The 114034-nt window shown below is 66.6% G+C and carries 105 protein-coding genes and 1 tRNA gene (1 of these 106 cut by a window edge); 48 read left to right on the top strand and 58 right to left on the bottom strand.

What is annotated here, in order from left to right:
* Positions 1–119, top strand: the end of a protein-coding gene (locus LGN17_RS25790; RefSeq protein ID WP_226199234.1) for an AraC family transcriptional regulator. 760 nt of this gene lie to the left of the window's left edge; only the last 119 of its 879 coding nucleotides appear in the window; the start codon falls outside the window, past its left edge; the stop codon is at positions 117–119.
* A gap of 115 nt (positions 120–234) precedes the next feature.
* On the opposite strand, the gene LGN17_RS25785 is transcribed toward LGN17_RS25790, so the two are convergent.
* Together LGN17_RS25785 and LGN17_RS25780 are read right to left on the bottom strand one after the other, a co-directional pair.
* Positions 235–600 carry a zinc ribbon domain-containing protein gene (locus LGN17_RS25785; RefSeq protein WP_226199233.1) on the bottom strand — a complete coding sequence of 122 codons (366 nt, stop codon included), beginning with the start codon at positions 598–600 and terminating at the stop codon, positions 235–237.
* A 10-nt stretch (positions 601–610) separates the two neighbouring features.
* On the bottom strand, positions 611–3166 hold the full coding sequence (locus LGN17_RS25780) for a heavy metal translocating P-type ATPase (protein ID WP_226199232.1): 2556 nt from the start codon (positions 3164–3166) through the stop codon (positions 611–613).
* An 81-nt stretch (positions 3167–3247) separates the two neighbouring features.
* Between LGN17_RS25780 and cadR the strand changes: the two genes are divergently transcribed.
* Together cadR and LGN17_RS25770 are read left to right on the top strand one after the other, a co-directional pair.
* Entirely contained in the window at positions 3248–3679 is a 432-nt protein-coding gene (cadR, locus tag LGN17_RS25775; protein ID WP_226199230.1) for a Cd(II)/Pb(II)-responsive transcriptional regulator, read from the top strand.
* A 68-nt stretch (positions 3680–3747) separates the two neighbouring features.
* Positions 3748–4320 carry a PadR family transcriptional regulator gene (locus LGN17_RS25770; protein ID WP_226199228.1) on the top strand — a complete coding sequence of 191 codons (573 nt, stop codon included), beginning with the start codon at positions 3748–3750 and terminating at the stop codon, positions 4318–4320.
* Positions 4321–4365: 45 nt separating this feature from the next.
* Here LGN17_RS25770 and LGN17_RS25765 read toward each other — a convergent pair whose 3' ends face one another.
* The 4 genes from LGN17_RS25765 to LGN17_RS25750 form a co-directional block, all read right to left on the bottom strand.
* Complete coding sequence (locus LGN17_RS25765) at positions 4366–5796, bottom strand: FAD-binding oxidoreductase (RefSeq protein WP_226199227.1); 1431 nt, start codon at positions 5794–5796, stop codon at positions 4366–4368.
* Between the two features lie 15 nt (positions 5797–5811).
* Positions 5812–6600 (bottom strand): ABC transporter substrate-binding protein, encoded by a 789-nt coding sequence (locus tag LGN17_RS25760; protein ID WP_175956670.1) that lies wholly within the window; start codon positions 6598–6600, stop codon positions 5812–5814.
* A gap of 53 nt (positions 6601–6653) precedes the next feature.
* A complete protein-coding gene (locus LGN17_RS25755; RefSeq protein WP_226199226.1) occupies positions 6654–7808 on the bottom strand; it encodes a pyridoxal phosphate-dependent aminotransferase in 1155 nt (384 codons plus the stop codon).
* A 421-nt stretch (positions 7809–8229) separates the two neighbouring features.
* Positions 8230–8898: a TetR/AcrR family transcriptional regulator gene (locus LGN17_RS25750; protein WP_175956667.1), complete on the bottom strand. Its 669-nt coding sequence runs from the start codon at positions 8896–8898 to the stop codon at positions 8230–8232.
* A gap of 121 nt (positions 8899–9019) precedes the next feature.
* Here LGN17_RS25750 and LGN17_RS25745 point away from each other — a divergent pair, with 121 nt between their 5' ends.
* Positions 9020–10672 (top strand): acyl-CoA dehydrogenase family protein, encoded by a 1653-nt coding sequence (locus LGN17_RS25745; RefSeq protein ID WP_226199225.1) that lies wholly within the window; start codon positions 9020–9022, stop codon positions 10670–10672.
* Positions 10673–10732: 60 nt separating this feature from the next.
* Entirely contained in the window at positions 10733–12241 is a 1509-nt protein-coding gene (locus LGN17_RS25740) for a class I adenylate-forming enzyme family protein (protein ID WP_226199224.1), read from the top strand.
* A gap of 124 nt (positions 12242–12365) precedes the next feature.
* Here LGN17_RS25740 and LGN17_RS25735 read toward each other — a convergent pair whose 3' ends face one another.
* From LGN17_RS25735 to hemE, 4 genes are all read right to left on the bottom strand, one after another.
* Positions 12366–13505, bottom strand: a complete 1140-nt coding sequence (locus LGN17_RS25735) for a branched-chain amino acid ABC transporter substrate-binding protein (protein ID WP_175956661.1) — start codon at positions 13503–13505, stop codon at positions 12366–12368.
* Between the two features lie 84 nt (positions 13506–13589).
* Entirely contained in the window at positions 13590–17522 is a 3933-nt protein-coding gene (gene putA / locus LGN17_RS25730; protein WP_226199223.1) for a trifunctional transcriptional regulator/proline dehydrogenase/L-glutamate gamma-semialdehyde dehydrogenase, read from the bottom strand.
* Positions 17523–17906: 384 nt separating this feature from the next.
* On the bottom strand, positions 17907–20168 hold the full coding sequence (locus LGN17_RS25725) for a primosomal protein N' (protein ID WP_226199221.1): 2262 nt from the start codon (positions 20166–20168) through the stop codon (positions 17907–17909).
* A 454-nt stretch (positions 20169–20622) separates the two neighbouring features.
* A complete protein-coding gene (hemE, locus tag LGN17_RS25720; protein WP_226199219.1) occupies positions 20623–21717 on the bottom strand; it encodes a uroporphyrinogen decarboxylase in 1095 nt (364 codons plus the stop codon).
* 148 nt (positions 21718–21865) lie between these two features.
* Here hemE and LGN17_RS25715 point away from each other — a divergent pair, with 148 nt between their 5' ends.
* Positions 21866–22660: a transporter substrate-binding domain-containing protein gene (locus tag LGN17_RS25715; protein WP_226199218.1), complete on the top strand. Its 795-nt coding sequence runs from the start codon at positions 21866–21868 to the stop codon at positions 22658–22660.
* 721 nt (positions 22661–23381) lie between these two features.
* Here LGN17_RS25715 and LGN17_RS25710 read toward each other — a convergent pair.
* The 19 genes from LGN17_RS25710 to LGN17_RS25620 all read right to left on the bottom strand — a co-directional run bounded on the left by LGN17_RS25710 (position 23382) and on the right by LGN17_RS25620 (position 44586).
* Entirely contained in the window at positions 23382–25109 is a 1728-nt protein-coding gene (locus tag LGN17_RS25710) for an AMP-binding protein (RefSeq protein ID WP_226199217.1), read from the bottom strand.
* A 252-nt stretch (positions 25110–25361) separates the two neighbouring features.
* Positions 25362–25787 carry a F0F1 ATP synthase subunit epsilon gene (locus LGN17_RS25705; RefSeq protein WP_006477288.1) on the bottom strand — a complete coding sequence of 142 codons (426 nt, stop codon included), beginning with the start codon at positions 25785–25787 and terminating at the stop codon, positions 25362–25364.
* A 156-nt stretch (positions 25788–25943) separates the two neighbouring features.
* A complete protein-coding gene (gene atpD / locus LGN17_RS25700) occupies positions 25944–27338 on the bottom strand; it encodes a F0F1 ATP synthase subunit beta (RefSeq protein ID WP_175956652.1) in 1395 nt (464 codons plus the stop codon).
* 66 nt (positions 27339–27404) lie between these two features.
* Positions 27405–28280: a F0F1 ATP synthase subunit gamma gene (gene atpG, locus LGN17_RS25695; protein WP_057927954.1), complete on the bottom strand. Its 876-nt coding sequence runs from the start codon at positions 28278–28280 to the stop codon at positions 27405–27407.
* Between the two features lie 69 nt (positions 28281–28349).
* Positions 28350–29891, bottom strand: a complete 1542-nt coding sequence (atpA, locus tag LGN17_RS25690) for a F0F1 ATP synthase subunit alpha (RefSeq protein ID WP_011350525.1) — start codon at positions 29889–29891, stop codon at positions 28350–28352.
* A gap of 44 nt (positions 29892–29935) precedes the next feature.
* On the bottom strand, positions 29936–30475 hold the full coding sequence (locus LGN17_RS25685) for a F0F1 ATP synthase subunit delta (RefSeq protein WP_175969824.1): 540 nt from the start codon (positions 30473–30475) through the stop codon (positions 29936–29938).
* Between the two features lie 2 nt (positions 30476–30477).
* Entirely contained in the window at positions 30478–30948 is a 471-nt protein-coding gene (locus tag LGN17_RS25680; RefSeq protein ID WP_039351436.1) for a F0F1 ATP synthase subunit B, read from the bottom strand.
* Positions 30949–31077: 129 nt separating this feature from the next.
* Positions 31078–31347: a F0F1 ATP synthase subunit C gene (gene atpE / locus LGN17_RS25675; RefSeq protein WP_006482730.1), complete on the bottom strand. Its 270-nt coding sequence runs from the start codon at positions 31345–31347 to the stop codon at positions 31078–31080.
* A 75-nt stretch (positions 31348–31422) separates the two neighbouring features.
* Positions 31423–32274 (bottom strand): F0F1 ATP synthase subunit A, encoded by an 852-nt coding sequence (atpB, locus tag LGN17_RS25670; protein WP_226199520.1) that lies wholly within the window; start codon positions 32272–32274, stop codon positions 31423–31425.
* 108 nt (positions 32275–32382) lie between these two features.
* Complete coding sequence (locus LGN17_RS25665) at positions 32383–32907, bottom strand: ATP synthase subunit I (protein WP_226199216.1); 525 nt, start codon at positions 32905–32907, stop codon at positions 32383–32385.
* 567 nt (positions 32908–33474) lie between these two features.
* Complete coding sequence (locus tag LGN17_RS25660; protein WP_226199215.1) at positions 33475–34605, bottom strand: SLC13 family permease; 1131 nt, start codon at positions 34603–34605, stop codon at positions 33475–33477.
* 10 nt (positions 34606–34615) lie between these two features.
* The gene (locus LGN17_RS25655) at positions 34616–35509 is read right to left on the bottom strand and encodes a ParB/RepB/Spo0J family partition protein (RefSeq protein ID WP_011546803.1); all 894 of its coding nucleotides are present in this window, start codon (positions 35507–35509) and stop codon (positions 34616–34618) included.
* Between the two features lie 31 nt (positions 35510–35540).
* On the bottom strand, positions 35541–36320 hold the full coding sequence (locus LGN17_RS25650; protein WP_175969819.1) for a ParA family protein: 780 nt from the start codon (positions 36318–36320) through the stop codon (positions 35541–35543).
* Between the two features lie 56 nt (positions 36321–36376).
* Positions 36377–37063 carry a 16S rRNA (guanine(527)-N(7))-methyltransferase RsmG gene (gene rsmG / locus LGN17_RS25645; protein WP_226199214.1) on the bottom strand — a complete coding sequence of 229 codons (687 nt, stop codon included), beginning with the start codon at positions 37061–37063 and terminating at the stop codon, positions 36377–36379.
* Entirely contained in the window at positions 37060–39030 is a 1971-nt protein-coding gene (gene mnmG, locus LGN17_RS25640; RefSeq protein ID WP_226199213.1) for a tRNA uridine-5-carboxymethylaminomethyl(34) synthesis enzyme MnmG, read from the bottom strand. The genes rsmG and mnmG overlap by 4 nt, the downstream gene beginning before the upstream one ends.
* A gap of 600 nt (positions 39031–39630) precedes the next feature.
* Positions 39631–40386, bottom strand: a complete 756-nt coding sequence (locus LGN17_RS25635) for an ABC transporter ATP-binding protein (RefSeq protein WP_175956638.1) — start codon at positions 40384–40386, stop codon at positions 39631–39633.
* A complete protein-coding gene (locus LGN17_RS25630) occupies positions 40386–42170 on the bottom strand; it encodes an ABC transporter permease subunit (protein WP_226199212.1) in 1785 nt (594 codons plus the stop codon). The genes LGN17_RS25635 and LGN17_RS25630 overlap by 1 nt, the downstream gene beginning before the upstream one ends.
* Positions 42171–42174: 4 nt before the next feature.
* Complete coding sequence (locus LGN17_RS25625) at positions 42175–43230, bottom strand: branched-chain amino acid ABC transporter permease (RefSeq protein WP_175956635.1); 1056 nt, start codon at positions 43228–43230, stop codon at positions 42175–42177.
* 198 nt (positions 43231–43428) lie between these two features.
* Complete coding sequence (locus tag LGN17_RS25620; RefSeq protein ID WP_226199211.1) at positions 43429–44586, bottom strand: ABC transporter substrate-binding protein; 1158 nt, start codon at positions 44584–44586, stop codon at positions 43429–43431.
* Between the two features lie 336 nt (positions 44587–44922).
* Between LGN17_RS25620 and LGN17_RS25615 the strand changes: the two genes are divergently transcribed.
* Complete coding sequence (locus LGN17_RS25615; RefSeq protein WP_226199209.1) at positions 44923–45207, top strand: hypothetical protein; 285 nt, start codon at positions 44923–44925, stop codon at positions 45205–45207.
* Between the two features lie 498 nt (positions 45208–45705).
* On the opposite strand, the gene LGN17_RS25610 is transcribed toward LGN17_RS25615, so the two are convergent.
* From LGN17_RS25610 to LGN17_RS25585, 6 genes are all read right to left on the bottom strand, one after another.
* Positions 45706–46680 (bottom strand): branched-chain amino acid ABC transporter permease, encoded by a 975-nt coding sequence (locus tag LGN17_RS25610; protein WP_226199207.1) that lies wholly within the window; start codon positions 46678–46680, stop codon positions 45706–45708.
* A complete protein-coding gene (locus LGN17_RS25605) occupies positions 46680–47564 on the bottom strand; it encodes a branched-chain amino acid ABC transporter permease (RefSeq protein WP_011350508.1) in 885 nt (294 codons plus the stop codon). The genes LGN17_RS25610 and LGN17_RS25605 overlap by 1 nt, the downstream gene beginning before the upstream one ends.
* Positions 47565–47692: 128 nt before the next feature.
* Entirely contained in the window at positions 47693–48892 is a 1200-nt protein-coding gene (locus LGN17_RS25600; protein WP_175956632.1) for an ABC transporter substrate-binding protein, read from the bottom strand.
* A 76-nt stretch (positions 48893–48968) separates the two neighbouring features.
* Complete coding sequence (locus LGN17_RS25595; protein ID WP_226199205.1) at positions 48969–49724, bottom strand: ABC transporter ATP-binding protein; 756 nt, start codon at positions 49722–49724, stop codon at positions 48969–48971.
* Positions 49721–50500: an ABC transporter ATP-binding protein gene (locus LGN17_RS25590; protein ID WP_021160426.1), complete on the bottom strand. Its 780-nt coding sequence runs from the start codon at positions 50498–50500 to the stop codon at positions 49721–49723. The genes LGN17_RS25595 and LGN17_RS25590 overlap by 4 nt, the downstream gene beginning before the upstream one ends.
* A 458-nt stretch (positions 50501–50958) precedes the next feature.
* On the bottom strand, positions 50959–52644 hold the full coding sequence (locus LGN17_RS25585; RefSeq protein WP_226199203.1) for a GMC family oxidoreductase: 1686 nt from the start codon (positions 52642–52644) through the stop codon (positions 50959–50961).
* 172 nt (positions 52645–52816) lie between these two features.
* Here LGN17_RS25585 and LGN17_RS25580 point away from each other — a divergent pair, with 172 nt between their 5' ends.
* Together LGN17_RS25580 and LGN17_RS25575 are read left to right on the top strand one after the other, a co-directional pair.
* On the top strand, positions 52817–53716 hold the full coding sequence (locus LGN17_RS25580; protein ID WP_226199201.1) for a LysR family transcriptional regulator: 900 nt from the start codon (positions 52817–52819) through the stop codon (positions 53714–53716).
* A 137-nt stretch (positions 53717–53853) separates the two neighbouring features.
* Positions 53854–54387 (top strand): class IV adenylate cyclase, encoded by a 534-nt coding sequence (locus LGN17_RS25575; protein WP_226199199.1) that lies wholly within the window; start codon positions 53854–53856, stop codon positions 54385–54387.
* A 66-nt stretch (positions 54388–54453) separates the two neighbouring features.
* Here LGN17_RS25575 and LGN17_RS25570 read toward each other — a convergent pair whose 3' ends face one another.
* Positions 54454–54939 carry an Lrp/AsnC family transcriptional regulator gene (locus LGN17_RS25570; RefSeq protein ID WP_006408082.1) on the bottom strand — a complete coding sequence of 162 codons (486 nt, stop codon included), beginning with the start codon at positions 54937–54939 and terminating at the stop codon, positions 54454–54456.
* A 139-nt stretch (positions 54940–55078) separates the two neighbouring features.
* Here LGN17_RS25570 and phhA point away from each other — a divergent pair, with 139 nt between their 5' ends.
* The gene (gene phhA / locus LGN17_RS25565) at positions 55079–55972 is read left to right on the top strand and encodes a phenylalanine 4-monooxygenase (protein WP_226199198.1); all 894 of its coding nucleotides are present in this window, start codon (positions 55079–55081) and stop codon (positions 55970–55972) included.
* 64 nt (positions 55973–56036) lie between these two features.
* On the top strand, positions 56037–56414 hold the full coding sequence (locus tag LGN17_RS25560; protein ID WP_264166058.1) for a 4a-hydroxytetrahydrobiopterin dehydratase: 378 nt from the start codon (positions 56037–56039) through the stop codon (positions 56412–56414).
* Between the two features lie 92 nt (positions 56415–56506).
* On the opposite strand, the gene LGN17_RS25555 is transcribed toward LGN17_RS25560, so the two are convergent.
* Positions 56507–56737, bottom strand: a complete 231-nt coding sequence (locus tag LGN17_RS25555) for a DUF3717 domain-containing protein (protein WP_089438903.1) — start codon at positions 56735–56737, stop codon at positions 56507–56509.
* 122 nt (positions 56738–56859) lie between these two features.
* Between LGN17_RS25555 and LGN17_RS25550 the strand changes: the two genes are divergently transcribed.
* Positions 56860–57552 carry a response regulator transcription factor gene (locus LGN17_RS25550; protein ID WP_006401494.1) on the top strand — a complete coding sequence of 231 codons (693 nt, stop codon included), beginning with the start codon at positions 56860–56862 and terminating at the stop codon, positions 57550–57552.
* A gap of 118 nt (positions 57553–57670) precedes the next feature.
* A complete protein-coding gene (locus tag LGN17_RS25545; protein ID WP_226199196.1) occupies positions 57671–59155 on the top strand; it encodes a sensor histidine kinase in 1485 nt (494 codons plus the stop codon).
* A gap of 128 nt (positions 59156–59283) precedes the next feature.
* On the opposite strand, the gene LGN17_RS25540 is transcribed toward LGN17_RS25545, so the two are convergent.
* The 7 genes from LGN17_RS25540 to mnmC all read right to left on the bottom strand — a co-directional run bounded on the left by LGN17_RS25540 (position 59284) and on the right by mnmC (position 68180).
* On the bottom strand, positions 59284–59814 hold the full coding sequence (locus LGN17_RS25540) for an SET domain-containing protein (protein WP_226199195.1): 531 nt from the start codon (positions 59812–59814) through the stop codon (positions 59284–59286).
* A 180-nt stretch (positions 59815–59994) separates the two neighbouring features.
* A complete protein-coding gene (locus LGN17_RS25535; RefSeq protein WP_226199194.1) occupies positions 59995–61107 on the bottom strand; it encodes an NADH:flavin oxidoreductase/NADH oxidase in 1113 nt (370 codons plus the stop codon).
* 224 nt (positions 61108–61331) lie between these two features.
* A complete protein-coding gene (locus LGN17_RS25530) occupies positions 61332–62042 on the bottom strand; it encodes a glutamine amidotransferase (protein ID WP_226199193.1) in 711 nt (236 codons plus the stop codon).
* A 28-nt stretch (positions 62043–62070) separates the two neighbouring features.
* Positions 62071–62709, bottom strand: coding sequence for a MarR family winged helix-turn-helix transcriptional regulator (locus tag LGN17_RS25525; protein WP_043184842.1), 639 nt, complete (start codon positions 62707–62709; stop codon positions 62071–62073).
* 508 nt (positions 62710–63217) lie between these two features.
* Positions 63218–64333, bottom strand: a complete 1116-nt coding sequence (locus tag LGN17_RS25520) for a YbdK family carboxylate-amine ligase (protein ID WP_226199191.1) — start codon at positions 64331–64333, stop codon at positions 63218–63220.
* 14 nt (positions 64334–64347) lie between these two features.
* Complete coding sequence (locus LGN17_RS25515) at positions 64348–65562, bottom strand: cation:proton antiporter (RefSeq protein WP_226199190.1); 1215 nt, start codon at positions 65560–65562, stop codon at positions 64348–64350.
* 671 nt (positions 65563–66233) lie between these two features.
* Positions 66234–68180 (bottom strand): bifunctional tRNA (5-methylaminomethyl-2-thiouridine)(34)-methyltransferase MnmD/FAD-dependent 5-carboxymethylaminomethyl-2-thiouridine(34) oxidoreductase MnmC, encoded by a 1947-nt coding sequence (gene mnmC, locus LGN17_RS25510; protein ID WP_226199188.1) that lies wholly within the window; start codon positions 68178–68180, stop codon positions 66234–66236.
* 388 nt (positions 68181–68568) lie between these two features.
* Between mnmC and LGN17_RS25505 the strand changes: the two genes are divergently transcribed.
* Positions 68569–68847: an HU family DNA-binding protein gene (locus tag LGN17_RS25505; protein ID WP_006401505.1), complete on the top strand. Its 279-nt coding sequence runs from the start codon at positions 68569–68571 to the stop codon at positions 68845–68847.
* Positions 68848–68965: 118 nt separating this feature from the next.
* Here the strand turns inward: LGN17_RS25505 and LGN17_RS25500 are convergent, their stop codons facing one another.
* Positions 68966–70279: a GTP-binding protein gene (locus tag LGN17_RS25500; RefSeq protein ID WP_226199187.1), complete on the bottom strand. Its 1314-nt coding sequence runs from the start codon at positions 70277–70279 to the stop codon at positions 68966–68968.
* A gap of 159 nt (positions 70280–70438) precedes the next feature.
* Complete coding sequence (locus LGN17_RS25495; protein ID WP_226199186.1) at positions 70439–70888, bottom strand: lytic transglycosylase domain-containing protein; 450 nt, start codon at positions 70886–70888, stop codon at positions 70439–70441.
* Between the two features lie 387 nt (positions 70889–71275).
* Between LGN17_RS25495 and gspD the strand changes: the two genes are divergently transcribed.
* The 3 genes from gspD to gspF are packed head-to-tail and all read left to right on the top strand — an operon-like array spanning position 71276 to position 76309.
* The gene (gene gspD, locus LGN17_RS25490) at positions 71276–73591 is read left to right on the top strand and encodes a type II secretion system secretin GspD (RefSeq protein WP_226199185.1); all 2316 of its coding nucleotides are present in this window, start codon (positions 71276–71278) and stop codon (positions 73589–73591) included.
* Complete coding sequence (gene gspE, locus LGN17_RS25485; RefSeq protein WP_175969796.1) at positions 73588–75087, top strand: type II secretion system ATPase GspE; 1500 nt, start codon at positions 73588–73590, stop codon at positions 75085–75087. The genes gspD and gspE overlap by 4 nt, the downstream gene beginning before the upstream one ends.
* Positions 75088–75091: 4 nt before the next feature.
* Positions 75092–76309, top strand: a complete 1218-nt coding sequence (gspF, locus tag LGN17_RS25480) for a type II secretion system inner membrane protein GspF (RefSeq protein ID WP_226199184.1) — start codon at positions 75092–75094, stop codon at positions 76307–76309.
* Positions 76310–76344: 35 nt separating this feature from the next.
* On the opposite strand, the gene LGN17_RS25475 is transcribed toward gspF, so the two are convergent.
* Entirely contained in the window at positions 76345–76755 is a 411-nt protein-coding gene (locus LGN17_RS25475) for a type II secretion system protein N (RefSeq protein WP_043184833.1), read from the bottom strand.
* Between the two features lie 175 nt (positions 76756–76930).
* Here LGN17_RS25475 and gspG point away from each other — a divergent pair, with 175 nt between their 5' ends.
* The 8 genes from gspG to LGN17_RS25435 are packed head-to-tail and all read left to right on the top strand — an operon-like array spanning position 76931 to position 82985.
* Positions 76931–77383, top strand: coding sequence for a type II secretion system major pseudopilin GspG (gene gspG / locus LGN17_RS25470; protein WP_166891651.1), 453 nt, complete (start codon positions 76931–76933; stop codon positions 77381–77383).
* Positions 77384–77422: 39 nt separating this feature from the next.
* A complete protein-coding gene (locus tag LGN17_RS25465; RefSeq protein ID WP_226199183.1) occupies positions 77423–77992 on the top strand; it encodes a GspH/FimT family pseudopilin in 570 nt (189 codons plus the stop codon).
* Positions 77993–77994: 2 nt separating this feature from the next.
* Complete coding sequence (gene gspI, locus LGN17_RS25460; protein WP_413227053.1) at positions 77995–78477, top strand: type II secretion system minor pseudopilin GspI; 483 nt, start codon at positions 77995–77997, stop codon at positions 78475–78477.
* 7 nt (positions 78478–78484) lie between these two features.
* Positions 78485–79144: a type II secretion system protein J gene (locus tag LGN17_RS25455; RefSeq protein ID WP_413227050.1), complete on the top strand. Its 660-nt coding sequence runs from the start codon at positions 78485–78487 to the stop codon at positions 79142–79144.
* Between the two features lie 2 nt (positions 79145–79146).
* Positions 79147–80274: a type II secretion system minor pseudopilin GspK gene (gene gspK, locus LGN17_RS25450; RefSeq protein ID WP_226199182.1), complete on the top strand. Its 1128-nt coding sequence runs from the start codon at positions 79147–79149 to the stop codon at positions 80272–80274.
* A 26-nt stretch (positions 80275–80300) separates the two neighbouring features.
* On the top strand, positions 80301–81662 hold the full coding sequence (gspL, locus tag LGN17_RS25445) for a type II secretion system protein GspL (protein ID WP_226199181.1): 1362 nt from the start codon (positions 80301–80303) through the stop codon (positions 81660–81662).
* Positions 81659–82165 carry a type II secretion system protein GspM gene (gene gspM, locus LGN17_RS25440; RefSeq protein ID WP_175956588.1) on the top strand — a complete coding sequence of 169 codons (507 nt, stop codon included), beginning with the start codon at positions 81659–81661 and terminating at the stop codon, positions 82163–82165. Before gspL ends, gspM begins: the two co-directional genes overlap by 4 nt.
* Before the next feature lie 31 nt (positions 82166–82196).
* Entirely contained in the window at positions 82197–82985 is a 789-nt protein-coding gene (locus LGN17_RS25435; protein ID WP_226199180.1) for a type II secretion system protein N, read from the top strand.
* A gap of 22 nt (positions 82986–83007) precedes the next feature.
* On the opposite strand, the gene LGN17_RS25430 is transcribed toward LGN17_RS25435, so the two are convergent.
* Positions 83008–84564 (bottom strand): efflux transporter outer membrane subunit, encoded by a 1557-nt coding sequence (locus LGN17_RS25430; RefSeq protein WP_226199178.1) that lies wholly within the window; start codon positions 84562–84564, stop codon positions 83008–83010.
* A gap of 263 nt (positions 84565–84827) precedes the next feature.
* Entirely contained in the window at positions 84828–85112 is a 285-nt protein-coding gene (locus LGN17_RS25425; RefSeq protein WP_011350474.1) for a multidrug ABC transporter ATPase, read from the bottom strand.
* A gap of 174 nt (positions 85113–85286) precedes the next feature.
* Between LGN17_RS25425 and LGN17_RS25420 the strand changes: the two genes are divergently transcribed.
* On the top strand, positions 85287–85778 hold the full coding sequence (locus LGN17_RS25420) for a MarR family winged helix-turn-helix transcriptional regulator (protein WP_175969789.1): 492 nt from the start codon (positions 85287–85289) through the stop codon (positions 85776–85778).
* Between the two features lie 177 nt (positions 85779–85955).
* Complete coding sequence (locus LGN17_RS25415; RefSeq protein ID WP_175969788.1) at positions 85956–87518, top strand: DHA2 family efflux MFS transporter permease subunit; 1563 nt, start codon at positions 85956–85958, stop codon at positions 87516–87518.
* Between the two features lie 60 nt (positions 87519–87578).
* On the opposite strand, the gene LGN17_RS25410 is transcribed toward LGN17_RS25415, so the two are convergent.
* Entirely contained in the window at positions 87579–88505 is a 927-nt protein-coding gene (locus LGN17_RS25410; RefSeq protein ID WP_226199176.1) for a LysR family transcriptional regulator, read from the bottom strand.
* 140 nt (positions 88506–88645) lie between these two features.
* Between LGN17_RS25410 and LGN17_RS25405 the strand changes: the two genes are divergently transcribed.
* From LGN17_RS25405 to LGN17_RS25355, 11 genes are all read left to right on the top strand, one after another.
* Positions 88646–89122 (top strand): CidA/LrgA family protein, encoded by a 477-nt coding sequence (locus LGN17_RS25405; RefSeq protein WP_226199174.1) that lies wholly within the window; start codon positions 88646–88648, stop codon positions 89120–89122.
* Positions 89123–89135: 13 nt separating this feature from the next.
* Entirely contained in the window at positions 89136–89858 is a 723-nt protein-coding gene (locus LGN17_RS25400) for an LrgB family protein (RefSeq protein WP_226199173.1), read from the top strand.
* A gap of 243 nt (positions 89859–90101) precedes the next feature.
* Positions 90102–90638 carry a flagellar basal body-associated protein FliL gene (gene fliL, locus LGN17_RS25395; RefSeq protein WP_049097223.1) on the top strand — a complete coding sequence of 179 codons (537 nt, stop codon included), beginning with the start codon at positions 90102–90104 and terminating at the stop codon, positions 90636–90638.
* Positions 90639–90660: 22 nt separating this feature from the next.
* Positions 90661–91659: a flagellar motor switch protein FliM gene (gene fliM, locus LGN17_RS25390; protein ID WP_175969783.1), complete on the top strand. Its 999-nt coding sequence runs from the start codon at positions 90661–90663 to the stop codon at positions 91657–91659.
* On the top strand, positions 91652–92143 hold the full coding sequence (fliN, locus tag LGN17_RS25385; protein WP_021162235.1) for a flagellar motor switch protein FliN: 492 nt from the start codon (positions 91652–91654) through the stop codon (positions 92141–92143). Before fliM ends, fliN begins: the two co-directional genes overlap by 8 nt.
* Positions 92140–92718: a flagellar biosynthetic protein FliO gene (gene fliO / locus LGN17_RS25380; RefSeq protein WP_226199172.1), complete on the top strand. Its 579-nt coding sequence runs from the start codon at positions 92140–92142 to the stop codon at positions 92716–92718. Before fliN ends, fliO begins: the two co-directional genes overlap by 4 nt.
* A 36-nt stretch (positions 92719–92754) precedes the next feature.
* Positions 92755–93516 carry a flagellar type III secretion system pore protein FliP gene (gene fliP, locus LGN17_RS25375; protein WP_226199171.1) on the top strand — a complete coding sequence of 254 codons (762 nt, stop codon included), beginning with the start codon at positions 92755–92757 and terminating at the stop codon, positions 93514–93516.
* Positions 93517–93535: 19 nt separating this feature from the next.
* Positions 93536–93808, top strand: a complete 273-nt coding sequence (fliQ, locus tag LGN17_RS25370; protein ID WP_006491272.1) for a flagellar biosynthesis protein FliQ — start codon at positions 93536–93538, stop codon at positions 93806–93808.
* Positions 93809–93831: 23 nt separating this feature from the next.
* On the top strand, positions 93832–94614 hold the full coding sequence (gene fliR / locus LGN17_RS25365) for a flagellar biosynthetic protein FliR (protein ID WP_226199170.1): 783 nt from the start codon (positions 93832–93834) through the stop codon (positions 94612–94614).
* 325 nt (positions 94615–94939) lie between these two features.
* Positions 94940–96958: a site-specific DNA-methyltransferase gene (locus LGN17_RS25360; RefSeq protein ID WP_226199169.1), complete on the top strand. Its 2019-nt coding sequence runs from the start codon at positions 94940–94942 to the stop codon at positions 96956–96958.
* The gene (locus tag LGN17_RS25355; RefSeq protein WP_226199168.1) at positions 96958–99984 is read left to right on the top strand and encodes a type III restriction-modification system endonuclease; all 3027 of its coding nucleotides are present in this window, start codon (positions 96958–96960) and stop codon (positions 99982–99984) included. Before LGN17_RS25360 ends, LGN17_RS25355 begins: the two co-directional genes overlap by 1 nt.
* A 76-nt stretch (positions 99985–100060) precedes the next feature.
* Here the strand turns inward: LGN17_RS25355 and LGN17_RS25350 are convergent, their stop codons facing one another.
* From LGN17_RS25350 to egtB, 4 genes are all read right to left on the bottom strand, one after another.
* On the bottom strand, positions 100061–100315 hold the full coding sequence (locus LGN17_RS25350; RefSeq protein WP_226199167.1) for a hypothetical protein: 255 nt from the start codon (positions 100313–100315) through the stop codon (positions 100061–100063).
* Positions 100316–100357: 42 nt separating this feature from the next.
* Complete coding sequence (locus LGN17_RS25345) at positions 100358–100645, bottom strand: hypothetical protein (protein WP_174953224.1); 288 nt, start codon at positions 100643–100645, stop codon at positions 100358–100360.
* A gap of 301 nt (positions 100646–100946) precedes the next feature.
* Positions 100947–101960 carry an L-histidine N(alpha)-methyltransferase gene (gene egtD / locus LGN17_RS25340; RefSeq protein ID WP_226199166.1) on the bottom strand — a complete coding sequence of 338 codons (1014 nt, stop codon included), beginning with the start codon at positions 101958–101960 and terminating at the stop codon, positions 100947–100949.
* Positions 101944–103167 (bottom strand): ergothioneine biosynthesis protein EgtB, encoded by a 1224-nt coding sequence (gene egtB / locus LGN17_RS25335; protein ID WP_226199165.1) that lies wholly within the window; start codon positions 103165–103167, stop codon positions 101944–101946. The genes egtD and egtB overlap by 17 nt, the downstream gene beginning before the upstream one ends.
* Positions 103168–103724: 557 nt before the next feature.
* Here egtB and LGN17_RS25330 point away from each other — a divergent pair.
* Both LGN17_RS25330 and LGN17_RS25325 read left to right on the top strand, forming a co-directional pair.
* The gene (locus LGN17_RS25330; RefSeq protein ID WP_226199163.1) at positions 103725–104201 is read left to right on the top strand and encodes a carboxymuconolactone decarboxylase family protein; all 477 of its coding nucleotides are present in this window, start codon (positions 103725–103727) and stop codon (positions 104199–104201) included.
* Entirely contained in the window at positions 104201–105082 is an 882-nt protein-coding gene (locus LGN17_RS25325) for a sigma-70 family RNA polymerase sigma factor (RefSeq protein WP_226199162.1), read from the top strand. The genes LGN17_RS25330 and LGN17_RS25325 overlap by 1 nt, the downstream gene beginning before the upstream one ends.
* 78 nt (positions 105083–105160) lie before the next feature.
* Here the strand turns inward: LGN17_RS25325 and LGN17_RS25320 are convergent, their stop codons facing one another.
* Both LGN17_RS25320 and LGN17_RS25315 read right to left on the bottom strand, forming a co-directional pair.
* Positions 105161–105685, bottom strand: a complete 525-nt coding sequence (locus tag LGN17_RS25320; RefSeq protein ID WP_226199161.1) for a DUF2628 domain-containing protein — start codon at positions 105683–105685, stop codon at positions 105161–105163.
* Positions 105686–105990: 305 nt separating this feature from the next.
* Positions 105991–106067: transfer RNA gene (locus tag LGN17_RS25315), tRNA-Val, on the bottom strand.
* 596 nt (positions 106068–106663) lie between these two features.
* Between LGN17_RS25315 and LGN17_RS25310 the strand changes: the two genes are divergently transcribed.
* From LGN17_RS25310 to LGN17_RS25285, 6 genes are all read left to right on the top strand, one after another.
* Positions 106664–106906, top strand: coding sequence for a hypothetical protein (locus tag LGN17_RS25310; protein WP_226199160.1), 243 nt, complete (start codon positions 106664–106666; stop codon positions 106904–106906).
* Between the two features lie 31 nt (positions 106907–106937).
* The gene (locus LGN17_RS25305; RefSeq protein ID WP_226199159.1) at positions 106938–107267 is read left to right on the top strand and encodes a hypothetical protein; all 330 of its coding nucleotides are present in this window, start codon (positions 106938–106940) and stop codon (positions 107265–107267) included.
* Between the two features lie 18 nt (positions 107268–107285).
* Positions 107286–107543 (top strand): Imm74 family immunity protein, encoded by a 258-nt coding sequence (locus LGN17_RS25300; protein ID WP_226199158.1) that lies wholly within the window; start codon positions 107286–107288, stop codon positions 107541–107543.
* Positions 107544–107624: 81 nt separating this feature from the next.
* Positions 107625–108341, top strand: a complete 717-nt coding sequence (locus tag LGN17_RS25295) for a hypothetical protein (protein WP_226199157.1) — start codon at positions 107625–107627, stop codon at positions 108339–108341.
* A gap of 16 nt (positions 108342–108357) precedes the next feature.
* The gene (locus LGN17_RS25290) at positions 108358–109257 is read left to right on the top strand and encodes an Imm72 family immunity protein (RefSeq protein ID WP_226199156.1); all 900 of its coding nucleotides are present in this window, start codon (positions 108358–108360) and stop codon (positions 109255–109257) included.
* Positions 109258–109272: 15 nt separating this feature from the next.
* A complete protein-coding gene (locus tag LGN17_RS25285) occupies positions 109273–109590 on the top strand; it encodes a hypothetical protein (RefSeq protein WP_226199155.1) in 318 nt (105 codons plus the stop codon).
* An 813-nt stretch (positions 109591–110403) separates the two neighbouring features.
* Here the strand turns inward: LGN17_RS25285 and LGN17_RS25280 are convergent.
* Both LGN17_RS25280 and LGN17_RS25275 read right to left on the bottom strand, forming a co-directional pair.
* On the bottom strand, positions 110404–111162 hold the full coding sequence (locus LGN17_RS25280; RefSeq protein WP_226199154.1) for an anti-sigma factor family protein: 759 nt from the start codon (positions 111160–111162) through the stop codon (positions 110404–110406).
* A complete protein-coding gene (locus LGN17_RS25275; RefSeq protein WP_175956534.1) occupies positions 111159–111680 on the bottom strand; it encodes a sigma-70 family RNA polymerase sigma factor in 522 nt (173 codons plus the stop codon). The genes LGN17_RS25280 and LGN17_RS25275 overlap by 4 nt, the downstream gene beginning before the upstream one ends.
* Before the next feature lie 156 nt (positions 111681–111836).
* Between LGN17_RS25275 and LGN17_RS25270 the strand changes: the two genes are divergently transcribed.
* Together LGN17_RS25270 and LGN17_RS25265 are read left to right on the top strand one after the other, a co-directional pair.
* Positions 111837–112931: a catalase family peroxidase gene (locus LGN17_RS25270; protein ID WP_226199152.1), complete on the top strand. Its 1095-nt coding sequence runs from the start codon at positions 111837–111839 to the stop codon at positions 112929–112931.
* Complete coding sequence (locus LGN17_RS25265; protein WP_226199150.1) at positions 112931–113461, top strand: cytochrome b; 531 nt, start codon at positions 112931–112933, stop codon at positions 113459–113461. Before LGN17_RS25270 ends, LGN17_RS25265 begins: the two co-directional genes overlap by 1 nt.
* Positions 113462–114034: the final 573 nt, after the last annotated feature.

The following is a 114034-nucleotide window of genomic DNA, read 5'->3' as shown; positions in this document are numbered from 1 at the left end:
GGCTGCGTCACTCGGGCCGCGAAGCCGCCGACGCGCCGCCGTTCGAGCTGTACCTCAATACGCCGATGGATGCGGCGCCGACCGACCTGCGCACCGAGATCTACCTGCCGCTGCGCTGATCGAAGGGCCGGGGTGCCGGGGCGAGCCGGCGCGCTGTTCCAGGACGACGCCCGTTGCAGGCACCACGCTCTCGGCGACGGTTCTGATGCGGGCAATCACGCCGGAGATCGCCCGTTATCCGGCCTGCGTCCCGCAGCCCGGGCAGAAACGCGCGTCGGCAGCCAGCGCCGCGTGGCACCGGCTGCAAGCCTTGGCGCGCTGCGACGCGCCGCACTGCGCACAGAACCGCGCATCCGCCGCATTGAGCGCGCCGCAGCCCGCGCACGCAAGCTGGCTCAGCGGTACGTTGCCGCCCTGGCCACCCTGCCCGTCGGCCGGCGCCTGCCAGCCCCAACCGTAACGATCGCGGCCGCGCGCATCGTGGCCGCCACGCCCGTCCCGGCGCTGCCCGCCGTGATGCCCGCCTGCGCTTGCGCTGTTGCCATGCCCGCCGCCATGGCCACCGCCGTGGCCGCCCAGGATTCGTTTCAGAAAGCTCATCGCGTGCTCCTCAACGCTTGGCCTGCGCGCCGCCGAACGCCCCGGAGGACGACAGCAGCCGCAAACCGTTGGCCACGACGATCAGGCTTGCGCCCGCGTCGGCGAAGACCGCCATCCACATCGTGCCGAGCCCCGCGACCGTGAGGCCGAGGAACACGATCTTCACGCCGAGCGCGAAGCCGATGTTCTGCACCAGGACACGATGCGTCGCACGCGACAGCTGCACGAACGCGGGGATCTTGCGCAGGTCGTCGTCCATCAGCGCGACGTCGGCCGTCTCGATCGCCGTGTCGGTGCCCATCGCGCCCATCGCGAAACCGATGTCGGCACGCGCGAGCGCCGGCGCGTCGTTGATCCCGTCGCCGACCATCCCGACCGCGCCCGCGCCACTCGCCGACAGTTCCTCGACCGCCGCGAGCTTGTCTTCCGGCAACTGGTTGCCGCGTGCGTCGTCGATGCCGGCCTGCCGCGCGATCGCCTGCGCGGTATGCGGGTTGTCCCCGGTCAGCATCGCGGTGCGGATGCCGAGCGCATGCAGATCGGCGATCGCTTCGCGGCTCGTGTCCTTGATCGTGTCGGCCACGGCGAAGATGCCGAGCACGCGCGCTTCGTCGACCAGCACCACGACGCTCTTGCCCTGCCGCTCAAGCGCATCGAGCTTCGCCTCGAGGGCCGTCGAGCAGCGCTCGAGTTCCTCGACGAGCCGGTGGTTGCCGAGCCAGTAGCGCGTGCCGTCGATCGCGCCGCGCACGCCGCGCCCGACGATCGCTTCGAAGTCCTGCACATCGGCGAAGGCGGTCGCGCCGGCGTCGCGGGCAGCGGTTGCGATCGCCTGCGACACCGGGTGATCGGAGCGCGCCGCGAGGCTCGCGCCGAGATGCCGGACACGTGCCGCATCAGCGTCGTCCGCATGCAGGTCGAAGTCGGTCTGCACCGGCTTGCCGTGCGTGATCGTGCCGGTCTTGTCGAGTGCGAGCCACGCGAGCTTGCGCCCTTCTTCCAGGTACACGCCGCCCTTCACGAGAATCCCGCGCCGCGCCGCGGCCGCGAGCCCCGACACGATCGTCACCGGCGTCGAGATCACCAGTGCGCACGGGCACGCGATCACGAGCAGCACCAGCGCACGGTAGATCCAGTCTTGCCACGCACCGCCCATGACGAGCGGCGGCACCACCGCGACCAGCAGCGCGACCGCGAACACGATCGGCGTGTAGACGCGTGCGAACTGGTCGACGAAGCGCTGCGTCGGCGCCTTCGCACCCTGGGCTTCCTCGACCGCATGGATGATCCGCGCGAGCGTCGAGTGGGCCGCGACGGCCGTCACGCGATATTCGAACGAACCCGATTCGTTGATCGTGCCCGCGTACACGGCGTCGCCGGTCGTCTTTTCGACGGGCAGGCTCTCGCCGGTGATCGGCGCCTGGTTCACCGTCGAGCGGCCCGCGACGACTTCGCCGTCCAGCCCGATCCGCTCGCCCGGTTTCACGCGCACGACCGCGCCGAGCGCCACCCGCGCGGCCTCGATCGTGCGCCACGACCCGTCGGCGTCCCGCACGGTCGCGGTGTCCGGCGCGAGCCGCATCAGGCCCTGGATCGCATTGCGCGCCCGGTCGAGCGACTTCGCTTCGATCAGCTCGGCGATCGTGAACAGCACCATCACCATCGCGGCTTCCGGCCACTGGCCGATCGCCATCGCCCCCGTCACCGCGATGCTCATCAGCGCGTTGATGTTCAGGTTGCCGTTGCGGATCGCGATCCAGCCCTTCTTGTACGTGGTGAGCCCGCACGCGAGCACCGCCGCGAGCGCGAGCGCCACCGACAGCCACATGGGCAGGCCGGCCCAGGTCGCGCCTTCGGACGCGATCGCGGCGACGCCGGCCAGCGCCAGCGGCCACCACGGCTTCGCGGGTGCGTCGGCGACGCGCTGGGCCGGTGCGCCGGCCGTTGCCGCCTCGGGCGTCATCCCGAGCGTGCGGATTGCGCTTTCGATCGCCGGCTGCGCGCCCGGCACGTGCTCGACGGTCAGCATCCGCTGCATCAAGTTGAATTCGAGTGCCGACACGTCGCTCATCCCGCCGAGCTTCTTGCGGATCAGCGTTTCCTCGGTCGGACAGTCCATCTGCATGATCCGGAACGCGGAGCGCACGTGGCCCGACGCGGTCGCCTGCGCGACCGGCAGCGGCGCGAGCGTCAGCGCGGCTGGCGCGCAGCAGTCGCCGGCGGCGTGGTCGTGGTCGTGGTCGTGGTCGTGGTCGTGGTCGTGACCGGCATGGTCGTGCGCGCGCGCGGCGCCATGCACATGCTTGTCGTCGTGTGCATGATCGTGGCCGGCATCGCCATGCTTGGCACGCCCGTGCGAGCACGATGCCCCATGCACATGCGCATCGTCGTGTGCAAGGTCGTGGTCGTGGCCGCGCGAGGCAGCCTTGCCGTGCGCGTGCTCGCCGGCCGCCGGCACAGCGTCGGCAACGGTCGCCAGCTGCGTGTCGCGCGGGTCGGCGCAGCACGTATCGGCGTCGTCGGCATGACGGTGTCGTGAGTCGTGGGTACGCTGGGCATCGGTCATGACAACCTCCTCTATGGCTTGACGGTGTAGAGTAAACACCCTGAAGCCACTACAAGGTCAACCCTTACACGGGAGAAAGGCATGAAGATTGGCGAACTGGCCAAAGCGGCCCGCTGCACACCCGAGACGATCCGTTTCTACGAGAAAGAGGGGCTGATGCCGGATGCGGAGCGCACCGACTCGAACTACCGCAACTACACCGACGCGCATGTCGAACGGCTGCGCTTCATTCGCAACTGCCGCGCGCTCGACATGGCGCACGACGAAATCCGCGCGCTGCTGCAGCTCACCGACATGCCTGCCGATCCGTGCGATTCGATCAATTCGCTGCTCGACGAACACATCGGGCACGTCGACGCGCGCCTCGCCGAACTCACGCATCTGCGCAACCAGCTCATCGAATTGCGCCGCCAGTGCGTCGGCGAGCATTCGGTCGAGGATTGCGGCATCGTGCACGGTCTCGCGACGATGGAAACCGTCGCCCCGGCCGCGAAACGCTCGCACCTCGGCTGAAACCCTTGTGAAATATGATAGTCTGGTTGAGAATAGTCATATTCACACTAGATATTGAATAACTATTCATGTCCACCAGTCGTCCGTCCCCGCTCGCGCTGGCCGTCCTCGCGACGCTGACCGAAACGCCGATGCATCCATACGGGATGCTGCAGCAACTGAAAGCGCGCGGGTACGACGAAGTCGTCAACGTGCGCCAGCGCACGAGCCTCTATCAGACGATCGACCGCCTGCTGCGCGACGGGATGATCGTCGTGCACGATACCGAGCGCGACGGCGCGTTTCCGGAGCGCACGCTGTATGCGCTGACCGAGGCAGGGCACACGGCCGGGCAGGCGTGGCTGCATGCGCTGCTCGCCGAGCCCGCGCGTGAATTTCCGGCGTTTGGCGCCGGTCTCGCGTTCCTGCCGCTACTCGACGCCGAAGATGCTCGCCACCAGCTCGAGCTTCGGATCACCCGGCTCGACGCCGAGCGCGAGCGCCTCGAAACGCTGCGCGCCACCGCGCAAGCCGATCAGGTGCCGCGCCTGTTCCTGCTGCAGAACGAGCACGCGCTCGTGCTGCTCAATGCCGAACTCGAATGGGCGCGCAGCGTCGTCGAACACCTGAAGATCGGCGCGCTGCGCTGGGTGGACGGCTGACGCGTCGCGCCGGCCGGCCCCTGCCGGCAACGGGCATCGCCGCGATCAAAGCACCTTGCCGGGATTCAGAATGCCGAGCGGATCCAGCGCGGCCTTCAGGCATCGCATCAATCCGATTTCCGCGTCGCCGCGCGTATGCGCGAGATAGGGACGCTTGAGCACGCCGATCCCGTGCTCGGCCGACACCGAGCCGCCCATGTCGCGCACCACCGCGTACACGCAGCGATCCAGCGCATCGAGGTCCACGTCGGTCATCCCGGCGAGCGACACGCCGATATGCACGTTGCCGTCGCCGACATGGCCGAAGAACAGGCACGTGACATCCGGCCAGCGCGAGCGCAGCGCCGCCTCGCAGCGCGCGGCGAACGCGCCGAGTTCGCCCGTCGGCAGACTCACGTCGAAGTTGACGAGATGCGGCAGCGCATCGATCGCAAGCCCTTCGCGCAACGTCCACAAGTCGCGCGCCTGCCGCTCCGACGTCGCGATCACCGCATCCTCCACGAGCCCTGCGTCGAACCCCGCCGCGAGACCGGCTTCCAGCGCCTGGTTCGCGTCGCCGCCCGGTGCGCTCGTCGCACATTCGATCAGGATCGCGAAGCCGGCGTCGCCGACAAACGGTGCCGATACACCCGGCGTATGACGCGCGACGTAGTCGTAGAACGCCGGCCACATCGCCTCGAAGCTGACGACCTCCGGCAGCGTGCGCACGCGGTTCCACAGCGCGACCACCGCGTCGTAGTCCCGCACGCGGCAAAGCGCCGTGGCCGGCGCGGCGAGCAACGGATGCAGCCGCAGCACCGCGCGCGTGACGACGCCGAGCGTCCCCTCGCTGCCGATGAACAGCTGCTTCAGGTCGTAGCCCGCATTGTTCTTCAGCATCCGGTTCATCGACGACACGACCGTACCGTCCGCGAGCACGGCCTCGAGCCCCAGCACCTGCTCGCGCATCATCCCGTAGCGGATCGCGCGCGTGCCGCCCGCGTTGGTCGCGAGCATGCCGCCGATCTGGCATGAGCCGCGTGCGCCCAGATCGACGCCGAACGTGAAACCCGCCGCCTCCGCGGCTTCCTGCACCGTCTGCAGCGGCGTGCCGGCACGTACGGTGATCGTGCCGGCCGCCGCGTCGAGCGCCTCGATGCCCGCGAGACGCTCCATCGACAGCACGACCTCGCCGCCGAGCGCGACCGCGCCGCGCGCGAGCCCAGTCAGCCCGCCCTGCGGCACGACCGGCTGGCCGAGCCGCGTGCACAGCGCGAGCGTGCGCGACACGTCGTCGACGCTGCGCGGGCGCACCAGCGCGCGCGGCCGCACGCCGGCCGGCTCGTTGTACGCGGTGAAGTAACGCGGATCGATGTCGGCCGAACGCGTGACGAGCGCGTCGCCCAGTTCGGCGACGAGCATGGCATCGAGCGCATCGTCGGACAGCGGCGCGCCGTCCTGTTCGCCGCCCACGGCGGCCGGGTTCGGATTCGGCATCGCGCGCGGCCCCGCTTACTTCGTCGAGATGTCGATATCGCCGAAATACTTCAGGCCCAGCGACTTCACCGTGCCGTCCGCCTTCAGCTTGTCGATCGCCGCATCGAGCTTCGCCTTCAGCGAATCGTCGCCCTTGCGCAGTCCGAATGCGATGCCGCTGCCGAGGATCTTGTCGTCGTGCACCGGCTGGCCGACGAACGAGAAGCCCTTGCCGTCCGGGCGCGACAGGAAGCCGCGCTGGCCGGACGGTGCGAGCACGAGCGTCGCGTCGAGGCGGCCCGCCACGAGGTCCGCATACGCCTGGTTCTGGTCCTGGTACGCGACCACCGCGACGCCGGCCGGTTCCCAGTGCGCCTTCGCGAAGGTTTCCTGGATCGACGCCTGCAGCACGCCGACGCGCTTGCCTTTCAGCGATTCGGGCGTCGGCAGCAGGCCGCTGCCGGTGCGCGCGATCAGCTGGGTCGGCACGCGATAGATGATCGTCGTGAAGTCGATCGCCTGGCGCCGCTGCTCGGTCGCGTTCATCGCCGAATTGATCGCGTCGAACTTGCGGCCCTTCAGCGCGGGAATCAGGCCGTCGAACGACGTCTCGACCCATTTGCACGACAGCTTCGCCGTCTGGCAGACGGCATTGCCGACGTCGATGTCGAAACCCTGCAGGTCGCCGTTCGGCGCTTTCGATTCGAACGGCGGGTATTGCGCCTCGAGGCCGAAGCGCAGCGTCTGCGCGTCGGCGAGCGCCGCGCCGGAGCCGATTGCGCACGCGAGTGCGAATGCGAGTTTCAGGGTGGCCGTGTGCTTCATCGTGATCTCCTGGTCTGGTCGATGCGACGTCCTCGTCGCCGGTTTCCGTACGGTTACAGCGAACGCAGCCGCCGCGCGCCTTCGACCAGCGTCGCGTCGTCCTTCGAAAAACTGAGCCGGATCACGCCGGCGTCGGTGCCATCGGTGTAGAACGCCGACAGCGGAATCGTCGCGACGCGCGCATCGCGAATCAGGCGCAGCACGAAATCGCTGTCGCGCTCGTCCGAGAAGTGCCGGAAGCGCGCCAGCATGAAGAACGAGCCTTCGCTCGGCAGCAGCTCGAAACGCGAATCGGCCAGTTCGCGCGCGAGCAAGTCGCGCTTGGCCTGGTAGAACGCCGACAGGCCGAGATAGCTGTCCGGGCGTGCGAGGATCTCCGCGAACGCGACCTGCATCGGCGTGTCGGCCGCGAACACCATGAACTGGTGCACCTTGCGGATCTCGTCCATCAGCTCGGCCGGCGCGAGGCAATAACCGACCCGCCAGCCCGTCACGTGGAACGACTTGCCGAACGACGACACGATCACGCTGCGCTCGGCCAGATCGCGATGGCGCGCCATGCTCTGGTGCTGCGCGCCGTCGAACACGACGTGCTCGTAAACCTCGTCGGACAGGATCACGATGCCGGTATCGCGCGTGAGCTGCGCGAGCCGTTCGAGATCGTCGGCCGAAAACACGGTCGCGGTCGGGTTGTGCGGCGTGTTGACGATGATCATCCGCGTGCGCGGGTTGATCGCCGCGGCGACTTCGTCCCAGTTCACGCGGAAATGCTCCGGCGACAGTTTGATCGCCACCGGCGTCGCACCCTGCAGCCGCACGATCGGCGCATAGCTGTCGAACGACGGCTCGAAGTAGATCACCTCGTCGCCCGGGTGCACGAGCGCGCTGATCGCCGCGTAGAGCCCTTCGCTCGCGCTGGCGATCACCGTGATTTCCGTGGCCGGGTCGTAGCGCGTGCCGTACAGCGCCTCTGTCTTCTCGGCGAGCCGCTCGCGCAGCGCCGTGACGCCGGCCATCGGCGCGTACTGGTTGTGCCCGTCGCGCATCGCGCGCGCAACGCCTTCGACGAGCGCCGGATCGGGCGCGAAATTCGGCGCACCCTGCGACAGGTTCAACGCATCGTGCCGAGCAGCCAGTTGGCCGATCACCGTGAAGATCGTCGTCCCGACGTCGGGCAGTTTCGAACGGGGCGCGGTCGCGCTTCGCATGACTCCTCCTTCTGATGTCCTTCGGGCAAGCCGCGCACGGCCTGCATCTGCCGCAAGATTTAGCCCGAGCCAATATCGGCGGACAATCGAAAGTTCGTCATGGCGGCCATGCATTTTTCTCATGGCGCGCAAAGAGGTGCGCGCAGCGCGCAAGGCAAGCCTGCCAGAGCGGCATGCGAATCAGGCATTTCCCGAGGGCCTGTTCACGCTAATGACGGGCTTGCGCTGGCCCCACGAATGATTTTTTCCAAATAAGGGAACGTGCGTTGCCGGCCGCATTGCGGCGTCGCGCGTCGCTTGTCTGGCTCGACCAAACGGCGCTCCTTGCTTCTTGCACGCGCCCGAAGGAAGTCCCCTTGGGGGACAGCCGGCAAGGCTCGTTCGCAAGCCCGTTACTAGCGTGAACAGGCCCTCGGAAATGCTACCGGCCGGCCGCGGCCAGGTAGGCGAGCAGCACGGCCCGCAGTTCGTCGCGCAGCGCGGCGATGTCGAACGCGGGCCCGAGCGTCAGCAGCGCCTGCGAGAGCCCGCCGTAGCAGATCGCGTGCGCCATCCGCGCGAGCCCGTCGAGCCGTGCGGCCGGCGGCGGATCGGCCGCGTGCGCGAGCGCGTCGCGCCACAGCGCGACGTATGCGTCGTAATGCCGGCGGTAGGCGGTGAGCGGCGACACCTGCCGCTCCAGCGCGAAGAGCACGCCCCACAGCGCCGCGTCGGCGCCGATCGCATCGACCTGCAGGTCGACGAGCGCGGCGGCGATTTCGGCCCGCGGCGCGCCGCGCAGCCGCGCCACGGCGTCGCGCAGCCGGTCGGCCAACGCCTGCACGTGCCGGTGAATGCAGAGCGCCGCGAGGCTCTGCTTGTCGCCGAAATACTCGTAGAAGGTGCCGATGCTGACGCCCGCGACAGCCGCGATTTCGCGGATCGTCGCCTTCGCGTAGCCGCGTTCGAGCAAAAGCTGAACGAACGCCTGCTGCAGCGCGTCGGAACTCGCCTGCGCGCGCGACTGGCGCGGCCGGCGGCGCAATGCGGGCGCGGGTTGCGCCGCCGGCTGGCCGGGCGGCGCCGGAACCTGAACATGTCGCGGCGGCATATTTGCTACTCTGAAAATCAGCAGGAAATGCGTTTTACCGGGGGCCGGAACCGGCGCCGAAGCGCCATCCGTGCGGCATGGCGCCGGCCGCCCGCGAAGCATGAGACCGGAGACAACCTCGATGACCGAATCGACTCACGCCGTCACGAACCAGTTCGACGAACTGGTCGACTATAACCTCTTCGCGACGGACATCGCGCTGCGCGACGCGCTCACCCGCGCGGGCGCCGACTGGGCGGTACCGCAGCTCGACGCGTACGGCGCGCGGCTCGGCAGCGCCGACACCGCTCGGCTCGCCGACGAAGCGAACCGCCACACGCCGGAGCTGAACACCTTCGACCGGCGCGGCCGGCGTATCGACCGCGTCGACTTCCACCCGGCCTGGCACGCCCTGCTCGGCCAGTACCGCCACGAAGGCTTCGTGTCGCTCGCGTTCCGCGACACACGCCGCGGCCGCTGGGCCGCGACCGCGGCCGGCTTCTACCTGCACGGCCAGATCGAGGCCGGCACGCTGTGTCCGGCGACGATGACGCAGGCCGCGATCCCCGTGCTGCAGAAGGAGCCCGCGCTGTGGGCGCTGCTGCGCGACAAGCTCTACAGCGACGACTACGATCCGCGCGACGTGCCGGTCGCCGACAAGCGCTCGATCTGGTTCGGCATGGGCATGACCGAAAAACAGGGCGGCTCGGACGTGCGCGCGAACACGACGCTCGCGACCGCCGTCGGCGCGGGCGGGCGCGGCGGCGAATACCGGCTGCGCGGCCACAAGTGGTTTTTCTCCGCGCCGATGTGCGACGCGCACCTCGTCGTCGCGCGCACCGAAGCCGGCGGCCCGTCGTGCTTCTACGTGCCACGCTGGCGGCCGGACGGCACGAAGAACGCGGTCGAGATCCAGCGGCTGAAGGACAAGGTCGGCAACCGCAGCAATTCGAGCAGCGAAGTCGAGCTGAACGACGCGTGGGGCATCATGCTCGGCGACGAAGGCCGCGGCATTCCGACCATCATCGAGATGGCCACCTACACGCGGCTGAACTGCGTGCTCGGCAGCGCGGCGATGCTGCGCCAGGGCGTCGTGCAGGCGATCGCGTACACGCGCCAGCGTCATGCGTTCGGCCGCGTACTTGCCGAGCAGCCGCTGATGCGCACCGTGCTGGCCGATCTCGCGCTCGAAAGCGAAGCGGCGCTTTCCCTCTCGATGCGTCTCGCCGACGCGTTCGAGCGCGACGACTCGCCGCGCGAACGCGCCTGGAAGCGCATCGTCACGCCCGCCGCGAAATTCTGGGTATGCAAGCGCGCGGTCGAGCTGACCGGCGAGGTGATGGAAGTGTTCGGCGGCAACGGCTACGTCGATGACGGCCCGATCGCGCGGCTGTTCCGCGAGGCGCCCGTCAACTCGATCTGGGAAGGTTCGGGCAACGTGATGTGCCTCGACGTGCTGCGCGCGATATCGCGCGAGCCCGACGCGGCCGCCGCGCTGTTCGCCGAACTCGCCGACCTCGGCGCGGGCGAACCGCGCATCCGCGCGGCGCTCGATGTGCTGCGCGCGATGCTCGCGGCGCCGGCCGACACGCTCGAGGCATCGGGCCGCGTGTTCGCGCAGCGGCTCGCGGTGGTTGCGCAGGCGTGCCTGCTGCGCCGCGATGCACCGGCGGCCGTCGCCGACGCGTTCGTCGCGACGCGGCTCGCCGCGCCCGACTGGGGCCGCATCGCGGGCGGCTTCGATCCGCACGCGATCGACGTCGCCGCGCTGCTGCAGCGCGCGTATCCGGCCTGATGTCATTTCGGATCACTCAGTACGACCCCGTTCGCCTTCGATCGCCCGCCCGGAGCCCCGATGAACCTCGTCGCCGCCCTTGACCGCGCCGCCCGTGCGACGCCCGACAAGCCGTTCCTCGTCAACGAATCCGCGACGATCACCTATGCTGCCGCACGCGAGCGCTCGCACCGCGCGGCAGCCGTGCTAAGCGCGCTGGGCGTCGCGGCCGGCGACCGCGTCGCCGCGATGTGCTTCAACACGCCGGCCTTCGTCGACCTGATGTTCGGCGCGTGGCGGCTCGGCGCGACGTTCGTGCCGATCAACCACAAGCTGCAGGCGCCGGAAGTCGACTACGTGCTCGAACACAGCCGCAGCAAGGTGCTGCTGTTCGACGTGGCGCTCGCGCCGGTGGCCGAACGCATCGTGCATCCCGCGCGACGGCTCGTGACCGAAGGCGAGCTCGACGGCGTGCCGTGCTTCGACACGCTGTGCGCGACGATGGACGGCCTCGCGGGCATCGAGCCGGCCGGCGGCGACATCGCGCAGATCCTCTACACGTCCGGCACGACCGGCCACCCGAAAGGCTGTGTGCACAGCCACCGCACCGTGACGCTCGCGGCGATGCAGGCGGCCCTCGCGACCGGCATCGGTCGCCACGAGCGCACGCTGATGGCGATGCCGATCTGGCATTCGTCGCCGCTCAACAACTGGTTCGGCGGCACGCTGGTCGCGGGCGGCACCGTCGTGCTGCTGCGCGAATACCATCCGCTGCGCTTCCTGCAGGCCATCGAGCGCGAGCGCGTGACGCTGTATTTCGGCGCGCCGGTGTCGTACCTGCTGCCGCTCGACACGGTCGACGGCTTCGCGGCGTTCGACCTGTCGAGCGTGCGCGCCTGGCTGTACGGCGGCGGCCCGATCGGCCCCGCGCAGGCCGAACGTCTCGCGCGTGCGTATCGCAGCGACGCGTTCTTCCAGGTGTACGGCATGACGGAAGCGGGGCCGGCCGGCACGACGCTGTATCCGGACGAGCAGATCGCGAAGGCCGGTTCGATCGGCCGCCAGGGCGGCCCGGGCGTCGACCTGCGCGTCGTGCGGATGGACGGGATCGACGCGCAGCCGGGCGAGACCGGCGAGATCTGGCTGAAGACCGACAGCATGATGCTCGGCTATCTCGACGATGCAGCCGCGACGCGCGCCGCGTTCGCGCCGGACGGCTGGTATCGCACCGGCGACATCGCGCGGATCGATCAGGATGGCTACCTGTTCATCGTCGACCGGCTGAAGGACATGATCGTGACCGGCGGCGAGAACGTCTATTCGAAGGAAGTGGAGGACGTGCTCGGCGCGCACCCGGACATCGCCGAGGCGGCCGTCGTCGGCGCGCCTCATCCTGACTGGGGCGAGACCGTCGTGGCGCACGTGGTGCTGCGCACGGGCGCCGTGCCCGACGCGGACGCGCTGCGCGCGTTCTGCGGCGAGCGGCTGGCCGCGTACAAGATCCCGCGCGAATTCACGTTCGCGCAGGCGCTGCCTCGCACGCCGACGGGCAAGCTGCAGAAGTTCCTGCTGCGCGTGCGTCGCGAATAGCCGCTTGCCCGGCTGCGGAAAAAGAAAAAGCCACCGGAGCCCGACGGCCCGGTGGCTTTTTCGCATGATCGGCAGGACAGCGACAAGCGCCGCCGCCCGCGCGTCATGTCACGTCATGCCCTGCTTACTTGCCGCCGATGCTCTTCAGCGGCTTCCACTCGCCCTTCTCGACCTTGTACATCGTGATGCCGCCGTTCTTCAGGTCGCCCTTCGCGTCATACGCGACGTGCGTCGACGTCACACCGGCCATGTCGGTCTTCGCGAGCAGCGGCAGGTACTTCGCCGGATCGGTCGAATCGGCCTTCTTCATCGCGTTGAACAGCGCCATCGCACCGTCGTACGCATACGGCGAGTACGTCTGCACGTCTTCGCCGAAGCGCTTCTTGTACTTGTCCGCGTACGTCTTGCCGCCCGGCATTTCTTCCAGCGGGAGGCCTGCCAGCGAAGCGATCGTGCCGTCGGCCGCGTTGCCCGCGATCTTCAGGAACGTCGGCGTCTTCACCATTTCGCCGCTCATCAGCGGAGCGGTGATGCCGAGCGTCTTCATCTGCTTGACCATCGGCGCCGCCTGCGAATCCGCGCCGCCGTAGTAGACGAGATCCGGCTTCGCAGCCTTCAGCTTGGTCAGGATTGCCTTGAAGTCGACCGCCTTGTCGTTCGTGAATTCACGGTCGACGATCGACGCACCGCCGGCCTTCGCGGCCTTCTCGAACTGGTCGGCGAGACCCTGGCCGTAGGCCGTGCGGTCGTCGACGATCGCGATCTTCTTCATGCCGAGATCCTTCGACGCGAACGTGCCGGCCACCGAGCCCTGCTGCGTGTCGGACGTCATCATGCGGAAGGTCGTCTTGTAGCCCTGCTGCGTGTATTCCGGTGCGGTCGCCATCGCGATCTGCGGAATGCCCGCGTTCGCGTAGATGCGCGAAGCCGGGATCGTCGTGCCCGAGTTGAAGTGGCCGAGCATGCCCTTGATGCCGTCGTCGACGAGCTTCTGCGCAACCGTCGTGCCGGTGCGCGGGTCAGCCTGGTCGTCTTGCGTGTCGAGTGTGAACTTCACCGGCTTGCCGCCGATCTTCGGGTTCGTCGCGTTGAAATCCTCGATCGCGAGCACGATCCCGTTCTGCATATCCTTGCCGTAGTGCGCCTGCGCGCCCGTCATCGGCCCTGCGTAACCGATCTTCACGTCATCCGCATGGGCCGTCCCCGCCAGCGACATGACCGCGACGAACGTCGCGCCTGCCAGCTTTTTCATCGTGTGTTGCATAGCATCTCCTTGGTACCAGGGTAAATGAAGCGGCTTCGGGATCGCCTTGCCGCTTCTTTTGTTTGATCCGAACGGCAAGGATGATCAGCCGATCGTCATCAAATTCGCATTGCCGCCCGCCGCGGCCGTGTTCACGCTCACCGAGCGCTCCGTCAGCAGCCGTTCCAGCGCGTAATCTTCCGCATCGCCGTTCTCGAACGCGCCCACCGACACGCCCTGCACCGACACGATCGGGCCCGGCCGCTGCGCGACGTCCTTCACGAGCGTCTGCAGTTCGTCGCTGTCGCCTTCGAACAGCACCGCGTCGAACGGCGCGTCGGCCTGCTTGCGCACGGTCGCGTGAGCCTTCAGCGACGCCGGCAGCGCGGCCACCAGCGCCTCGCCGGCCGCGCCCGCGAACAGCGCGCGGTTGCCGGTTGCGAGCACTGCCGCGAACTGCGCGCGCGCACCGCCCGGCGTCGCCGCGACACACAGCACCGTGCCGCGCGGGCCGAGTGTATACGTGTTTCGCTCGCCTGTCGGACCGGTCAGCACCGCGGTCGCACCGGCCGGCACCTGGGCCAGATAGCCGTCGCAACGCGCGGCCAGCGCCGGCTCGCGCTGCTCGATCAGCCAGTCGCGCAGCGTCGTGAGCGCCGCCGCCGGGTTGCCGCGCGTGTCTCCTTCCACCGCGCCGTCCGCGATCAGCATCTGCGCGAGCGAACGCGGCAGGCCCGACGGACGCGTCGCGAGCAGGCGCTGCAGGTACAGCGCGCCGCCAGCCTTCGGGCCCGTGCCCGACAGCCCTTCGCCGCCGAACGGCTGGACGCCGACCACCGCGCCGATCACGTTGCGGTTCACGTAGATGTTGCCGACGTGCGCATTCGAAATCACGTGCGCGATCGTTTCGTCGATCCGCGTGTGGATGCCGAGCGTCAGGCCGTAGCCGGTCGCGCGGATCTGCTCCAGCAGCTTGTCGAGCTGGCTGCGGCGGTAACGCACCACGTGCAGCACGGGGCCGAACACCTCGCGCTTGAGCTCGTCGATGCTGCCGATCTCGATCAAAGTCGGCGGCACGAACGTGCCGTGCGCACAGGCCTCGGGCGCCGGCAGTTGCGTGACGGCGTGCCCCTTGTCCTTCATCGCCGCGACGTGCGCGTCGATCGTCTGCTTCGCTTCGGCGTCGATCACCGGGCCGACGTCGGTCGACAGGCGGTCGGGATTGCCGAGCGCCAGCTCGTGCATCGCGCCCTTGAGCATCGTCAGCGTGCGATCCGCGACGTCGTCCTGCAGACACAGAACGCGCAGCGCCGAACACCGTTGACCGGCCGAGTCGAACGACGACTGCATCACGTCCGCGACGACCTGCTCCGCGAGCGCCGACGAGTCGACGATCATCGCGTTCTGGCCGCCCGTCTCCGCGATCAGCGGGATCGGCTTGCCGTCCGGGTCGAGGCGCGCGGCGAGCGTCTTGTTGATCAGGCGCGCGACTTCGGTCGAGCCGGTGAACATCACCGCACGCGTACGCGGATCGGCCACCAGCGCCGCACCGACGGTCTCGCCGGTACCCGGCAGCAGTTGCACCGCACCGGCCGGCACGCCGGCCTCGCGCAGCAGGCGCACGGCCTGGGCGGCGATCAGCGGCGTCTGTTCGGCCGGCTTCGCGAGCACCGTGTTGCCGGCGGCGAGTGCCGCGGCGACCTGGCCCATGAAGATCGCGAGCGGGAAGTTCCACGGGCTGATACAGACCACGGGGCCCAGCGGACGGTGCGTGTCGTTCGAGAATTCGCCGCGGATCTGTGCCGCGTAGTAGCGCAGGAAGTCGACCGCTTCGCGGATCTCGGCGATCGCGTTCGGCAGCGATTTGCCGGCTTCGCGCACGATCAGGCCCATCAGCGTGTGCATCTGCGCTTCGAGCAGGTCGGCCGCGCGCACCAGGCAATCGGCACGCGCATCGACCGGCGTCGCCTGCCAGATCGGCGCGGCGGCCACCGCGTGCGCGAGTGCCGCGCTCACGTGTTCGGCCGTCGCTTCGCTGACCGTGCCGACCAGGTCGCGCTGGTCGGCCGGGTTGCGCACGTCGCGGGCCGGCGCATCGGCGAGCGTGTCGTCGGCAAGCATCGGCGCCGCGCGCCACGGGAAATGCGCGCTCGCGAGCAGTGCGGACGACAGCGACGCGAGACGGTGTTCGTTCGACAGGTCGAGGCCCATCGAGTTGGGACGCTCGTCGCCGTACAGGTTGCGCGGCAGCGGGATCTTCGCGTGCGGCGCGCCGAGCGGCACGACCTTCGACGCTTCGTCGACCGGATCGGCGACCAGCTCCTTCACTGACACGGTCTTATCCGCGATGCGGTTCACGAAAGACGTGTTCGCGCCGTTCTCGAGCAGGCGGCGCACCAGGTACGCGAGCAGCGTCTCGTGCGTGCCGACCGGCGCGTACACGCGGCACGGACGGTTCAGCTTGTCGCGGCCGGTGACTTCCTCGTACAGCGGCTCGCCCATCCCGTGCAGGCACTGGAATTCGTACTGGCCCGGGTAGTAGTTCTGGCCCGCGAGCTGGTAGATCGCGGCCAGCGTGTAGGCGTTGTGCGTCGCGAACTGCGGGTAGACGGCGTCCGGCGCCGCGAGCAGCTTCTTCGCGCACGCGAGGTACGACACGTCGGTGTAGATCTTGCGCGTGTAGACCGGATAGCCTTCGAGGCCGTCGACCTGCGCACGCTTGATCTCGGAATCCCAGTACGCGCCCTTCACGAGGCGGATCATCAGGCGGTGACGGCTGCGGCGCGCGAGATCGATCAGGTAATCGATCACGAACGGGCAGCGCTTCTGGTAGCCCTGCACGACGAAGCCGATGCCGTTCCAGCCCGCGAGATCCGGATCGAAGCACAGCGCCTCGAGCAGGTCGAGCGACAGCTCGAGCCGGTCGGCCTCTTCGGCGTCGATGTTCAAGCCGATGTCATAGCGGCGTGCGAGCAGCGCGAGGGCGCGCACGCGCGGCAGCAGCTCGCTCATCGTGCGGTCCTGCTGCGAACGCGAGTAGCGCGCATGCAGCGCCGACAACTTGATCGAGATGCCCGGGCCTTCGTAGATGCCGCGGCCGCCGGCTGCCTTGCCGATCGCGTGGATCGCCTGTTCGTACGACGCGTAATAGCGCTGCGCGTCCTCTTCGGTCGTCGCCGCTTCGCCGAGCATGTCGTACGAGTAGCGGAAGCCGCGCGCTTCGTACTTGCGACTGTTCGCCAGCGCTTCGGAGATCGTCTCGCCGGTGACGAACTGCTCGCCCATCAGGCGCATCGCCATGTCGACGCCCTTGCGGATCAGCGGCTCGCCGCCGCGGCCGATCAGGCGCGTCAGCGCCGACGACAGCCCGGCTTCGCTGTTGGTCGTCACGAGCTTGCCAGTGATCATCAGCCCCCAGGTCGCCGCGTTCACGAACAGCGACGGCGCGTGGCCGACGTGCGAGCGCCAGTCGCCCTTGCTGATCTTGTCGCGGATCAGCGCATCGCGCGTCGCGCGATCGGGAATGCGCAGCAGCGCTTCGGCGAGGCACATCAGCGCCACGCCTTCCTGGCTCGACAGCGAGAACTCGTGGATCAGCCCCTCGACGCCGCCGCCCGAGCTCTTCTCGCGCAGCGCCTCGACGAGCTTCGTCGCGAGCGCCTGCACGTCCGCCTGCAGGTTCGCGGGCAGGCGCGCCTGGCCGAGCAGGAACGGCACGCATTCCGGCTCGGGGCGGCGGTACGCCGCCGTGATCGCCGCGCGCAGCACCGATTGCGGCTGCACGTTCTGCGCGAACTCGAGGAACGGATGCGGCGAGTTGTCGTCGTCGCCGTCCGCGGCCTGGCCGTCGGCGAGCTCCGTGACGCCACTGTGGCCCGACAACTCGGGCGGCAACTGGCCGTGCTCGATCCGCTCGAGGTACGCGAAGATCGCCTGCTTGATCAACCAATGGGGAGTGCGCTCGAGGCGCGCGGCGGCGTCCTTGAGGCGCGAGCGGAGAAGGTCGTCGACTTTGACGCCGAGAGTCGTGCTTGCCATGGTGGGTTCGTGCGCCGGTGCGAGCCCGGCAATAGGGTGTGAGAGGATGCGCGAAATCCTACGGCACGCAATAAAAAGGTGCAACCAAATTGCGAGGCAGGTTGCACCCTTGGGTTACTCAATATAATCATACACTTATGTGGTTGCAACCTAGGGGTTGCCCGTGGTCGGAGGATCGGTGTTTTCCCTGAGCGGGCCGGTTTGACATGCGTGCGCAACCTTCCCCGCGCGAGGCGGCGGACGAAAATGGGTTGCACTGGGTGTGACGGCGGGTGTGGCGCCGAGGCGCAGCCGTGCGGCAAGAGACGGCTTGGGGGCGCCCGGCCCCGACGGGCCCGGCTTCAATGGGGCGGCACGCAGCACGGCGAGCGCACGGCGCGCCGCTCAGATATCCAGCGGATCGACCTCGACGCTCCACCGCAGCACGCCCTTCAGCGCGCGCAGCTCCGGCTGCCATGCGCGCAGCGCATGCTGCAGCGCCGCCCGCGACGCGCTTTCGAGCAGTAACTGCGCACGGTGGACGTTCGCAACCTTGACGATCGTCATCGGCACCGCGTCGTAGACGGTCACGCGATCGGCGCCCGGCAGCCCCGGCAACGCGGCCGCGGCCTGCAGCAGGAACGCGAGCGCTGCGTCGAGCGTTCGCCCTTCGGCGCGCAACAGCGCCTGGTAGACGAACGGCGGCAGGTGCGCGTCGCGACGCTCGCCGAGCGTCGAATTCGCGAAGCCGACGTAATCCTGCCGCCCGAGCGCGTGGTACAGCGCGTGACGCGGGTAACGCGTCTGCACGAGCACCTCGCCCGGCAGCCCGGCGCGCCCCGCGCGGCCGCTCACCTGCATCAGCTGCGCGAACAGCCGTTCGCTCGCGCGGAAGTCGTGAGAGAACAGCGCGGTGTCGGCATTGAGCACACCGACGAGCGACACGCGCTGAAAGTCGTGCCCCTTCGCGATCATCTGCGTGCCGACGAGGATATCGACCTCGCCCGCGTGCACATCGGAAAAGAGCGCCTGCGCGCTGCCCTTGCGGCGTGTGCTGTCCGCGTCGATCCGCAGCACGCGCGCACCCGGCACGGCCTCGGCGAGCGCCTCCTCGATGCGTTGCGTGCCGCGCCCGAGCGGCGCGATGTCGACGTTGCCGCACTCGGGGCACGATCGCGGAATGCGCGCTTCCCAGCCGCAGTGATGGCAGCGCAGCGCGTGCTCGGGCTTGTGCAGCACGACGTACGCGCTGCAGCGCGGGCAGCCGGCCACCCAGCCGCAGGCATCGCACGCGAGCTGCGGCGCGTAGCCACGCCGGTTCAGGAACACCAGGCTCTGTTCGCCGCGCTCGAGCCGCGCCTTCAGCGCCGCGACGAGCGGCCCCGACAGCCCGCCCAGCGACGCGCGCCCGCGCCGCCGCTCCTCTTCGAGGTCGATCAGCCGCACGGTCGGCAGCGTCGCGTCGGCCACCGCGCGGCGCGACAGCGTGAGCCGCGTGTAGCGGCCCTGCTCGGCCTGCCACCAGCTTTCGAGCGACGGCGTCGCCGAGCCGAGCACGACCGTGATGCCGAGCTGCTTCGCGCGCCACACGGCGAGGTCGCGCGCCGAATAGCGCAACCCTTCCTGCTGCTTGTACGCGGGCTCGTGCTCCTCGTCGACCACGATCAGCGCGAGCGTCGGCATCGACGCGAGCACCGCGAGGCGCGTGCCGAGCACGATCCGCGCGCGCCCCGTATGCGCGGCGAGCCAGTTGCGCGCACGCTCGCCCTCGGCGAGCCCGCTGTGCAACGTGACGATCGCGTCGTCGGCGAGGGCGCCCGCGAAGCGCGCGCGAAACGCGGCTTCGAATTGCGGCGTCAGGTTGATTTCGGGAACGAGCACGAGCGCCTGCGCATCCGGCCGTGCGTCGAGCAGCGACGCGAGCGCATGCAGATAGACTTCGGTCTTGCCGCTGCCCGTCACGCCGTGCAGCAGGAACGGCGCGAAGCCCTGCGCGGCGCGAATCGCGTCGAGCGCCTCGGCCTGCTGGTCCGTGAGCGCCGGCGGCACAGTTCGTCCACCGGCTGCCAACAGGTTATCCACAGCTTTGGCCACAGGCGCGTCGGCCCAGCCGATCTCCTCGACGTCGACCCAGCCACGCGTCGCCCAGTCGTCGAGCGTGACCGCCGCCTTCGGGTGAAGCGCGCGCGCATCGGGCAGCGCCAGCGAGCCGGTGTCGACCAGCGCCTGCGCGAGCCGCCGCAGCGCGGCCCCGCGGGCGGGCAGCGCATCGGGCAGCGCCGCGCGGCCGGCTTCGGTCGGCCGGTAACGCACTTCGGGCGCGAGCAGCCGCCCCCAGCGCCCGGCATCGCGCAGCGCCTGCGGCAGCGCCGGCAACGCGACCTCGCCACGCCCGCGCTGGTAGTAGTCGGCGGCAAACGACACGAGCGCGAGCCAGTCCGGCGACAACGGCGGCAGGTCGGCGCAGATCGCGTCGATCGCGCGCAGCCGGGACGGCGGCACCTCGGTGTGAGTCGTCACTTCGCAGACGAGCCCGACGGCCTGCCGCTTGCCGAACGGCACCTGCACGAGCGTGCCCGGCCCGGGCGGCGGTTGCACGTCGCAGCGGTAATCGAACAGGGTGGCGAGCGGATGGTCGAGCGCGACGCGCAGATAGGTGCCGCTCATGACGGCACCCCGACGGCGGCATGCGCCGCATGGGCATGGACGGCCGCCATCCGCGCTCGTATCGGGACAGCGCACTTAAAGTAAAACTTCAGATTCGGCGCTAAGTTTTGGATTCGCATTAGGAATCGCCGTATACCCTGCCCAGCCTGTGGATAACTTTGTTGAGAACTCGCCGCACATTGGCCGCAACGCGCGCGGGGCCGTGCTTTGCGCGGATTTTCGCCGCTTGTTGCGGTGCCCCGCTGAGCCTTATTCCATAAGGCTGCTATTCAAATTACCGAACCATAGCGAGACAAATTGACCGATACAGGGCTCTACCGCGCTGCAACGTGGAAAATGTGTATAAGTCAAGTCTTGACAAGCACTGAATCGGCAACCGGTGGGGGGTTGCGTCCTGTTTAGTTCCGGCAGCGAAACGCTGTCACGCCGCAGTGCAGCATGACAGCGCTTGCGCTCAGCCCGCGGCTCCGCTACGGATCGAGCGGCTGTGGCGATGCACTTCGTCGACGAGTTCAGCGACGTGATCGGGCGACGTGAATTGAGAAATACCGTGACCGAGGTTGAATACATGGCCCGGATGGTTGCCATAGCTGTCGAGCACCGCGCGCGCCTGCTCGCGTACGGCGGCGGGCGGCGCAAACAGGATCGTCGGATCGAGGTTGCCCTGCAGCGCGACCTTGCCCGCAACGCGCTCGCGCGCGTGGCCGAGGTTGACCGTCCAGTCGAGCCCGACCGCGTCGACGCCGGTCGCCGCGATCTCCTCGAGCCACAGCCCGCCGCCCTTCGTGAACGTGATCACCGGCACGCGCTCGCCGTCATGCTCGCGCTTGAGCTGCGAGACCACGCGGCGGATGTAGTCCAGCGAGAAGCGCTGGTACGCGCCGTCCGCCAGCGCGCCGCCCCACGTATCGAAGATCATCACGGCCTGCGCGCCCGCTTCGATCTGCGCGTTCAGGTACGCGGCCACCGCCTGCGCGTTCACGTCGAGGATCCGGTGCATCAGGTCGGGGCGCGAATACGCCATCGACTTCACCGTGCGGAAATCGTCCGACCCGCCGCCTTCGACCATGTAGCACGCGAGCGTCCACGGACTGCCCGAAAAACCGATCAGCGGCACGCGCTGGCGGCCCTGCCCGTCGGTGAGCGCGCGACGGATCTCGCGCACGGCGCCCGTCACGTAGCCGAGCGTCTCTTCGATGTCCGGCACCGCGAGCTTCGCGACGTCGGCCTCGGTCCGCACCGGATGCGCGAACTTCGGGCCTTCGCCGACCTGGAAGTCGAGGCCGAGCCCCATCGCGTCCGGAATCGTCAGGATGTCCGAGAACAGGATCGCGGCGTCGAGCGGAAAGCGCTCGAGCGGCTGCAGCGTCACTTCGGTCGCGTAGTCGGGATGCTTCGCGAGGCCGAGGAAGCTGCCGGCGCGCGCGCGCGTCGCGTTGTATTCGGGCAGGTAGCGGCCGGCCTGGCGCATCAGCCAGATCGGCGTGTAGTCGGTCGGCTCGCGCAGAAGCGCACGCAGGAAGGTGTCGTTGAGCAGGTTATGGGCCACGGTAGGAGCGACGAGCGAAGGCAAAGCGGCATTTTACCGGACAGCCGCCTTCAGGCTGCGCATGCCGACGCGATGGCGGCCATATGACGCGCGCGATGGCTCCGTTATGATCGGACGCTCATATCGAACGAAACGAAGGAGGAGACCGATGAAGACACTCGCCACGCTCGCCGCCGCCGCATTGCTTTGCTGCACCGCGGCGCATGCGCAGACCGGCGCGGGCGCCGCCGCACCGGGCGCCGGCTCGCGGCTCGACGACGTGCTCGCGCGCGGCACGCTGCGCGTGTGCACGACGGGCGACTACAAGCCGTATTCGTACTACCGTGAGGACGGCCGCTTCGAGGGCATCGACATCGACATGGCCGAATCGCTCGCGAAGTCGCTCGGCGTGAAGGTCGATTACGTGAAGACGAGCTGGCCGAACCTGACCGGCGATTTCGTCGCGAAATGCGACATCGCGGTGGGCGGCGTGTCGACGACGCTCGAGCGCCAGAAGCGCGTGTTCTTCACGCAGCCGTACGTGGTGGACGGCAAGACGCCGATCGTGCGCTGCGCGGACGCCGGCAAATACCAGACCGTCGCGCAGATCGACCGGCCGGAGACGCGCGTGATCGTGAACCCGGGCGGCACCAACGAGCGGTTCGCGAAGCAGTACTTCACGCATGCGAACCTCACCGTCTATCCGGACAACGTAACGATCTTCAAGCAGATCCTCGCCGGCAAGGCGGACGTGATGGTGACGGATGCGTCCGAGACGCTGCTGCAGCAAAAGCTGAATCCGGGCCTGTGCTCGGTGCATCCGGACAAGCCGTTCCAGTTCGGCGAGAAGGCGTACATGGTGCCGCGCGGCGACGTCGCGTTCCAGCAGTACGTCGATCAGTGGCTGCATCTCGCGCTGTCGACCGGCGAATACCAGGCGATTTCGGACAAATGGCTGAAGTAAGCGGGCACGCGCACGGCGACAGATAGCAGGCACCGACCCCGCGACCATCGCCGCGAAAGCCGCTGCGCGGCGGCAGCCAAAGCGCCGCCGTTACAGTTCGGCGCTGCGTGCCGGCGCCCGGAAAATCGGCCCGAGGCCACCGAATTGGCCGAACGGCCGACTTCCGCGCGTGCCGATCACGTTTCAAAATCTTTCCGACGAATGAATCGTCATGCGCGGCATCGGCCGAAAGGCGCATTTTCTCACGTGCAAATCGGCAGTTCGTCGAGCCTGATACGCATGAAAAACGCATCGTGCGCATGCGCTGAAAACGCTGCGGAAAATATGAGTAAAAATGACCTTTTTCAGGCCCTCAAAAACAGCAAAAAATCCCGGAAAGCCTTATCTGGCGGGCGTTACAACCTGAAACACTTTGTTACCGCGACGGGTCATTAATTCGCCCACAATGGCCTCAACGGTTTCAACACGGATGCGGTCTCGTGTGCCAAGTGTGAGCGGACGCGAAGCGCTGCGAGCCAGTCGGTCACGTACCGAAGCCCTTCCGAGGGGCATCCCTGTTGGAGTCGTTTCCGGCCCCCCGCCGGACTCGGTTTCATCTTTGGTCTCCTCGCGCTAACCCCGTAGCGTGTGGTTTTTAGCGGGCTAATAAGCCCGCTTTTTTTCGTCCATCGAAAGCGCAACGGCCCGCAGGCCGCCGCGTTTTTCCCGCCTTCATGCCGCACTACGCGGTCTTCTGCACGTCGAGCTTCAGCTCCTCGATCATCCGGTCGCGCATCACGAATTTCTGCACCTTGCCCGTCACCGTCATCGGCAGCTCGTCGACGAAGCGGATGTAGCGCGGGATCTTGTAGTGCGCGATCTGCCCGTTGCAGAACGCACGCACGTCGTCCTCGGTCATCTGCTCGTCCGCGCGCAGCACGATCCACGCACACAGCTCCTCGCCGTACTTCGCATCGGGCACGCCGAATACCTGCGCGCTCTGGATCTTCGGATGCCGAAACAGGAATTCCTCGATCTCGCGCGGATAGACGTTCTCGCCGCCGCGAATCACCATGTCCTTCAGCCGGCCGACGATGTTGCAGTAGCCGTCCGCATCGAGCGTCGCGAGGTCGCCCGTATGCATCCAGCCGTCCACCAGCACCTCGCGCGTCTTCGCGTCGTCGTCCCAGTAGCCGAGCATCACCGAATAGCCCTTCGTGCACAGCTCGCCGGTTGCGCCGACCGGCACGATCTCGCCGTTCGGGTCGACGATCTTCACCTCCAGATGCGGCTGGATGCGGCCGACCGTCGTCGTGCGCTTTTCGAGCGGATCGTCGGTCGAGCTCTGGAACGACACGGGGCTCGTTTCCGTCATCCCGTACGCAATCGTGATCTCCGACAGGTGCATCTGCGACACGACGCGCTTCATCGTCTCGATCGGGCACGGCGAACCGGCCATGATCCCGGTGCGCAGCGTCGACAGGTCGAATTTCGCGAACTCGGGGTGATCGAGCTCCGCGATGAACATCGTCGGCACGCCATGCAGCGCGGTGCAGCGCTCGTCGGCCACCGCCGCGAGCGTCGCGACCGGGTCGAACGCCTCACCCGGAAACACCATCGCCGCGCCCTTCGACACGCACGCGAGCACCGCGAGCACCATCCCGAAACAGTGATACAGCGGCACCGGGATGCACAGCGTGTCCTGTTCGGTGAAGCGCATCGCCGCCGCGATCGAGCGCCCGTTGTTGACGACGTTGCGATGCGTGAGCGTCGCGCCCTTCGGGCTGCCGGTCGTGCCGCTCGTGAACTGGATGTTGATAGGCTCGCTGGCCGCGAGCGTCGCGCCGATCGCATCGAGCAGCGCGGGATCGACAGCCTGGCGGCCGCGCGCCATCACGTCCGCGAAGCGGAACATGCCGGACGGCGCGACGTCGCCCATCGACACGACCGTGCGCAGGCTCGGCACGCGCGCCGCATGCAACTCGCCCGGCGTCGCGCTCGCGAGCTCCGGCGCGATGGTCTGCAGCATCTCGACGTACGCGGACGTCTTGAAGCGCTCGGCGGCGATCACGGCCTTGCAGCCGACCTTGTTCAGCGCGTATTCGAGCTCCGACAGCCGGTAGGCCGGATTGATGTTGACGAGCACGGCGCCGATCCGCGCAGTCGCGAACTGCGTGAGCAGCCATTCGCTGCGGTTCGGCGACCAGATGCCGACGCGATCGCCCTTCACGATGCCGAGCGAGGCCAGGCCGGACGCCAGCACGTCGACCTCGTTCGCGAACTCGCGCCAGGTCCAGCGCACCTGCTGCTCGCGGAACACGACGGCCGGACGATCGGGAAAGCGGCCCGCCGTGTCGAGCAGGAACCGGCCGATCGTCGCTTCGGAGAGCGGTACGTCAGTCGTGCCGCGTACGTACGACAATCCGTTTTCGGGCGCGATCAGCGCCCCCACGCCAAGGTCTGCTGCCATGAATGTCTCCGTCCTTTTGGTCTGGTCGGCCTGCGCACTTCCGGCGCCCGCCTCCGCCGCGCAATCGCGACGGACGGCCTCGACACAGATGATGACGCGCGCGGCTGACGACACTCTGACAGCAAATCGCGGCGGACGGATGAAATAGCACGACCGGACGGAATGATCCGGCCCGCAAAAATCAGACGAACACGACGGACGAAAAAAAAGCAGCCCGAAGGCTGCTTTCTTTCGCGGGATACGCGGCGCGGCTCAGTGCCGGCTGCGAATCTTCGCCAGACGCTGGATCGCCTCGAGCTGCGCCATCGCGGTCGCAAGCTCGGATTGCGCCTTCGCGAGGTCGAGATCCGACTTCGCGTTCTGCAGCGTTTCCTCGGCACGCTTGCGTGCTTCCTCGGCTTTCGCCGCGTCGAGGTCCTTGCCGCGGATCGCGGTATCGGCGAGCACCGTCACGGCGCCCGGCTGCACTTCGAGAATGCCGCCCGCGACGAACACGAATTCGTCGTTGCCGCCCTCGACTTCGATGCGCACCGCACCCGGACGAATCCGCGTGATCAGCGGCGTGTGGCCCGGCAGAATACCCAGCTCACCCGTTTCGCCCGGCAGCGCGACGAATTTCGCCTCGCCCGAGAAGATCTGCTCTTCCGCGCTGACGACGTCTACTTTGATGGTTGCCATATCGACTCCTGTCGACGAGTGCGAACGCCTCACGGCGCCTGCCCTCGTCCCATGCACGGCGGATTGAGCGTGTTGCGGTCGGCGCGGCCGGCCCGGTTACCGGTCAGTGAAGACCGGCACCCCGGCCAGCACGCGCCGTGCGACTCACTCGAACCCTTACGAGATCTTCTTGGCCTTTTCGAAGGCTTCGTCGATCGTGCCGACCATGTAGAACGCCTGTTCCGGCAGGTGGTCACACTCGCCGTCGACGATCATCTTGAAGCCGCGGATCGTTTCCTTCAGCGGCACGTACTTGCCCGGCGAGCCCGTGAACACTTCAGCAACGTGGAACGGCTGCGACAGGAAACGCTGGATCTTACGAGCGCGCGCGACCGACAGCTTGTCTTCCGGCGACAGTTCGTCCATACCCAGAATCGCGATGATGTCGCGCAGTTCCTTGTAGCGCTGCAGCGTTTGCTGAACGCGACGGGTGATCGTGTAGTGCTCTTCACCGATCACGTTCGGGTCGATCTGGCGCGACGTCGAGTCGAGCGGGTCGACCGCCGGGTAGATACCCAGCGAAGCGATGTCACGCGACAGAACGACGGTTGCGTCCAGGTGGCCGAAGGTCGTGGCCGGCGACGGGTCGGTCAAGTCGTCCGCAGGGACGTACACGGCCTGGACCGACGTAATCGAGCCCTTCTTGGTCGACGTGATGCGCTCTTGCAGCTTGCCCATTTCTTCAGCCAGCGTCGGCTGATAGCCCACTGCCGACGGCATACGGCCGAGCAGTGCCGACACTTCGGTACCGGCCAGCGTGAAACGGTAGATGTTGTCGACGAAGAACAGCACGTCGAGGCCTTCGTCACGGAAGTGCTCGGCCATCGTCAGGCCGGTCAGCGCGACGCGCAGACGGTTGCCCGGCGGCTCGTTCATCTGGCCGTACACCAGCGCGACCTTGTCGAGAACGTTCGAGTCCTTCATTTCGTGGTAGAAGTCGTTCCCTTCACGGGTACGCTCGCCCACGCCCGCGAACACGGAGTAACCACCGTGTTCCTTCGCGATGTTGTTGATGAGCTCCATCATGTTGACGGTCTTGCCCACGCCAGCACCGCCGAACAGGCCAACCTTGCCGCCCTTTGCGAACGGGCAGATCAGGTCGATAACCTTGATACCCGTTTCGAGCAGTTCGGTCGACGGCGACAGTTCGTCGAACGCCGGAGCCTTCTGGTGGATCGAACGCGTATGTTCGCTTTCGATCGGGCCGGCTTCGTCGATCGGACGGCCGAGCACGTCCATGATCCGGCCAAGGGTCGGCTTGCCGACCGGCACCGAGATCGGCTTTGCCGTGTTCTTCACGGTCAGGCCGCGGCGCAGGCCGTCGGATGCACCCAGACAAATGGTGCGGACCACGCCGTCGCCCAGCTGCTGCTGGACTTCGAGCGTCAGTTCCGAGCCATCGAGAATAAGCGCGTCGTAGATCTTCGGCATGCTGTCGCGCGGGAATTCCACGTCGATAACGGCGCCGATGCACTGTACGATCTTGCCTTCTACCAAAGCAGCAGTACTCATCGCTTTTCCTTTAAATACCTGATTCTTTACTCGCGCAAAGGCGCAGTTGTCGTCCGTGGCGCGCGCTTAAACAGCAGCTGCGCCGCCGACGATCTCCGACAGTTCTTTCGTAATCGCGGCCTGACGGCTCTTGTTGTACACGAGCTGCAGTTCGCTGATCACCGTCTTCGCGTTGTCGGACGCGGCCTTCATCGCGACCATGCGCGCCGATTGCTCGGACGCCATGTTTTCCGCGACGGCCTGGTACACCAGCGCCTCGACGTAACGCACGAGCAGTTCGTCGACGACTGCCTGCGCGTCCGGCTCGTAGATGTAGTCCCACGACGTGGCCGGCGTACCGTCATCGGCTTCGAAGTGCTCCGACGACAGCGGCAGCAGCTGCTCGATCACGGCTTCCTGCTTCATCGTGTTGACGAAGCGCGTGTACGCGATATAAACGGCCGACAGCTTGCCTTCCGAGTACAGGTCGAGCTGCGTCTTCACCGCGCCGATCAGCTTGTCCAGGTGCGGGGTGTCGCCGAGGTGCACGACCTGCGACATCACCTTCGCGCCGAAGCGGTTCAGGAACCCGAGGCCCTTGCTACCGATCGCGGTAGCTTCGACCTTCTGGCCCTTCTCTTCCAGCTCCTTGAACTTCTGCACCGTCGCACGCAGCACGTTGGTGTTCAGACCGCCGCACAGCCCCTTGTCCGTCGTGACGAGGATGATGCCGGCCGTCTGCGCGCCGTCGTTCGCCACCATGAACGGGTGGCGGTACTCCGGGTTCGCGCGGCTCATGTGCGCGGCGATGGCACGGACCTTGTCCGCATACGGACGAGCGGCGCGCATGCGTTCCTGCGCGCGGCGCATCTTCGATGCGGCCACCATCTCCATCGCCTTCGTGATCTTGCGCGTGTTCTGCACGCTCTTGATCTTGCCGCGAATTTCCTTCATTCCAGCCATAGCTTGCTCCTTGACCGAAGCGGCGCGGGCGCATCAGCACCCGCGCGGCCTCAGTGTGTCACTCGCGGATCAATAGGCACCGGACTTCTTGAAGGATTCGATCGCCGAGCGCAGTGCGCCTTCGTCGTCCTTCGAGAGATCCTTGGTGTCTTCGATGCGCTTGATGAGGTCAGCGTTGCTGGTCTTCAGGCTTTCGCGCAGGCCCTTCTCGAACGACAGCACTTGCTTGACGTCGAGGTCGTCGAGGTAGCCGTTGTTCGCGGCGTACAGCGACACGGCCAGTTCCCACACCTGCAGCGGCTGGTACTGCGGCTGCTTCAGCAGTTCCGTCACGCGGCGGCCGCGCTCGAGCTGCTTGCGGGTCGCTTCGTCGAGGTCCGACGCGAACTGCGCGAATGCGGCCAGTTCACGATACTGCGCGAGGTCGGTACGGATACCGCCCGACAGCTTCTTCACGACCTTCGTCTGAGCGGCGCCACCGACGCGCGACACCGACACGCCGGCGTTGATTGCCGGGCGGATGCCTGCGTTGAACAGGTCGGTTTCCAGGAAGATCTGGCCGTCGGTAATCGAGATCACGTTCGTCGGAACGAACGCGGTCACGTCGCCAGCCTGCGTTTCGATGACCGGCAGTGCCGTCAGCGAACCGCTCTTGCCCTTCACTTCGCCGTTCGTGAACTTCTCGACGTACTCTTCCGACACGCGAGCCGCGCGCTCAAGCAGACGCGAGTGGAGATAGAACACGTCACCCGGGTATGCTTCACGGCCCGGCGGGCGGCGCAGCAGCAGCGAGATCTGACGGTATGCCCAGGCTTGCTTGGTCAAGTCGTCGTAAATGATCAGCGCGTCTTGGCCACGGTCGCGGAAGTATTCGCCCATCGTGCAGCCGGCGTACGGTGCGAGGTACTGCATCGCTGCCGAATCCGAAGCCGAAGCGGCGACGACGATCGTGTATTCCATCGCGCCCGTTTCTTCGAGCTTGCGAACCACGTTCATGATCGACGAAGCCTTCTGGCCGATCGCGACGTAGATACAGATCAGGTCCTTGCCCTTCTGGTTGATGATCGCGTCGAGCGCCACCGCGGTCTTGCCGCACTGACGGTCGCCGATGATCAGCTCACGCTGGCCACGGCCGATCGGCACCATTGCGTCGATCGACTTGATGCCCGTCTGCACCGGCTGCGACACCGACTTACGCCAGATCACGCCCGGGGCGATCTTTTCGATCGCGTCGGTCAGCTTCGCGTTGACCGGGCCCTTGCCGTCGATCGGGTTGCCGAGCGCATCGACCACACGGCCGACGAGTTCCGGACCAACCGGCACTTCGAGAATGCGGCCCGTCGTCTTGACGATGTCGCCTTCCGAGATGTGTTCGTATTCGCCGAGAATCACCGCGCCGACCGAGTCGCGCTCGAGGTTCAGCGCGAGACCGAACGTGTTGCCCGGAAACTCGAGCATTTCGCCCTGCATCACGTCCGACAGGCCGTGGATACGCACGATACCGTCGGTCACGGAGATCACGGTGCCCTGGTTGCGAACGTCTGCGCTCGCTTCAAGGCCCTGGATCCGGCTCTTGATCAGCTCGCTGATCTCAGAGGGATTGAGTTGCATTATTCGCTCCTGATAGTCAATTCTGTTGCGTGCCGGCGTGGCGCTCAGGCGGTCAAGGCTGCCTGCATCGATGCGAGGCGCGCGCGAACCGAGGTGTCGAGCACTTCGTCGCCGACCGTCACGCGCACGCCGCCGATCAGCGACGAATCGACTTCGACCGTCGGTTTCAGCTTGCGCTTGAACTTGCGCTCGAGGCCCGAGACGAGACTCTCGAGATCCGCGCCGTTCAGCGGGAACGCGCTCACGATCTCGGCGTCGGCTGCACCTTCACGTTCGTTCTTGAGCGCCTCGAACTGCTCGGCGATTTCCGGCAGCAGCGCGATGCGATGATTGTCGACCAGCATCTGCACGAAGTTCTTCGCTTCAGCGCCAGCCGCGAGCGGCGACTTCACCGCAACAAGCAGCAACTCGGCTACTTGCGTGCGCGTCACCTTCGGGCTCGACGCGACCGACAGGACTTCCGGCAGACGCGCAACCTGGGCCAGCTCTTGCACGAGCGTGGACCAGGCGGCGATGTCACCGCCCTCGGCCACGCGGAACAGCGCTTCTGCGTAAGGGCGGGCGATGGTTGCAAGTTCGGCCATGATCAGAGCTCGGCTTTCAGTTGATTCAGCAGTTGGGCGTGGGCCGTTTGATCGACTTCGCGCTTCAGGATCTGCTCGGCGCCCTTCACGGCCAGCGTAGCGACTTCGCCACGCAGCGCTTCGCGCGCCTTCACGATTTGCTGTTCTGCTTCCGCCTTCGCCTGGGCGATGATGCGGGCGGCTTCAGCCTGGGCGTTGGCCTTGATTTCCTCGGCGACCGCCTGGGCACGCTTTTCGGCGTCGGCGATGCGCTGCTGGCCGTCATTGCGGGCCTGCGCGAGTTCCTGGTCCACGCGCTTGTGCGCTGCGTCGAGTTCCGCCTTGCCCTTTTCGGCGGCGGCGAGGCCGTCGGCGATCTTCTTCGAACGTTCGTCGAGGGCGTTGATCAACGGCGGCCACACGAATTTCATCGTGAACCACGCGAGGACCAGGAACACGACCATTTGCGCAAACAGAGTTGCGTTGAGATTCACGGTGTTTCCTTATCTGCTATTCCGGAAAAATGAAACGGTAAGGCGCTCATCGAGTTGCATTCGATCAGCGCCCCAAGTCTCCGTTCCGCCCTGCGCCGGCTTGCGCCGGACGCATATTTCCGAGGAACCTTAGCCTGCGAGCTTCGACAGGAGCGGGTTCGCGAACGCGAACAGCATTGCAACACCCACGCCGATCAGGAATGCCGCGTCGATCAGACCAGCCAGCAGGAACATCTTCGTTTGCAGCGGGTTGATGAGTTCCGGCTGACGTGCGCAGGCTTCGATGTACTTACCACCCATCAGCGCGATACCGATACAGGCGCCGATTGCACCCAGGCCGATGATGATGCCGATACCGATGGCGGTCAGACCCTGGATGTTGGCGATGTAAGCTTGCATGATCACTCCTTTGTGAAAAGACTTGGAACTGAGATTTAAAAAACTAAAACGGAAACTCTTTCTTGCACGCCGCGCTTAGTGCTTGTCGTGCGCCTGGCCGAGATACACCAGCGTCAGCATCATGAAAATGAATGCCTGCAACAGAACAATCAGAATGTGGAAGATTGCCCAGACGCTACCCGCGATCACATGGCCAACGAAGCCGAGGAACGTTGCGTCGCCACCGAAGCTCCACATGCTGCCGAGCAGGGCGATCAACAGGAACAACAGCTCACCCGCGTACATGTTGCCGAACAGCCGCATACCGAGGGAGACGGTCTTCGCGAGATATTCGACGATGTTGAGCGCGAGGTTCGGGATCCACAGCAGCGGGTGGGCGCCAAACGGTGCCGACAGCAGCTCATGCACAAAGCCGCCCGCGCCCTTGATCTTGATGCTGTAGTAGATCATCAGGACGAACACGCCGAGCGCGATGCCGAGCGTGCCATTCAGGTCGGCCGTCGGGACGATGCGATGGTGGGAAATCACGTCCGACAGACCGAGCCAGCCGATCACGCGGCCCGGCAGGTCGACGGGGAGGAAGTCGAGGGAGTTCATCAGCGCGACCCACACGAACACCGTGAGCGCGAGCGGAGCGATGAAGGTACGATTGCCGTGAACGATGGCCTTCGATTGGTCTTCGACCATCTCGACGAGCATCTCGATCGCGCACTGGAAACGGCCCGGCACGCCCGACGTCGCCTTGCGGGCAGCCAGACGCAGCACGAGGATCGTCACGATGCCGCAAACGATCGACCAGAACAGCGTGTCGAGATTCCAGACGTGGATGTCGAAAATCGACGTCTGATGCGAGGTGGAGAAATTCTGCAAGTGGTGCGCAATGTACTCGGACGGATCCGGACCGCGCGTGCCTTCGCTAGCTGCCATATCGTTAATGCCACCCAAATTGTCGAAAATCGTTTTGCCAGTTCCGCAACACGCTATTGCGGGAACGGGCCGGTGCGGTTCTTGTCGAAACCGCACGCTGCTTGTTCCTTACCGCCAGGCCAGCGCGATCCAGTACGTCTTCAGCACGACGAGGTACGTGACGAGGAACGGCACCCAGTGCACGCCGGCCCAGCCGAACGCCACTGCTGCGAACATCCCGATCGTCAGGCCGAGCTTCAGGGCTTCGCCCATCACCCAGCTCATCACGGTGGCCGAGCCACCTGCCTTCAGTCGTGCCACGAACAACGCACTGGGCACCCAGCCAATCGCTCCGCCCAGAAACGCGGATTGCGCAGCGGCACCCGGCGACTTCGAAAACAGCCACCACGCCAGCGTTGCAACCAGGGACAGAACCACTTGCGCGAATACCACCTTATAGGGAGTCACGCGCGAGGGCTTGCTCACGTTCGGGCCGAACAGCTTTTCGGCTTCTGCCCGAGTGAGCGGAACGATGTTGTTATCTTGCTGCTCGGCATCCCAGTCATCATCGAATTCGCGCCGCTCGCCGGCCGCTGAAGCGGTGCGTTGCGTGCGCTGATCATCGTGCCTGTCGTGCGGCGCCTGACCCGCCATCGCAATCTTCCGCAAAATCCTTGAACCCGGCCCCAAGCTTTCCGAAAGCTTTCAGGGGTGCCTAGCTAACAAATCCGGGCGATTGTAAGCGATAGTTGCAAGTGATTCAAGGCTTTAGACGCGACAAAAACCTGCGTAAAACGACGCCTCATCATGTGAAAAAACACGCGATTCGACGACGTACGATGACAGTTGTAAGGTCGCTTTTTTGCGCCGGTATTTCTTGCTCGAAAACATCCGGCGATGAGGGAATGGCGAGGAAACGATGCCCGGTGCGGGCGCCGGCGGAGCGGCGCGATCACCGCCCAAGATCCGCGCCGTGACGCAGCTCGGGGCCCAGGCCCCACTCGATACCCCAAGCAGACGAAACACTGTGACCACCCGGCCGCGCCGGTTGCGTGAAATTGGGACCGACGCTGACGCATCGAACCATCCAATCAGTTGTCATGCCACCACAGTCGATCGACTGTGGATTGCCGCACTTATCAACAGCCCGCACCAGCGCGAATGCTGTGCACCCTCCCCGCCACACGAATGGCACGCCTGTGCCACGCACACCCGCATCGCTCAACCGTGAACGAGCAGCCATGCACCGAGTGCCGCGCTTGCGAGCGCGAACGGAATCGAGACCAGGTGGAACGGTAGCCACATGCGCGGCTCCTTCGCGAGACGCACCGCGATCAGGTTCGCAAGCGAGCCGATCGCGAAACCGAATCCGCCGACCGATACGCCGAACGCGAGCGCGCGCCAGTCATGCGTGAACTCGGACAGCAGGATCGCGGCCGGCACGTTGCTGATGCCCTGCGACAGCACGGCACCGGCCGCAAAGATGCGCAGCGACGAATCGAGGCGCGCATGCGCAATCGCGTCATGGATGACGGGCAGCGCAGCCGCGCTGCGCAACACGACGAACATCAGCACGAAAATCAGGAGCAGCAGCCAGTCGATCTTAAGGACTGCGTCACGTTTTACGACAAGCAGCATGATCGCGACGGCAACCAGGCCCGGCAGCGGATGGTGTGCATCGGCGAGCAGCACGAATGCCGCGAACAACACCGCCGCGATCAGCGCGTGCATGCGTTGTACGGGAATGGCGACAACGTCGCCGGACAGGTCGAGCGGCTTCGCGCGAAATGCGCATGCAGTCAGCACGAACAGCAGCGCCATCAGCGCGATCGCGAGCGGCCCGAGCGTGACCACGAAACGGCCGAACGACACGCCGCTCAATTGCCACAGGAAAAGATTCTGGGGATTGCCGAGCGGCGTCGCGACGGACCCCGCATTGACGGCCAGCGCGACGACGATCACGAGCCGCCGGAACGGCAGCGGTGTCAGCGCACGCAGCGACACCATCAACGGCACGACGACGAACAGCGCGACGTCGTTGGTGAGCCACATCGACAGCAACGCGGCGAATCCGACCAGCAGCATCGCCAGGCCGCGTTCGGAGTGCACGTGATGCACGATGCGGTGTGCGAGCCACATCAGGCAGCCGGACAACTCGAGCGCCTTGGTCAGCATCAACAGGCCCGCGAGCGTCGCGACCGTCTGCCAGTCGACGCGGTCGGCCAATACGGACAATGGTTGCGGACGCACCCATTGCAGCAGGATCAGGCCCAGCGCGAGCACCGATAGCACGGGCTCCTGCGCAAGCCATCCGAGCCACCTGCGCGGCGCCGGTGCGCCCGTCTCCTCCATTGGCCGCCCGTTACTCTTCGGTTGCAACGTTGCCGCGCAGCCGCGCGAGAATGCCCTCGAGCGCATCGAGGTTACCGAAGTCGATCAGCACCTGCCCTCGCCCGCGGCGGCCGAGCTTGATCTTCACCGTCGACGCGAGCAGGTCGGACAACTCCTCCTCGAGACGGCGCGTATCGCGGCCGCCGTCGTCCTTCGCGCGCGCCTTCACGGCCGGCGCTTCCTTCGTCGTGTGCGAGACGAGCTTCTCCGTCTCGCGTACCGACATGCGCTTGTTGACGACCTGATGGGCGAGCGTGATCTGCGTGGCAGCATCGACGGCGAGCAGTGCGCGCGCATGCCCCATGTCGAGATCACCGGCCAGCAGCATCGTCTGCACCGGCGAGGCCAGGTTCAGCAGGCGCAGCAGGTTCGACACCGCGCTACGCGAACGGCCAACCGATTCGGCCGCCTGTTCGTGCGTGAAACCGAACTCGTCGAGCAGGCGCTGGATACCGTGCGCCTCTTCAAGCGGGTTCAGATCCTCGCGCTGGATGTTCTCGATCAGCGCCATCGCCGCGGCGGCCTGATCCGACACGTCCTTCACGAGCACCGGCACTTCATCGAGGCCCGCCAGGCGCGCCGCACGGAAACGGCGCTCGCCTGCGATGATCTCGTATTTGTCTGATGAAATGGGCCGTACCAGGATCGGCTGCATCACGCCCTGCGCGCGAATGCTCGCCGCGAGCTCCTGCAGGCTGCCCTCGTCCATCCGCGTCCGCGGCTGGTACTTGCCGGCCTGCAGCTTGCCGAGCGCGAGCGTGTTCGGTGCGCCTTCGATCTTCACCGCTTCGGTGATATCAGCACTGCCGCCGAGCAGCGCTTCGAGGCCACGTCCCAAGCCCTTCTTCTTTGGTACCGCGTTCATGTCTTTCTTCCTCGCTTCGCTCATGTCCGGATCACGACACCTCGAACGCGCGCACGCGGTCGATCATCTCGGCACCGAACTGGAGATACGCTTGCGCACCACGCGAGTTGCGGTCGAACACGACGCCCGGCAGCCCGTAACTCGGCGCTTCCGCCAGGCGCACGTTACGCGGAATCACCGCGTCGAACACCTTGTCGCCGAAGTGCGCTTTCAGTTGATCGGAGACTTGCTGCTGCAGCGTGATGCGCGGATCGAACATCACGCGCAGCAAGCCGATGATCTTCAGGTCGCGGTTCATGTTCGCGTGAACCTGCTTGATCGTGTTGACGAGATCCGACAAGCCTTCCAGCGCGAAGTATTCGCACTGCATCGGGATCACGACGCCGTGCGCCGCGCACAGCCCGTTCAGCGTCAGCAGCGACAGCGTCGGCGGGCAATCGATCAGCACGAAGTCGTATTCGTCGGCCACGTGCTCGAGCGCGGCCTTCAGCCGGCGCTCGCGGTTGTCGATGTTGATCAGTTCGATCTCGGCACCGGACAGCTCGCGGTTCGCGGGCAGCACATCGTAGGTGACGCCGTCCGGGCGGATGCGCGCGTCGGTCACCGACACGCCGTCGACCAGCACCTCGTACACGGTCGCTTCGCAAGCAGCCTTGTCGATCCCGCTGCCCATCGTCGCGTTGCCCTGCGGGTCGAGATCGATCAGCAGGACTCGTTGCTCCTGCGCTGCAAGGCTTGCGGCGAGATTGACCGATGTCGTCGTCTTGCCGACGCCCCCCTTCTGGTTCGCAACGCAGAAGATCTTTGCCATCGTTGGTGTGTTCCCTTTACCTTCAAACAAACGGCGCGCTACTGCGCGCCTGCCCTTCAATTCGCTTCGTCGACGGCCACTTCGATCAGATGCCGTTCGGCATCGAGCATCGGTACCGCCAGCCGTATCGTCTGCTTCACGCGGCTACCTTCCGGCAATCGCGCAATCTCGTCGTCCGGATGGACGCCCTTCATTGCCCAGATCGATCCGCCCGGCGCGACCAGATGTCGGGCAAGTTTAACGAAGTCGGACAGATCCGCGAAGGCGCGGGATACGATCATGTCGAATTTTTCCGGCACTTCGACACCCGGCTGCAGCGATTCGACCCGCCCGGTGACCACCGACAGGTTCGCGAGCTTCAACTCCGCGCGCATCTGAGTCTGGAATGCAGACTTCTTCTGCACGATATCGTTCAGCGTGATCTGCCAGTCCGGCTCGACGATCGCCAGCACGATACCGGGCAGCCCGCCGCCCGAACCGACGTCGAGCACACGGGCCGATGCGCGGCCACGCAGATGCGAGACGATGGAGAGCGAATCGAGGATGTGCTGGATCAGCATCTGCTTCGGGTCGCGAATCGCCGTCAGGTTGTAGACCGCGTTCCACTTGCCGAGCAGCGCGACGTAGTCGAGCAGCTGGTTACGTTGTGCATCCGTCAGTGCGAGGTCGAGCGCCGCCGTGCCTTCGACGAGCATCTGTTCCAGTACATCCCGATTAACCGCCGGCGCGCGACGCGCCGTCATTGTTGCGTCGGGACGGCGCCGTCCCCCTGCTCCGTTGCCGCTTCGGCAGTGCCATTACGGCGACCCAGGCCACGGCGCTTCAGGTGCACCATCAGCAGCGAGATCGCCGCCGGCGTGACGCCCGAGATGCGCGACGCCTGCCCGATCGTCTCCGGCCGGAACTCGTTGAGCTTCTGGCTCACCTCGAACGACAGGCCGCGGACTTCACGGTAATCGATACCGTCCGGGAGGCGCGTATTCTCGTTCGCATCGTTGCGCTCGATCTCGGAAGCCTGGCGCTCGATATAGCCCTGATACTTGATGCCGATCTCGACCTGCTCCTTGATCTGCTCGAGCAGCACCGGATCGTCGGCCAACGGCTCTGCGGCGCCGCATTCGCCACCCTTCAGCCCGCACACGCCGTCGTAGCTGATACCCGGACGGCGCAGCAGCTCGGCGAGGCTGTATTCGTGATCGATCGCCTTGCCGAGGAGCGCGGTCGCCTCTTCCGGCGGCAACGTCTTCGGCGTGACCCACGTCGACTTCAGGCGTTCGGTTTCACGTGAAACAGCGTCGCGCTTCCGGTTGAATGCGTCCCAGCGCACGTCGTCGACGAGCCCAAGTTCGCGACCGATCTCGGTCAGGCGCATGTCGGCATTGTCTTCACGCAGGCTGAGACGATACTCGGCACGGCTTGTGAACATTCGGTACGGTTCGGCCACGCCACGCGTCACGAGATCATCGACCAGTACGCCAAGGTAGGCCTGGTCGCGGCGCGGGCACCATGCGTCCTTCTCCTGCACGTAGCGGCCCGCATTGAGGCCCGCCAGCAGACCCTGCGCGGCCGCCTCTTCATAGCCGGTCGTCCCGTTGATCTGGCCCGCAAAGAACAGCCCGTTGATCGCCTTCGTCTCGAGCGACGCCTTCAGCGCGCGCGGGTCGAAGTAGTCGTATTCGATCGCGTAGCCAGGGCGCAGGATATGCGCGTTCTCGAGGCCGCGCATCGAGTGCACGAGCTCAAGCTGGACGTCGAACGGCAGGCTCGTCGAGATCCCGTTCGGGTAGAACTCGTTGGTCGTCAGCCCTTCCGGCTCCAGGAAGATCTGGTGCGATTCCTTCGATGCGAACCGGTGAATCTTGTCCTCGATCGACGGGCAATAACGCGGCCCGACGCCTTCGATCACGCCTGTATACATGGGCGAACGGTCGAGACCGCCGCGAATGATGTCGTGCGTACGTTCGTTCGTGTGCGTAACCCAGCACGGCAGCTGCTGCGGATGCTGCTCCGCGCGGCCCAGGAACGAGAACACAGGGACCGGATCGAGATCGCCCGGCTGTTCGGTCAGCTGCGAGAAATCGATCGAACGGCCATCGATACGCGGCGGCGTACCGGTCTTCAGGCGGCCCTGCGGCAGCTTCAGCTCCTTCAGGTGCGACGACAGCGACACGGCCGCCGGATCGCCCGCGCGACCGCCCGTGTAGTTGTTCAGGCCGACGTGGATCTTGCCGTCGAGGAACGTACCGGCGGTCAGCACGACCGCGCGGGCGCGGAAGCGGATGCCGATCTGCGTGACGGCGCCCACCACGCGGTCGCCTTCGACCATCAGGTCGTCGACGGCCTGCTGGAACAGCCAGAGGTTCGGCTGGTTCTCGAGCCGGTGGCGGATCGCAGCCTTGTACAGGATGCGATCGGCCTGCGCACGCGTCGCACGCACAGCCGGGCCCTTCGACGAATTGAGGATCCGGAACTGAATGCCGCTCTCGTCCGTCGCGGCCGCCATCGCGCCGCCCAGCGCGTCGACCTCCTTGACCAGATGGCCCTTGCCAATGCCGCCGATCGACGGATTGCAGCTCATCTGCCCAAGTGTTTCGATGTTGTGGGTCAGCAGCAGTGTCTTTGCGCCCATGCGGGCGGACGCCAGCGCGGCTTCGGTGCCGGCATGGCCGCCACCGACGACGATGACGTCAAATTCTGTGGGAAAAAGCATGGTGGATTCCGTACGCAGGACAGCGCACGAACCTATCTGAGAAATGTATGGGCCGAATTATAGCGGGTTCGCTTTTCACCCGAAGGCTATCCGAATGGTAGGGTCTGAGCATTTCGTCGTTTTTTTCGGTGGTGGGCCGATCAATCCGTGGTTCAAAGCCCCTTCTGCAAAGCTTCCAGCCCGCCCGCCGCACCTCGATGCGCCTGTGGAGAGACCCATTTGTCCGGAAATTTCACGTGGAACATACAACCCGATCGGGGCCTGTGCCCCACCCAACACCTCGGACGAAACACCCTGTGCAACCACACCCACCCTCTTCCTCACAGAATTTTCGTCGGCTCGTTCGACGCTTATCCACTGTGACGCCGCACATCGCCTGCCTGTGAAACGAGTGGCCAACTCCGAATGGCAAACCGGATCGCCCTCTGCACTGTGGATACCTCCACCCATCGCCGCTGCACAGGGCTTTTGATTGTTCCTCCGGAACTTGTCCCCTGGTTGTTAACCGCCGATGTACCGGCATCACATCTCGCCCAAAAAACAAAAACGGCGTGTTTCACGTGAAACACGCCGCCCGTTTTCCGCCAACCGCACGTCCGATCAAGCCGTTTTCTTCGCCAACCCAAGGTAGGTTTCGATCACACGCGGATTCTGCGCGAGTTCCGCCGCCGGCCCTTCCAGCGCAAACTCGCCCGTCTCCAGCACGTAGCCGTAGTCCGAGATCTGCAGCGCCGCACGCGCATTCTGTTCGATCAGCAGCGTCGCCACCCCCGTACCGCGCAACGCGCTGATGATATGAAAGATCTCCTTAACGATCAGCGGCGCCAGCCCGAGGCTCGGCTCGTCGAGCATCAGCAGGTCGGGCTTACCCATCAGCGCGCGGCCAACCGCGAGCATCTGCCGCTCGCCACCGGACAGCGTGCCCGCCGCCTGCTTGCGCCGCTCCTTCAGCCTCGGAAACAGGGCGAAGACGTGATCGAGCTGGTCGAGGAAGTTCGCTTCGCCCGCCTGTTTGCGCCGATACGCGCCCAGTATGAGGTTGTCTTCGACCGTCATCGTGCTGAACAGCTCACGCTTCTCTGGCACGAGGCACATCCCGCGTGCGACGCGCTGCTCGACCGGCAGTGCACCGACATCGTGACCGCGATACACGACCGCGCCCGACGCATGCCCGGTCACCGGTAGCGCGCCCATGATCGCGTTCAACAGCGTCGATTTGCCGGCCCCGTTCGGGCCGATCACGCTGACGATCTGTCCTGCACCAACCTTGATCGCCGCGCCGTGTAGCGCCTCCACCTTCCCGTACCGGACCGCCAGCCCGCGCACGTCGAGAATCGGTATCGTCGTGTCCGTCATCACTCCACCCCGCCCAGATACGCTTCGAGCACCGCAGGATCCTGCTGCACATCCTGTGGCAGCCCTTCCGCGATCCGTGTGCCGAATTCCATCACCACCAGCCGGTCGGTGAGATTCATCACGAAATCCATGTCGTGTTCCACGAGCAACACGCTCATTCCCTCCGCCTTCAGCCGCCGCAGCAAGTCAGCGAGTTGCTGCTTCTCCTGATAACGCAGCCCGGCGGCCGGCTCATCGAGCAGCAACAGCGTCGGGTCGCAACACAGCGCCCGCGCGATTTCGAGAATCCGCTGCTGGCCCAGCGCGAGGCTGCCCGCTTCGTCGTACATGTGCTTTTCGAGCCCGACGCGGCGGATCTGCTGTGCAGCCTCGGCCAGCAACTGCGCTTCCTCACGGGCATTGAGCCGCGCGACGCTGCGCCACACGCCGGTATGGCCGCGAAGGTGCGCACCGATCGCGACGTTCTCGAGCACCGTCATCGCCGGCAACAGCTTCACGTGCTGGAACGTCCGGCCAATGCCGCGGCGGACGATCTGGCGCGATGTGAGCCCGTCGATGCGCTCGCCACGGAACGTGATCGTGCCGCCCGTCGGCTTCAGCACACCGGTCACGAGGTTGAACGTGGTCGACTTGCCGGCGCCGTTCGGGCCGATCAGCCCGATGATCTGCCCCGCTTTCACGTCGAAGCTGACGTCGTTGACGGCCACGAGCCCGCCGAACTGCTTGCGCGCGTTGTCGACGACGAGCAACGGCTCGCCGGCCATCGGCTTCGCCCGTTGCGGCAATGGCTCGGCGTGCTCGGGTACATGCGCGCGCGGCCCGCGCGGGAACAGCCTGGCGACGAACGGCCACACGCCCTGGCGCGCGTACTGCAGCAGCAGCACCATCAGCACGCCGAACACGATGATCTCGAAGTTGCCTTCCGAGCCGAGCAGCTTCGGCAGCAGCGTCTGCAGGTAGTCCTGCAGCACGGTCAGGATCGCCGCACCGAGCACCGCGCCCCACACGTGCGACACACCACCCACCACGGCCATGAACAGGAACTCGATCCCGTGGTTCAGCCCGAACGGCGTCGGGTTCACCGCGCGTTGCAGGTGTGCGTACAGGAATCCCGATACCGCCGCGAGCACGGCCGCGTAGACGAAGATCACGACCCGCATCCACGCGGTGTTCACGCCCATCGCCTCGGCCATCACGCCACCGCCGCGCAGCGCGCGGATCGCACGGCCCGGGCGGCTGTTCAGCAGGTTCTGCACCGACACGATCGCGGCCAGCACGACGGCCCAGATCAGGAAGTACAGGCTGCGGCCGCTTTCGAGCTCGATGCCGAACAGGTTCAGCGCCGGAATCCCGTTGATCCCGTCGTACTTGCCGAGCAGTTCGAGGTTGCCGAACAGGTAGAACAGCGCGAGGCCCCACGCGATCGTGCCGAGGGGCAGGAAGTGGCCGGACAGCCGCATCGTGACCGCGCCGAGCACGAGCGCGACGAGCGCCGTCAGCACGACGCCGACGATCAGTGCGAGCCACGGCGATACACCGTAGCGCGTCGTCAGGAGCGCGGTCGCATAGGCGCCGATGCCGACGAACGCGGCCTGCCCGAAGCTCGTCATCCCGCCGACGCCCGTGAGCAGCACGAGCCCGATCGCGACGATCGCGTATAGGCCGATGTAGTTCAGCAGCGTGATCCAGTATTCAGGCACCTGCAGCGCGCCGGGCAGCACCGGCAGCGCGAACAGCACCACGAGAAACACCCAGAAGGTCTTGTTGCGTCCCATCGTCTTCATCGTGTCACTCCTCTTCCTCTTCCGCATGCGGCGTGGCGAAGCTCCGCCACAACAGCACCGGAATGATCAGCGTGAACACGATCACCTCCTTGTAGGCGCTCGCCCAGAATGACGAATACGATTCGAGCACGCCAACGAGCAGCGAGCCGGCGGCCGCGAGCGGATAGCTGACGAGCCCGCCGATGATCGCGCCGACAAAACCCTTCAGGCCGATCAGGAAGCCCGAGTCGTAGTAGATCGTCGTCAGCGGGCCAACGAGGATCCCGGACAGCACGCCGAGCCCCGCCGCGAACGTGAACGCGAGCCGCCCTGCCTCGGTCGTGCCGATGCCGACGAGCCGCGCGCCGAGCCGGTTCACCGACGTCGCGCGCAGCGCCTTGCCGGCGATCGTGCGGCCGAAGTACACGTAGAGCGCGCCGATCAGCACGAGCGCGGTCACGACGACCAGGAGGCTCTGCACCGACACGGTCATGCTGCCGATCGACAGCGACGCATCCGAGAAGCCGTTGGTGCGCGAGCCTTCCGCGCCGAACATCACGAGCCCGAGGCCGACCATCGCAAAGTGGACGGCGACCGACACGATCAGCAGCAGCAACGTCGTGCCTTCGGCGATCGGCTGGTACACGAGCCGATAGACGAATGGCCCCATCGGCACGACGATCGCGAGCGTCAGGGCGATTTGCGCAAGCATCGGCAGCGGCTGCACGGCGAAGCTGCGTGTGATTGCGAACACCGCGAGCGGCAGCAGCACGTAGCGGCTGCCGAGCGTCGCGAGCGTGCGGCCGAGCTGATGGCGCCGTTCGCGATGCCGGATCAGGCCGCCGACTTCGAGCAGGAAACACGCGATGCCCATCACGAACAGCAGCCAGCAGGTGGCGGGAAATTTCTGCGCCTGCAACGCGGCAAGCGTCAGTGCACCGTAGGCGACGAATTCGCCCTGGGGAATGAAGATCACCCGCGTGACGGAAAACACCAGCACGAGCGCCAGCGACAGCAATGCATATATGGCGCCGGTCGTGATGCCGTCTTGCGCGAGGATCGCTGCAATCGAGAGATCCATACGTTTCGTGTATCGAGAATGCTGCGGAGAAACGAAAGACGGGATGGCCGACGCGCGGACGGCAAGGTCAGCGCGTCGGGCGCCAGGCAGGCGGCCCCGGCGGTTCCTGGCGGCACGGGCGCGGCCCGTCAGGCCCGGCACCCTGCCGGCGGCATGCACGGCGCCACTCGCGCCGCGCACGCCGGTTTGACGCGATGCTTACTCGGCCTGCAGCTTCCACTTGCCGTCGACGATCTGCACCATCACGCGCGCACGCGTGTCGAAGCCGTTGTGGTCGGTCGGCGTCATGTTGATCACGCCATGCGACACGGGCAGGTCTTTCACGTTCTCGATCGATGCGCGCAGCGCCTCGCGGAACGCCTCGGTGCCCGGCTGGCCCTTCTTCAGCGCTTCCGGAATCGCACGCTGCAGCAGCAGCCCCGCGTCCCACGCATGGCCGCCGAACGTCGCCAGCGAGCCCGCGCCGTACGCCTTCTCGTACGCGGCCTTATAGCCGAGCGCCGGCTTCTTCACCGGGTTCGAATCGGGCAGCTGGTCGGTCACGAGCACCGGGCCGGCAGGCAGGATCTCGCCTTCGCAATCCTTGCCGCACACGCGCAGGAAGTCGTTGTTCGCGACGCCGTGCGTCTGGTACACCTTGCCCTTGTAGCCGCGCTCCTTCAGCGTCTTCGCCGGCAGCGCCGCCGGCGTGCCCGAGCCGGCGATCAGCACCGCATCCGGATTCGAGCCCATCAGCTTCAGCACCTGCCCCATCACCGACGCGTCGGTGCGGTTGTAGCGCTCGTTCGATACGACCTTCAGGCCGTTCTTCGCGGCCGCCGCGCTGAACGTGTTGTACCAGCTGTCGCCGTACGCATCGGCGAAGCCGATGAAGCCGACCGTCTTCACGCCGTGTTTCGCCATGTAGCCGGCGATCGCGTCGGCCATCAGCTGGTCGTTCTGCGGCACCTTGAACATCCATGCGCGTTTCGCGTCCATCGGCGAGATGATCTGGGCGCTCGCCGCGAGCGAAATCGTCGGCGTCTTGCCCTGCGACACGGGATCGAGCATCGCGAGCGAGTTCGGCGTGACGGACGAGCCGATGATCGCGTCGACGTGATCTTCATCGATCAGCTTGCGCACGTTCTGCACCGCGCGGCTCGTGTCGGATGCGTCGTCGAGCACGATGTACTGCACGCTCTTGCCGGCGATTTCCTTCGGCAGCAGCGCGATCGTGTTCTTTTCCGGAATCCCGAGCGACGCGGCCGGCCCGGTGGCCGACAGCGTCACGCCGATCTTCACCTGCGCCGACGCCGTTGCCGCCGCGCACACGAGGCCCGCGGCGAGCACGGCCTCCATCCATCGATTCATTTTCATTTACGTTGTCTCCAAACGCTGCTCGAAAAAGCCACGGGTCGCTCGGGCGGCTCCCGGTCCCCAAAACAAGTTAATAATTTAACTATCTCGCCTTGGCGCGCCTACGCTCGTTTTCCCGTGAAACACCTCACCTTCAACTGCGCCCGGACGACACCGCGCGCGGGCGCACCGGCCGGCGGTCGAAACGGTCGTTCGACCGTCACGATGCGCAGCAGCGGTGTCGTCTGGATGAAGAACGCGGAGAAATGCGCAATCGCGCGGGCAATCGATGTGCGTGCAACGATCAAGGAAAGGCACGTCGATCTGGCCTGATACGGCCTGGCGCGCGAGCGGCACATGATCGGGAAGCCGGCCGCTCATGCGAATGCAGATGCGGATATCGATACGGATGCGCACGCAACGACCGGCGATGGCGCCGGAACGCGCCTACAGGCCGCAGAACGGCTCGGGAAGGCCTTCGCGACATCCGGCCAACCCCACGACGAACGAACGGCGCCAGCCGCCCTTCCTGCCCCGATCCATCGTCCCGCGCTGCTCATCCAACCGTACTCCCTCTTCTGCATTCTGCTTGTAGGAGAACTGCCGACCGATTTTCCCGACCGAACGGTCGGCGAAAGCTGAGTGTAACGGACGCGTTTTGCGCACGCCAACCGGGTTAGCCCGAACGGCCGGCGCACGGCTGCGCATCGCTTGCGAAGGAATCGCGGGAAAGCGGAAAACGGGAGGACGCGGCGAAGCGCGGAAGAAACGCGGTGCGAATACAAGCGCGGAACAAGGTCACTGCGCAGGCCGATGCACCATCAGCGGAAATCCGTGCACGCAAATGAAAAAGCGCTGTTGGATTCCGTCCAACAGCGCTTTGGGGTCCGGGCACTTTGTGCCTCGATTGTCTCCTCGTTCTCCACCTGCAAATTCGTTTCGCGGTGCATCAGAACTAAAACGAATCTTAAAGAGGCTTAAGCACCACGGCAACTTAGCATTTACCCCTATGGTGCATCGCCGCACGAAAATGGGGCACCAGTGTGCCGCGCGGCACCGACTTGAGCCCGCTGCGACGCCCTTTCGCAGCGCACCGGATGGTGCTTCGCATCAACGTGCCGCGACGCGCGCGGCACGCGCTCAGGACGCCCTGAGCGGCTTGATCCGCGCGACTATCTCGCCGACGATGCCGCGCCGGAATGCGAGCACGCATGCGATGAAGATCAGCCCCGTGACGATCGTCGCCGATTCGCCGAGCGAATGGAACCACGCGACGCCCGTCGCCGATGCGAACCATTCGCCGATGTCGCCGAGCCGGTCTTCCAGCGCGACGATCAGCGCCGCACCCAGCAACGGCCCGAACAGCGTGCCCATCCCGCCGACGAGCGTCATCAGTACGACGAGGCCCGACATCGTCCAGTACGCGTCCGACAGCGTCTCGAAGCCGAGCACGAGCACCTTCAGCGAGCCGGCGAGCCCCGCGATGCCCGCCGACAGGATGAACGCGAGCAGCTTGAAGCGGTCGGTGTCGTAGCCGAGCGAGATCGCGCGCGCCTCGTTCTCCTTGATCGCGACAAGCACCTGGCCGAACGGCGAATGCACGACCCGCACGATGAACGCGCACGCGGCGACGACCACCGCCAGCACGACGTAGTACAGCGCGACGTCGTTCGACAGGTCAAGCAGCCCGAACAGGTGGCCGCGCGGCACGCCCTGCAGCCCGTCCTCGCCGTGCGTAAACGGCGCCTGCAGGTAGATGAAGTAGACCATCTGCGCAAACGCGAGCGTGATCATCGCGAAGTAGATGCCCTGCCGCCGGATCGCGAACAGCCCGACGACGAGCCCGAGCAGCGTCGCGGCAACGGTACCGGCCAGCACGCCGAGCTCCGGCGTGAAACCGAGCGTCTGCATCGAATAACCGGTCGCATAGCCGGCGGTCGCGAGGAACATCGCATGGCCGAACGACAGCAGCCCCGTATAGCCGATCAGCAGGTTGAACGCGGCCGCGAACAGCGCGAACGTGAGCACCTTCATCACGAACACCGGGTACGCGCCGATGAACGGCGCGGCGAGCAGTGCGGCGAGCAGCACGCCGTAGAGCACTTTTCTCTGCATCATTTTTCCTTGCCGAAGAGGCCCGCCGGGCGGAACAGCAGCACGATCGCCATGATCACGAACACGACGGTGGCCGACGCTTCGGGGTAGAACACGCGCGTGAAACCCTCGATCACGCCGAGCAGCAGGCCCGTGACGATCGAGCCGAGGATCGAGCCCATCCCGCCGATCACGACCACCGCGAACACGGTGATGATCATCGGCTGGCCCATCAGCGGCGACACCTGGATCACCGGCGCCGCCAGCACGCCCGCGAACGCGGCGAGCGCGACGCCGAAGCCGTAGGTGAGCGTGATCATCATCGGCACGTTCACGCCGAATGCCTCGACGAGCTTCGGGTTCTCGGTGCCCGCGCGCAGGTAGGCGCCGAGGCGCGTCTTCTCGATCACGAACCACGTCGCGAGACACACCGCGAGCGATGCGACGACGACCCACGCGCGGTAGTTCGGCAGGAACATGAACCCGAGGTTGGTGGCGCCGGACAGCTGCGACGGCACGTCGTACGGCTGGCCGGACGAGCCGTAGATCGACCGGAACACGCCTTCGACGACCAGCGTGAGCCCGAACGTGAGCAGCAGTCCGTACAGGTGATCGAGCTTGTACAGCCAGCGCAGCATCGAGCGCTCGATCAGGATCCCGAACGCACCGACGACCAGCGGCGCGATCACCAGCATCGCCCAGTACGGCAGCCCGAAATACGACAGGCCCATCCACGCGAGCATCGCACCCAGCATGAACAGCGCGCCGTGCGCGAAGTTGATCACGTTGAGCAGCCCGAAGATCACCGCAAGCCCGAGGCTCAGGATCGCGTAGAACGAGCCGTTGACGAGCCCGAGCAGCAACTGGCTCAGCATCGCCGGCAACGGAATGCCAAAAATTTCCATCGACTTAGCCGTCAGAATGAGTTTCGTTGCGCACGCAACCTTCATGCGTCGCGTACGCGGGCAGCGCAGCGGGCACATCGCTGCAGCCGCCACCGAGCGGCGCGCCCGCGCGCGCCGCTACGCCCTGCTTACTTCCACAACGCGCAGCGCGATTCCTGCTTGGTTCCGAACGCCTGTTCGCCCGGAATCGTCGCGAGCACCTTGTAGTAATCCCACGGCTCCTTCGACTCCGACGGCTTCTTCACTTCCATCAGGTACATGTCGTGGATCATGCTGCCGTCCGTGCGGATGTAGCCCTTCGCGTAGAAGTCGTTGATCTTGATCTTCTTCAGCTCGGCCATCACCTTGTCGGAGTCGGTCGTGCCTGCGGCCTGGACGGCCTTCAGGTAGGTCGTCACCGACGAGTAGTCGGCCGCCTGCAGACTCGACGGCATCTTCTTCATCTTGCCGAAGTAGCGCTGCGCCCACTGGCGCGACGCCGCGTCGCGGTTCCAGTACCAGCTGTCGGTCAGCACCAGGCCCTGCGTCGTCTCGAGGCCGAGGCTGTGCACGTCGTCGATGAACATCAGCAGCGCGGCGAGCTTCATCGTCTTCGTGATGCCGAACTCCTTCGCGGCCTTGATCGCGTTGATCGTGTCGCCGCCCGCGTTCGCGAGACCGAGGATCTGCGCCTTCGACGCCTGCGCCTGCAGCAGGAACGACGAGAAATCCGACGCGGACAGTGGGTGGCGTACCGCACCGAGCACCTGGCCGCCGTTCGCCTTCACGACATCGGACGTGTTCTTCTCGAGCGCCTTGCCGAACGCGTAATCGGCGGTCAGGAAGAACCACGTCTTGCCGCCCTGCTTCACCACCGCCGAACCGGTGCCCTTCGCGAGCGCCATCGTGTCGTAGGCGTAGTGCACCGTGTACGGCGTGCACTGCTCGTTGGTCAGCGTGTCGGCGCCCGCGCCGATGTTGATGTAGACCTTCTTCTTCTCGGCCGCGACCTGGTTCATCGACAGCGCGGTGGCCGAATTCGTGCCGCCGACCAGCAGGTCGAGCCCGCCGCGGTCCATCCATTCGCGCGCCTTCGACGCGGCGATGTCGGCCTTGTTCTGGTGATCGGCATAGACGACCTCGATCGGCTTGCCGAGCACCTTGCCGCCGAAATCGGCGACCGCCATGCGGATCGCCTCGAGGCCGCCCTGCCCGTCGATATCCGCGTAAAGCCCCGACATGTCGGTGATGAAGCCGATCTTCACGGTATCCGCGGCCTGCGCGGCGCCAGCGGTGAGCGCGGCGGTCGCGAGCGCGAGACAGGCGTGTGCGAGGGTCTTCATTTTCATTGACGTCTCCTGTTGTTCTGATGCGTTGTGGTTGTTCGAAGCCGCCACGGCCAGCGGCGAAAGAGACGGGCCGGCGTCACACCCCGAGCAGGTCGTGCAGGATCGGCATCTTGCTTTCCAGTTCGGCCGCCTGGAAATGTTCGACGATGCTGCCGTGCTCCATCACGTAGAACCGGTCGGCGAGCGGCGCCGCGAAGCGGAAATTCTGTTCGACCATCACGATCGTGTAGCCGCGCGCCTTCAGCGCGACGATCATCCGCGCGAGCGCCTGCACGATCACCGGTGCGAGGCCTTCGGAAATCTCGTCGAGCAGCAGCAGGTTCGCGCCGGTGCGCAGGATCCGCGCGACCGCGAGCATCTGCTGCTCGCCGCCGGACAGCCGCGTGCCCTGGCTCTGCCGGCGCGACGCGAGGTTCGGGAACATCGCGTAGATCTCGTCGATCGACATCGCGTGGTCGCGCGGTCCGATCGGCGGCGGCAGCATCAGGTTCTCCTCGCACGACAGGCTCGAGAAGATCCCGCGCTCCTCCGGGCAGTAGCCGATACCGAAATGCGCGATGCGGTGCGTCGCGAGGCCGATCGTCTCGTTGCCCGCGACCTTGATCGACCCGCTGCGGCGGCCCGTGAGGCCCATGATCGCGCGCAGCGTCGTCGTGCGGCCCGCGCCGTTGCGGCCGAGCAGCGTGACGACCTCGCCGCGATGCACCGTCAGGTCGACACCGTGCAATATGTGGGATTCCCCGTACCAGGCCTCGAGGCCCGTGATCTCCAGCGCGGGCGTACCGCTTTCGACGCCGCTCAATTCGCGTTCCTCCCGTTCGCTGTGCTTCATGCGTGCGCCCCCGCGAGCGCCGCGTCGGCGCTGCCCATGTAGGCCTCGATGACGAGCGGATTCTTCGACACTTCCGCATACGAACCTTCGGCCAGCACCTCGCCGCGTTGCAGGACGGTGATCGTGTCGGAGATGCCCGCGATCACGTTCATGTTGTGCTCGACCATCAGGATCGTGCGGCCGCTCGCGACCTTCTTGATCAGCGCGGTCACGCGATCGACGTCCTCGTGGCCCATTCCCTGCGTGGGCTCGTCGAGCAGCATCAGTTCCGGCTCCATCGCGAGCGTGGTCGCGATCTCCAGCGCGCGCTTGCGGCCGTAAGCGAGTTCGACGGTCGGCACCTGCGCGAAATCGGTGAGGCCGACCTGCGTGAGCAGGTCCATCGCGCGGTCGTCAAGCCGCTTCAGCGTGCGTTCGCTGCGCCAGAAATGGAATTCGGTGCCGAGCGCGCGCTGCAGGCCGATGCGCACGTTCTGCAGTGCGGTCAGGTGCGGGAACACGGCCGAGATCTGGAACGAGCGGATGATGCCGCGGCGTGCCACCTGCGCGGGCCGCTCGTCGGTGATGTCGATGCCGTTGAAGACGATCTGGCCGGCCGTCGGCGTCAGGAATTTGGTGAGGAGGTTGAAGCAGGTGGTCTTGCCCGCGCCGTTCGGTCCGATCAGCGCATGGATCGCACCGCGACGCACACGCAGGTTCACGCCGTTGACGGCCGTGAAACCCCTGAACTCCTTGGTCAGTCCGCGTGTTTCCAGAATCGTGTCGCCGAGAATCATGTTCCCTTCCGTACGAAGTCAGGCGAAGCACCGGGAAGATTCGCGAGAAGCGTCCGCGAAACAGGTCAGCGGATGAGCGGGCTGCCCCGGGCGCCGTGTTACGCCTCGAGGGTGGTCTCCCGCGCCGACGCGTATGCACGCTGCGCCACATTGTCTCGCCGTTGGTGCAGTGCAATCATCGGGATTTGCACTTATAGGGCTGGCCGCCATGTCGCGCGCGACTTTGCACGGTTTTTCACCGCGTTTTTTTGATACGTGCATCATCGCGTGTTGACCATCCGCACGGCCCGGCACGCACGCAACAAAAAAGCCCTGCGGCTGCACGGCTTGCATGGATCTTGCCGGCGAATCGGCACAATCGGCGCCATCGGCACCGGCGCTGCAACAGCCGCTTGTTTCGCATAGCGAATCAGCGGGCGTCATCATGACAGCCCGCTGTCGTGCGTGTCAGCTTCCCGTCACACGGGTGTCGCCGCGGCCTCCGTGCGCACCGGCGTCGCTTCGCGCGCCGCGCGGCGATCGGCACGGATCATGTCGCTCGCGCGCTCGGCGATCATCAGCGTCGGCGAATTGGTGTTGCCCGATGTAATGAACGGCATCACCGATGCATCGACGATCCGCAGCCCGGCGATGCCGCGCACGCGCAGCCGGCTGTCGACCACCGCGCGCTCATCGTCGGCACGCCCCATCCGGCAGGTGCCGACCGGATGGAAGATCGTCGTGCCGACGGCGCCGGCCGCCTCGATCAGCTCGGCTTCGCTCCGGTACTGCGCGCCCGGCAGGATTTCCTCGGGACGGTAGCGCGCGAGCGCCGGCGCGGACGCGATCCGGCGCGTGAGCCGTAGCGCGTTCGCGGCGACGTGGCGATCGTGGTCGGTCGACAGATAGTTCGGCGCGATCGCGGGGGCGACACCCGGATCGGCACGCGCGATATGCACGCTGCCGCGCGACGTCGGCCGCAGATGGCACACGGAGGCGGTGAACGCATTGAAGCTGTGCAGCGGCTCGCCGAAGCGTTCGAGCGACAGCGGCTGCACGTGGTATTCGAGATCGGGGCGCGTGAGCGCGGGATCGTCGGGATCGGATTTCGCGAACGCGCCGAGCTGCGACGGCGCCATCGACATCGGCCCGCGCTGCAGCAACGCATATTCGGCGCCGATCATCAGCTTGCCCCACCAGTGCGCGGACAGCGTGTTGAGCGTGCGTACGCCTTCGACGCGAAACGCCATCCGCAATTGCAGGTGATCCTGCAGGTTTTCGCCGACGCCCGGCAGATCCTGCACGACGTCGATGCCGAGCGCCTGCAGCCGCCGGCCATCGCCGATACCCGACAGTTCGAGCAACTGCGGCGAATTCACGGCGCCGGACGTCAGCAGCACCTCCGAACGCGCCCGTGCAACGTAATCGGTGCCGCCGCCGCGATATTCGACGCCGACCGCGCGCCGCCCGTCGAAGATCACGCGCTGCGCCTGCGCGCCGGTGATGACGGTCAGGTTCGGGCGTGCCATCGCGGGCCGCAGGAACGCTTTCGAGGTATTCCAGCGCACGCCGCGCTTCTGGTTCACCTCGAAATAGCCGACCCCGGTATTGTCGCCACGATTGAAATCGTCGGTTGCCGGGATCCCCGTCTGCTGCGCGGCCTGCGCGAACGATTCGAGGATCTCCCAGCGCAGCCGCTGCTTCTCGACGCGCCAGTAGCCACCCGCGCCGTGCGCATCGCTCGCGCCCGCATGGTGATCCTCGCTGCGCTTGAAGATCGGCAGCACGCTGTCCCACGACCAGCCGGCGTCGCCGGTTTCCTGCGCCCAGCCGTCGTAATCCTCGCGCTGGCCACGCATGTAGATCATCCCGTTGATCGACGAGCAGCCGCCGAGCACGCGGCCGCGCGGATACGAAAGCGCACGGCCGTTGAGCGCCGCTTCGGGCTGCGTCTTGTACAGCCAGTCGGTGCGCGGGTTGCCGATGCAATACAGATAGCCGACCGGGATGTGGATCCAGTGATAGTCGTCCTTGCCGCCCGCTTCGAGCAGCAGCACGCGGATGTCGGGATCTTCGGTCAGGCGGTTCGCGAGCACGCAGCCCGCGGTGCCCGCGCCGACGATCACGTAATCGAATTCGCCTTCTAGCGTGCGTTGTGTAGTCACGGTTTGTCTCCTGTCACGCGGCGCAACGCCGCGCGTCATTTCCAGCATAGTGTGTCGCGAGCCACGCTTGCGGCCCCGCGCGCCCCGCGCCGATGAAGCGTACTCCGGCCGCCGGCCGCCGATCCAATGAGTTATGCTGAAGTGCGTTATAAGCCGCGCTCATATCACGACGATGGATCTCACCCTGCTCCGCGCGTTCGCGACGGTCGCGCGCGAAGGCAACCTGACGCGCGCCGCCGTGCAACTGCACCTGACGCAGCCGGCGGTCAGCCTGCAGATCAAGCATCTGCAGGAAACACTCGGCGTCACACTGTTTACGCGCACGTCGCGCGGTCTCGCACTGACGCGCGACGGGCAGACGCTGCTGCCGCATGCGGAACGCGCGCTCGCCGCGGCCGCCGACGTGGAGCGCGCCGCTGCTGCGCTGCGACACGAGGTGCGCGGCCGGCTGCGGATCGGCACGATCCTCGATCCGGGCTTCCTGCGGCTCGGCGGCTTCCTGCGCGCGCTCGTCGAAACCCATCCGCAGATCGAGACGGCGCTGCGGCACGGCATGTCGGGCTGGGTGATCGAACAGGTGCGCGCGCAGGCGCTCGACGTCGGCTACTACATCGGCTGGCCGGGCGAGGACGATCCACTCGACGGCGCGCTGTTCCACACCGTCACGCTCACACATTTCCAGTACCGCGTGCTCGCGCCGGCCGGCTGGAAGGAGCGCGTGCAGCGCGCCCATGACTGGCGTTCGCTCGCGACGCTGCCGTGGATCTGGACGCCGCCGGCGTCCGCGCACCACCGGCTGCTGTCGCGGCGCTTCGCCGATGCCGGCGCGCAGCCGCTCAAGGTTGCCGAGGTCGACCAGGAGCAGTCGATGCTCGATCTCGTCAAATCGGGGATCGGGTTGACGCTCGCGCGCGACTCGACCGCGCTGGCCGAAGCGCACGCGCATGCGCTGACGATCGTCGAGCCCGTGACGGTGCCCACCGAACTGACGTTCGTGACGCTCGCCGAGCGGCGCGACGAACCGGCGATCGCAGCCGCGCTGCGGCTGATCGAAGCGCAGTGGTCGATATGAGCGGGGCTGATGACGACGCGGCCGGGCCCCGGCGCGTCATCTCGCCACGCCCCCCGCCCGTCGTCACGCCACCGTCTCCGCGTTTTTGCTAGATTGTGCGTTCGCACACCGCGAGACCCCGATTGAAGGAGACCCGCATGGCCCGCAACATCGAGATCAAAGCCCGCGCCCGCGAATTCGACCAGCTGCGCGAACAGGCGGCCAGGCTCGCGACCGAGGCGCCGCTGTTCTATCGCCAGCAGGATTTCTTCTATGACGTGCCGCGCGGCCGGCTGAAGCTGCGCCGCTTCGAGGACGGCACGCCGGCCGAACTGATCTTCTACCAGCGCGACGACCGCGACGGCCCGAAGGCGTCGTACTACACGCGCAGCCCGGTGACGAACCCCGACGCGATGCACGCGCTGCTCGCCACCGCGCTGACCACGCGCGGAATCGTGACGAAGGAACGGCACGTGTACCTCGCGGGCCGCACCCGCATTCACCTCGACCGCGTCGACGGCCTCGGCGATTTCATCGAACTGGAAGTCGTGCTCGGCCCCGATGACGACGAAGCCGGCGGCGAAGCGGAAGCGCACGACGTGTTCGCGAAGCTCGGCGTGTCGCAGGGCGATCTCGTCGCGGTCGCGTACGTCGACCTGCTGAACGCCGACACGCAACACGAAGCGACCTGATCCGGCCCTGTACTACCGCGGCGCCACCCGTACCGCCTTCGCCCCTGCCGCCGCCCGGTCGCCGCGTCAGGCGGCGCCAGGCGCCAGGTGCGCGAGCGGCAGCGCGCCGTTGCGCTTGAAGGTCGTCAGCACGATGTTCGAGCGCACGCTGTCCACGCCCGGCACGCGCATCAGTTTCTTCATCACGAACTGCGACAGCGCGTTCAGGTCGGGCGCGACGATCCGCAGCAGGTAGTCCGCATCGCCCACCACCGCATGGCATTCGAGCACTTCGGGCAGCACGTCGATCTGCTGCTGGAACTGCTCGATGATCGAATCGCCATGGTGCTTGAGCTTCAGGCTCGTGAACGCGGTGACGCCGAGCCCGAGCTTTTCGGGGCGCAGCATCACGCGATAGCCTTCGATCACGCCGGCCGCCTCGAGCCGCTGCAGCCTCCGGCCGATCTGCGACGGCGACAGCGGCACCTCCTCGCCGAGCTGCTGGTGCGTCGCGCGGCCGAAGCGCTGCAGCACGTCCAGCAGCGCAAGATCGAAATGATCGAGTTCCAGCATGAGCATTCTCCGCATTGATTCGTGATTTTATGCACGATTATCGCATCATCAAGCAAATCAACGCCAACATTGCGCCCATTCCGCACGCACCCCGCTCTACACTTGCATGGTTCCCAACCGCCACGTGCAGAGCCAGATCATGTCCACCGTCGTCACCGCGAAACTGCAGGAGCAGTTCGATGCGGGCCTCGAAACCCGCGCCGATTTCACCATCGACCAGCCGCTCGCGCATTACGGCCAGGTTGACCACGCGGTGTGGAAGCAGCTCTATGCACGCCAGTCGACATTGTTGCGCGGGCGCGCGTGCGACGCGTTCGTCGCGGGGCTCGGGAAGATCGACCTGCCGGCCGATCGCGTGCCGTCGTTCGCCGACGTGAACCGTCAGTTGAAGCCGGCAACGGATTGGGAGATCGTCGCGGTGCCGGGCCTCGTGCCCGACCGGGTGTTCTTCGCGCATCTCGCGAACCGGCGCTTCCCCGTCACCTGGTGGATGCGCCGCCCCGACCAGCTCGATTACCTGCAGGAACCCGACTGCTTCCACGACCTGTTCGGCCACGTGCCGCTGCTGATCAACCCGGTGTTCGCGGACTACATGCAGGCGTACGGCAGTACCGCACTCGCGGTCGCCGACGACGAAGCGGCGCTGGCGCGCCTCGCGCGACTCTACTGGTATACGGTGGAATTCGGGCTGATCCGCGATCCGCGCGGCACGAACGGGCTGTCGATCTACGGGGCCGGAATCGTGTCGAGCAAGGGTGAAAGCCTGTACAGCCTCGAAAGCGCGGCGCCGAACCGGCTCGGCTTCGACCTCGAGCGGGTGATGCGCACGAAGTACCGGATTGACACGTTCCAGAAGACCTATTTCGTGATCGACGATTTCGCCCAGCTGTTCGCGCTCGCCGACGTCGACGGCCGTGCGCTGGCCGACCGGCTGGCTGCGCTGCCCGAGTTCGCAGCCGGCGCGGTGCTCGATACCGATCGCGTGCTGCACCGCGGCACCGGCGAAGGCTGGCCCGACGACGACGACGCATGACGGTCGAGGGCGCAGGAACGCGCCCCTGGCGGCCTTCCGATCGCCTTCCCGCAACTATGAAACAATGACCGGTGCCGGCTTCGCCGCGCGGCGCAGCCGCGCGCGGGCGCCGTTACCGAACGAGAGGTGCAAGATGATCCACAAGCTCACATCAGAAGAACGCAAGACCCGGCTCGAAGGCCTGCCGCTCTGGACGGCCGTGCCGGGCCGCGACGCAATCCAGCGCAGCCTGCGCTTCGCCGATTTCAACGAAGCGTTCGGCTTCATGACGCGCGTCGCGATCAAGGCGCAGGAAATGAACCACCATCCGGAATGGTTCAACGTGTACAACCGCGTCGACATCACGCTGTCGACCCACGACGCCGACGGCCTGACCGAACGCGACATCGAACTCGCGCTGTTCATCGACCGCGCCGGCGCGCACGCGAAACCCGCCGCCTGAGGCCTTCCTCTACCGCCGCGCGTCTTTCGATGCGCGGCGCGTCAACTTTTCATTTCGATGAACGTTTTCTAGGATGTAGTCAGCGAAAGCCTTCAGCTTTCCAAGCCATCCTTAAGGCGCACGTAAGTCTCGTATGCATTCCGTGCCTTGGGGTCCAAACCTTCCAGTTGCAGCGCGCTTTGGCGCTGTACAATCAGCAGCGCATACGGCTTGGAAAGCGCGCTGGCCTCTTCGCAGAGTTTGAGTTCGTCGCCGCTCGACGGCGAGCGGGCGCGCCAGAAATTGATCGCGGCTTCTAGGTCGTTGATCGAAATATCGGACATGTTTGGATTTAATCGTTCGCTGGCCGCCATGCTTGATGTCAGGTGTAGCGGCGCCCCTGTGGAAACGGCGTCGTGCTGTCCGCGTGCCTGAACCGCCAACCCATTGTACTTGAGCGAACTTCATGCGACTCCTTCTGATTGAAGACGACCGCCCCATCGCACGCGGTATCCAGAGCAGCCTCGAGCAGGCTGGCTTCACCGTCGACATGGTGCATGACGGCATCTTTGCCGAACAGGCGCTGGCACAGAACCGCCACGAACTCGTGATCCTCGACCTCGGCCTGCCGGGCATCGACGGGATGACGCTGCTCACGCGCTTCCGCCAGACCAACCGCCACACGCCCGTCATCGTGCTGACCGCGCGCGACGAGCTGAACGACCGGATCCAGGGCCTGAACTCGGGCGCCGACGACTACATGCTCAAGCCGTTCGAGCCCGCCGAGCTCGAAGCGCGCATCCGCGCGGTGATGCGCCGCAGCGGCCCGCACAGCGACATGCCGCGTCCGGAAGTGTCGCTCGGCGGCGTCCGCCTGTCGGGCGTCGACCGCCGCATCTTCAACGACGACAAGCCGCTCGAACTGTCGCCGCGCGAATTCGCGGTGCTCGAGATGCTGCTGCTGCGCCACGGCCGCGTCGTCAGCAAGGCCCAGCTGCAGGATCACCTCACGCACTTCGGCGGCGATCTCGGCGACACCGCGATCGAAGTCTATGTGCACCGCGTGCGCAAGAAACTCGAGCAGTGCCGTGTCGAAATCGTCACGGTGCGCGGCTTCGGCTACCTGCTGCAGGAAATCCGCCAGACGGCGAGCGTCTGAGCGGCACCGCACGCCGGGCGGCCGCGCGCCGCCCGCGTGTGCGCGCTGCTCCGCGTCGCCGCCCGGCGCAAGACCGCGCCGCTCCCCGTGAGCGGCGCTTATCCATTTGCCCGTCGAAATGTCTCCTGATCCGGCTGTGACCACCAGCCTGCGCCGCTCGCTGCTTCGGCGCCTCGCCGCCCCGCTGTCGATGCTCGCGCTGATGAGCGGCCTGATCGCCTACTGGCTCGCGTGGCAATACACGCAGCACGTGATCGACCGCTCGCTCGCCGATCTCGCGACCGCCATCTCCAAACAGATCCAGATTGCCGGCCCCGACGCGCCGTTCACGGTGCCCCCGCTCGCGCAGGCGATGTTCTCCGATCCCGCCGAGGCGCTGATCTACCGGATCAGCGACGGCGAGCAGGAACTCGCCGGCGATCCGAAGCTGCCGCTGCAGGGCATCAACGTGCGCCGCATGCATCACGCGTACGTGTTCGAGGCCGAATACGACAACCGTGCCGTGCGAGTCGCGCAGGTGCGCGTCGACGACGTCGACGGCGGCAAGCCGATGGTCGTGGAGGTCGCGCAGCCGGTGCGGCACCGCTACCGGATCGCGGCCGAATTCCTCGTCGCGATCATGATGCCGCTGCTGCTGCTGCTGCTCGCGGGCTGGGGCATCGTGTGGCGCGTCGTGAACCAGCAGCTCGGCCCGCTCACGCACCTGGCCGATTCGCTGAACCGGCAGACCCACACGTCGCTGGAACCGGTCGACGAAACCGAGGTGCCGCTGGAAATCCGGCCGCTGACGAGCGCGATGAACGCGCTGCTCGGCCGCCTGAAGACCGCGCTCGACGCGCAGCGCAAGTTCATCGCCGATGCCGCGCACCAGTTGCGCACGCCGCTCACGGCCGTGAAGCTGCATGCCGAGCAGGCGGCCGTCGCGCGCGACCCGCACCAGACCTACGCTGCCGTGCGCGAGCTGCGCGCGGCGGCCGACCGCGCGGTGCGGCTGTCGAATCAGTTGCTGTCGCTCGCCCGTGCGGAACCGGGCGAACAGGCCGCGCGGTTCGTCGACGTCGACCTCGCGGCGATGGCGTTCGAGACGGGTGCCGAATGGGTACCGCGCGCCCTTGCGTCGCACGTCGACCTCGGCTTCCAGCGCACCGACGATCCTGTTGACGACGAGAAGCTGATCGTGCGCGGGAATCCCGTGCTGTTGCGCGAGGTGATTGCGAACCTGCTGGACAATGCACTGAAGTACGTACCGCTCGCGCGGCCGGACGGCGCACGGATCACGGTAAACGTCGCGCGCGGCGCACTCGAGGACGGCCAGCCGGCCGCCGAGATCGTCGTCGAGGACAACGGTCCCGGCGTGCCCGCCAACCAGCAGGCCGACCTGTTCAAGCGCTTCTTCCGCGGCGACGCGCAAAGCGGCAACGGTGTCGAGACGGGCGCCGGGCTCGGCCTCGCGATCGTGCACGACATCATCGCGATGCACGGCGGCACCGTCTCGTACGAGGATGCATCGGAAGGCGGCTCGCGCTTCGTGGTGAGGGTGCCGCTGACCGCGCGCACCGAGAAGCCGGCCAGCGAAACACCGGCCGCCGCGTCGACGCACTGAGGGCCTCGCGGCGGGCGGCCGCCGATCGGGCCGCGCGCCGGATGAGGAAGGCGGAAGGCACGGCCGCGCGATGCGGCAGCCGCCTGCTGAAACGGCTGGCGGCAGCGCACGATGGGCCGCCGCCTGCGTCACTTCTTGCTTTTCTTGTCCTTCGACCGGGACTCGGACTTGCCGTCCTTCTTGTCCTTCTTCTTTTTCTTCTTGCCGCCTTCGTCGGATGTCGCGAGCAGCGTGCCGCGGCACGACGCCGCGCCGCAATGGCACGCGTATTCGCGCTTGAGCGACTTCGTCAGCTTCGCATCGATCACGAGGCCGTAGTCGTAGAACAACTCCTCTTCCGGCCCGATGTCGCGCAGCGCGTGGATGTACACGCGGCCTTTGACTTCCTCGGCTTCGCAGTTCGGCGCGCACGAGTGGTTGATCCAGCGCGCGCTGTTGCCGTCGATCTTGCCGTCGATCACCCCACCCTCGTCCAGTGCGAAGTAGAACGTATGGTTCGGTTCGCTCGGGTCGTGCGGGTGGCGGCGCAGCGCCTCCTTCCACGAAATTCGTTCGCCCTTGTATTCCACTACGCGCTCGCCGGCCTTGATCGGCGCCACGGCGAACACGCCCTTGCCGTGTACTCCCGAGCGGCGCACCGCGATCCTGCGTGAACTCATCGAACGAATCCTTGTGAAGACGACTTGAATGGAATGCGGCCGCGATCGCGGCCTGGCGTCGCGCCAAACGAAAACGCGGCACCGGTCGGTGCCGCGTCGGGGCATGCGGCGGATTACCCGCATCCTACACGTTCACGATTGCTTCGTTCAACATCACGCTCAATATTGCGCGCGCGGTGCTCAACGCTGGCCGAATGCGATATCGCCGAACAACGCCTTGTGCTCGCGCGGCTGCGAACGCCAGTATTGCGGCGGCGCCGTCACCTGCGCGCCGAGCTCGGCCGCCGCATGCCACGGCCAGCGCGGGTCGTACAGCATCGCACGCGCCATCGCGACGAAATCGGCATCGCCGGCCTCGATGAGCCGGTTCGCATGCGCGGGTTCGTTGATCAGGCCGACGGCGATCGTCGGCATGCCGACCGCGCGCTTCACGGCCTGCGCGAACGGTACCTGGTAGCCGGGCGACAGCGGAATCTTCTGCAACGGCGACACACCGCCGGACGACACGTCGATCCAGTCACTGCCGCGGCGCTTCAGTTCGTGCGCGAACGCGATCGTATCGTCGAGCTCCCAGCCGCCTTCGACCCAGTCGGTCGCGGACACGCGCACGCCGACCGGCCGGTCTTCGGGAAACGCCGCGCGCACGATCTCGAAGATCTCCAGCGGAAAGCGCATGCGATTTTCGCGCGAGCCGCCGTATTCGTCCGTGCGCTGGTTCGCGAGCGGCGACAGGAACTGGTGCAGCAGGTAGCCGTGTGCCGCGTGCACCTCGATCGCGTCGATGCCGAGCCGCGCGGCCCGCTTCGCCGAAGCCGCGAACGCTTCGCGGATCCGGTTGAGGCCTGCGGCATCGAGTGCGAGCGGCGGCGTCTCGCCATCCTTGTGCGGCACGGCCGACGGCGCATGCGGCAACCAGCCGCCGTCGGCGACGGACACGAGCTGACCGCCCTGCCACGGCACGTTGCTCGACGCCTTGCGCCCCGCATGCGACAACTGCATCGCGACGCGGACCGGCGAATGCTTGCGGATCGCGGCCAGCACGGGCTGGAGCGCGGCTTCGGTCACGTCGTCCCAGAGGCCGAGGTCGCCATGCGTGATGCGCCCGTCGGGTTCCACGGCGGTCGCCTCGATGCAGAGCAGCCCCGCGCCCGACAATGCGAGATGGCCGAGGTGAATCATGTGCCAGTCGGTCGCCTCGCCGCGTTCGGCCGAATACTGGCACATCGGGGAGATCACGATCCGGTTCGGAAGGGTCACGCCGCGCAGCGTGAACGGGGAAAACAGCGCAGTCATGGAGGCCGCTCGCCAGGAAGGGAAAGAGCGAACGAGCGTAGCACGCAGGCCGCAAGCGTGCTGACGGCGGACCCGGCAGTAAGCGGATGGTCAGGTGCGGCCGGCAGTGGGTTGCCGGCGATGCGGGAAAGGTGGCAAACAGCGCGCATACGGCGACGCGCCGGCCTGCATCGGATGCGGGCCGGGCAACCCGTTCGCGGCGAACGGCAGCCCCGCTGGCGGCGTCAGAGTCCGACGCTGTCGAGCCACTCCGCGAACATGCGTCGGGCGGCCGCTTCGAGCCCGGGGCCGTACTGAGCGGTATCGGCGCGCAACTGGCGCGCGTCGATGCCGGGCGTCGCCGCGATTTCGCCGGCGTTCGCGATCAGCCACGGTTCAAAGCGGTCGGTGCGAATTTCCGGATGGCATTGCAGCGCCAGCACGTGCCGGCCCCATGCGAATGCCTGGTGACGGCAGGCCGGTGTCGACGCGAGATGAATCGCCCCGCCCGGCAGGTCGAACGTGTCGCCATGCCAGTGCAGCATCGACGTCGCCGCGCCATCGAGATGGCGCAGCGGCGAGGCGCGGCCGGCATCGGTGAGCGTCAGCGGCGCCCAGCCGAGTTCGTGCTGCGCGGCCGGATAGACACGCGCACCGAGCGCCCGGGCGACGAACTGCGCGCCGAGGCAGATCCCGAGGATCGGCAGCCCGGCGTCGATGCGCTTGCGCACGAGCGCCGCGAGCGGCGCGATCGTCGGATACTGCGCATCGTCGTACACGCTGAGCGGCCCGCCGAGCACGACGAGGAGCGACGGCTCGAGCACGTCGAGCACCTCGACCCGCGACGACCCGACGTCGACGTAGCGCACCCGCCGGCCCCGTTCGCCGAGCACCTGCTCGAAGCTCCCGAGATCTTCGAAATGCACGTGGCGGATCGCCACGACTTCAGCGTTCATCATCGGCCTCCCGGTCGATCGACGGACGTCAGCCTGCGAAAATCTTCCAGGTCTTCTTCTGCGTCGCCGCGTCGGCTTCTTCCTGCACCGAGCAGTCGAGACGCAAATCGCTGTCGGACATCGAGATATCGAGCGCCGCGCAATGATGCACGGTCTTCTTCGACAGCTTGCCCGGCTGGAAGTGGGCGCACGTCACGCACATGCGCTGCGGCGGCGTCGCACCGGCCACCTGCAGTTCGCGCAGCGTCTTCAGCAGCGCGCGATACAGCGCGCCCTGCTCGTCCGCGCCGAGCTTGCCGACCGCTTTCGTCAGGAATTCAGGCCATTGCAGCGCCTTCTTCGCGGCCGTCCGGCCACGGGCCGACAGGCGCACGGCCAGCGCGCGGCCGTCGTCCAGCGCACGGCGCTTCTCGACGAGACCCTTGGTCTCGAGCGTGCTCACCGCATCGCTCGTGGTCGCTGCGGTCAGCTGCGTCTCGCGCGCGATCTCGCCGAGCCGCATCGGGCCCTTGCGCTGCAGCAGCAGCACGAGAATCTCGCCCTGCGTCGGCGTGAGGCCCGCGCCTTCCGCCCAATCCCATGCCTGGCTTCGCATGGCCGTACTCAACCGCAGCAGGCTGTGGGTCACACGTCCCGAAGCCTGATTCCCGTAAACGCCTTCGCTCATAGTCTTTTCGCTTTGCCGCCGCCCGGTTTGCCGAGCGGCCGTAGTGTGGAGATCGAATGTCTATCTCAAAACAGACACGCTCTTGCGAGTGCGTCAGCACGGCCGTCGCGAGGGCACACGCGGCGGTCGCGTTCGCGGCGACCGGTAAGACACGCATCGTTCCGGTGTCCGCAAAGCCGACATTCTAAGCGAGAGCGGAAAATCGCACAGCTAAGTTATCCCCTTCATTCTGTGGAAAATCACTGGATAACCAAAATTTTTCGTTGTGCCTGCAATGCCGGACACCCGCCGAACGGTGCATGCGAGCATTTTCCTGTTCGGATCGGCCATCGGGCCAAGCGCAATGATCCACCGGGTTATCCCGTGCACAGATCGTTGACTTTGCAGCGGAATATCAGGTTATCCACAGATTTTCGGGACAACCGGCAACGATTTCGGCCGCAATCGGGGCCGCCGGTCGTTCAGTGAATCGCGACTCGGTCGAGCCCGTAATCTGCAAAACATTTTTTCACTCGCGCCAACGTAAGCACTGCTGGCGGACCGTCTCATTGAGCGATTTTTCCTGTTTGAAAACGGTTCTCAACCACGATGCGTCGTTCACGCGCGCCTGGGCGAGCGCGCCGATCTCGTCGAGCGCCGCGCGCGAACCGAGCGCGGCCGCATGCGGCGCAATCCGGTCGAGCGTGTCGAGGATGTCTTCGGCGATCGTGCGGCGCTCACCCGTCTGAGGATTCACGCAGGTGCCCTCGAGCCCGAAGCGGCACGCCTCGAAGCGGTTGAACGTGTAGACGAGGTAGTCGTCCTCGGACAGCTTCAGCGGCCGGTCGGTCAGCAGGTAGCGCGCGAGCGTCTGGATGTAGCAGGCGATCGCCGCCGCGCGGTCGACCGACAGCGGCGTGTCCATCACGCGCACCTCGATCGTCCCGTAGCCGGGCTTCGGCCGGATGTCCCAGTAGAAGTCCTTCATCGAGTTGACGACGCCGGTGTTCACCATCTTCGTGAAGTACTCCTCGAAGCTGTCCCAGGTCAGCACGAACGGCGCGCGGCCCGACAGCGGGAACGCGAACACCGAATTCAGGCGTGCCGAATGGAAGCCGGTGTCGACGTTCTGCACGAACGGCGACGACGCGGACAGCGCGATGAAGTGCGGGATGAAGCGCGACATCGAGTGCAGCAGGAACAGCGCGCTGTCGGGATCGGGGCAGCCGATGTGCACGTGCTGGCCGAACACGGTGAACTGCTTGGCGAGATAGCCGTACAGCTCGGAGATGTACTGGAAGCGCGGCGCATCATAGATCTGCCGGTCGCTCCATTGCTGGAACGCATGCGTGCCGCCGCCGGCCAGCCCGACGTTGAGCTGGTCGGCCGCCTTCACGAGCACGTCGCGGATCGCGTGCAGCTCGCTCACCGCCTGCTCGTGCGTATGGCAGATGCCGGTCGACAGCTCGATCATGCTTTCGGTGATTTCGGGCGTGATGTTGCCCGGAAAGGTCTCGCCCTGGATCAGGCGCATCAGGTCGGATGCCGCTTTGGTCAGGTCGTAGTTGTGCGTGTTGACGACCTGGATCTCCAGTTCGACGCCGAACGTGAACGGTTCGGAATTGACGAAGGTTTCGAGTGCCATGGCAGGTTCCGGAATCAGTTGCTGTCGCTGCGTTCACTGACCGCCGACAGGCAGCGGTACACGATGAACGGGCTGACGAGCTGCAGGATCACGATCGTGCACATCACGATCGCGCGCAGGTGCGGGTCGAAATTCGGATAGAGCTGGTAGGTATCGTCGACGAGCAGGTACGACAGCGCGGACATCGGCGTAAGCGCGATGCCGAGCGCGATGCCCTGTTTCATGCCGATGCCGCTCGGCTTCGCGAACGCGACGACGCCGGCCAGCTTCGCGACGAGCCGCGTGACGATCAGCACGATCGCGAGCAGCCCGCCGAGCGCGATGTCGCCCCACGTGAACGACGTGAGCGTGAGCACGAACAGGACCACCGTCAGCAGCCAGCCGGCCGTGCCGAAGTGCTCGGGCCACAGCTGCGGGCGCGCTTCGAGGTTCTTCACGATGATGCCGGCGAGCAGTAGCGTGAGCAGCGTCGACAGCTTCAGCGCCTGGGCCACCGCGATCGCCAGCATCACGAGCCCGAACAATGCAACGAACGAATGCTCGTCGCGCATCGTCGACGTCATGTGACGGAACAGGAAATTGCACGAACGCGCGACGAGATACGCGACGATGAACGAGCCGGCGATCAGGTAGAGCGGCTGCAGGATCGTCGCGAAAACGTTGCCGTACGCTTCCTGGTGGAGCCAGCTCGTCACGAGCTTGGTCAGCACGATCGCGTACACGCTGTTCAGCGCGGTGAGCGTGATGAGGCGCTGCGACACCTGCCCTTCCGCGCGCAGTTCGGTCTTCAGCTGGATCACCATCGACGGCGACGTGGCGATCGCGATCGCCGCCAGCACCACCGCGACCATCCCCGACACACCGAGCGCAAGCATCACGAACAGCACGAGCACGAACGTCAGCGTGGCTTCCGCGAGGCTCGACGCGATGAGCCACGGGTTGCGCCGGATCCAGCGCAGGTCGAGGCGGCTGCCGAGCTCGAACAGCAAGAGGCCCAGCGCGACGTCGATCAGCAGCCGCGACGTTTCGTCGGTGCTTGCATCGATCACGCCGAATCCGAACGATCCGGCGACGAGACCGATCACCGCATAACCGGTGATGCGAGGCAGACGCCATGCGCGATAGCAAAGCTCGCCACACAGGCCGGCCGCGAACAGCGCGAGCCCGGCCCAGAACACGGCATCCGGCGTAAGCGGCCAGTTGGGCAGGAATGAGAACGCCGACTTCATCGTGGTGACTTCTCCTTTGGAAGCGACCGCCAGCGACGCGGGGTCAAGCGTCAGAAATGGATGCGCGCCGGCCGGGTATCGCCCCGAATGTGATTGTTGTGTCGACGACGGCGGGACATGGGATCCGCCTTTTCCACCACAGGGCGGAAAGTCGTTCAGGTTGCCGATCTGGATTGTCGGCCTGGTGTGTGAACGGACTGCGCAGTCTCGAAGATTCAGATTCGAAATCGTGCCGACCGTTCCATTGATGCATGTCCGGCGCCTGGCCGGATGAACGCGAAGGAAACCGATTGTGCCACAGCTTTTTCGGTCTGGAACCCATTGAATCGACTCGCGGCGCTGTGCGGCACCACAGGTCTTTGGTTTCAAAGGTTTACCTGTATATATACGTAGTAGAAGTTAACAAAGGACGCACAGTTCTGTGGATAACTTCGGTTTACGTTGACGGATCAAGGTGTTGCAGAGCCGATAACCCGTTGCACAGACTGTTCGTGCACAGCAGTTTGAGTTGAGCAACTTTCGGGCCGCCTCACAGCTGTGCCGAGTTGCCCAGTTTACGTCCACTGTGATTACACACGAAGTGCGCGCGGATTTCGCGCGGTTATCCACAGCGTCGCGTGGATAACCTTGCGCAAAAAAGTCGGGAAACTGTGAGCGGATCGAGTGAGCGATCAGCCGGCCTGGCCGACGCGGCGTGCGCGCAACGCGCGGATCAGGAAGCGTGCGGGGTCGACGGCATCGGCGAGTTCGCGCTCGAGCGGCCACGGCTCGCCTTCGAGTTGCGAGGCAATCAGTTCGGCGCCGAGCGCGGCCCATACGAGGCCGCGCGAGCCGAAGCCGAATGCGCCGTAGAGCCCGGGCATGCGCGGCAGGTCGCGCGCCTGCGCACCGCTCAGTGCGCGTGCATGGGCGACGGCGCCCGCTTCGTCCGCGAGCGGGCCGAGCAGCGGCAGGCGGTCGCCGACGACCCAGCGGAACGCGACGCGGCCGCGCAGTGTGTCGGTATCCGGCAGCTCGCCGATCAGGCCGGGCAGCAGATGCCGCACGCGCTCGAGGTTTTCGAGGTGGCCGGCCGCGCGCATCGCGGGATCGATGTCGTCGGGCTCGAACGTCGCGCCGATCAGCAGCGTGCCGTCGTCGAGCGGTACCGCGTAACCGTCGCCGATCGTCGGGCACGGCAGCGGTGCCGTGCTGCCGGCCGGCAGCAACGTGAGCTGGCCGCGCACCGGCTGCAGCGCGACATGCTGCAGCCCGGCGAGACGCGCGGCGTCGCCGGCATTCGCGAGCACGACGACGGGCGCGTCGGCCAGCGTGCCGCCCGTATCGTCGAGCGCATGCCATGCGTCGCCCCGACGTTCGAGTTTTGCAACGCGGGTGGATGCGAGCAAGCGCACGCGCTCGCCGGCCGCCGCATATTGGGCCGCGCAAAGGCCGGCCGGCCAGACGGCGCCGCCGTGCGGAAACAGCAGGCCGCCCTGCGCGACCGGCAGGTTCAGATGAGCGCGCGCGGCATCGACGTCGAGCAACGACACGTAGTCGGACGGCGCACCGAACGCATCGAAGGCATCGCGCATCCGTTCGAAGTCGTCGGCCGATTCGGCGAGATGGATCATCCCGTGCGTGCTGCGCGCGAATGCGTGGCCTGCACGTTCGAGTGCGCGCCAGCGCACGATCGCGTGCAGGAAGCCGCTGCGCGTGAGCCGGCTCGCGACGTTGTCGTCGCGTGTCATCAACGGATGGAATACGCCGGCCGGATTGCCCGATGCTTCGCTCGCGATGCGGTCGTGCCGCTCGATCAGCGTAACTTCCCAGCCGCGCGCGGCCAGGCGTTCGACGACCGCGCACCCTGCCAGGCCTGCGCCGATCACGATCGCGCGACGCGTCGCGACAGGCAAGGCGAGCGGCGGCTCGTGCCGGCGCGCGCGCCAGCGCGGCGCATATTCGCCGACGAGCAGATCGTCGATCTCGCGAGACGTGAAACCCGATGTGTCGAGTGCGTGTTTCAACGCGTCCGAATGCGCATGCGCTGCAAACGTTGCGTGTTCGCCGGCGATTTTCGAGAGCGCACGGACCACGCCGGTCGACTGGAGATCCGCGTCGCTCGATGACGCGAGGCCGTCGAGACAGAACGCGTCGGCGCGCGCAACGATCCTCCCCAGCATGTCGATCGCATCGCCGAACGCGAGCGTGAGCACCACGCGCCCTTCGTCGAATTCGAGCCGGTGCAGCCCTGGTACAAGCATCGGCCACGCGTCGGCAAGGGCATCGACTTCCGCCGATATGGTTGTGTCAGCAACGATATGCGAAGCTGCACGGCGCAGGTCGTCGCGCGCAAACGGATGCGGTTCGACTGCGACAAAATGCAGCCGCTCGCAGCGCGCGGGATCGTCGCGCCACGCGGCCCAGGCCGCGAGGAAGCTGCCGCCCGCGCCGAATCCGGTCGCCACGATCGTGAACGTGCGGCGGCCCTGCCAGCGCGCCGGCAGCCCGTTGCCCGCGACGAACACGCGATGCGCAAGTGCGCCTGATGCGCTGCGCTGGAGATCGCCGAACTCGGGCGAGACGAGCGTGCCGTCGTCGCGAAGGGCGAGCGTGGCGGGAACAAGTCGGTCGGTCATGCGAAACAAAAAACGTGGCAGCCAAGCCTGGCAAGGGATTGCGCGGGGCCGTCCGACCGGTCGTTGGAAAAAGCCAACGGCGCGGCGTACGGGCAGACCGCGCTGCGTATCCTGTCCGGTTGGCGCGGGTCAAAAAACGGGCAGCCGGTGATTCATTCGGCGAAATACCGATGAAAATCTTTGAAACCCTTGTCGTTATTGGGTTTGCGCTGCGCTATCATAGCAACGCCGTACCGCGGGGTGGCCGCCGGCTAACCGGAGGGCGCGTCGCGCGGGCCAGGATTCGGCGCTGTGTCGTCGGAGTCTGACTCTCGACGGCACGGTTCGCGCACGTATAATCGGCGCGTTCGCGCTGTTCGTGTCAACCTAACCTGATAAAGGAACCTTAATGAACAAACAGGAACTGATCGACGCCGTCGCCGCCCAAACGGGCGCCAGCAAGGCTCAAACCGGCGAAACGCTGGACACGCTGCTCGAAGTCATCAAGAAGGCCGTGTCGAAGGGTGATGCGGTTCAGCTGATCGGCTTCGGCAGCTTCGGTTCGGGCAAGCGCGCAGCACGTACGGGCCGCAACCCGAAGACCGGCGAAACCATCAAGATCCCGGCAGCCAAGACGGTCAAGTTCACGGCTGGCAAGGCGTTCAAGGACGCCGTCAACAAGCGTTAAACCAGCGCCTGTTCCAAGAAAAACCCGCCTTTCGGCGGGTTTTTTGTTTGGCGCGCGCGGCATTTTCGCCACAGTCCGCGCCCCTCTTGCAAGATTTAACGGTTGTTTTTACAACGCGTTACGCATGCACGATCTGCGTGTCGCCGTGATCGTCGTCGTCGTGCGAATCGACATCCCACGCCGGGAACGGATCGTCGAACGCATGCCATCCGGCCGCGCCGAGTGCGAATTCCGCATCGGTCAGCAGGCACGCGTCGAGCTTCGCACGCCATGCATTCGCGTCGAGCGCGATGCCGATCAGCACGAGCTCCTGCCGGCGGTCGCCCACCGCGCGATCGTCGAGATCGCCGTGCCATTCGGCGCGGATTTCGCCGAGCAGCTCATCGTCGTCCGGCCATTCCGCGCGATCCTGCGCCGCCCACCAGAGCCCCGCCGGGCCATGCCGGCATACGCCACCCGCCTGCGACAGCGAACCCGCGATGTCGTTTCGCGTCGCGAGCCAGAAGAAGCCCTTGCTGCGCAGCACGCCCGGCCACTCCTGGTGCAGCAGCGCCCAGAGTCGAGCCGGATGAAACGGCCGGCGCGCACGGTAAACAAAATTGCCGATGCCGAATTCGTCGGCTTCGCTGTGCACGTGCGCATGATGTTCGTCATGGCCGTCCGGGTCGTCGCGATGCGCGTGATCGTGATCGAGCGACGCGAGCCAGCCCGGTGCGTTCGCGGCCTCGTCGAAATCGAAGCGGCCCGTGTTCAGCACTTCGTCGAGCGGCACGTTGCCGAACGTCGACACGACCTGGTGCGCGCGCGGATTGAGTCGCGCCAGAATGTGCTGCAAGCGTGCAAGGTCGTTCGCGTCGACGAGGTCGGCCTTGTTGATCACCAGCACGTCGCAGAACTCGATCTGCTCGATCAGCAGCTCGACGAGCGTGCGGTCGTCCTCTTCCGAGGCGGCGATGCCGCGCGCCGCGAGCGCATCGTCCGAGCCATAGTCGCGCAGGAAGTTGTACGCATCGACCACGGTGACGAGCGTGTCGAGCTGCGCGACCTTCGACAGCGACGTGCCGTCGTCGTCGACGAACGTGAAGGTTTCGGCGATCGGCATCGGCTCCGCGATTCCGGTCGATTCGATCAAGATCGCGTCGAAGCGTCCTTCGGACGCGAGCGTGCGGATCTCGACGAGCAGGTCGTCGCGCAGCGTGCAGCAGATGCAGCCGTTCGACATCTCGACGAGCCGTTCCTCGACGTGCGACAGCGCCTGCGCGTCGCGCACGAGCGATGCGTCGATGTTGACCGCCGCGAGATCGTTGACGATCACGGCGACTTTCAGGCCCGCGCGGTTCGCGAGGATGTGATTGAGCAGCGTGGTCTTGCCGGCGCCGAGGAAGCCGGACAGCACGGTGACGGGCAACGGCTGGTTCATTGCCGGATTCATAGCGATATGCACCAACGGAAAGATTGAAAAAGCGGCCGCGACGCCCTTCCGGGGCGCGATCGTCCCGCGGACGGGCGAAATTGCGGCGTGAGATCCGCATTGTGCATCAAACGCGCGCCGGCCGGCCGGTACGGCGTCAGGCCGCGCTGCGGCGCCGCGTCATTGCACCGGCGGCAGCAGCTTCCACTGGGTCAGGATGCCGGCGATCTGCCGCGCGTACTTGTCGCGCAGCGACGGGGTTTCCGAATGATAGGCGCCGACGGCCTGCCACGTGTTGCCGTAGCGGTTCATCTTCTGCTTGAGATGCCACGCGGCGATGTACACGTTCTTGCACGGCTCCATCAGCGTATCGCGGCCGATCCCGTAGCGCGACAGCGTCGGCAGGTGGATCGAATTGATCTGCATCAGGCCGTAGTCGACCGAGCCGTTGGCGTTCTTGTTCAGCGCGCCGGGCCGGTTGCGCGATTCCTGCCACGCGATCGCGCGCAGGATCAGCGGATTGACCTGCTGATATTTGGCCGCTTCGTCGAAACAGTCCGCGCGAGCGTTCGCGCTGGCGAAACAAGCGCCGGCGACGATCAACGCGATCGAAACGAACCGTCTGTTCATGGTGCGAAATCGACAAGAAAATGCGTGAGGGTCGGGAAAACCCGCGCCTGTTATTCGTGCGACAAGAATCATGCCGCCCGTATCATACCGACAGTCCGTCAGCTTGAGACATACAGGAATACGGCAGCCCGGTTATACCGCATTTCCGTGTCGATTCATCGTGAAACGGGGGCGATGGCCGGCATGCCGGGAATAGGCCGAATCTTACATATTGCATACGGTTCGCCGGATACATGTCGTATGTGAGACAGTCCTCGGATCAATGTGATATTTCGGACATGAAAAACTGCTAATGTCGCCTCTTTCGGACTTGGATCCCAGCACTACCGCCGGAAGTGGCCTGAGCCGGCATCGACCCATTCATCCATGACAAGAAATCGCTTCGTAATGCGGCGCGTCGCCACGACCCTGATCGTCGCCGGCATCATCGTCTCGCAGGCCGCCTACGCTCAGGTCACGCTCAACTTCGTGAATGCGGATATCGACCAGGTCGCCAAGGCGATCGGCGCCGCAACCGGCAAGACCATCATCGTCGACCCTCGTGTGAAGGGGCAGCTCAACCTCGTGGCCGAACGGCCAGTGCCGGAAGACCAGGCGCTGAAGACGCTGCAGTCGGCGCTGCGCATGCAGGGCTTCTCGCTCGTGCAGGATCACGGCGTGCTGAAGGTCGTACCCGAGGCCGATGCGAAACTGCAGGGCGTGCCGACCTATGTTGGCAATGCGCCGCAGGCCCGCGGCGACCAGGTGATCACGCAGGTGTTCGAGCTGCACAACGAATCGGCGAACAACCTGCTGCCCGTGCTGCGGCCGCTGATCTCGCCGAACAACACGGTCACTGCCTATCCGGCGAACAACACGATCGTCGTGACCGACTACGCGGACAACGTGCGGCGCATCGCGCAGATCATCGCCGGCGTGGACAGCGCCGCGGGCGCGCAGGTACAGGTCGTTCCGCTGCGCAACGCGAACGCGATCGATCTCGCCGCGCAGCTGCAGAAAATGCTCGACCCGGGCGCGATCGGCAACAGCGACGCGACGCTGAAGGTGTCGGTCACGGCCGACCCGCGCACCAACTCGCTGCTGCTGCGCGCGTCGAGCGCGTCGCGCCTCGCGGCCGCCAAGCGGCTCGTGCAGCAGCTCGATGCGCCGAGCGGGGTGCCCGGCAACATGCACGTCGTGCCGCTGCGCAACGCCGACGCGGTGAAGCTCGCGAAGACGCTGCGCGGGATGCTCGGCAAGGGCAGCGGCAGCGACAGCGGCTCGTCGGCGTCCTCCAACGATGCGAACAGCTTCAACCAGAACGGCGGCTCGTCGTCGAGCGGCAACTTCTCGACCGGCACGTCCGGCACCCCGCCGCTGCCGTCGGGAGGCCTCGGCGGCTCGTCGTCCTCGTCGGGGTACGGCGGCTCGTCGGGCAGCGGCGGCGGTCTCGGCAGCGCCGGCCTGCTCGGCGGCGACAAGGACAAGGGCGACGACAACCAGCCCGGCGGGATGATCCAGGCCGATGCGGCGACCAACTCGCTGATCATCACCGCGTCGGATCCGGTGTACCGGAACCTGCGCTCGGTGATCGACCAGCTCGACAAGCGTCGCGCGCAGGTCTACATCGAAGCGCTGATCGTCGAGCTGAACTCGACGACGGCCGGCCAGCTCGGCATCCAGTGGCAGGTCGCGAGCGGCGCGCTGCTCGCCGGCACGAACCTCGCGGCCACCGCCGGCAGCGTCGCGGGCAACAGCATCATCAACCTGACGGCCGGGACGGTGAACACCACCACGGGCGGGTTGACCGGGGCCGGGGTGGCGGCGAACCTGTCGTCGCTGAACCAGGGCCTCAACATCGGCTGGCTGCACAACATGTTCGGCGTGCAGGGGCTCGGCGCGCTGCTGCAGTATTTCGCGGGCGTGAGCGACGCGAACGTGCTGTCGACGCCTAACCTGATCACGCTCGACAACGAAGAAGCGAAGATCGTCGTCGGCGAGAACGTGCCGATCCCGACCGGTTCGTATTCGAACCTGACGAGCGGCACGACGAGCAACGCGTTCAACACCTACGATCGCCGCGACGTCGGCCTGACGCTGCACGTGAAGCCGCAGATCACCGACGGCGGGATCCTGAAGCTGCAGTTGTATACCGAGGATTCGGCGGTGGACACCGCGACGACGAACGCGCAGACGGGGCCGTCGTTTACGAAGCGCTCGATCCAGTCGACGATCCTGGCCGACAACGGCGAAGTGATCGTGCTCGGCGGCCTGATGCAGGACGCTTACCAGGTGTCGAACAGCAAGGTGCCGCTGCTCGGCGACATCCCTTGGATCGGCCAGCTGTTCCGCTCAGAAAGCAAGCAGCGCAAGAAGACCAACCTGATGGTGTTCCTGCGCCCGGTGATCATCGGCGATCGCGATACCGCGCAGGCCGTCACCGCGAACCGCTACGACTACATCCAGGGCGTGACGGGTGCGTACAAGTCGGACAACAACGTGATGCGCGACAAGGACGATCCGATCGTTCCGCCGATGCCGATCGGCCCGAGCCAAGGCGGCACGGCCGCGGGCAACCTGTTCGATCTCGACAAGATGCGTCGCCAGCAGTTGCAGCGCCAGACGGCACCGGCGCCGACACCCGAACAGGCGCAGCCGCAGAGCGTGCCGCAGCAGGCGGTGCCGCAACAGCCGCTGACGGCCACGCCGGGAGCGTCGCAGTGAGCGACGTGCTCGCATCCCCTTCCCACGACGGCGCGCCGGGCGAACGGCAGCCGCCGTCGCCGCTCGCCGCGCGGCTGTTGCCGTACGGCTTCGCGAAGAGCGGCCAGGTGCTGATCGCGCACCAGCTCGACGACACGCTCGAGGTGTGGATCAGCGAACGCACGAGCGACGCCGCGCTCGCGGAGATCGCGCGCAACTTCGGCTCGATCTCCGTGCATCGCGTGCCGGCCGACGAGCTCGCACAGGCGATCAACCATGCGTACGCACGCCAGGACGGCAGCGCCGCGCAGGTGGTCGGCGAGGTCGAAGGCGAAGTCGACCTGTCGCGGCTGATGCAGGACATCCCCGAAGTCGAGGATCTGCTCGAATCGGAAGACGACGCGCCGATCATCCGGATGATCAACGCGCTGCTCACGCAAGCGGCGCGCGAACAGGCGTCGGACATCCACATCGAGCCGTTCGAGAACGCCTCGGTTGTGCGCTTTCGCGTCGACGGCACGCTGCGCGACGTCGTGCGGCCGAAGAAGGCGCTGCACGGCGCGCTGATCTCGCGGATCAAGATCATGGCGCAGCTCGATATCGCGGAGAAGCGCCTGCCGCAGGATGGCCGCATCACGCTGCGCGTCGGCGGCCGGCCGGTCGACGTGCGGGTGTCGACGCTGCCGACCGGGCACGGCGAGCGCGCGGTGCTGCGTCTGCTGGAAAAGGATGCGAAGCGGCTGAACCTCGAAGCGCTCGGGATGGGCCGCGACACGCTCGTGCAATTCGACAAGCTGATCGCGCGGCCGCACGGCATCGTGCTCGTCACGGGCCCGACGGGTTCGGGCAAGACGACCACGCTGTACGCGTCGATGTCGCGGCTCGAAACCGCGACGACCAACATCATGACCGTCGAGGACCCGATCGAATACGACCTCGGCGGCATCGGCCAGACGCAGGTGAACGAGCGGATCGGGATGACCTTTGCCCGCGCGCTGCGCTCGATCCTGCGTCAGGATCCGGACGTGATCATGATCGGCGAAATCCGCGACCTCGAAACCGCGCAGATCGCCGTGCAGGCATCGCTGACGGGCCACCTCGTGCTCGCGACGCTGCACACGAACGATGCGGCCTCGGCCGTCACGCGTCTGACCGACATGGGCGTCGAGCCGTACCTGCTCGCATCGTCGCTGCTCGGCGTGCTCGCGCAGCGGCTCGTGCGGCAGCTCTGTCCCGCCTGCAAGGAAGAGCGCCAGGAAGAAGGCCGCACCGTGTGGCATCCGGTCGGCTGCGACAAGTGCGGGCATTCGGGCTATTCGGGCCGGCGCGGCGTATACGAACTGCTGCTGGTCGACGATTCGATCCGCTCGCTGATCCACCGCAACGCGGCCGACGCGGAGATTCTCGCCGCTGGTCGCGCGGAAGGGATGCGCACGCTGCGCGACGATGCCGAGCGCTGGCTCGCGTCGGGCGCGACGTCGCTCGAGGAAGTGCTGCGCGTGACGGGAGGCGCATAGCGCGATGCCGGCATTCCGTTTCGAAGCAATCGATTCGGCGGGACGCGCGCAGAAAGGCGTCATCGATGCCGACAGCGCCCGTGCCGCGCGCGGCCAGCTGCGTACACAGGGGCTCACGCCGCTCGTCGTCGAGCCGGCCGCCAGCGCGACGCGCGGGGCCCGGTCGCAGCGGCTCGCGTTCGGCCGCAAGCTGTCGCAGCGCGAACAGGCGATCCTCACGCGCCAGCTCGCGAGCCTGCTGATCGCCGGGTTGCCGCTCGACGAGGCGCTCGGCGTGCTGACCGAGCAGGCCGAGCGCGACTACATCCGCGAACTGATGGCCGCGATCCGCGCCGAAGTGCTCGGCGGCCATTCGCTCGCGAATGCGCTGGGCCAGCATCCGCGCGATTTCCCGGAGATCTATCGCGCGCTCGTCGCGGCGGGCGAGCACACCGGCAAGCTCGGCATCGTGTTGTCGCGCCTTGCCGACTACATCGAGCAGAGCAACGCGCTGAAGCAGAAGATCCTGCTGGCGTTCACGTATCCGGGAATCGTCACGCTGATCGCATTCGGCATCGTCACGTTCCTGCTGAGCTATGTCGTGCCGCAGGTCGTCAACGTGTTCGCGAGCACGAAGCAGCAGCTGCCCGTGCTCACGATCGTGATGATGGCGCTGTCGGATTTCGTGCGGCACTGGTGGTGGGCGATCCTGATCGCGGTCGCGCTCGTCGTGTGGTTCGTGAAGGCGACGCTGTCGCGCGACGGGCCTCGCCTCGCGTTCGACCGCTGGGTGCTCACCGCGCCGCTTGCGGGCAAGCTCGTACGCGGCTACAACACGGTGCGTTTCGCGAGCACGCTCGGCATCCTCACCGCGGCGGGCGTGCCGATCCTGCGCGCGCTGCAGGCGGCCGGCGAGACGCTGTCGAACCGCGCGATGCGCGCGAACATCGACGACGCGATCGTGCGCGTGCGTGAAGGCTCCGCGCTGTCGCGCGCGCTGAACAACGTGAAGACGTTTCCGCCGGTGCTCGTGCACCTGATCCGTTCCGGCGAAGCGACGGGCGACGTGACGACGATGCTGGATCGCGCGGCCGAAGGCGAAGCGCGCGAACTCGAACGCCGCACGATGTTCCTGACGAGCCTGCTCGAGCCGCTGTTGATCCTGGCGATGGGGGGCATCGTGCTCGTGATCGTGCTGGCGGTGATGCTGCCGATCATCGAGCTGAACAACATGGTGCAGTGACGGCCTGACCGTGGGTCGGGCCGTCGCCTTCGGCTTCAGCGCATGTAGATCGCCGGGGACGGCGTGTTGGCGGGAAGCTGGACTTCGGTGCGGGCACCGTTGCGCTCGACGATGATCGAGCGGGGGCGGACTTCGGCGAGCTTCGCGCCGGACGTGACGTCCGCGCCGAGCGACACGGCGCGCGGCGGCTCACCGCCGACACCGACGATCGCGGCGCCGCCGTGGTCGAGCGCGAGGATGCCGAACAGGTGGATGTCCTGCACGGGATTCTTGTCGAGCTGACCGCCGAAGAGCGCCGCGGCGTCCTCGGTGCGGATCGGCAGCCGCGCGGCGGCGGCGGGCAGCGGCGCTTCGCGGGCTGACAGCGTGACGACCCAGTAGGTGGCCGTCGCGCACAAACCCGCGAAGAGGGCTAGGGAGAGGATCCGGATCGAGAGCGCGTTCATGCGCGCTATTGTACGGATGTATATGAAATTTGCGTTGGGTGAAAGCCCTCGGCAATGCGCGCCTTACAATGCGTGCTCCGCGCCCGCGGGTTCGGAAGGTTGCCGTCAGGCAATCGTCCGGTGCGCCGGGCGCGTCACTCAACCAACGACATTTTTTGGAAAGAGGTAGTCAGTCATGCAAACGTGGATCACTCGCCGCAACGCGGCCGTGCGTCGTCAGCGCGGTTTCACGCTGATCGAGATCATGGTGGTGGTCGCGATCCTCGGGATCCTGGCGGCGCTGATCGTGCCGAAGATCATGAGCCGCCCGGACGAGGCACGCCGCATCGCCGCGAAGCAGGACATCGGCACGATCATGCAGGCGCTCAAGCTGTACCGTCTCGACAACGGCCGCTACCCGACCCAGGATCAGGGCCTGAACGCGCTGATCCAGAAGCCGTCCACCGATCCGATCCCGAACAACTGGAAGGACGGCGGCTATCTCGAGCGCCTGCCGAACGATCCGTGGGGTAACAGCTACAAGTACCTGAACCCGGGCGTGCACGGCGAGATCGACGTGTTCAGCTACGGCGCGGACGGCAAGGAAGGCGGCGAAGGCAACGACACCGACATCGGTTCGTGGCAATAAGCGCTCACTGACCGGCCCGACGCTTCGCTCCCGTTCTTCATGCTCGCCATTCGCACGACCTTCCGCTGCGGCCGCGATTGCCGTGTGCGTCGCGGCGCGGCTTCGTCCGTGCCGGCGCGTGCCGACGGCGGGCGCGCGTTGCACGGGGCGCGGCGACATCGCGCGCGCGGCTTCACGCTGCTCGAAATGCTGGTCGTGCTCGTGATCGCGGGGTTGCTCGTGTCGCTCGCATCCTTGTCGCTCACGCGCAATCCGCGCACCGACCTGCGCGAGGAAGCGCAGCGCATCGCGCTGCTGTTCGAGACGGCCGGCGACGAAGCGCAGGTGCGTGCCCGGCCGATCGCGTGGCAGCCGACCGCGCACGGCTTCCGTTTCGACGTGAGCTCGCCCGACGGCTGGCGCACGCTGCGCGACGACCTGCTGCGTCCGCGCGACTGGGACGGTGGCGTCACCGGCGCCGACATCGACTATCCGGGGTCCGACACGCATGCGAATCGCGTCGTGTTCGGCACCGAGAGCATCGACACGCCGGTGCGCGTGACGCTGCATTCGGCGGCCGGCAGCGCGACGATCGTCGGCACCGGCAATGGCCGCTACGAGGTGCAATGACGATGCGTCGTCGCCTGCCCTCTTCCGTTTCTTCATCGCGCCCCCCAAGGGGACTTCCTTCGGGGCACCCCGGGCGGGTTTCCTCCGGAGCCCGGCCTGCGGCCGGCCTCGTCGGGGCGCGCGGTTTCACGATGATCGAGGTGCTGGTCGCGCTCGCGATCATCGCGGTCGCGCTCGCCGCTTCGATCCGCGCGGTCGGCACGATGGCGACCAACGCGTCGGATCTTCATCGCCGGCTGCTCGCCGGCTGGAGCGCCGACAACGCGCTCGCGCAGATGCGGCTTACGCATGCGTGGCCGGAGATCGGCGAACAGAGTTTCGACTGCTCGCAAGGCAACGTGCAGCTCGTCTGCACGCAGCGCGTGAGCACCACGCCCAACCCGGTGTTCCGGCGCGTGCGGATTTCGGTGAGCATGCCGGGGCACACCGGCGTGCTCGCGCAGATGGTGACGGTGGTCGCGAATGAAACCAGCCGTCCGCTCTGACGCGCCGATGCGACGCCCGCTCGCCCGCCCCGCCCGCGGCTTCACGCTGATCGAGCTGATGATCGCGATCGCGATCCTCGCGGTGGTCGCGATCCTCGCGTGGCGCGGGCTCGACCAGATCATGCGCGGTCGCGACAAGGTCGCGGCCGCAATGGAAGACGAGCGCGTGTTCGCGCAGATGTTCGACCAGATGCGCATCGACGCTCGGCTCGCCGCGACCGACGACGAGGCCGGCCAGCCGGCGATCGGCGTCGCCGGCAATACGCTGCAGATCGTCCGCGAACTCGAGGTGCCGGGCGTCGCGCCGCGGCTGCAGGTGGTCCGCTACCGGATCGCCGGCGGGCGCGTCGTGCGCTATGCGTCGCCGCCGATCGACGACGCGAACCGGCTGCGCAGCATGCTGAAGGACAGCAGCGTCGAAGGCTGGAGCTGGGTCGCGCTGATGGGCGGCGTCGGCGCGATCGACGCGAAGCTGTACGTGCCGCGCGTGGGCTGGACCACCAACCTGCAGACGGCCGACGAAGCGCTCGCGCAGAACAACGACGCGCTCAAGGTGCCGCAGATCGGCAACGCGCCGCCTGCGCGCGCGGTGACGGGGCTGCAGGTCAGCATCGGCGCGACGTCGCTGCGCGTGCCGGTCACGCGCATCTTCCTCGTCGGGGAATGACGATGCGTGCGCGCCCTCACCGCCCGTTATTTGCCGCCCGTGCTGCCGGTCGCGCACGCGGCCGCCAGCGCGGCGCGGCGATCATCACCGCGCTGCTCGTGGTCGCGCTGTCGGCGATCCTCGTCTCGGGCATGCTGTGGCGCCAGCAGGTGCAGATCCGCCGCATCGAGAACCAGCGCGTGATCGCGCAGGCGCAATGGGTCGCGCGCGGCGCGCTCGACTGGACGCGGATGATCCTGCGCTCCGAAGGCGATACGGCGCCCGGCATCACGTATCTCGGCGGGATCTGGGGCGTACCGATCGCGAAGACGAAACTGTCGGACTTCCTCGGCCGGATCGGCGCGCCCAACGACACCGGTGGCGAAGACACCTATATCTCCGGCTCGATCGAGGATGCGCAGGCGAAGTTCAACCTGCGCAACCTCGTGGCGTCGCCGGCGCCCGGCGTGCTGCAGCTGAACGTCACGCAGGTCCAGGCGTTCCAGCGCCTGCTGACGACGCTCGGCTACGACGGCGCGTTCGCGAAGCGCATCGCGCTGCAGGTGCGCGCGGGCCTGCTGAATTCGGCGACGCGTTTCCAGATGCCGACGCTGCCGGGTGGCGGCACGGCGCCGCCGGTCACCGCGCCGGTGACGACCGATCAGCAAGGCGGCGGCGGCTTCACCGACGATCCCGGCATGACGGGCGGCGACCGCGGGCCCGCGCCGCTGATGATGACCGGCGTCGACAGCCTGCTCGACGTCGACGGCGTGACGCCCGAGATGGTCGCGCGGCTGCGCCCGTTCGTCACCGTGCTGCCGACCACGACGCCCGTGAACATGAACACCGCGCCGGCCGAGGTCATTGCGGCGCTGATGCCGGGGATGAGCGTGTCGTCCGCGCAGGCGCTCGTGTCGCGCCGCGAGACCGTGTTTTTCCGCAACCTCGCCGACGTGCAGCTCGCGCTGCGCGGCGCCGGTGCGCCGCCGAACGTGACGCTCGACTCGAGCGTCGTCGACGTCAATTCGAGCTATTTCATCGTGCATGGCCGGATCCAGCACGAACGCGCGGAGGTCGATCGCACCTCGCTCGTGTATCGTGATCCGACCACGCACTCGACACGGGTCGTGCGCATCCGCGACCAGCTATAACGACGCCAATCGGGAGAGGAGCTCTTGTGAGCACGTTGATTGTTTCTTTGCCGCCGCGCGAGCCTGCCGTGCCGTTGCAGGAATGGCAGTGGCCCGAGCTGCCGTTCACGCTCGTCGACAAGGCCGGCCATGTGCAGCGCGCCGGCCGCGCCGCGCTCGCGCTGCTGCCGCGCGCCAATGCGACGGTGCTGATCGTCGCCGCGCGCGACGTGCTGCTGCTGGCCGCGACCGTGCCGCCGCTGAAGGGACCGAAGCTGCGTCAGGCGCTGCCCAACATCGTCGAGGATCAGCTGATCCAGGATCCGCTCGGCTGCCATATCGCGATCGATCCGGACGCGCTGCCCGACGGGCGCCGCGTGCTGGCCGTCGTCGATCGCGCGTGGTTCCGCACGATCTGCGACGCGTTCACGGCGGCCGGCCACCGGCACCTGAGCGCGGTGCCTGCGACCCGCTGCCTGCCGGCGCCGCACGTAATCGCTGCGCCGGCTGACAGCGCGGTCGATGCCGCGGCGGTTGCTGCGGACGCCGTCGAGGCGCCGCCGGCCCGCCCGGCGACGGTGGCCGCGGTGCTCGGCCTCGCGGCATCGGTTGAACAAGTGCTCGTCGAGGCCGGCGCGCAACCGGCCGCCGCCGGTGCGCCGCGCCTCGAACTCGCGGTCGCACGCGGTGCGCTTGGTGAAGGCTTCGCGGCGCCTGCGTCGCGCGCGGCCGGCACGCTGGCCGCGCTGGCAGGCGGCGGCGATGTCGAACTGTACGAACTCGGCGAACCGGGTGCGGAGCCTCGCCTGGCATCGGTCGGACGCACCGACGGCGGCCCGCTGCTGCCGGGCGCCGCACCGCTGTCGTTCGACGCGTTCGCGCGGCGCGCGCTGACCGAGAAGTTCGACCTGTGCCAGTTCGAATTCGAATCGCAGCCGTGGCGCTTCGACCGCGCGACGGTGAAGCGCCTGCGGGTACCGCTCGCCCTCGTCGCGGCGACGCTCGGCGTGGCGGTGATCGGGATGAACCTGCACTGGTGGAAGCTGTCGCGCGAGCGCGATGCGCTGTCGGCGCAGATTACCGAGACGCTGCTGTCCGCGTTCCCGAAGACGACGACGGTGCTCGATCCGCCCGCGCAGATGCAGCGCCAGCTCGACCAGTTGCGCCTGGCGGCCGGCGAGCTGTCGCCGAACGATTTCCTCGCGCTGGCGAGCGGGCTGTCGCGTTCGATGGGCGCGCTGCCGCTGAACGGCATCGCGTCGCTCGACTATCACGACCGGCGGCTGGACGTCGGCTTCAAGCCGGAGGTCAAGGTCGATCCCGATTTCACGCAGCGCCTCGCGCGTAACGGACTGTCCGGCGAAGTCGACAGCAACACGGGCAAATGGACGATCCGGAGCCGCTCATGAAGATGGAACAACTGAACCAGACGCTGGCCCAGTTCTGGGGCGAGCGCACCCAGCGCGAAAAAACGCTGCTCGGCTGGGGCGGCGCCGTGCTGGCGGTCACGATCGCGTATTCGGTGCTGTGGTCGCCCGCGCAGGAAGGCCGCGCGCGGATCCAGCGCGAACTGCCGACGATGCGCGGCGAGCTCGCGCAGATGACCGCGCAGGCGAACGAGGCGAAGTCGCTGGCGGCCGCCGCGCAGGGCGTGGCGCCGACCGGCCTCGCGCTGAAGGACGCGCTGACCGCGTCGCTGTCCGATCACGGGCTGCAGGGTGCGCAGGTGCAGATCGTCGGCAACGGCGTGCAGATCCAGATGAAGAACGTGTCGTTCCCGGCGTGGACGCAGTGGCTCGACGATGCGCGCCGGCAGTTCAAGGTGCAGGTCGGCGAGGCGCATGCAACGGCGCTGAAGGACGACGGCCAGGTCGACCTGACGGCCGTGATGCAACCGTCTACGCAGAAATGACGCAGTGGATGACGCAAGTGGCGGTCGGCCGATGAGGCCGGGAATCAAGCGGCTCGCCACCGTATTGCCGTGGGTACTGGCGGGTGGCCTGGCGACGGCGGTGACGCTCGTCGCGCTCGCGCCGGCCGCGTGGATCGCGCCGCAGTTCGCACGCGCGACCGGCGGGCACGTGAATCTCGTCGATCCCGACGGGTCGCTGTGGCACGGCTCCGGCACGTTGATGCTCGCGCCGGGGGCCGACCAGAGCGCGGCGACGCTGCTGCCGGGCCAGGTCGAATGGACCACGGGTTTCTGGCCGCTGCTGACCGGGCGCGTGCGGATGCGCATGCGGCAGACCGAGGCGATGCCCGATGCGGTCACGCTCGATGCGACGTGGCGCGGCGCGGTGCTGTCGGCGGGTACGATGGCCGTGCCCGCGTCGCTGCTCGCGGGGCTCGGCACGCCGTTCAACACGCTCGACCTGCAGGGCGATGTGCGGCTCGGCTGGAGTGACTGGCGGCTGATCGGCAACAACGCGTTCGGCCAGCTGACGGTGACGATCGACTCGATGAGTTCGCGCGTATCGCGCGTGAAGCCGCTCGGTTCGTACCGCGCGGTGCTGCAGGCGAAGGGGGCCGGCGCCGATCTCGACCTGTCGACGACGCAGGGCCCGCTGTTCCTCGACGGCCACGGCAACTTCGGCCCGGGCCAGGGATCGTTCCGCGGCACCGCGCATTCGGCGCCCGAACAGCAGGCTAACCTCGCCGGGCTGCTGAACCTGCTCGGTCACCCGATCGGGAACAACGAGGTTTCGCTGATCTTCGGCGACGCGCAGCGCTGACGCGCGCGTCGCCCTTCCCTTCCTACTTCTGCGCGAGCGGCGCAGCGACCGACGGTGCGGTGGCCGCGGGCGCGGCCGCACCGGACGCCGGCACGGGTGCCGGCGCCGCCATGTCGCCGTTCTCGCGCGCCATCTCCGCTACGTTCCAGCCGCCGCCGAGCGCCTTCACGAGCCCGACCGACGACACCATCCGCTGCCCGGCAATCGTCGCGAGCTTCTGCTGCGCAGTGAACGCGGTGGTCTGCGCGGTCAGCACGTTCAGGTAGGCGACCGTGCCGGCCTTGTACTGGTTCGTGACGATCGCGAGCGAATGCTCGGCGCTGTCGACCGCCTGCCGCTGCACGTCGATTTCCTGCGCGAGGATGCGCTGCGACGCGAGGTTGTCCTCGACGTCCTGGAAGGCCGAGAGCACCGTCTGCCGGTACGTCGCGACGTCCTGGTCGTAGGTTGCGCGGGCCGCTTCGGTTTGCGCGGCGCGCAGGCCCGCGTCGAACAGCGTCGCGGCGAGTTGCGGACCGACGGTCCAGAAACGTGCCGGCAGCGTGAACAGTTGCGACCACACCGAACTCTGGAAGCCGCCGCTCGCCGATAGCGTGAGCGTCGGGAAAAACGCCGCGATCGCAACGCCGATCTGCTCGTTGGCGGCCGCCGCACGTCGTTCGGCCGCCGCGATATCGGGCCGCCGCTCGAGCAGCGTCGACGGCACGTCCACCGGCGTGACGGGCGGCACGGCCGTCAGCGGCGCCGGCGGCAGCGAGAACGTCGAAGCCGGCTGGCCGATCAGCGTCGCGATCGCATGCTCGTACTGCGCGCGCGCAACGCCGTTGTCGATTGCGGCCGCCTGTGCGCTCTGCAGCTGGGTCTGCGCCTGGATCACGTCCGCGCGGGCCGCGACGCCCTGCGCATACTGGTTTTCGGTGAGCTTGAGCGACTGCTCGTACGACTTCACGGTGTCGTCGAGCAGCTTCTGCAGCGCGTCGGCGGTGCGCAACTGGTAGTACGTCTGCGCGAGCGTCGCCTGCGCGGAGAGTCGTGCATTCGCGAGATCGGCGGCTGCAGCGGCCTCACCCGCCCGTTGCGCGCTGACGGTGCGGCTCACCTTGCCCCACAGGTCCGGCTCCCATGATGCGTCGAGGCCGATGTTGTAGTTCGTACCGATCGGGCCGGCGTTGACGCCGCTGCTGGCGGCCGACGACGACACCGCGGAGCGCGAGCGCGTCGCCGAGCCCGTGAAGCCGACGGTCGGGAAATACGCGGCGCGCGCTTCGGCGACGAGCGCGCGCGCCTGACGGTACGCGGCCGCATATTGCGCGACGGTCTGGTTCGACGTGTTGAGCTGGTTCATCAGCGATGCGAGCTGCGGATCATCGTAGACGCTCCACCACGCGCCGCGGTCGGTGCGGTCGGCGGGCTGCGCGACCTTCCAGCCGGCCGGCGCTTCCTTGTACGCGGCGGGGATCGACGTGTCGGGCCGGTGATAGTCGGGCCCGACGGCGCAGCCGGCGAGCAGCACGGCCGTCGCGACGGCGACGGCGGCGCTCAGCGGGCGAAGGGCGCGCGGGAGGGAGGTGTACGGCATGGTGGTTTTCCTGTCTGGGCGCGGGGGACGGCGTCGCGCGGTGCGGTCGTCGTGCCGCTGGCGGACAAATGGTAACTGACGGCGGGAAAGCTGCGCAGCCCCAAGGGTACGGTGCGCGGCGACAGGAATGTGTTACGGGCGCGAGCGGCCGGTTTACCGGCCATTACGGCTCGCTGACGGGAAGCCGGACGCGTGACGCCGGCCGTTGCGTGACGCGGCCGGCGCCCAGTCGGAGCAGTCGGGAAGGCGGGAGCCGCGCGCTGTCAGTGGCAGCGCGCGGGCAGCGGGAGCGGTTCGGCGGCGGACCGCCATGTCGACGGCTCCGTCGCGGCCGGCTGGCCCGTGCGGCGAGCGCCGTCTTTCGCATTGCGCTGCCGGCGATGATCGAACCATGCGAACCCGAGCGCCGCGAGCGAGCCGCCCGGCACCACCAGCATCGTCACGTACAGCGCGATCTTCCAGCCGCGGTGCGGCCCGGAAAACGCATGATGAGCGGTATCGGTCAGGTTGCGGCGCAGCGCGCCGGCGGCATTTTTCAGGAACAGCATCGCGAACATCCTCGGGGTGCCCGCAGCGCGGGCGAATCGGTCAGAACATAGTCTCCGGCAGTGCAACATGCACGTCGTAACTGGTTGCCTCAAATAATATTGACTAAGCAATCAATTTTCAAGATACTGGGCGCGTTTAAATCTGAAACGCACTATTGCTGCGTGCGCAATCGCATGACCGGCGGCCTCTACGATCCCGAGAACATCGCGCTGGAAACGAGCCTCGGCTATTACCTGTCGAAGGCGAAGCAGGCGCTCGTCGAGCGGATGGATCGTGCACTCGAGCCGCTCGACCTCACCGCGCAGCAGATCGGCGTGATCCTGTTGCTGTCGCGTGGCTATGCGCGCACGCCGTTCGAGCTGTCCCGCAGGATGTCGTACGACAGCGGTTCGATGACGCGGCTGCTCGACCGGCTCGAACGCAAGGGGTTGGTCGCACGCTCGCGCAGCGAGCAGGATCGCCGGATGATCGAGCTGACGCTGACCGAACGCGGCGCCGAAGCAGCCCGGGCGCTGCCGTCGCTGATCGCGACCACGCTCAACGCGCAGCTCGACGGTTTCTCGGCCGACGAGCTCGCGACGCTCATCGGCCTGCTGCAGCGCTTCATCGCCAATGGGCCCGGCTCGACCGGTTGCCCGAAACCCGACGACGAAGCGGACAGCTGATGTGCGCGGAGGCCCCATGTCTAGGTTAAGCGTTCGTTTATTTGTCTGTCTGGGCAGAAGATGACAGGGCACGCGCTCCCCTTTTCCCTTTATCCGTTCCACCCGGCCGGGCTGCGCTGCGGCGCACACCCGTGCGTTGTGCCGGCGCGTCGCGCGCGCCGCGTCTAGGAGATTTCGATGTCCGCCACCACGGCATCCGCCGCCTCCCCCGCTGCCGAACCCGCACCGCTGTCCGGCGGCGCACTCGCGCTGCTCACGGTCGGGCTCGCGCTCGGCACCTTCATGGAAGTGCTCGACACGTCGATCGCGAACGTCGCGGTGCCGACCATCTCGGGCAGCCTCGGCGTCGCGACGAGCGAAGGCACCTGGGTGATCTCGTCGTACTCGGTCGCCTCCGCGATCGCGGTGCCGCTGACCGGCTGGCTCGCGCGGCGGGTCGGCGAGGTGCGGCTGTTCACACTGTCGGTACTCGCGTTTACGATCGCCTCGGCGCTGTGCGGCCTCGCGACCAACTTCGAGACGCTGATCGCGTTCCGGCTGCTGCAGGGCCTCGTGTCGGGGCCGATGGTGCCGCTGTCGCAGACGATCCTGATGCGCAGCTACCCGCCCGCGAAGCGCGGGCTCGCGCTCGGGCTATGGGCGATGACGGTGATCGTCGCACCGATCTTCGGCCCGTTGCTGGGGGGCTGGATCAGCGACAACTACACGTGGCCGTGGATCTTCTACATCAACCTGCCGATCGGCGTCTTCTCGGCGACCTGCGCGTATTTCCTGCTGCGCGGCCGCGAGACGAAGACGTCGAAGCAGCGGATCGACGCGATCGGCCTCGCGCTGCTCGTGATCGGCGTGTCGTGCCTGCAGATGATGCTCGACCTCGGCAAGGATCGCGACTGGTTCAACTCGACGTTCATCGTCGCGCTCGCGCTGATCGCGGTCGTGTCGCTCGCGTTCATGCTCGTCTGGGAGGCGACCGAGAAGGAGCCGGTGGTCGACCTGTCGCTCTTCAAGGACCGCAACTTCGCGCTCGGCGCGATGATCATCTCGTTCGGCTTCATGGCGTTCTTCGGCTCGGTCGTGATCTTCCCGCTGTGGCTGCAGACCGTGATGGGTTACACGGCGGGCAAGGCCGGCCTCGCGACCGCGCCGGTCGGGCTGCTCGCGCTCGTGCTGTCGCCGCTGATCGGCCGCAACATGCACCGGCTCGACCTGCGGATGGTCGCGAGCTTCGCGTTCATCGTGTTCGCCGGCGTGTCGATCTGGAACTCGACGTTTACGCTCGACGTGCCGTTCAGCCATGTGATCCTGCCGCGTCTGGTGCAGGGGATCGGCGTTGCGTGCTTCTTCGTGCCGATGACGACGATCACGCTGTCGAGCATCCCCGACGACCGGCTCGCGAGCGCGTCGGGGCTGTCGAACTTCCTGCGCACGCTGTCGGGCGCGATCGGCACCGCGGCGAGTTCGACGTTCTGGGAGAACGACGCGATCTACCACCACGCGCGGTTGTCGGAATCGGTGAGCGTGTATGCGCAGAGCACGACCGACTACCAGGGCGCGCTGTCGCAGCTCGGCATCGTCGGCCAGACGGCCAATGCGCAGCTCAATCAGCTCGTCACGCAGCAGGGCTTCATGATGGCGACCAACGACTTCTTCCTGCTGTCGGCGTTCATGTTCGGCGCGCTCGCGGCGCTCGTGTGGATCACCAAGCCGAGGAAGGGCGCCGGGCCGGCGATGGGGCACTGACCGCGCGGCGGGCGGCCGTTGTGCCCGCCTCGTCCGCCTTACCGCCCGCCTCGGCGGGCGTCACTCCCTCGCCCGCAACCCGCCGAACGCGAGGTCGTCGCCCGGCGCGATCGGCAGCGTCGCCCGCGCCACTTCAAGCCACGCGCGCGCCGCGTGCGACAGATACCCCTTCTTCAGCCAGCCGAGCGCGATCGCCCACGTGATCTCCGGCTCGACGATCGGCCGGCACGTGAACTGGCCCGCGTCGAGCCGCCGGCAATACGGCTCGGGCAGCAGCGCGATGCCGACCCCCGCATGCACGAGCGCGGCCATGAAATCCCAGTGGCCGCTGCGGCTCACGATCGACGGCGTGAAGCCGACCTGCCGGCACGCGTCCAGCACCGCGTCGTGCAGCGCGAGGCTTTCCGCGTAGAACACGAACGACTCGCGCGCGAGATCCGCGAGCGGCACGGCCGCGTGATCCTCCCAGCGCGATTCGCGCGGTGCGACCAGCCATAATGGCGCGCGCACCATCGGCAACCGCTCGAAGGTGCCGGGATCGACCGGCTCCAGCAGCCCGCCCAGTTCGAGCTCGCCCGACATCAGCGCGGCCTCGATCATCCGTGCGCCCTGCTCGAACAGCTTCAGCTCGATGTTCGGGTAGCGCTGCTTGTACGCGGCGATGATCGGCGTGAACAGCGAGCCGCCGAGCGGCGGGACCCCGATCGTCAGCTCGCCGCGCCCGAGCGTGCCGAGGTCGTTCAGCTCCGACTGCAGCTGCGCCTGCGCGGCGAGCACGTCCTGGCCGCGCTGGAACACGATCCGCCCCGCGTCGGTCAGCACCATCTGCCGGCCGTCGCGCAGCAGCAGCGGCGAACCGATCTCGTCCTCGAGCGCCTTCACCATCTTGCTGATGGTCGGCTGGGTCACGAACAGCTTGTCGGCGGCCGCCGTGAAACTCTGCTGGCGAACCACCTCGACGAAGTACCGCAGCGCGCGCAATTCCATCGACGACTCCCCAAATTGGTGCGGCGATCAATAAACGAATTCCGAATTGGAATGATAAGGATAGAGACAAGTCATTTTATTTATGGTTAGGGGAAACCCTATACTCGCACCATCAACGGAATATCTGTAGGGAGCCCGCCATGACCAAGCCGACCGCCGCACTTGCCGCCCGCCCCGCCGCTTCGGGCAGCCTGGCGCACACGGGCCGGATCGCGCTGCAGGCCGCCGCGCTCGGCGCGCTGTGGATGGCGGTCGACTGGGCCGTGCGCAAGATCGGGCTGCCGATCCCGTCCGGCGTGATCGGCCTCGCGGTGCTCCTCGTGCTGCTGTTCTCGGGCCGCGTCGCGCCCGCGTGGGTGAAGGACGGTGCGAACTGGCTGCTGTCCGACATGCTGCTGTTCTTCGTGCCGGCCGCCGTCGCGGCCGTGCAGTACGGCGGGCTGTTCCGCGAGGATGGCTGGCGCATCGCGCTGGTGATGCTCGCCGGCACCGCGTTCGTGATGGTCGCCGTGGCCGTCGCGGTCGACCTCGCCGCGAAGCTCGAGCGCCGGCTCGCCGTGCAGCGCGTGTTCGCCGAACGCCGCCGCACGCGCCTGAGCGCCGCGTCGGCACACTGAGGCGGAGCCTGCCATGCTGGCCGCATTGACGAACCTGTCCGCCGACGAGGCGAACACCGCGATCTCGTTCGGCTGCTTCGTGCTGACGATCGTGTTGTATTTCGTGTCGAAGCGGCTCTACGCGTTCAAGAAGACGCTGCTGTTCTCGCCGCTCGTGTTTGTGCCGGGCGTGCTGGTCCTGCTCGTGCTGCTGACCGGCATCCCGTATTCGGTCTACTTCCACGACACGCGCTGGCTGATGTGGCTGCTCGGCCCGGCCACGATCGCGTTCGCGGTGCCGATCTACGACTATCGCGACCTGATCCGCCGCCACTGGCTGTCGCTGTCGGTCGGCGTCGCGGTCGGGATCGGCGCGGGCGTGTGCGGGTCGCTGCTGCTCGCGAAGCTGCTGCACCTGTCCCCCGAGCTGCAGCGCTCGCTGATGACGCGCTCGGTATCGACGCCGTTCGCGCTCGCCGTGTCGGACAAGATTCACGCGCCGAAGGATCTCACCGCGCTGTTCGTGATCGCGACCGGCATCTGCGGGATGCTGCTCGGCGAGATCGTGCTCGCGCTCGTGCCGCTGCGCACGCGCCTCGCGCGCGGCGCGCTGTTCGGCGCGGCCGCCCACGGCGTGGGCACCGCGAAGGCGCGCGAGATCGGCAGCGAGGAAGGCGTCGTGTCGAGCCTCACGATGATGATCGCGGGCGTCGCGATGGTGCTGATCGCGCCGCTGTTGACGCTGCTGCCGATCTGAGCGGGCGGCCGGCGCCCGCCAGGCGCCGGCCCGGCCCGATCGCGCCTGCCGCCATCGGCGCGGCACGCTCCGTGCGGCGGGAACGGTGCCTCTTCCCGGCCACGCACGCGTCGGCCGCCAGCCCGGCGGCCCTTTCCGCCCCCGCTTACCCTGCATCCGGCCGACACCCGGCCGACAATCGGCTGAGATAGCCGCAAATCCCCCCTCTTTTCCGCCCATCGGGCTCGGCCCGGATGCTGAACAATGCATGCTACGAGACATCACGCACGCATTCACATGGCCTCCACGACCGCAAACCCGACCGCCGACAAGCCGGCTTCGTCCGGCAAGTTCAAGCGCATCGCGCTCATCGCCGTCATCGCGCTGGGCGCGGCGGCTGCCGCAGCCGGCGGCATGTACGTGTTCCTGAGCAAGGAAGGCGTCGGCCATGCGAGCGCGCCCGCCGAACCGGCGCCGCTTGCCGCGCCGGTGTTCTTCCCGCTCGACCCGCTGACCGTGAACCTGCAGTCCGACGACGGCGCGCAGCACTACCTGCGCGTCGGCCTGTCGCTGAAGCTCACCGACCCGAAGGCGCAGGAGCAGCTGACCGCGCGGATGCCGGAGATCCGCAGCCGGATCCTGCTCGCGCTGTCGAACAAGCATCCCGAGGATCTCGCGACGCCGGACGGCAAACGTTCGCTCGCGAAGGAACTGCGGGAACTGATCGAGCAGCCTACGCAGCCGGGCAACCAGCGCGCGAAGGTCGACGACGTGTTGTTCACCGAATTCGTCGTCCAGTAACGCGGCCGCGAAAGGAGCGCGTATGGGTCACCAGGAGTTCATGTCCCAGGAGGAGGTCGATGCCCTCCTCAAGGGCGTCACGGGCGAAGCCGATGCAGTCGACGAGCACCGCGACACATCGGGCGTCCGCCCCTACAACATCGCGACGCAGGAGCGGATCGTCCGCGGCCGGATGCCCGGCCTCGAGATCATCAACGATCGCTTCGCGCGCCTGCTGCGGATCGGCATCTTCAACTTCATGCGGCGCACGGCGGAAATCTCCGTCAGCCAGGTGAAGGTGCAGAAGTACAGCGAGTTCACCCGCAACCTGCCGATCCCGACGAACCTGAACCTGGTGCACGTGAAGCCGCTGCGCGGCACGTCGCTGTTCGTGTTCGACCCGAACCTCGTGTTCTTCGTCGTCGACAACCTGTTCGGCGGCGACGGGCGCTTTCACACGCGCGTCGAGGGCCGCGATTTCACGGCCACCGAGCAGCGGATCATCGGCAAGCTGCTGAACCTCGTGTTCGAGCACTACACGACCGCATGGAAGAGCGTGCGGCCGCTGCAGTTCGAATTCGTGCGCTCGGAAATGCACACGCAGTTCGCGAACGTCGCGACGCCGAACGAGATCGTGATCGTCACGCAGTTCTCGATCGAGTTCGGGCCGACGGGCGGCACGCTGCACATCTGCATGCCGTACTCGATGGTCGAGCCGATCCGCGACGTGCTCGCGTCGCCGATCCAGGGCGAGGCGCTCGAAGTCGACCGCCGCTGGGTGCGCGTGCTGTCGCAGCAGGTGCAGGCCGCCGAGGTCGAGCTGACCGCGAACCTCGCCGAGATCTCGTCGACCTTCGAGAAGATCCTGAACCTGCGCGCGGGCGACGTGCTGCCGCTGGAAATCGAGGACACGATCACCGCGAAGGTCGACGGCGTGCCGGTGATGGAATGCGGCTACGGAATTTTCAATGGTCAATATGCGTTGCGCGTGCAGAAGATGATCAGCGCGGGCGATTCGATGAAGGAAGGTGGATATGAGTGAGCTGAACCAGACGCCCGAGGACGACGCACAAGCGATGGCCGACGCGGCCCTCGCGGCATCGGCCGCCGCCGCGCAGGCGGCGCCGGCCGCGGCGGAAGAAGATCCGGGCATGGACGACTGGGCGGCCGCACTCGCCGAGCAGAACCAGCAGCCGGTGCAGCCGGGCGCGACGGGCGCCGGCGTGTTCCAGCCGCTGTCGAAGGCCGCAGCGAGCTCGACGCACAACGACATCGAGATGATCCTCGACATCCCGGTCAAGATGACCGTGGAGCTCGGCCGCACGAAGATCGCGATCCGCAACCTGCTGCAGCTCGCGCAGGGCTCGGTGGTCGAGCTGGACGGCATGGCCGGCGAGCCGATGGACGTGCTCGTGAACGGCTGCCTGATCGCGCAGGGCGAGGTCGTGGTCGTCAACGACAAGTTCGGTATCCGCCTGACCGACATCATTACGCCGGCCGAACGCATCCGGAAGCTGAATCGATGAACGTCGCAGCGCCCGGCCGCCGCGTGCGCGTCGCGCGCGTGGCGGCCGCCGCCGCGGCCATTGCGGCGGCGCTTGCCTGCGCGCCGGCCGGCGCCGCCGACATGAACGCGGTGAACCACGCCGGCTCGATCGCGTCGAGCGTGATGGTCGGTTCGGCCGCACCGTCGCTCGGCTTCGGCGCGGTGCTGCAGACGCTGGTCGGGCTCGTGGTCGTGATCGGTCTCGTGTTCGCGTGTGCGTGGCTCGCGCGCCGCTTCGGCTTCCAGCACGCACGCCGCGGCGGCCCGCTGAAGGTCGTGTCGAGCGTCGCGGTCGGCGCGAAGGAAAACGCGACGATCGTCGAGATCGGCGACACCTGGCTCGTGCTCGGCGTCGCGCCGGGCAACGTGCGATTGCTGCATACGCTGCCGGCCGGTTCGGCGGCGGCCACCGCGACAGCGGCTTCGGCCTCGGCCGACGCACCCGCCGGCGCCACCCCGTCCGACGGCGGCCTGCCCGGCACGTTCGGCGCGCGGTTTCGCGATGCGCTCGCGGGCGAAGCCGCGAAGCGCCTCGGTCGCGGCAAGGACCGCTGACATGGCGCCGTGCCCTCTTTCCGACCCCGCATTCCGATGAAACACGCATTCCTGCATCGCGCGGCGCGCTTCGCGCCCGTGCTGATCCTCTGCCTCGCGCCCGCGCTCGCCCATGCGCAGGCGAACGGCCTGCCCGCGTTCAACGCGAGCCCGGGCCCGCACGGCGGCACCACGTATTCGCTGAGCGTGCAGACGATGCTGCTGCTCACGATGCTGTCGTTCCTGCCGGCGATGATGCTGATGATGACGAGCTTCACGCGCATCATCATCGTGCTGTCGCTGCTGCGCCAGGCGCTCGGCACCGCGACGACGCCGCCGAACCAGGTGCTCGTCGGCCTCGCGATGTTCCTCACCTTCTTCGTGATGTCGCCGGTGCTCGACCGCGCGTACAACGACGGCTACAAGCCGTTCTCCGACGGCTCGATGCCGATGGAGCAGGCGGTGCAGCGCGGCGTCGCGCCGTTCAAGACCTTCATGCTGAAGCAGACCCGCGAGACCGATCTCGCGCTGTTCGCGAAGATCTCGAAGGCCGCGCCGATGCAGGGCCCCGAGGACGTGCCGCTGTCGCTGCTGGTGCCCGCGTTCGTCACGAGCGAGCTGAAGACCGGCTTCCAGATCGGCTTCACCGTCTTCATCCCGTTCCTGATCATCGACATGGTCGTCGCGAGCGTGCTGATGTCGATGGGGATGATGATGGTGTCGCCGTCCACCGTGTCGCTGCCGTTCAAGCTGATGCTGTTCGTGCTGGTCGACGGCTGGCAGCTGCTGATCGGCTCGCTCGCGCAGAGCTTTACGTAAGCGGCGGAGGAAACGCGCGATGACGCCCGAACAAGTGATGACCCTGGCGCACCAGGCGATGATGGTCGGCCTGCTGCTGGCCGCCCCGCTGCTGCTGGTCGCGCTCGCGGTCGGCCTCGTCGTGAGCCTGTTCCAGGCCGCGACGCAGATCAACGAGGCAACCCTGTCGTTCATCCCGAAGCTGCTCGCGGTCGCCGCGACGCTCGTGATCGCCGGCCCGTGGATGCTGACGACCATGCTCGACTACCTGCGGCAGACGCTGCTGCACGTCGCGACGCTCGGCGTCGGCTGAGCCGCGCGCACCACCCGGCGGCGATGTTCTCGGTTACCTACGCGCAGCTCAACGGCTGGCTCACGGCGTTCCTGTGGCCGTTCGTGCGGATGCTCGCGCTCGTCGCGACCGCGCCCGTCGTCGGCCACGCGGCCGTGCCCGTGCGCGTGAAGATCGGCCTCGCCGCGTTCATGGCGCTGGTCGTGGCCCCCACGCTCGGCGCGATGCCGGACGTCACCGTATTCTCCGCGCAAGGGATCTGGATCCTCGTCACGCAGTTCCTGATCGGCGTCGCGATGGGTTTCACGATGCAGCTCGTGTTCGCGGCCGTCGAGGCGGCCGGCGACTTCATCGGGCTGTCGATGGGGCTCGGCTTCGCGACTTTCTTCGATCCGCACACGAGCGGCGCGACGCCCGTGATGGGCCGCTTCCTGAATGCCGTCGCGATGCTCGCGTTCCTCGCGGTGGACGGCCACCTGCAGGTGTTCGCCGCGCTCGCCGCGTCGTTCCAGTCGCTGCCGGTGTCGGCCGACCTGCTGCACGCGCCCGGCTGGCGCACGCTCGCCGCGTTCGGCGCGACCGTGTTCGAGATGGGGCTGCTGCTCGCGCTGCCGGTGGTCGCGGCGCTGCTGATCACGAACCTCGCGCTCGGCATCCTGAACCGCGCGGCGCCGCAGATCGGCGTGTTCCAGATCGGCTTTCCGGTGACGATGCTGGTCGGGCTGCTGCTCGTGCAGCTGATGGTGCCGAACCTCGTGCCGTTCGTGTCGCACCTGTTCGACATGGGCGTCGATGCGATGGGGCGGGTGCTGATCGGGTGGCGGTGATGTGCAGGGAACCCGGTTCCTTCCGAACCGCGCGAGCCGGATGCGGGCACGCCGGCGCCCGGCGCCGACCGTGCCCTTTTTTCGTCCTTTCCGGCGTGCCGCCGCGGACGCCCGCCAGGCGCCCGCCGGCCGGCCATCCGACAACCGGCCCGAAGCCGCTTGCGGCCCGCCCGGCGGGCGATCGCGGCCGATGTCCGCACGCTCGCCCCACATCGGCGCTTGACCTCGGCCGACCGACTCGCTAGCGTTTCGGGTTTGCCCGGGCGGCCATTGCCGCCGGTGCCGTGAGCGCGCCCGACGTCCTGGCGCGCGCGGCCGGGCTCCGATGGAAAAGACGATGCACAAACTCGATGCGGCCAGCCCGCAGGCGATGTCGACGGATTTCACCGCCGACAACGTCGCGCGCCTGAAGGCGCTGTTCCCCGAACTCGTGACCGAAGGCCCGGAGGGCGCGTCGGTCGACGTCGACGTGCTGAAGGCGCTGATCGGCGAACGCACGGTCGGCGACGCCGACGAGCGCTACGGCTTCCACTGGCACGGCAAGCGCAGCGCGCGCCAGGCCGCGCTCACGCCGTCGACGGGCACGCTGCGGCCCTGCCCCGACGACAGCGTCGCGTGGGACGATACGCGCCATCTCGTGATCGAGGGCGACAACCTCGACGTGATGAAGCTGCTGCACAAGAGTTACGCAGGCAAGGTGAAGCTCGTCTATATCGACCCGCCGTACAACACCGGCAGCGATTTCGTCTATCCGGACGACTTCACCGACAGCATCCGCCATTACCTGGCGATGACCGGGCAGACCGAGGGCGGCGTGAAGCGCAGCACCAACACCGAGGCGAACGGCCGGTTCCACACCGACTGGCTGAACATGATGTATCCGCGCCTGAAGCTCGCGCACGCGCTGCTGTCCGACGAAGGGCTGATCGCCGTGCACATCGACGAGCATGAAGTGCACGCGCTGGTGCTGATGCTGCGCGAGATCTTCGGCGAGGAGAACGAGCTCGGCGTCGCCGTGTGGGACAAGCGCAACCCGAAGGGCGACGCGCGCGGCATCGCGTACCAGCACGAATCGCTGGTGCTGTTCGCGCGCAACGCCGAGACGCTGCTCGAGCGGGCGCCGCTCAGGCGCCCGAAGCGCAACGCGCAGCGCATGCTCGACGCCGCGCACGACGCCATGTACCGCAGCGGCAACGCGAAGGACGCGCAGAAGGCGTACCGCGCATGGATGAAGGCGCAGACCAACCTGTCCGGCGGCGAGGTGATGTACGACCGGCTGTCGGAAGACGGCCGCGTGTACCGCCTCGTGTCGATGGCCTGGCCGAACAAGAAGAAGGCGCCGGACGAGTATTTCACGCCGCTGATCCACCCGGTCACCGGCAAGCCGTGCGCGATGCCGGCGCGCGGCTGGCGCAACCCGCCTGCGACGATGCAGGCGCTGATCGAGCGCGGCCAGATCGAATTCGGCGCGGACGAAACCACGCAGCCGCAGCGGATCTACTACCTCGACGAGAACATGTACGAGAACGTGCCGTCGGTGCTGCCGTTCGCCGGTTCCGACGACGCGCTGCTGAAAACGCTCGGGATTCCGTTCGACCTGCCGAAGCCGGTCGATTTCGCGGCGGCCGTGATCGGCTGGTGCACGCGCGGCGACGACATCGTGCTCGACTGCTTCGCGGGCTCCGGCTCGACCGGTCACGCGGTGATGCAGGTGAACGCGACCGACGGCGGCGCGCGCCGCTACGTGCTCGTGCAGTTGCCCGAAGCGCTCGACCGCCGCGACAAGACGCAGCAGAGCGCGGCCGATTTCTGCGCGAAGCTGAAGAAGCCGCTGACGCTCGCCGAAATCACGAAGGAGCGCCTGCGCCGCGCGGCCCAGCAAGTGGCGCGCGATTACCCGGAAAGCTATGGCGACCTGGGCTTTCGCGTGTACCGGCTCGACACGACCAACGTGATCGAGTGGGATCCGCGCCGCGACGACTTCGACCACGCGCTGTTCGCGTCCGTCGAGCACGTGAAGACCGGCCGCACCGAGGACGACCTGCTCGCCGAGCTGACGCTGAAGCTCGGCCTCGACCTGTGCACGCCGGTCGAGCATCACCAGGTGGCGGGCAAGACCGTGCACCTGATCGGCCACTCGATCGTCGCGTGCTTCGATGCGCGCATCTCGCGCGACGACGCGGGGCCGCTGGCCGACGGCATCGTCGACCTGCTCGATGCGACCGGCACGACGCACGACGTCACGTGCCTGTTCCGCGACAGCGGCTTCGTCGACGACGTCGCGAAGCTCAATCTCGCCGCGCTGCTCGAACAGCACGGCGTGAAGCGCGTGCGGAGCCTGTGATGCGGCTGCATTTCGAAGCGGATCTCGACTACCAGCGCGAGGCGATCGACGCCGTCTGCGACCTGTTTCGCGGCCAGGAATCGTATCGCGGCGACTTCAGCGTGCTCGCGAACGCCGCGCCCGGCACGACGGCCGCCGCGCAGGGCTCGCTCGGCTTCGCGGTGTCGGAACAGGGCGTCGGCAACCGGCTGTCGCTGACCGACGACGCGCTCGCGCGCAATCTCGCCGACGTGCAGCTGCGCGGCGGGCTGCCGCCGTCCGGTCTGCCCGGCTCGCGCGACTTCACCGTCGAGATGGAAACCGGCACCGGCAAGACCTACGTGTACCTGCGCACGATCTTCGAGCTGAACCGCCGCTACGGCTTCACGAAGTTCGTGATCGTCGTGCCGTCGATCGCGATCAAGGAAGGCGTGCACAAGACGCTCTCGATCACCGAGGATCACTTCCGCGCGCTGTACGCGGGCGTGCCGTACGACTACTTCCTGTACGACTCCGCGAAGCTCGGCCAGGTGCGCCACTTCGCGGCGAGCGCGGCGATCCAGATCATGGTGATGACGGTGGCCGCGATCAACAAGAAGGAAATCAACAACCTCTACAAGGACAGCGAGAAGACCGGCGGCGAGAAGCCGATCGACCTGATCCGCGCGACGCGGCCGATCGTGATCGTCGACGAGCCGCAGAGCGTCGACGGCGGGCTCGAAGGCCGTGGCCGCGAAGCGCTCGCCGCGATGGCGCCGCTTTGCACGCTGCGCTATTCGGCCACGCACGTCGACCGTCACCACATGGTGTACCGGCTCGACGCGGTCGACGCGTACGAGCGCAAGCTGGTCAAGCAGATCGAGATCGCCTCGGCGATCGTCGAGGATGCGCACAACAAGCCGTACGTGCGGCTCGTCGGCGTGTCGAACCGGCGCGGCGCGATCAGCGCGCGCGTCGAGCTTGACGTCGCGACGGCGGCCGGCGTGAAACGCCAGATCGTGTCGGCCACCGACGGCGACGATCTCGAACGCCTGACCAAGCGTGCGCTGTACGCGGGGCTGCGGATCGGCGAGGTCCATGCGGTGAAGGGCGCCGAATACGTCGAGCTGCGCCATCCGGAAGGCGAGGCGTTCCTGTCGCTCGGCGAGGCGTTCGGCGACATCGACACGCTCGCCGTGCAGCGCGAGATGATCCGCCGCACGATCCGCGAGCATCTGGACAAGGAGCTGCGCCTCGCGGAGCGCGGCGTGAAGGTGCTGTCGCTGTTCTTCGTCGATTCGGTCGAGCGCTACCGCCGCTACGACGAGAACGGCATGCCCGTGAAGGGCGACTACGCGCTGATCTTCGAAGAGGAATACGCGCGTGCGGCGCGCGTGCCGGCCTACCGTGCGCTGTTCGACGGCGTCGACGTCGCGCTCGAAGTCGAGCGCGCGCACAACGGCTACTTCTCGATCGACCGCAAGGGCGGCTGGACCGACACGAGCGAAAGCAGCGCCGCAGCGCGCGAAAACGCGGAGCGTGCGTACGGCCTGATCATGCGCGAGAAGGAAGCGCTGCTGTCGTTCGACACGCCGCTGAAATTCATCTTCTCGCACTCGGCGCTCAAGGAAGGCTGGGACAACCCGAACGTGTTCCAGATCTGCACGCTGCGCGACATCCAGACCGAACGCGAGCGCCGCCAGACGCTCGGCCGCGGGCTGCGCCTCGCCGTCGACCAGGACGGCGAACGCGTGCGCGATGCGGGCGTGAACACGCTCACCGTGATCGCGACCGAGCGCTACGAGTCGTTCGCGGAGAACCTGCAGAAGGAAATCGAGGCCGATACGGGCATCCGTTTCGGGATCGTCGAGGAACACCAGTTCGCGGCGCTGCCCGTGCAGGAAGGCGACGGGCCCGCGCATGCGCTCGGCGTCGAGCTGTCGCGCGTGCTCTGGAACCACCTGCACGAGCAGGGTTACGTCGACGCGCAGGGCAAGGTGCTCGACCGGCTGAAGGATGCGCTGCGCCAGAGCGCGCTGGTGCTGCCGGATGCGTTCGAGATGCTGCGCGGGCCGATCGTCGCGACGCTGCGCAAGCTGTCGGGCCGCTTTGCCGTGCGCAACGCGGACGAGCGCCGCGCCATCGCGCTGCGGCGCGATGCGTCGGGCAAGGCCGTCGTGTTCGGCGAGGATTTCCGCGCGTTGTGGGACCGCATTCGCCATCGCACCGTCTACAGCGTCGAGTTCGACAACGCGAAGCTCGTGCGCGACTGCGCGGCCGCGCTGCACGACGCGCCGGACATCGCGCGCGCCCGGCTGCAGTGGCGCAAGGCGGAGATCGACATCGGCAAGGCCGGCATCGAGGCGATCGAGGTGGCCGGCGCCGGCACGGTGCTGCTCGACGAAGGCGAGTTGCCGCTGCCCGACCTGCTCACCGAGCTGCAGGACCGCACACAGCTCACGCGCCGTTCGCTCGCGACGATCCTGGCCGACAGCGGCCGGCTCGACGATTTCCGCGTGAATCCGCAGCAGTTCATCGCGGTCGCGGCCGATGCGATCAACCGCTGCAAGCGGCTCGCGCTCGTCGCGGGCATCGCGTACCGCAAGCTCGGCGAGCGCCACGTGCATGCGCTCGAATCGTTCGAGAGCGAGGCGCTGACCGGCTACTTGCGCAACCTGCGGCTCGATGCGCAAAAGTCGATCCACGAAGCGGTCGTGTGCGAGACGGACGCGGAGCGCGCGTTCGCCGATGCGCTCGAGGCGCACGACGGCGTGAAGCTGTACGCGAAGCTGCCCGCGTGGTTCCGCGTGTCGACGCCGCTCGGCAGCTATCACCCGGACTGGGCCGTGCTCGCAGAACAGGACGATGGCGAACGGCTGTACTTCGTCGTCGATACGCCGAATGCGGACGGCAACGTGCCGAGCGAGCACGAGCGCGCGAAGCTCGCGTGCGGCGAAGCGCATTTCCGGGCGCTGGTGGAGGGCGATGGCGCGGCGCGCTTCGTGCGCGTCAGGCAAGCGGAGGCGTTGTTTGAACCTGCGGAGCCGCCGGCGGGCGCCGGGCGGTAAAACGAAGGGCGGCCATGAGCCGCCCTTTTTTCATGAAGCGCGCCGGCCGCGGCGCCCTCCCCGATGACGATGGCGCTTACTGCGCCGGCTGCATGCCCTGCGCGGCGGCCTTGTGCTGCGCGGCCTCTTCCTGCGCGTGCTTCTTCGCCATGTGGTGACCGACGATACAGCCGCCAACCGCGCCGACGACCGCGTGGTGCCCCGCGTAGTGGCCGGCCACACCGCCGACCACCGCGCCCTTCATGCAGCCCGCCGCGTGCGCGCTGCCGATGGTGGCAAGCGCAACGATGGCGGCGGTCGTGCACATCCTGATGTGTCGAGTGGGCATCATGTGTTCATTCTCCTCTTGTAGTAATCCAGTCGAGCCGCTTCCTTAATCCCAGCGGCCGCCGCGCCAGCCGCCGCGATCGTGCCATTCGTGCTCGCGCCATTCACGGCGGCGCCACTCGTGTTCGCGCCATTCGCGCGCACGCCAGTCGTCGTAGCGATAGCCGACCGGTGCATACGCAACCGGCGGAGGCGGCGCCACGTAGACGGGCGCCGGCGCCGCATACGCGGGTACGCCGATCCCGACCGACAGGTCGACGTGGGCCGATGCGACGCCCGAAGCTGCCAGCGCCGCTACACCGAGAACTGCACCGAGAATGAGTTTCTTGTTCATCTCGCGACTCCCTGCACGTATCGTGCGTCATGTGAATACGGTTCGGAGTCTAGGCACGAGGTGCAGACACAGGTGAAACGGGTATGCGAGACCGGTAACGGCTGTTTACAGCCGTCCGTAAAGCCTTGCGGCGCAAGGAAGAGGCGGCATTCCACGCACCGTTGCGGCGGTGCATCGGGCCGGCAGCAAGGGCTGTTCGGCACGAAACCGGACGATCGGAGCGCGCCGGCCTGCACGGGAACGGGAAGACGCCGAAGGCGAACCGTCCGCACCGGACGCGAGCGGTTCGCAAGCGCGCACATCACGCGCGGATATCGTCGACGCTGCGCAGCCAGTGCACGCTGAACAGGCTGTCCGCGTCGGTCCACACGGTATCGGGCTCGAATCCTGCACGGCGCGCGATCGCATGAAAACCGTCGATCGTGAACTTGTGCGAATTCTCCGTGTGGATGCGCTCACCGGCGTCGAAGCGGAACGCGTGGCCACGCACGTGCACGGTCTGCGCGATGTCGCTGACGAGATGCATCTCGATGCGCTGCCGCGTGCTGTCGTAGAACGCGCAATGCGAGAACGCGTCGACGTCGAAATCCGCGCCGAGCTCGGCGTTCGCGCGCACCAGCAGGTTCAGGTTGAACTGCGCGGTCACGCCCTGCGCATCGTTGTACGCGTCGTGCAGCGTGCGCTCGTCCTTCACGAGATCCGCGCCGACCAGCAAGCCGCCGCCACGCAGCAGCCGCGCGGCATCGCGCAGGAACGCATCGGCTTCCTCCGGCGAGAAGTTGCCGATCGTCGAACCGGGAAAGAAGCCGATGCGCCGCGCCGGTGTCGCGGTCAGCGCGGCCAGTTGCTCGGCCTTCGTGTAATCGGCCGCGATCGGCGCGACGTCGAGCCATGGATACGCCGCACGCAGCCGCGCGGCGGCGTCGTGCAGGTAGTCGGCCGAGATGTCGACCGGCACGTAGCGCGCCGGCGCGTTCGCATAGTTGCCCGCGAACGCGTCGAGCAGCACGCGGATCTTCTCGAGCGAGCCCGCACCGAATTCGACGAGTTCCGCATGCGGACCGACGCGCCGCACGATCTCGGCCGCGCGGTCGCGCAGGATGGCGAGCTCGGTACGCGTCGGGTAATACTCCGGCAGTTCGCAGATGCGATCGAACAGCACAGAGCCGGCCGCATCGTAGAAGTATTTCGGCGGAATGCTGCGCGGCGTACGCGACAGTCCGTCGATCAGGTCGCGCGCGAACGCGCTCGGCCGCGAATCGCGGGCGGGTTGCTGGCCACCGCTCGTGGCCGTCTGGTCAGACGTCTCGCGCAAGTCGCACTCCCGTGAATTGCCAGCGCGCGGCCGGCGGAAAGAAATTGCGGTACGTCGGCCGTTCGTGCCCGGGCGGCGTCGCGATGCTGCTGCCGCGCAGGACTTGCTGGCCGACCATGAACTTGCCGTTGTATTCGGCCGCGACGCCCTCGAGCGGCCGAAAGCCCGGATACGGTTCGTAGGACGAGCGCGTCCATTGCCACACGTGCCCGAGCATCTGCCGGATGCCTTCGGCAGGGAACGCGGCTTCCCATTCGAATTCGGTCGGCAGGCGTGCACCGGCCCAATCCGCATATGCGGCCGCTTCGTAGAAGCTCACGTGGCACACCGGTGCGTCGGGTGCGAGCGGTTCGACGCCGTGCAGGCCAAACGTGCGCCGTACCCGCGTGGCGGCCGCATCGTCGTCGTCGGGCATCCAGTACGCCGGCCCTTGCCACCCTTCCCGCTGCACCGTGGCCCAGCCGTCCGACAGCCAGAACTCGGGGCGCGTATAGCCGCCGTCGGCGACGAATGCCGCGAATTCCGCATTCGTCACGAGACGGCTAGCGATCTCGTACGGCCGCACGAGCGCCGTATGGCGCGGCCGTTCGTTGTCGAACGAGAACGCCTCGCCATCGTGGCCGATCTCGACGAGCCCTCCCGGCTGGTGCAGCCAGTGCAGCGCGCCGGCGTCGCCCACGGCCATCGCGCCGGCATCCATCCCGTTGCGCGGCCGGAATGCCGGCTTCAGCGGGTTGCACGAGAACGCGTGCAGCATGTCGGTGACGATCAGCTCCTGGTGCTGCTGCTCGTGATGCAGGCCGAGCTCGATCTCGGGCGCGATCGTCTCGAGCAGCGCCGCATCGGCGCCGGCCAGTGCCTGCAGCATCGCGTCGTCGACGTGTTGTCGGTACGCATGCACCTCGCCGAGCGACGGGCGCGTGAGCAGCCCGCGTTGCGGCCGCGGATGGCGCGGGCCGAGCGCTTCGTAATAGGAATTGAAGAGGAACTGGAATGCCGCGTCGAACGGCGTGTAGCCGGCCACGCGGCGCATCAGTACGACGGTTTCGAAAAACCAGGTCGTATGCGCGAGATGCCATTTCGTCGGACTGGCGTCGGGCATCGACTGCACTGCCTGGTCTTCGGCGGACAGCGTCGCGGTCAGCGCGACGCTATGAGCGCGCACGTCCTGGTAACGGCGCTGAAGCTGTGATGCAAGGAGGCTCATCGGTTTACCGTCCACGGCGCGATTCGCTGCGTTGCGTTGCCGGAAAAAGGAAAGCCTTGCGCGTGATGCGCGCGGCTGACGTGCGACCTGCTGCTGCGTCGTCGGGCAACCGGCGCGCGCCGGGCCGCGGATGCGGCGTCACTTCATCTGCCCGTGCAGAATAGTATGGTCCAGAAATGTGAATGCTGCTGGTCGAGATGCGGATGAAACGGCTGATAAATGTAAATGAAAGCAACCGATCACCTGCCAATTACTGACATCAGCGCGTATCGAGGTGCATGCGGAGGTGCATCCGTCGGCCGTTGCGATCGGCACACGCCGCGGACGTTCACGCGACCGCGATCGTCACCATGACGTGAACGGGGAAGTCTGACCAGCACGGGCGCACGAAGCATGCCCGCCGCGTTTTTCGGGTTCGACGCGCACCCTGCCCGACCTTGCCGGCGGCCTTCCGCGCCGATCCGCTCGCCGGCTTCGAAAAAAATTCTGCGTCGATGTCACACACGCGGGGCGCTCGCTCGTCATATCACCGGAATCCACACGAAAGGAGAAGGACCATGACTGCGAAACTCAACCCGTTTGCCGCCGCGCCCGCCCTGATGAAGAACTGGATGACCGTCTCGGTCGCCGCCGCGCAGAGCCTCGAGCCGACGCTGATCGAGCTGGTGAAGATCCGCGCGTCGCAGATCAACGCGTGCGCGAACTGCATTAACATGCACACGGCCGAGGCGCGCGAGCAAGGCGAGACCGAGCAGCGCATCTACCTGCTGTCCGCGTGGCGCGAAGCGCCCTGCTACACCGAACGCGAACGCGCGGCGCTCGGCTGGACCGACGCGCTCACGCGGCTGTCGGAGGGCCACGCGGCGCACGAAGCGGCCTATGCTGCGCTGAACGACCACTTCAGCCAGGAGGAACAGGTGAAACTCACGCTGATGATCAACGTCATCAACGGCTGGAACCGGCTCGCGGTCGGCTTCGGGCTGTGGATCGATCCGGCCGATGCAAAGGCCGCCGCTGCGAAGATGGTGGGCTGATGCCGAACCTCGACCCGGCCGAGGGCAGCGCCGAAGAACGGGCCGATGCGGCGACGAGTTTCGACCCGCTGCGCCGCACGCTGATCCGCGTCGCGTACCGGATGCTCGGTTCCGTCGCGGATGCCGAGGACATCGTGCAGGAGGCGTTCATCCGCTGGATGGACGTCGACCGCACCGAGGTGCGCGTACCTGAAGCGTTCCTGCGCCGCATGGTGATGCGCATGTGCCTCGACCAGCTGAAGTCCGCGCGGCACCAGCGCGAGACCTATATCGGCCCGTGGCTGCCCGAGCCGGTCGTCGAGGAAGACGAACAGGAAGACGTCACGCTGCCGCTGCTGCTCGCGCTCGAACGGCTTTCGCCGCTCGAACGCGCGGCGTTCCTGCTGCACGACGTGTTCGGCCTCGAGTTCGACGAAGTCGCCACGACGATCCAGCGCGACCCGGCCGCATGCCGGCAACTCGCTGCGCGAGCGCGTACGCATATCCGCGAGGCGCGGCCGCGTTTTCATGTCGAAAAGCAGCACGGGATCGAATTGGCGGAAGCGTTCTTCGCGGCGTCACGCAGCGGCGACATGCGCGCGCTCGGCGCGATGCTCGCCGAGGACGTGAGCCTGCACGCGGATGGCGGCGGCAAGCGCTCGGCTACTGGCACGCCGGTATTCGGCTTTGAGCCGGTGATGAAGGTGCACGAGTACCTGGCCGGGCTGTTCGCCACGCATGCGTCGAAGCTCGTGCGTGCGGGGTTCGTCAACGGGCTGCCGGGTTTCGTCACGCTGGAATCCGATGGCGAGCTGCAGACCACCGCGCTCGAGATCGAGGACGGGAAGATCGTCGCGATCTATGTCGTGCGGAATCCTGACAAGTTGAGGCATTTGCACTGAGTGCGGCGGGATCGCGCGTCGGGTGCCGCGCGCATGCACGGCCGCGAGGCGCCCTTTTCTCCGTCCTGCCGCCCTGCTTTACTGGCCACCGGTTCCTGCGGTCAGTACGGTCCCGATCGCGATCACCAGGAAACCGAGCAACGGCGTCGCGATCGCGAAACCGGCTGCCGCGAGCCGGTTCGTACCGCCCTGCGCTTCCAGCAGCGCGAGCAACGATTCGCGGGACGTCGCGCTCGGGCGCAGTTTCTCGATCTTGCGTTCGACGTGCGTCCTGTAGAGACTGTTCCCGCACCAGCCGAGCGCGACCGCGATCCCGATGGTGACCGGGTCGAACGTGCTCGATTCGAAGTATTTCGAGAAGAACAGCAGTTCGATCAGCGTGATCGCGACCGTCGCGCCAAGAACGGCCGCCGCCTGCCAGTACATGCATCGATACGCCATCCAGACCGGGCCCAGGAAACAGGCGGCCCAGTTCCACGACTGCCGGTTCTTTCGCGACGCGGCGATCTCCCACTTCTTCTCGAACCAGGCGGCTTTCTTGCCGACGTAAGCGGCGATCTCGTCGTTGCTCGCGGATGATGTGGCGGTCGTGACGTCGGACATGGTCGTGTGCTCTCGGTCGCGCGGATCGCGCGTCGTTGTTTTGATGGGTTGGAAATCGGGCGACGGTCGGAACAGCCGCTTCGATGCGCACACGATTCTACGCGCGGCGCAGTGCGCGTTGTGTAGCGGAACGAAGTGTCGGTGAGAAATGCGACGCCGTGGATCGCGCAACGCATCGGGGCAACATGCGTTGTTTCGGCCGGAAAAAGAAAAACGCCACGCGAAGTTGCCGCGTGGCGTTTGTATGTTGGCGAGCCGCATTGCCTGTAGGCAAGTTGTGCTGCCAGACCCCTTCATTTGTTCGTTGGTAGGCTCGATTGGATTCGAACCAACGACCCCCACCATGTCAAGGTGGTGCTCTAACCAACTGAGCTACGAGCCTAAGAAGCCGCGAATTATAGAGAGGGTTTTTGAGGAGCACAAGCCCCTTCGTGAAAATTTTTTGAATCGGGGTGCGCGGAGGGCGACGATCGATGTTGCCTGGCGATGCCGGGAACGTTGCCTTCATCTGTTCGCATCACAGCAAAACGCGTCGATGTGCTGTGGTGTTATCCACATTGCCCTCTGGATAACCCTCCGGCAAGCCTCTGGATTCACAGTGGAACGATTGAGGATATGTCGCCGCGGCTGTGAATCGACGAAAAGTTGTTCTGTGCTGCCTGAAGCTGTTCACGTAGCTCACCCATGGTTATGCATTCGGCTTCCTGTCGCGAATTCATGGGGTTAGGGACGTTATCCACTGTGAGGCACAGGGTTTGTTAACTATCACTACGTATGTATACGAACTCTGTTAACACCTTTGGATAAGCACAGTCCGTCGACTGTGATCCGCGCAGGATATGCGCTGCGTGCGGGGATCGGATAAACGAAGCGGCAAGCTGTGAGGTGCATCGGATGATGTGTGAGCCGCCGTATCCATAGATCTGTAGAATCGCCGACATTCAGGATGAGAGGGCTTGGCGCACAGGCTCACGACACATGACCGATGCTTCGTTGGATATCGATGCCGTCGTACACCGGTTGCAGCAACAGCCAGGCGACATCGTGTTCGAGCAACGCGTGTCGATCCCGGAGGCCGAAGTCCTGTGTTGCCGCTACAAGGGCGAGCGATTCAACGTGAAGTTCGATTTCGACTATGGGGTGTTCGTTGATCGCGTCGGGAAGCTGTCCGGCGAGGACGTCGAGGAAATCGTTAGATGGCTCACGAAAGAAGCAGGGTGATGGCAGCGGGCGAGACCTGACGAGGGGATCAATGAAGGTACCTGTCGACGAGGTGCTGGTGACGGATATCGCCGGCGACGTTGCGGTTGTCGTGACCGACGTGATGGCTGCCGCCGATGTGTTGGTACGGTTGGGCTTCGTTCGACGATCCGGTCGCTGGGAACGCGCGATCGCAGACGATACCGACCGCCAGGCTCTCGTGGCCGCGCTTGTCGATCTCGATGCGCTGTTCTCCGCGGGCCGCGACTGGAGCCCGCAGGCGCTTGTCGAGTATTACCGGGAGATCGGCGTCGTGCGGCGCGGATACCGTTCGGTTGCATGGCGCGGGCCGACGCAATACGTCATCGAGCGGCATGACTGAATCACGCGAGGCAAGTTCATGACGTACACCGTCCTGATGGTGTCGCGCGGCGAGATCGTGCTGTCCGACGGGCACCGCACCGTGCGAGCGCCTGGCGAAGCATTGCTGCCCGGCGTGGACAACAGGCCCGCATTCGTCGTCTACGTCGATTCCATGAAGTACGTCGAGACGAGCAACGACGGCGAGACGATCGATGCCGTTACGCGCCAAGCCGTGATTTCGGCGATCACTGCGTATTTCTCGTCGCGACGCGCAACGGTCGAGTTCGAACCCTGAGCCATCGATGAGGATGACTGACACGATGAAACCGAAGAACGACCTGGGCGACACGATCACTGCCCGCAACCGGAGCGGGTAATGGGACCCATTCACTGCGGTCGGCACGGACGCGATAACGGGATCACGACATCGAAGGGCATTGCCGCGCGCATTCGGCAGCGCGGGCAATTCTTGTCCGGCGAGCTCGTGAAGGTTTCGCTCGATCGCCCGAAATACAGCCGGGAAATGTGGATGCTGCGTGCCGAACTCGACGAGCACGAGGTCGACGCGACCTTTGTCGACAACGTTGCGCATGTGAAGGCGTTTCCAAAAATTGCGGCGCTGGAGCGCTTGCGCGTGTATCTGTGTTCGGCATGCCTGGACGAGCTGCTCGTCCGCTCCGGCGAAGCGCCCTATAAACCGACGACGAAAGAGCAGGCGTTCGACACGTCTGTCGTCGCGGCGAATGCGAAGTGGTCGCGCGGCGACGCGCGCTGCGAGTTGCACGGCTTGATCCGGCCGACGCGGACCTCACCGGATATCGAGGCCGCGATCTTGTCGATCGACGTGATCCGCGATTGTCACGTCGTGCGGGTGACCGATGCCAGCGTGGAGCATGGCGCCACGCATTGGTTTGACGAAGCGTTCTTGCACAAGGTGCTCGGGACGGATATCGACATCGTTGAATCGGCGTTACGGATCGATGATCGGGCCATGTTCGTGCAGATGTGGGACGCCGGTGAGCTCGTGTGTCCGGTGTGCCTGCGAGAGGTGTTGGAACGTAGCGGTCTGCGCAACAAGGACACGCGGACGTGAGCGTAGCGGAGCAATCGTGACGGACACGATCAAGCAGTGCGACATGACGGACGACGCCACCCGGCGCAAGATTTTCTGGTTGCTTCAACGCTTGACGAGTCTGTCGCTCTGGACGCGCAAGCGCGATGCATTTGCGCAATTCGCGAACGCGTACGAGCATGCAGTGAACACGTGGCCCGTTGATGATCCGGAGTCCATTCAGGACACCCACTTTCCGATCATCGTCGACATCCTCGCTGCTTACGATCGAGGGCTGACCGAGCTGGCCCGAGGGAACCGGATCGGCTGGCGGAGCGGTGGGCCGTTCAAGCACGTGTACCGGCAATATCACCTTCTGGACGCGTATTTCTACCCTCATCCCGATTACTGGGATCGCGGCGGGCAGATTGCCCCGTACCCGCCGAAGATCGACGCGCTGGCCCGACTGCTGCACGCATCGGAATACCAGATGGAGTATGCGCCGTTCGATTCGGGCGATCGATTCGGCAACCTCGCACAACTGCGCTCGGCAAGACGGCTGTTGTCCCCGGATGCCTATGAGCGCAACTTCCACACGCTTTCGTACCCGGTGTTTCCGGAGGAGCTGCCCGCGGTTCCGAAAGCAGTGGGCCCGGTGATCTGGACCGGCCGGAAAGTGCCTTGCGACGGTATCTGGGAGCCTGTCGTCGTCGGGTGGTCGAGGCGGCCGGGCATCGTGCCGATCGTCATACCCGGTTTGCGTAATGGAGGTTGCTTCAATTATTTCGTTCGGGGCACTCGTGCGCCGAACCTCACGGATGAATTCCCGGGATTGCTCGTCCCGACGTGCTGGCGATTGCTGTGGGAAGACCGGCGTTACGTGAACGGCGCCGTACCCGACGAATCGCAGTATTTCCTCGAGCCGCGGCAAGTGCCGCAGACGAGCATGAACCCGTGACATCTGGAGAACACCATGAGCAAGCTGAATTTCGGCGCGGTCGAGCGATATTCCGTCCGGCTCAATACCGCGACGCTGCTCGGCCTGAAGGCCGCCTATGAGGATTTTGCGAAGACCGGGCAGGATCTGCGCAACTTCGAGATCTACATCGAGGACGAAAGTGAAGCGAGGGCGGATCCGACGCCTGAGGATCACGTCATCAGCGTGACGTTCCTGGCAAAGATGCCGCCGGGCATGCGAGGGCTCGGTAACGCGAGTCCGCTCGGGAATTCACTGAAGTACATCGTCTCTCCGGAAACGGGCGAGATTCTCCGGATTTACGGGATCAAGTGAGTTGGGAGCGGAGAAGGGGCGCTGCCCTCGGTTGTGGATAACCGGCACGCAAAACGACTCGTCACGCTGTGCATCCGATTGGTGAGCAAGCATCCGGATCGCAAGCCGGGCGCGGATTCTGGCGAATTCGCATCGTGGCAGCCCGATTCGAGTGCGTCAGCACACGACTGGTATGAGTTGCCGGTTCTACGACGTGGGCGCTGGCGGAATATGCATTGCGTATCGTGCGCTTGCCGGCGGTCTGCATGTGGACAACCCGCACACCCAACCAGTCGAATCGCTGTGCATCGAACAGGTGAGCGCCTTGCATTCAGCCACGTGAATCAGCCCGAACACCCAGTCTGGCAGGGCTCTGCCGGGATAGTACAGATGATGCGGACAGTTTTCGCACGATCCGCTGCGATTGATTGCCTTGTGGATATCGAGAAGTCAAAGCACTCGAAGGCCTGTGCGTTCAGTGCGCGAGGGTAATCGAATTCGGAGCGGATGTTCGCGTTATCTCACCGGTTGTGGATATCGCATGCGAAAACAACGCGAAACACTGTGCCAACCCAAGGTGAGCGAGTCGACCGATGGCCACGCGAGGTGCCGCCATGATCGATGTGGATATCCTGTTCCGCAGCGACTCGAAACCCTGTGACTCAAAAAGGTGAGGGTGCCAAAGACGCTTAGATGTGGACAACAGACCGGGGAAGTCAGTCGAAACGCTGTGCAATCCAGCAGTGATCGGGACCACGCCCAAGCCGGCAAAGCCGCATCATTCCGGGCGCTTACGGCCATCGAGCGCCGCCAGCCGGGCGCGCATCGTACCACTCAAGTCTGCTGATCGAGCGCCTGCACGACGGCTTTCTCCGCGAGGCTCCCGGCCGGCCCGACCACTGCATAGTTGAGCCCGTTCACCGATCCATACCGTGCGAGCAGCGCACCATCCACGCGTTGCCCGCTCGGCAGCAGTCGATGTTTCGATTCCGCCGGCCGCAGATAGAAGCTCAGCGTGCGCCCGGCTGCATCCTCATAGAGCACCATCGCAGCCGTGGCGCCACTGTCCGTCGTGAACAGCCGCCCGCCGACCGGCCGGAACCCCGCCGCGCTCAAATCCGGCAGCTTCGCCGACGCGCCCACGCGCCTGGTGAGCCACCCCTGCAAATCTCCCGCACCCGCCGGCCGGTAATCCACCTTGGCCGTCTGATCGACCACCATCATCCGGTAAGCCTCGACCGCATCGCTCATCGGCGCGATGGGCGGCGGCGCGTTCCACCCGCGCGCCTGCCACCCGCCCAACGTCCCCAGCCCGACGCAGAACACGAACGAAGCCGCCATCGCGAACCGCATCCGCGTGCGCTCCGCGCGCCGTCCGCGAATCGCCGCCGGATCCAGCGCTGGGTTGTCTGCCGGCATCCGCACGCTCTCGAGCGCGGCCCGCAACCGCTGCGCATCCTGCTGCCATTGCTTCACCTGTTCCGCGCGCTCCGGATGCAGCGCGAGATAGCGCTCGACCGCGGCGCGCGCATCGTCGTCGAGCTGGCCGTCGACATAGGCCTGAAGGTCGTGTTCGTTCGGAGGCGTGTTCATTTCTTCATCAATCGCAGAGAAGGAGCGGGAAGCTCGCCGTCGCTGAGCTGGCGCAGCGCCTGGCGCGCGCGGGAGAGCCGCGACATCACGGTGCCGATCGGAATGTCGAGCAGGTCGGCGACTTCCTGATAGGTGAAGCCCTCGACCGCGACGAGCAGCAGCAGGCTGCGCTGCTCGTCGGAGAGGCGGCCGAATGCTTCGAGCGTCGCGCGCGCCGCGAATTCGCGTTCGGCGGACGGCCAGTGCGCTTCGTCGTCGTCGCGGATGCGCCCAAGCAGCCACGCGTAGCGCTTCGCGCTGCGTTTGCCGTCGAGAAACTGCCGGTACAGGATCGTGAAGAGCCAGCTGCGCAGCGACGCGTCGTCGCGACGGCTCGTCCAGCGCGACAGCGCGCGCTCGAGCGTCGACTGAACGAGATCGTCGGCCGCGTGGACGTCGCGCGCGAGCCAGAGCGCGAAGCGTCGCAGCCTGGGGATGAGTTCGCGCAGCGCGTCGTCGTCGAGGGCGGTGGAGGGCATGGCGGGGCCGGTTGCCGAATGGGTCGAGATGCTGCGTAAGACGCCGGTCGGCGCCGCTTATTCCACCAGCATAGGAAAAAAGTTTTCGTGGAATAAAGCGGCGCGGGTGGCGTCATACGCGGGTTCGACAATGACCTGACGGTCGGGAGCCTATATATGGAGCGATCTTCTTCCTCTTCTTCGCCGCAGCGCGAGCCCGGGCGCGGGTGGTGGCGCTGGGCTGCGATCGGCGGCGCGGTGGCCGGCGTGGCCGTGGCGTTCGGGTATGTCGGCGGCTGGCTCGCGCCGGCGCGTCTGACCCCGCACCGGATCGTCGATGCGCTGCAGACGGCCGGCGGGGGCATTCATCCGGGCTTCCGGCGCAATCACGCGAAGGGCGTGTGCGTGACCGGTTACTTCGAAGGCAACGGGGCCGCGAGCGCGTATTCGGTCGCGCCGTTCTTCAAGGCGGTGCGCACGCCGGTGGTAGGGCGCTTCGCGTTGCCGGGCGGGAATCCGTATGCGCCCGACAGCAGCGTGCCGATCCGCAGCCTCGCGCTGAAGCTCACCGCGCCCGATGGCGAGCAATGGCGAACCGGGATGAACGCGATGCCGGTGTTTCCGGTCGCGACGCCGCAGGCGTTCTACGCGCAATTGCTGGCGACCCGGCCCGATCCGAAGACGGGCAAGCCTGATCCGGCGAAGGTGAAGGCGTTTTTCGGCGCGCACCCGGAGACGGCTGCGTTCCGCGAATGGGTGAAGGGTGCGAAGCCGAGTGCGAGTTACGTCACCGAGAGCTATTACGGCTTGAACGCGTTCTACTTCGTCGATGCGGCGGGCAAGCGCCAGGCGGTGCGATGGCGCGTCGTGCCGGAGCAGACGGCCGGCGCCGGCGACGTCGCAACGGCCGCGGATCCGAACGTGCTGCAGCAGGACGTGACGCAGCGCATCGCAGCCGGTGCGCAGAAGTGGAAGCTGCTGGTCACCCTGGCGGAGCCGGGCGATCCGGTGGACGACGCGACGAAGGTCTGGCCCGCGCAGCGCACGACGATCGACGCGGGCACGCTCGTGCTCGACCGCGTGGAGGCGCAGGACAGCGGGCCGTGCCGCGACGTGAATTACGACCCGACGGTGCTGCCGCAGGGGATTCAGGTGTCGGGGGATCCGTTGCTGGCGGCGCGCTCGGCTGCCTACGCGGATTCGTATCTGCGCAGGACGAGTGAAGAGGCCGGGGTGGCGGGCGTGGCCAGGTTGAGTTCGGAGGGACGGTGATGAAGACTTCTGCGACGTTTGGTTTGCCGGCGAGGGTGCTGCACTGGGCGATGGCCGCGATGATCATTGCGATGCTGTTCATCGGGGTGGGGATGGTGGCGTCTGTCTCTGAGCGGCATGCGCTTCTGGTGGCGATTCACAAGCCGCTGGGCATTGCCGTGCTGGTGCTCGTGTGCGTGCGGATCGTGGTGCGGGTTCTGTCGAAGCCGCCGGCATTGCCCGAGGATCTGCCGTGGTGGCAGAAGGTTGCCGCGCACGGGTCGCATCTCGTGCTGTATGCGCTGATGCTCGCGATGCCGCTGATCGGGTGGGCGATGCTGTCGGCGGGCGGGTATCCGGTGACGTTGGGCGGTGGTGTGCAGCTGCCGGCGATCGTGGCGGCGGATCCGGTGACGTTTGCCTGGCTCCGGGTCGCGCACCGGGTGCTGGCCTATCTGTTCTTCGCGACGTTCCTCGCGCACTTTGCCGCAGCGCTGTATCACGGGCTGATTCGACGGGACGGCGTGGTGAGGGCGATGGTGGGCCGGTGAGCGGCGGAGGATTGCGCTCGATGCGGCGGGGCGGTTCACGGGCAACCGGGCCTGCTCCTGCAGTGCCGCATATATCTGACCGTAGGACAGGTTCAGAGATCCCCGTTACCACATGTCAAAATAATTTCACAAAAGGGGTTGCGGAGACTGAGACAGGTGCTTAGAATCACGCCTCTTTCGCGCTAACGGAAACGCAGCGCGGGGGAAGAAGGGAAGCGGTGCTGTTGATGTCTGTTTTAACGACTCCAGTGCACATGGAATTAAACCGCAGTCGTCGCAACGAAGTAGTTAAAAAAGTTGTTGACGGATTTAAAAAAACGGTTAATAATCTCGCTTCTCTGCTGCTGAAAACGCAGCGCTGCCGGGAAACACGAAGTTCCTCGCAGAATGCTCTTTAAAAATTAACAGCCGATAAGTGTGGGCGCTTGATGGAAGCGAGCTGATCTTCGGATCAGATAGCAAAAGTATCAAGAGTCTCACACTAAAGTAAGTCAGGTTTATGAAGTGATTCATATTCCTGTCAGCTTTGAGTGAGCGACCGGTTCGAAAGAACCGAAAACAGTAACAGGTTTA

Source organism: Burkholderia sp. AU30280 (genome assembly GCF_020420125.1).
Lineage (GTDB): Bacteria > Pseudomonadota > Gammaproteobacteria > Burkholderiales > Burkholderiaceae > Burkholderia.
The sequence above is the reverse complement of the archived record's forward strand: the minus strand, read 5'-3'. Positions and strand labels throughout refer to the sequence as shown.

Bases quoted from the DNA above. Each gene is read 5' to 3' on its own strand.
- LGN17_RS25780 (WP_226199232.1), bottom strand. From the start codon at position 3,166: ATGACCGATGCCCAGCGTACCCACGACTCACGACACCGTCATGCCGAC.
- LGN17_RS25285 (WP_226199155.1), top strand. From the start codon at position 109,273: ATGAGCAAGCTGAATTTCGGCGCGGTCGAGCGATATTCCGTCCGGCTC.
- LGN17_RS25595 (WP_226199205.1), bottom strand. From the start codon at position 49,724: ATGAAGCACAGCGAACGGGAGGAACGCGAATTGAGCGGCGTCGAAAGC.
- LGN17_RS25615 (WP_226199209.1), top strand. From the start codon at position 44,923: ATGATCGGGAAGCCGGCCGCTCATGCGAATGCAGATGCGGATATCGAT.
- LGN17_RS25710 (WP_226199217.1), bottom strand. From the start codon at position 25,109: ATGGCAGCAGACCTTGGCGTGGGGGCGCTGATCGCGCCCGAAAACGGA.
- mnmG (WP_226199213.1), bottom strand. From the start codon at position 39,030: ATGCTTTTTCCCACAGAATTTGACGTCATCGTCGTCGGTGGCGGCCAT.
- gspD (WP_226199185.1), top strand. From the start codon at position 71,276: ATGCGGCGCGTCGCCACGACCCTGATCGTCGCCGGCATCATCGTCTCG.
- LGN17_RS25465 (WP_226199183.1), top strand. From the start codon at position 77,423: ATGCTCGCCATTCGCACGACCTTCCGCTGCGGCCGCGATTGCCGTGTG.
- LGN17_RS25350 (WP_226199167.1), bottom strand. From the start codon at position 100,315: ATGATGCCCACTCGACACATCAGGATGTGCACGACCGCCGCCATCGTT.
- gspK (WP_226199182.1), top strand. From the start codon at position 79,147: ATGCGTGCGCGCCCTCACCGCCCGTTATTTGCCGCCCGTGCTGCCGGT.
- fliN (WP_021162235.1), top strand. From the start codon at position 91,652: ATGAGTGAGCTGAACCAGACGCCCGAGGACGACGCACAAGCGATGGCC.
- fliM (WP_175969783.1), top strand. From the start codon at position 90,661: ATGGGTCACCAGGAGTTCATGTCCCAGGAGGAGGTCGATGCCCTCCTC.
- LGN17_RS25310 (WP_226199160.1), top strand. From the start codon at position 106,664: ATGACCGATGCTTCGTTGGATATCGATGCCGTCGTACACCGGTTGCAG.
- atpD (WP_175956652.1), bottom strand. From the start codon at position 27,338: ATGAGTACTGCTGCTTTGGTAGAAGGCAAGATCGTACAGTGCATCGGC.
- gspF (WP_226199184.1), top strand. From the start codon at position 75,092: ATGCCGGCATTCCGTTTCGAAGCAATCGATTCGGCGGGACGCGCGCAG.
- LGN17_RS25560 (WP_264166058.1), top strand. From the start codon at position 56,037: ATGACCGGTGCCGGCTTCGCCGCGCGGCGCAGCCGCGCGCGGGCGCCG.
- putA (WP_226199223.1), bottom strand. From the start codon at position 17,522: ATGGCAAGCACGACTCTCGGCGTCAAAGTCGACGACCTTCTCCGCTCG.
- LGN17_RS25580 (WP_226199201.1), top strand. From the start codon at position 52,817: ATGGATCTCACCCTGCTCCGCGCGTTCGCGACGGTCGCGCGCGAAGGC.
- LGN17_RS25400 (WP_226199173.1), top strand. From the start codon at position 89,136: ATGCTGGCCGCATTGACGAACCTGTCCGCCGACGAGGCGAACACCGCG.
- LGN17_RS25305 (WP_226199159.1), top strand. From the start codon at position 106,938: ATGAAGGTACCTGTCGACGAGGTGCTGGTGACGGATATCGCCGGCGAC.
- LGN17_RS25425 (WP_011350474.1), bottom strand. From the start codon at position 85,112: ATGCTGTTCCTGAAAAATGCCGCCGGCGCGCTGCGCCGCAACCTGACC.
- fliQ (WP_006491272.1), top strand. From the start codon at position 93,536: ATGACGCCCGAACAAGTGATGACCCTGGCGCACCAGGCGATGATGGTC.
- mnmC (WP_226199188.1), bottom strand. From the start codon at position 68,180: ATGACCGACCGACTTGTTCCCGCCACGCTCGCCCTTCGCGACGACGGC.
- LGN17_RS25520 (WP_226199191.1), bottom strand. From the start codon at position 64,333: ATGGCACTCGAAACCTTCGTCAATTCCGAACCGTTCACGTTCGGCGTC.
- LGN17_RS25300 (WP_226199158.1), top strand. From the start codon at position 107,286: ATGACGTACACCGTCCTGATGGTGTCGCGCGGCGAGATCGTGCTGTCC.
- LGN17_RS25330 (WP_226199163.1), top strand. From the start codon at position 103,725: ATGACTGCGAAACTCAACCCGTTTGCCGCCGCGCCCGCCCTGATGAAG.
- LGN17_RS25555 (WP_089438903.1), bottom strand. From the start codon at position 56,737: ATGTCCGATATTTCGATCAACGACCTAGAAGCCGCGATCAATTTCTGG.
- LGN17_RS25760 (WP_175956670.1), bottom strand. From the start codon at position 6,600: ATGAAGCACACGGCCACCCTGAAACTCGCATTCGCACTCGCGTGCGCA.
- fliP (WP_226199171.1), top strand. From the start codon at position 92,755: ATGAAACACGCATTCCTGCATCGCGCGGCGCGCTTCGCGCCCGTGCTG.
- LGN17_RS25345 (WP_174953224.1), bottom strand. From the start codon at position 100,645: ATGAACAAGAAACTCATTCTCGGTGCAGTTCTCGGTGTAGCGGCGCTG.
- atpG (WP_057927954.1), bottom strand. From the start codon at position 28,280: ATGGCTGGAATGAAGGAAATTCGCGGCAAGATCAAGAGCGTGCAGAAC.
- LGN17_RS25280 (WP_226199154.1), bottom strand. From the start codon at position 111,162: ATGAACACGCCTCCGAACGAACACGACCTTCAGGCCTATGTCGACGGC.
- LGN17_RS25515 (WP_226199190.1), bottom strand. From the start codon at position 65,562: ATGAAGTCGGCGTTCTCATTCCTGCCCAACTGGCCGCTTACGCCGGAT.
- phhA (WP_226199198.1), top strand. From the start codon at position 55,079: ATGTCCACCGTCGTCACCGCGAAACTGCAGGAGCAGTTCGATGCGGGC.
- LGN17_RS25620 (WP_226199211.1), bottom strand. From the start codon at position 44,586: ATGAAAATGAATCGATGGATGGAGGCCGTGCTCGCCGCGGGCCTCGTG.
- gspG (WP_166891651.1), top strand. From the start codon at position 76,931: ATGCAAACGTGGATCACTCGCCGCAACGCGGCCGTGCGTCGTCAGCGC.
- cadR (WP_226199230.1), top strand. From the start codon at position 3,248: ATGAAGATTGGCGAACTGGCCAAAGCGGCCCGCTGCACACCCGAGACG.
- LGN17_RS25600 (WP_175956632.1), bottom strand. From the start codon at position 48,892: ATGAAAATGAAGACCCTCGCACACGCCTGTCTCGCGCTCGCGACCGCC.
- atpE (WP_006482730.1), bottom strand. From the start codon at position 31,347: ATGCAAGCTTACATCGCCAACATCCAGGGTCTGACCGCCATCGGTATC.
- LGN17_RS25765 (WP_226199227.1), bottom strand. From the start codon at position 5,796: ATGCCGAATCCGAACCCGGCCGCCGTGGGCGGCGAACAGGACGGCGCG.
- rsmG (WP_226199214.1), bottom strand. From the start codon at position 37,063: ATGACGGCGCGTCGCGCGCCGGCGGTTAATCGGGATGTACTGGAACAG.
- LGN17_RS25435 (WP_226199180.1), top strand. From the start codon at position 82,197: ATGAGGCCGGGAATCAAGCGGCTCGCCACCGTATTGCCGTGGGTACTG.
- gspI (WP_413227053.1), top strand. From the start codon at position 77,995: ATGCGTCGTCGCCTGCCCTCTTCCGTTTCTTCATCGCGCCCCCCAAGG.
- atpA (WP_011350525.1), bottom strand. From the start codon at position 29,891: ATGCAACTCAATCCCTCTGAGATCAGCGAGCTGATCAAGAGCCGGATC.
- LGN17_RS25590 (WP_021160426.1), bottom strand. From the start codon at position 50,500: ATGATTCTCGGCGACACGATTCTGGAAACACGCGGACTGACCAAGGAG.
- LGN17_RS25430 (WP_226199178.1), bottom strand. From the start codon at position 84,564: ATGCCGTACACCTCCCTCCCGCGCGCCCTTCGCCCGCTGAGCGCCGCC.
- LGN17_RS25500 (WP_226199187.1), bottom strand. From the start codon at position 70,279: ATGAATCCGGCAATGAACCAGCCGTTGCCCGTCACCGTGCTGTCCGGC.
- LGN17_RS25505 (WP_006401505.1), top strand. From the start codon at position 68,569: ATGAACAAACAGGAACTGATCGACGCCGTCGCCGCCCAAACGGGCGCC.
- LGN17_RS25320 (WP_226199161.1), bottom strand. From the start codon at position 105,685: ATGTCCGACGTCACGACCGCCACATCATCCGCGAGCAACGACGAGATC.
- atpB (WP_226199520.1), bottom strand. From the start codon at position 32,274: ATGGCAGCTAGCGAAGGCACGCGCGGTCCGGATCCGTCCGAGTACATT.
- LGN17_RS25275 (WP_175956534.1), bottom strand. From the start codon at position 111,680: ATGCCCTCCACCGCCCTCGACGACGACGCGCTGCGCGAACTCATCCCC.
- egtB (WP_226199165.1), bottom strand. From the start codon at position 103,167: ATGAGCCTCCTTGCATCACAGCTTCAGCGCCGTTACCAGGACGTGCGC.
- LGN17_RS25725 (WP_226199221.1), bottom strand. From the start codon at position 20,168: ATGAGCGGCACCTATCTGCGCGTCGCGCTCGACCATCCGCTCGCCACC.
- fliO (WP_226199172.1), top strand. From the start codon at position 92,140: ATGAACGTCGCAGCGCCCGGCCGCCGCGTGCGCGTCGCGCGCGTGGCG.
- LGN17_RS25715 (WP_226199218.1), top strand. From the start codon at position 21,866: ATGAAGACACTCGCCACGCTCGCCGCCGCCGCATTGCTTTGCTGCACC.
- LGN17_RS25630 (WP_226199212.1), bottom strand. From the start codon at position 42,170: ATGAAGACGATGGGACGCAACAAGACCTTCTGGGTGTTTCTCGTGGTG.
- fliL (WP_049097223.1), top strand. From the start codon at position 90,102: ATGCATGCTACGAGACATCACGCACGCATTCACATGGCCTCCACGACC.
- LGN17_RS25525 (WP_043184842.1), bottom strand. From the start codon at position 62,709: ATGAGCGAAGGCGTTTACGGGAATCAGGCTTCGGGACGTGTGACCCAC.
- LGN17_RS25745 (WP_226199225.1), top strand. From the start codon at position 9,020: ATGACCGAATCGACTCACGCCGTCACGAACCAGTTCGACGAACTGGTC.
- LGN17_RS25545 (WP_226199196.1), top strand. From the start codon at position 57,671: ATGTCTCCTGATCCGGCTGTGACCACCAGCCTGCGCCGCTCGCTGCTT.
- LGN17_RS25770 (WP_226199228.1), top strand. From the start codon at position 3,748: ATGTCCACCAGTCGTCCGTCCCCGCTCGCGCTGGCCGTCCTCGCGACG.
- LGN17_RS25785 (WP_226199233.1), bottom strand. From the start codon at position 600: ATGAGCTTTCTGAAACGAATCCTGGGCGGCCACGGCGGTGGCCATGGC.
- LGN17_RS25605 (WP_011350508.1), bottom strand. From the start codon at position 47,564: ATGGAAATTTTTGGCATTCCGTTGCCGGCGATGCTGAGCCAGTTGCTG.
- LGN17_RS25650 (WP_175969819.1), bottom strand. From the start codon at position 36,320: ATGGCAAAGATCTTCTGCGTTGCGAACCAGAAGGGGGGCGTCGGCAAG.
- LGN17_RS25415 (WP_175969788.1), top strand. From the start codon at position 85,956: ATGTCCGCCACCACGGCATCCGCCGCCTCCCCCGCTGCCGAACCCGCA.
- LGN17_RS25755 (WP_226199226.1), bottom strand. From the start codon at position 7,808: ATGCGAAGCGCGACCGCGCCCCGTTCGAAACTGCCCGACGTCGGGACG.
- LGN17_RS25570 (WP_006408082.1), bottom strand. From the start codon at position 54,939: ATGCTGGAACTCGATCATTTCGATCTTGCGCTGCTGGACGTGCTGCAG.
- LGN17_RS25420 (WP_175969789.1), top strand. From the start codon at position 85,287: ATGACCGGCGGCCTCTACGATCCCGAGAACATCGCGCTGGAAACGAGC.
- LGN17_RS25655 (WP_011546803.1), bottom strand. From the start codon at position 35,509: ATGAACGCGGTACCAAAGAAGAAGGGCTTGGGACGTGGCCTCGAAGCG.
- LGN17_RS25530 (WP_226199193.1), bottom strand. From the start codon at position 62,042: ATGAACGCTGAAGTCGTGGCGATCCGCCACGTGCATTTCGAAGATCTC.
- LGN17_RS25660 (WP_226199215.1), bottom strand. From the start codon at position 34,605: ATGGAGGAGACGGGCGCACCGGCGCCGCGCAGGTGGCTCGGATGGCTT.
- LGN17_RS25635 (WP_175956638.1), bottom strand. From the start codon at position 40,386: ATGACGGACACGACGATACCGATTCTCGACGTGCGCGGGCTGGCGGTC.
- LGN17_RS25265 (WP_226199150.1), top strand. From the start codon at position 112,931: ATGAAGACTTCTGCGACGTTTGGTTTGCCGGCGAGGGTGCTGCACTGG.
- LGN17_RS25750 (WP_175956667.1), bottom strand. From the start codon at position 8,898: ATGCCGCCGCGACATGTTCAGGTTCCGGCGCCGCCCGGCCAGCCGGCG.
- LGN17_RS25625 (WP_175956635.1), bottom strand. From the start codon at position 43,230: ATGGATCTCTCGATTGCAGCGATCCTCGCGCAAGACGGCATCACGACC.
- LGN17_RS25270 (WP_226199152.1), top strand. From the start codon at position 111,837: ATGGAGCGATCTTCTTCCTCTTCTTCGCCGCAGCGCGAGCCCGGGCGC.
- LGN17_RS25665 (WP_226199216.1), bottom strand. From the start codon at position 32,907: ATGGCGGGTCAGGCGCCGCACGACAGGCACGATGATCAGCGCACGCAA.
- LGN17_RS25295 (WP_226199157.1), top strand. From the start codon at position 107,625: ATGGGACCCATTCACTGCGGTCGGCACGGACGCGATAACGGGATCACG.
- fliR (WP_226199170.1), top strand. From the start codon at position 93,832: ATGTTCTCGGTTACCTACGCGCAGCTCAACGGCTGGCTCACGGCGTTC.
- LGN17_RS25410 (WP_226199176.1), bottom strand. From the start codon at position 88,505: ATGGAATTGCGCGCGCTGCGGTACTTCGTCGAGGTGGTTCGCCAGCAG.
- LGN17_RS25540 (WP_226199195.1), bottom strand. From the start codon at position 59,814: ATGAGTTCACGCAGGATCGCGGTGCGCCGCTCGGGAGTACACGGCAAG.
- LGN17_RS25740 (WP_226199224.1), top strand. From the start codon at position 10,733: ATGAACCTCGTCGCCGCCCTTGACCGCGCCGCCCGTGCGACGCCCGAC.
- gspM (WP_175956588.1), top strand. From the start codon at position 81,659: ATGAAGATGGAACAACTGAACCAGACGCTGGCCCAGTTCTGGGGCGAG.
- LGN17_RS25325 (WP_226199162.1), top strand. From the start codon at position 104,201: ATGCCGAACCTCGACCCGGCCGAGGGCAGCGCCGAAGAACGGGCCGAT.
- LGN17_RS25550 (WP_006401494.1), top strand. From the start codon at position 56,860: ATGCGACTCCTTCTGATTGAAGACGACCGCCCCATCGCACGCGGTATC.
- LGN17_RS25360 (WP_226199169.1), top strand. From the start codon at position 94,940: ATGGAAAAGACGATGCACAAACTCGATGCGGCCAGCCCGCAGGCGATG.
- LGN17_RS25355 (WP_226199168.1), top strand. From the start codon at position 96,958: ATGCGGCTGCATTTCGAAGCGGATCTCGACTACCAGCGCGAGGCGATC.
- LGN17_RS25735 (WP_175956661.1), bottom strand. From the start codon at position 13,505: ATGCAACACACGATGAAAAAGCTGGCAGGCGCGACGTTCGTCGCGGTC.
- LGN17_RS25475 (WP_043184833.1), bottom strand. From the start codon at position 76,755: ATGAACGCGCTCTCGATCCGGATCCTCTCCCTAGCCCTCTTCGCGGGT.
- LGN17_RS25455 (WP_413227050.1), top strand. From the start codon at position 78,485: ATGCGACGCCCGCTCGCCCGCCCCGCCCGCGGCTTCACGCTGATCGAG.
- LGN17_RS25705 (WP_006477288.1), bottom strand. From the start codon at position 25,787: ATGGCAACCATCAAAGTAGACGTCGTCAGCGCGGAAGAGCAGATCTTC.
- LGN17_RS25610 (WP_226199207.1), bottom strand. From the start codon at position 46,680: ATGCAGAGAAAAGTGCTCTACGGCGTGCTGCTCGCCGCACTGCTCGCC.
- LGN17_RS25535 (WP_226199194.1), bottom strand. From the start codon at position 61,107: ATGACTGCGCTGTTTTCCCCGTTCACGCTGCGCGGCGTGACCCTTCCG.
- LGN17_RS25575 (WP_226199199.1), top strand. From the start codon at position 53,854: ATGGCCCGCAACATCGAGATCAAAGCCCGCGCCCGCGAATTCGACCAG.
- LGN17_RS25495 (WP_226199186.1), bottom strand. From the start codon at position 70,888: ATGAACAGACGGTTCGTTTCGATCGCGTTGATCGTCGCCGGCGCTTGT.
- LGN17_RS25405 (WP_226199174.1), top strand. From the start codon at position 88,646: ATGACCAAGCCGACCGCCGCACTTGCCGCCCGCCCCGCCGCTTCGGGC.
- LGN17_RS25685 (WP_175969824.1), bottom strand. From the start codon at position 30,475: ATGGCCGAACTTGCAACCATCGCCCGCCCTTACGCAGAAGCGCTGTTC.